This is a genomic window from Dinoroseobacter shibae DFL 12 = DSM 16493, assembly GCF_000018145.1.
Classification (GTDB): domain Bacteria; phylum Pseudomonadota; class Alphaproteobacteria; order Rhodobacterales; family Rhodobacteraceae; genus Dinoroseobacter; species Dinoroseobacter shibae.
In genome coordinates this window covers 55720-170322 of the sequence record NC_009955.1, presented here as the reverse complement: position 1 = coordinate 170322, position 114603 = coordinate 55720, and the positions used below count along the sequence as shown (strand labels likewise).

Below are 114603 nucleotides of genomic sequence, written 5' to 3'. Positions count from 1 at the left end.
CTGCACGTATTGGAACTTGTGACGCTCGCCGTGTTCAACACGATGGTGGTGGCAAGCGTTCTGCCGCAATCGTTCAGCAACAGCCCGCCGATGTTTCAGGATGTTCTCTATGTTACGGGCATCTCGTTCTCGACCCTTGGCTATTCGTCCATAGAGGTGGTCGGGCCCTTTCGACTGTTGCTGATGCTGCAATCGCTTTTGGGCTTCATGTTGCTGACCTGGTCAGCGACGTTTCTTTACTCAGCCTGCCAGCAAGTCTGGCAGAAGGCGAAAGATGACTGAAAATCGCCACGCGCGTCGGACATGAGCTTGGCGTCAGCGTCAAATACGTCCTGATATCGGTCCTTTGACCTCACCGTGGAACGGTTGAGTGAGCGCTGCGTTGCGCGCGTGGATGAATAGCCCTTGACCTTCCAGTTGCTGGAATCCCTAGGTACAAAGCCATGGCACAGATTTTCGAAAAGACAGGCGATCACGTATCGCACCATCGACACGGGGATATCTTGAAATCTCCCGTATGGGTTGGTGTGTTGTTTGTCTTGCTCACAATGCCGGCTCACCTGTTTTTGGATGAAAAGAGCTCGATAGCTCTTGCTTCGATCACGCTTGCTTTGATTGGCGGTGCCTATATCGGCTTTGGCGCCGCGGACGGCAGAGCGCGCGTGTTCTGGGCAGAGCTCGCCGTCGCCCTTTTGTTCGGCTCGGCAGCCTTTTTGGGGCTGATATGGCATTGGGCTTTCCTTCCCTTGGGCTTGGCCCTGCACGCCCTTTGGGACATGTCACACCACAATTCTTATCGTCTCGCCCGGATTCCGAACTGGTATATTCCATTCTGCGTGGCCTTTGACCTTTTGGCAGCGACGTTCTTCGTTCTGCTCTATGCCGTGTTTTGATCCATGATGATGCGCATCCTTCTTATTGCGGTGTTCCTGATGGGAGTCGTCGCATTGGCCTTCCCGGACGTCCTTGGCGTTGACATTCGCCTGCCTGATCGCGCGGAAATTGACCGCTGGATCGAGGCGGCAGGTCTTGCCGGACCAATGGTTATCGTGGCGCTTATGACAATCGCTATCGTCGCAAGCCCCCTGCCCTCGGCGCCGATCGCACTCGCCGCCGGAGCGGCTTATGGGCACACGTTCGGGACACTCTTTGTCGTTCTTGGCGCGGAACTCGGTGCGCTTGCCGCTTTTGGTCTGGCCCGCGGTCTCGGTCGTCCCTTCGTTGAGCGTCATCTCGGTCAGAAGATTAACACAGGCCTGTTCGGATCGCAGAACACTCTGACCTTCTTGGTCTTCGGCAGTCGCCTGCTGCCGTTTCTGTCCTTCGATATGATCAGTTACGCCGCAGGTCTGAGCAAGCTGCATCTTTGGAGGTTCGCGCTGGCCACGATGGCCGGGATTATTCCAGCGAGTTTTTTGCTCGCTCACATGGGCAACCAGGCGATGAACGGAGATGCCCGCACTGCCACATGGACCGCGCTTGCGCTCGGTGGCTTTACCGGCCTGTCGGTTCTCTTCGCCGCGACGCGAAAGACCGGTACACAAGGGGAGGAGAGCTGATATGGCCAGTCATTCTCACGCCGGGCACATGCCGAGTTCCGGCAAGGCCCTTGTGATTTCGGCCTGGCTCACCGGCGTCTACTTCGTGATTGAACTGGCCGTCGGGCTCTGGACTGGCTCGATTGCCGTCCTGTCGGATGCGTTTCACACCCTGTCGGCGGTTGGCGGCGTTCTCGTGGCCATCACCGCGCAGCGGATTGCGCGCCGTCCAGCGGATTCGACGCGCAGTTTCGGATGGTACCGCGCCGAAATCATCGGGGCGCTGGTGAATGGCGGCTTTCTTCTCGGCATGGCGCTTCTGGTGATCTGGATGGGCGCGATGCGGCTCGGAGACCCGATCCACCTGGCCACAGGCCCCATGCTTTGGGTCGCCTTCGGGGGCCTGGTCACGGAAGTGGTCTCTCTGGCGCTGATGTGGCAATCGAGCAAGGACGATCTGAATGCCCGTGGCGCGCTCTGGCACATCATCCAGACCTTTGTCGGCAGCCTCCTGATCATCGTCACCGCCCTTGTGATCGAGTTCACCGGCTTTCTGGCGATTGACCCGATTCTCGGCATGGCGTTCGGGGTGGTTCTCCTCTGGGCCTCTGTGGGCGTAATCAAGGAAGCGGTCCACATTCTCATGGAAGGCACGCCCGAGGGAACGGATCTCGACGCTGTAACAGCGGACCTGAACGGGCAGGACGGGGTTCTGGATGTTCACCATGTGCATGCCTGGACGCTGACCAGCGGCAAACACGCGTTTTCCGCCCATATCCGCCATCAGTCACCCGCCGAGGCCGCGGATTTGCTGAACAGGGCCTATCGGCGGCTGACGGAACAGCATGGGTTTCACATGGTCACGCTGCAGCTCGAAACAGAGTGTCTCGACGAGCGCCACGCGCGGGATCTTGATATAGTCCAGATAGCGGCTGCAAAGGCTGCGCAAGAAAAGACTGATGTGCGAGATGCGCATCCGCACCCAAGCCCTAACACAGAAGGGCCGTAGACTGTGATGGACATAATACTAGCCGCAGAGCCGGAGATTCGTCTGACGGCGTTTTTGAGTGTGCTGGCCGCCATGGCGCTTTGGGAACTCGCCGCCCCGCGTCGGCGGCGTGACATTCCGCGTGTCATCCGTTGGTCGAACAACCTGGCACTTGTCGTGATCGATACGGCGATCCTCCGGTTGTCTTTCCCAATCCTGGCCGTCGGTCTGGCGGTCCTGGCCGAGGAGCGGGGCTGGGGCCTGTTCAACATTATCGAGGCTCCTTTCGGGTTGGCTGTGATCCTGTCCATGCTGCTGCTCGATCTGGCGATCTATCTGCAACATGTCATGTTCCACGCCGTCCCGGCCCTGTGGCGCCTGCACCGGATGCACCATGCGGATCTCGACTTCGACGCAACCACTGGATTACGCTTCCATCCGATTGAGATCCTCATCTCGATGGCGATCAAGCTCGCCCTGGTGGCAGCGCTTGGTCCGCCCGGCGTCGCGGTTTTGTTGTTCGAGATCATCCTCAACGCCACTGCCCTCTTCAACCATGCCAACATCAACCTGCCGAGACCGGTCGACCGGTGGCTCAGATGGATCGTCGTCACACCCGACATGCACCGCGTGCATCATTCTGTCGATCCGCGCGAAACCAACTCAAACTACGGCTTCAACCTGCCGTGGTGGGACCGCCTCATGGGTACTTACGTAGCCCAGCCCGCGAAGGGCCACGAGGGAATGACGATCGGTATCGAGCAGTTTCGCACGACGCGCGACCTCTGGGTCGACAGGATGTTGATCCAGCCCCTTCGCGGGCCAGCAAGCGGACACGCCCTGGATACATCCGCCCTCACGCCGACAAGCAGGAACAGCCTCTGGACTCTCGAAAACACAGTTCTAGGGTCTCGGGTAACTCAAAAAGGAACACATGATGAAACGACGTACGTTCTTGCTGGCCGGAGCGGCTGCCACACTCCCCCTGCGAGCACTGGCCAACACGGAACCGGTCATTAAAGTCCTGAAAACCCCCACCTGCGGATGCTGCACCGCTTGGGTCGATCATGTCCGGCAAGCGGGCTTCGCGGTCGAGGCGCAGGACGTCGATCAGGATGCGCTTTATGCGTTCAAAGATCGGCTGCAAATTGCACCGGAACTTGCTGGATGTCACACGGCGGTCGTGGGCGACTATTTTATCGAGGGCCACGTGCCTGCCGCGGACATCACGCGGCTGCTAGCAGAGCAACCGATGGCGCGCGGTTTGACTGTCCCCCGCATGCCGATGAGTTCGCCCGGCATGGGCGGTCCCGGGGCCGGTGACGCTTTTGACACCTTGCTTGTTGGCTCCGACGGCGCGACCTCGGTCTTCGCGAGCCACAGCTGATCAGGTCATGGGTGCAGGTGATAGATCCCGCGGGACGGGTTCATGACCCGTCCGTCTTGCACAAGCTTTCGCAGCGCCCTGTAGGTCGCCTCATGGCTCAATTGTAACCGAGCGGCAAATTCGACGATGGAGCCTTCGAGCAAGCCTGCGATCAACCCTGCCATCACCCGGTCCTCTGCGCGCCGAATGCCGACGATCTCCAGCATCTGTCGCTGCGCCTGTATCTGTTGAGCCGCCTGACGGCCATAGGCGCGGGCAAATGCCGGGTCGGCAAAAGCGGCCAATACGGAAGCCTTGTCGATCCGGATCAGCGCCCCGGCCTCAACAATGACTGCGTCGCAATGATAGACCTCCGAAAACACCGAAGCTTCGGCAAAGCTTGTTCCGGCTTGGGCACGGTGGATGATGAACCGCTCGCCATCTGGACCGACCCGCTCGAGATGCACGCGCCCGGTTTGCACGACATAGAGACCGTGGGTGGGGTCGCCTTGGTGAAATACGGTATCTCCAACCGCGCCGGAGATTGGGCGCAGGGCTGAGCTCGGGATATGATCATAGGGGTTTGGCAACATATGATTGAAATCATATTACGATGCATCCGCCCCTGCTAGCGTAAACATGACACCACCCCATTGAAGGACCTGTCCATGCGTCTCATTCCCTTCGTCCTTGCCATAGTGATGGCCGCACCCGTGGCCGCGCAGCACGCCAATTCCGCGGCTGGTCACGACATGGGCGGACCGCAGGAAACCGGGCAATCGGCCTTTGCCGCCTTGGCGGAAATCGTAACGATCCTGCAGGCCGATCCCGAGACGGATTGGGAGCGGGTCGATATTGACGGATTGCGCCGCCATCTGGTCGATATGGACCTTCTGACCCAAGAGGCCGTGGTCGCCCGCACCCTGCGGCCGGAAGGGGCCCGGTTCGAGATTCGGGGCACCCCCCGTGTTCTCGAGGCCATCCGCGCCATGGTGCCCGCCCATGCGCCCTTTCTCGCGGCCGAGACCGGCTGGGACGTTGTGACAGAGGACTTAGAGCGTGTCGCGTTTAATCGGTTTTATATCCTGCGGCCTTGAAGAAGTTGTAGCATTCCTCGTCGGTGAAGAGGTCGCACACATGACCGACAGCCTGCCAAAGTTCATGGTAGGTTCGGGCTGCAGCCTTTCGGATCAGGACCTTGAGCTTTGAGAAGGCCATCTCGATCGGGTTGAGGTCGGGACTGTAGGGCGGCAGGAACAGGAACCACGCGCCGATATCTCGCATGGCCTTGGCTGCGCCGGGGCTCTTATGGCTCGACAAGTTGTCGAGGATGACCACGTCGCCCGGACCCAAGGTCGGCACCAGCTGGGTCTCGATATAGAGGTCGAACAACTCGCCGTTCATTGCGCCATCGATCACCCACGGGGCATCGAGGCGATCATGGCGCAGGGCACCGATGAAGGTCTGGGTGCGCCAATGCCCGAACGGCGCGTGATCGACCAGGCGTTGCCCGCGCGGGGCCCAGCCGGTGGTCTTGGCCATGTTCGTCTTGAGCGATGTCTCGTCGATGAAAGCCAGCCTTTCCAGATGTCTGGCCATGAAGGGCTGGCGTTTGCCGATCCATATGCGGCGCAGATCGGCCACGTCCTGACGCTTCTGCTCAAGGGCTTGCAGGTCTTTTTTTGTGTGACAGCCCGAGCCTGAGCAGCAGCCGACCGACCGACGAGCGATGAACCTTCACCCCGTGTTTCGCGGCCAGTTCCGCGGTCAACTCGTCAATCGTCAGATCGGGTTGCGCCGTGATCCGGCTCTCCACCCAGCCTTTGACGCTGGTCAGTTTGCCGCGCCCGGGATTGCCCTGAGGTTTCGGCGCGAGCGAGCCGGTCTCGCGCTTGAGCCGCACCATGTCGTTGACGAACTTGATCGACACGCACAGCCGCCGAGCCGCCTCTGTGTGCGTGTTGCCCTGCTCGACAAGCCGCACGGCACGTTCACGCAACTCAACAGGATGCGCTTTGCCCATCTCTGACCTCCATATCTGCCTGAAAGACATGGAATCATAGGAACAACATCAGGGGAATCCTGAATCTGGTCAGAGGCGACATGCTCTAGAAGATGGCGTGGCGCTCAGTGTCGATGGCGATGCCGCGCAGATTCAGGGACTTGGTTTCTTTGGTCTGATGACCATCGGGGCGCATCACCAGGAGCACCACCTCATGATGGCAAAAGGCGCGGGCCCGCACCATTAATGCGCCGACAAGGCCTGTTTGATGATCCGTAGAGAGGTGCGCTGACAAAACGTTACATCTCGCGTGTTGACCTTCCAGCGCGGGAGGCACGGACACATGCCCGATGATGGAAGCGTCAGAGAATACCGCCCGCAGGGATTTCCTGTATTACGCAACGGTCGGGGCAGGGGTCGTGGCAACAGGGGCTGCGCTCTGGCCACTGGTGAACCAGATGAACCCCTCCGCCGATGTCCGCGCCTTGGCACAGATGGGGTCTGCTCCGGTAGGGGGCAGGATCGTACGTTAGTGCAAGTGCCCGGATTTGACTTTCTAGGGTCAGGACTTCGGTAACGGGGTCGCCTCAGTCAAGCGATTTTCCGCAGTCAAATTGATCCGCCAAGGCGGTTCGCTTGGATCGGGCATGCCTGTGGCTGCTTTCTGGCTGCCTTCGGCTGAGGTCCTTTGGGTACATGCTTCGGTTCGTGGTCAGCGCGGTGGCTGCCAACATGATGCTGGTTCGATGTAATTCCGATGTGCCCATCTCATAGGCGTGCTTGACTTGTGTCAGCGACAGTCCAAACCACGGCATTATCGGAACCACGTCCCTGCGGGACCTCGACAGCCTGCGATCAGGCAGGCAACGGGTGGCGGCTCATCCGATCAGGCAAGGTTCGGCGCGGCATCTGGCTGGAAGGTTGTGCCATCGACCCAAATCCGATGGAGGATGACAGCGATGCGGCGTGCGAGGGCGACCATCGCGATTTTGCGACCACGCCGCTGCGCGAGCTGGGCTCCCCATGTTCTCAGCCATGTCGATCGGCCGCGATTCATCATGACGGTTGCTGCCTGGCACAATGTTCGCCTCAGATTGACGTCACCAGCCTTGGTGATGCCGCCTGACACGTCTCGTTCACCGGACTGGTTGCGTGAGGGCGTCAGGCCAACCCAGGGGCCAATTCTCTTTGAAGACCGAAAGCGGGCAGGATCATCGACCGCAGCACGGAATGTAAGTGCTACGACCGCACCGATTCCAGGCATCGACATAAGCCGTTGGCAAACCTGATCATCCCAGGCCAACTGGCGCACGCGTTCTTCGAGCCCGGCCAGTTCCTGCCGTAGGGTCGCCCGGGCCCGCAGCATCGGGTCTGTCGCGGTTTCCAGCATCGGGTTGCCATCTGCCAACTCCCGAATGCGTGTCTCAAACCTGCCACGGGAGATCGCGCCGACCTTGAGGCCAAAGTTCCGCAGGAGTCCGCGCAACGACATTTCCAGAGCGATCATGTTCTGCTGGATAGCCTTTCGAGCGCCAAGAACCGCCCGGGTTTCCTGAGCAGACACGGATTTACAGTGGACCGGGCGGAACCAGCCGAGATGAAGAAGGCGTGCAATCCCTTCTGCATCGCGCCGATCCGTCTTGATCGGCATCGCCTTCAGCGCTCCTTTCACTTGGCGCGTTTCCATGAGCACCGTATCAAGGCCAGCTTCGGTCAGCCCTCGGTGCAGCCATTGCGACAGAGGCCCAGCCTCCAGGCCAATCGCCGCGATGCTGCCGTCCAGATCATGCAGCCAGCGCGCCAGAACCTCGGGTTCGCTTTCAGTCTCTGCCTCTTTGATAATCTTGCCGTACTCGCTGATCACGCAGACCGAAGTCTTCGCAAGCGACACATCCAATCCGACAAACAATTTCATCCCGTCATCCTCCATGTGGGTTCAATACGGGAATGGCGACAGCGCGGTGCTAGTCTGACAAGTGGCAACGGCGGCGCGTGACGCAGGCCCCGTTACGGCATCTCATAGCCAGTAAATGACGAGTGCAGCAAGGGCGATTGCTGATAGGAAGACCTTTGGGCATCGGTCGTAGCGGGTCGCCACACGCCGCCAATCCTTCAGCCTGCCAAACATGATCTCGATCCGATTGCGGCGCTTGTATCGACGTTTGTCGTATTTGACTGTTGCCTTGCGTTGCTTTCGACCCGGTATGCAGGGGCGTATCCCTTTGTCTTGCAACGCTTCTCTGAACCAATCGGCGTCATAGCCGCGGTCACCGAGTAGCCAATCGACCTTCGGAAGGCTGCTGACTAACGCCCGTGCGCCGATGTAATCACTGACCTGACCAGCCGTAACGAACAGGTTCAGCGGGCGTCCTTGGCTGTCACAAATGGCGTGCAGCTTGGTATTCATGCCGCCCTTGGTCCGGCCAATCAGGCGTCCACGCCCCCCTTTTTGACGCCCAAACTGGTCGCCGTGCGATGTGCCTTCAAGTAAGTTGCGTCGATCATCACAGTCTTCCTCTCGCCGTGCTCGGCGGCAAGACCGGCCATCATCCGCGCGAAGATCCCCTTATCGCTCCACCGTTTCCAACGGTTGTAAAGCGTCTTGTGTGGGCCATAGGCAACGGGTGCGTCACGCCAGCGTAAGCCATTGCGATTGATGAAGATAATCCCACTGAGAACGCGTCGATCATCTACGCGCGGCTTGCCATGGGACTTTGGAAAGAAGGGGGCAAGACGCGCCATCTGCGCGTCCGTGAGCCAAAAAAGATCAGACATATTCACCACTCGGTTTTCGAGCCGTGAATCATGCCGCTACACGAAAATCAATGGGTCCTGACCCTAGGAAAAGGACTTGGCTCACCCAAAAAGCGCTCTAAAGTCCTCTTATGCAAGCCAAGATGCGAAACGCAAACACTCGATCCGGCTTTGCCTTGATTGTTGTGCTGTCCGGTTTGACTGTCCTGACCGCTCTGTTTGCCGTGACCAGTGCCATCATGATGGCGCGCTTGGAACGTTCACACAGCACTGCAGTTTTAGTCGGCACCAATCGTCTGAACCACGAAGCCCTCAGATTGGTCCTGCAAGGTGAAGTGCCTGATGCTTCTGCGGCTCTATTGCAGTTGGAGCTTGGCGGGGCGACTTATCAGATCACTCTTCAAGATACCGGCGGATTGATCGACCTCAATACGGCCGCCCCCGAATTGATCGACATGGTGGCGGATCATCTAGGTTTGCCGGAAGAAGCGTTAGATCGACTTCGTGATTGGCGCCGAACTCCGCACCGTTTGATCCGCACGAGCGATTTTCTTCGCGTCACAGACGCATCCCCCGCTTTGAACAGCAAGTTGGAAGAAATCGCGACAGTGTATTCAGGGCGACGCGGGATTGCACCTGACGTGGCGCCGCAAGCAGTCCTGGAACTCATTAGTGATCACGGCTCTTCGCGCGAAGCAGCACTCGAGGAGATCGACGGAGAGTTTGTGTCTGCTCCGTCTGGGGTGAATTTTCGAGTTGTCGTACAAGACTCAAAAACTAGGGCGGAATGGATAGCAGGAACAGTGCATCTGCCTCGAACATCAGACAACCGACGCGTTCTATGGCTGCGCTAGGCTATGATCCCGGCAAGTGACTTCAGCCAGTAACGCGTGTATCGGCGTTCGCCAGTGCGCGTGAGGGCACCAATCTCGACAAGTTCTTGTAGATCCCTTGTAGCAGTCGCGCGCGATATACCGGTGATCGAAATATAGTTCTCGGCGCTCAAACCACCCTTGAAGCCATCTGGTCCCTCCCGGAACATCCGCTCGATCACCTTGGCTTGCCGTTCGTTCAGTTGATCACGATGCCGGCCATAGAAATGCGCCTTGGCAATGAAGAAGCCCACGCGGCCCAGGGTGACCTGCTGCGCTTCAAGAACGGACTTTGCAAACCATACCAGCCAAGGCGTGACCTCCAGCGTCTTCTGGTGTCGCTCGAGCTGATCGTAATAGTCCTTTCGCTTTCGCTCGAGGGTGAAAGCCAGCGCGATCAGGCTGGGCTGGCCGATACTCTGAGCCAGGGACTTTTCGGCCAAGGCCCGACCCAGGCGACCATTCCCGTCCTCAAATGGGTGGATACTTTCGAAGTAGAGATGACTCAGGCCCGCACGCGTCAACGCTGGCAAGGGCTCCTCGGCACCCGGCTCGGTCCGATTGAACCAGTCGACATACCGGTCCATCTCTTCCGGAACCTGCACAGATGGCGGCGCCTCAAAATGCACGACCGGACGATCAAAACGGCCAGAGACGATCTGCATGGCATCCTCGTGCTGCCGGTATGAACCGATCGCCTCCAGGCGCTTGTCGAAGGCCAAGAGCATCTCATGCCACCGAAACAGGGTGCCGTGCGCAAGGGGCTCGGCATAGGTCGAGTAAACATCGACCATCATCTCAGCCACCCCCTGCTCGCGAGGTTTGTTCGGATAGCTGTCAGGCTCTAATCCAAGGTGCCGGCGAAGTGAGGATTGCACGCTGCGCCGGTCCAGCATCTCGCCCTCGATGGCACTGGTCTTCATCGCTTCATCGCTCAGCAGATCGATGCGGAGTTGATCACGCTCGGACGGGTTCACATGGTGGACGGCACCAAGGACTTCGCCTGAGGACAGCAAAAATCGCTGCTCAAGCGGTGCCAGTGCGGCCTCGTCATACCGGAATTCCGGCCAACCGGATATCTGCCAGTTCCATGCCATGAGTTATAGAGCCCTTTTTTATAACGCATGAATAGATCATTTTTGAGGTATAGAAGTCAATTCTATACCTCACGATTTCTCGACATCGTTCAGGCAAAGATACCCCCTTGCCACCTTGCTGCACAAAAGCTTCTTGCAGGCTTTGACAGCGTCGCCTTCCGATGCATAAGTGACCATCATGCTGCGGCCCTGTGTCCCGATGCGTCCCCAACTCCGGATGACCGATTGTTCCCCGAACAAGGTGGGCTGCACAGACAACCGATAGAACCGCGCCATGTTCCGGGCCGGATCGATGCGTTCGAGATCGACAGGGTCGTATGCGCCGCTTTGCATGGCCAGAGTCTCGCCTGTTGGGCCTCATCCGTCCAATGACAAATCTGAATCAATCCACCCTGACCGATTCAGCTTTTTGATGACCCAGCCCCGCATCCTCCAGCCCCTCCCGATCGGGCAGGTCCTGCAGGCTCTCCACCCCAAACACCGCCAAGAACCGCTCCGTCGTCACAAATGTATAGGGCGCGCCACGTCGCGGCGATCGCGGTCCGGTCCCGATCAAACCCTGCGCATGCAAGCGCCCGATAAGCTCGCGGCTGATCTCCTTGCCGAAGATGTCCTTGAGCCCGTCGCGCGTGATCGGCTGGTGATAGGCGATAGCGGCTAGGACCGCGGTGTCGAACTCGCTCAGATCCAGAAACTGATCCCCGATATCCGCCGCCGCCCGGATCGCGGGCGCATAGGCCGCCCGCGTCCGGAACATCCAGCCGCCGGCGACCTGGGCAATCTCGAAGGCCCGCCCATCCAGATCGGCGGCAAGGTCCTCGACCAGCAGATCGACTGAGGCGCCCTGCCCCACGATGCGGGCGAGGTCTTGGCGCGGGACTGGCGAGGCGGAGGCAAACAGCACAGCCTCGATCCGGCGTATCCATTCCCGCCAGCGCAGCTCAGGCGGCAGATCGGGCAACTCGCGATCCAGTTCGGGGTCTGAGCGATCCTTCGCCATCGCTACACCCCGTAGAGCCGGAAAGTGTCGCGCCCGGTCAGCTCGCGCACCGCACCGAGGTCGACCAGCCGGTCGCAGAGCCGCCGCGCGGCGCGATCCGGCAGGGGTAGCGCCGAGGGCGCCACTGCATCGCGGGTCAGGAACATCTCGACCGCATCGCCCGCCCCTTTTGCCCGAAGCTTGGGTGCGACTGCCTTGAGTTGCGCCGCCCGACGCGCGAGGTCCGCGGCCTGCCGAACGGCCTCGATCACCGAAGAGATGAGTGCGCGATGACAGGCCAGACGCAAGTCGCCGCCTTGCTTGCGCAGGTCGGCGCGTTTCAGGCCTGGGGCCAGCATCGGCACGAGATGATCCCAGCCGATTGCCAGAGCGAGGGCGGCATCCGCGAGGATCAGCGCTGCGAGGTCTTCGCGCGGCGCCTCGCGCAGCACCGCCTCGAGCACCATCACAGCCCGGGTCACTGGCGCGCCTTTCCCAGCATCGAGCCATGTCGCAATCTGGCCCGGCTCGATGGTCGGCAAGGCCCGATCGAGAACCTTGATCGACACCGGTCGCTCCGCCGCGCGCTGCCAAGCAAGATAAGTTTCACCGGCCGGCCCGGGCAGATCGCCGGGGCGCAGAAGGTATACGGCGTCGCGCAGCTCCCCTACCCGCTCCGGGCGCCCCGAAAACGCGACACAAGCCTCAGCCGCACGCAGCACCAGCCGATCCCGCAACAAGGGTTGGGGCACCTCCTTGTATCCCAACACTAGATGCAGTTGGCTCAGTGCGGCACCCGACAAAAACGCAACATCTTCAAGGGTTTCAGCGCGTGCAGAGGTGACCCAGGCGGGCATCCGGGGTAACGTGTCGCGGTCGCTGATATGATCTGGCCGGGTAAAAGTCATGTCTGAAGCCTACACCATCGCGGCGCTTTCTGCCAGAAAATAGCGATCTAACCGCCCCGACTTGCCGCTCTCCGCTATGTCCAATAAGTTTGCATTATCGGACATGATTATATATGCTCAGCAGCATGGCAAAAAATAGCGGGAAATCGAGTGCAAACGCACCAATCGGGTCCTCCGGCAGTGAGGGCAACAAGAGCAATACGCCGCCCAGCGAGGCCCTGAGCCTTCCCTCCTTTGTAGCGGGCTCCGGCAGCCTTGACAGGCTGGTCGAGACGGCACGCGATTACGCCCGTGCCGCCGCCTCCGAGAACACGCTCAAAGCCTATGCGAAAGACTGGGCGCATTTTACACGCTGGTGCCGGATGAAGGGCGCGGAGGCCCTGCCGCCGTCGCCCGAATTGATCGGGCTCTATCTTGCCGATCTGGCATCGGCTACTGGTGCCTCCCCTGCCCTCTCCGTCTCATCCATCGAGCGACGTCTGTCTGGCATGGCGTGGAACTTTGCACAGCGCGGCTCTACGCTTGATCGCAAGAACCGTCACATCGCTACGGTACTGGCAGGCATCAAGCGCAAACATGCGCGCCCGCCGGTCCAGAAAGAGGCGATCCTGGCCGAGGACATTCTCGCCATGGTCGCCACCCTGTCCTTCGACCTGCGCGGGTTACGTGACCGGGCGATCCTGCTGATAGGTTTTGCCGGAGGCTTGCGCCGCTCTGAAATCGTCAGTCTCGATCACGGCAAGGATGATACGCCCGATAGCGGCGGCTGGGTCAATATCCTTGAGGCCGGCGCCATCCTGACGCTGCGCGGCAAGACCGGTTGGCGCGAGGTCGAGATTGCTCGCGGCTCCAAAGATCGGACCTGCCCGGTGCACGCATTGGAGCAGTGGCTGCACTTTGCAAGGATCGACTTTGGCCCAGTCTTTGTGGGCACCTCGCGGGATGGCAAACGGGCGCTGGAAGCACGGCTAAACGACAAACACGTCGCCCGGCTGATCAAGCGTACCATCCGCGACGCTGGCATTCGATCAGAGCTGCCCGAAAAGGACCGACTGGCGCTGTTTTCGGGTCACAGTCTGCGAGCCGGTCTGGCCAGTTCTGCCGAGGTCGACGAACGTTACGTTCAGAAGCAGCTTGGCCATGCCTCAGCCGAAATGACCCGCCGCTATCAGCGCCGCAGGGACCGGTTCCGGGTGAACCTGACCAAGGCTGCGGGATTGTGACGGTCAACCGTCGAGCAGATAGGCCGTGAGGTTCCGATGGACATGCAATATGCGGATGATCGCAACCCCCTGCCCTTCCACACGATAGATTACCAGATGCGCTCCACTAGGATGGATACGTACCGGGGGTGTGAACTCGCTGCGCTCACGCGCCATCTCTGGAAAGTCAGCAAGCAGGTCGAAGAGTGCAAATAGACTATCCGAATAGTGATCTGCTTGCTCAATGCCCCAGTTGTCTGCGCCGTAGTGCCAGATGTCGGACAGGTCCTTTTCAGCCGCGGGTCTAATGACCCAACGACTATTCTCCGGCATATTTGGCGCGCATCCGGGACTTGAACGTACTGCGATCAAGCGGGACCGCCGGCCCGCTTGCGAGGCCCACGTCGACAGCGGATTGAATTTCAGCAATGGCTTCACGACGGTCCCGATCACGCCGGATCAGGTCGCGAACGTAGTCGCTGGAATTGGCATACCGACCTGATTTTGCCTGTTCTTCGACCCAGCTCTTCATCGGGTCCGGCAAAGAAATATTCATGGTGCCCATGCTGATCTCCTTTCAAACCAAACTTATGGCAAAGTTTGCCAAGAGGCAAGAGCGGCTCCTTCACTTAGTACTAATCGGTCGTTTATTAGCCGTATCCTTAACTGCAAAAGGCAGGATTTGATGCCGTTGATAGGCTATGCGCGAGTATCGACCGAGGATCAGACCCCCCTGCCCCAGTCGCAGGCGCTGAAATCAGCGGGCTGTGTCGAAATCCATGAGGAACAGGCTTCTGGCGGTGATCGTGCGCGGCCTGTGCTGGCGCGGGTGCTGGAACGGATCGGCAAGGGCGATACGCTGGTGGTGGTGCGCATCGACCGGCTGGCGCGGTCGCTGTCGCATTTGCTGGAGGTGATCGAACGGCTGGAAGCAAAGGGCGCCTTCTTCCGCTCGATTCAGGACCCGATCGACACCGGATCCCCGCAGGGCAAGTTCACGCTGCAGGTTCTGGGTGCAGCAGCCGAGTTCGAGCGCGCCCTGATCCGTGAACGGACCAAGGCTGGGCTTGCCAGCGCACGAACAAAGGGGCGGGTCGGCGGAAACCCTGGCCTGCGCGCCCGGGATCCGGCTGCGCTACGCAAGGTCCGACTGGCGCGACAGGACGGATATATGGAACGCCTGAATGAAACTGCGCAGGACTGGGTGCCCCATGTGCGTCGGCTGCGCCCCGATCTGGCTTGGGAAGATGTGGTGCGCATCATCAACGGCCCCCTACCCGAGGCCCGGCGCTGGACGCAAAGCCGTCTGCTGCGCGCTGTGAACGCCTACGTCCGCGATGGGTTCCTCCCCGCGACCGTGCTTGATCGCGCGGGCCCGCGTGCGCGAGATGATCGCCTGCCCGCCATCGTCGCGGGTATCAAGGGCGCCGATCCCGACATTACGCTTCAGGCCATCTGCGCCCGCTTGGAGAACATGCGTGAGCGCACACCCCGCGGCCGGACAAGCTGGCAGCCATCATCAGTGAAGATGTTGCTGGAGCGGGCGAAGCGGCTTGGGATACTATGAGTGAGTTTTGACGCTAAGCCTGTTCGTCACATCAGGCGACATCTCCAATAGAGTGGCAACTTTATCCGCTAAGCAGTTTATCCTTGCAAATCTTCCATCGTGTGGAGTAATTGCAAGGTATGTATAAGCGCCAAACTCATCACTTTGTGCAATCCGCGCTCGAGAGCCAAGCTGCTGTTGTCCTCCTCGGCCCCCGGCAGGTTGGGAAAACCACGCTCGCTCTAGACATCGCTTCGGAGCAACCATCGGTATACCTTGATCTAGAACGAGATGCGGACAGGCAGATCCTGACCGAACCGGATCTATATCTGGATGAACAGGCGGGAAAACTCGTCATCCTCGATGAGGTGCAGCAGATGCCTGGCCTGTTCAAGAGCCTGCGTGGTCAGATCGACCAGCGCAGGCGGGCCGGTTTTCGAGCGGGCCAGTTTCTGCTCTTGGGATCAGCCTCCAACGTCCTACTCCAACAGTCGGCAGAATCCCTTGCTGGACGTGTCAGGTATATCGAAATGCCCCCTCTACAGCTTACCGAGGTGGGGGCTGATCAGTTGAATGCGCTCTGGCTGCGTGGTGGCTTTCCTGACAGCTTCATGGCTTCAAGCGATCAAGCCAGCATGGATTGGCGTCTGGATTTTCTGCGTACATATTTGGAACGTGACATCCCTGCCCTCGGACCGCGTATTCCAGCCGCAACCTTGCGGCGCTTCTGGACAATGCTTGCGCATGTGCAAGGTGGTCTATTGAACGCTGCAGCCCTCGCCGAGGGGCTGGGCGTCTCCGGCCAAACGATTGGACGCTACCTCGATCTGCTCGTTGATCTCATGCTGGTGCGGCGACTGCAGCCCTGGCATGAGAATGTCGGCAAGCGTTTGGTGAAATCGCCAAAGGTTTATGTCCGCGACAGCGGGGTCGTGCATGCCCTGTTAAGCATTGGGACAATCGAGGGCTTGCTCGGGCACCCTGTCGTTGGCGGCAGTTGGGAGGGGTTCTGTATCGAGGCCCTTCTTGCCGCTGCACCAACCGGCACCGAACCATTCTTCTATCGCACTTCTGCCGGAGCTGAACTTGACTTGGTCCTTCGCCTGCCTGGGGGCGACATCTGGGCCGTTGAGATCAAGCGCACGACTGCGCCAAAGGTCTCGCGCGGGTTCTATGTGGGCGCGGAAGACATCAAGGCCAGCCGGAAGCTGTTGATCTACGCCGGAGAGCATGACGTCCCCGTGGCCGAAGGCGTTCGTGCAATGCCTCTTGAGCAAGGGATCGGGCTGTTGAGAGCACTATAGCGCAACGCTTGTTGCGCGCGTGCACGAGAGTAAGGGGTCTACTTGTTTTGTTCAGTTTTAAGTACGCCGCGCATTTCCCTGTGGCATTTTTTCCGGTCCCCGCAGGTCTCCCGGTGCGTACCGGTTGCATGGAATGCACATCGCAGCGGCCGCCCCGTCTACAACGGCTGTGGCCCATCTTCCTCCCCTACCCTTCTATGCGGCGCTTCGCATCCAGCGTGGTCAGGCCTTGGTCAACCGCGCAGCTACCCTTCGGGCTGCATCAGTTTCATAAGCGCCGACAATGAAACCGCCAAAAGCTTCGGCTCAATCTCCATCTTGACCTCCGACCTGGAAATTACCATCGAACCCGTCGCGAGGTCGAACAGCACGGCCTTCGCGCAACGCGTCGCCGGACGCTCCCCGTGAGGCAAGCTGACCGAGTGCGGCGGCATCTAGAAGATTCAGAAAGGGGAGACCGGCGCTGGCTACTTCACGGTGAGCATCTGTGATCACGGCTTCAACGCAAACATGGGCAAAGCCACCAACTAGGACGGTCATCTCCTGGGGTCCGAAAGACGCGGCGTGAAACATGCATGGTTGATCGGCTTCGCTCTGGCCAGCCGACTTAAACTCCAATCTTGAACGCGTTCAAGATTGGAGTTTCTGGAGCCACTGAGCCTCAAAATAAGCGCCTGAAACCTATAGGCGCGTGGTATCTTTATCTTTTACTCAGAACCGTGCTACCATTGAAGCAGAATCGAGTCGAACTCGGACCCAACCGAAGTCAGGGCTTATAAATGAGCGGTAGTTTAGAACAGTTTTTGACGGATCTGTCACGTGGGCTTGAGCGCACGATGGTGGCAGTGAACAAGGAACTCACCTTGCGTCAGCGCATCAAGCGAACCTGGTCCATGCGCCAGTGCGCTAGGTTTCTCAATGTGAGTATTCAGTATCTGACCAAGTTCGCCAATTCGAGCGATGACTTTCCCGCAGGAGAATATGTTGGAAGAGAGCGTGTTTTCACGCTTTCAGAATTGATGCACATGCGGGCCCTTCTGGCAGCCTCGGCAAAGCGGCCGTACGACTACCTGGCCTGGCGGAAGCCTGACGCACCTTTGCCCGTCATCTCGTTTGCAAGCCAGAAAGGCGGGACCGCCAAAAGTCTGAGCGCCGCGCATTTTGCCCAGTATCTCAGCTTGCACTACGGCATGCGTGTCGGTGTTATGGATGCTGACCCGCAAAGTACAATAACGCTCTACTTCGTCGGGGGAGAGGGCCTTCCCCAAATGCCCGACGAAAACACCGCCTCCATGGTGGACTTTGCTGGACTCTTTCAGTCGGAAGACGCGCCATATACCGACCACGATGCGCAAACGCTCGATAGCTTCCTTCTCAAGACCTCCTGGCCAGGCCTGCGTCTGCTTCCAGCTCACGGCGAAACATCCGAGGGTGAGATCCAGATTGCGCGGCTTGTCCGCGAAGCCCCCGCCGGAAAGAGCTTTTACCGCTACCTACGCGATGCCATCGACCGCTGGAAAGCGGGCCACCCACCGAAAACGCTACCCAACGAATTGGTAGTCGACGGCAAGGTCGACCAGGAGCGGCTCGACACCGCACTAGCGGAGACGCTGGATGTCATCATCATCGACTATCAACCCGCGCTCACACTGTTCCAGTTGAATAACGTGATTGCGTCTACTTCGCTGGTCATACCGCAAACCATGAAGGGGTTCGACATTGCGACGTTGTCGACCTTTGTGACTGGCCTGCTTGGGATGCTTCAGCACATCCTGGCCCATGAAAGGATCGAGATCGGAACCGGTGCGAACATGCTGTTGCCAACGATCGTTCAACGGTCCAATGCGCAGGATCTTAACCACATCGGAAACCTGCTAGAACATTGCCCCACGGAGATTCTGCCCGTGTTTTATTTGCGTTCCGACGCGATCTCGAACGCTTCGGACGTCTATCAGTCCGTATACGAATACGAGCCAGACACGCCGGGAAAGCGCAAGGGGATCAACCGGTTCATCACGAATGCCGACGCCGTGAACGACGCCATAATATCGCGACTCTGGCCAGGACTCGAACGTGGCTACGCCAATACTTGGATGGACGAATTCTATGAAGATGACGGCGAGGGTGAAGCATGAAACGCAGTATTCCAAGGTCGCTGGTCAGCAAGGCTACCAATCTCAATACAAACAAGGAACGTGCGAGCGGCTCCGAAGGCAGGACAGAATCGAGTGATGCTGTTTCGACTCCTTTCAAGGGGGCCGGCAGTGCCTGGAAATCAGGAGCGCTTGCGCAGTCGCAAGCTGCAGTAGAGCGAAGCAGAGCCGAGCTTTGTTTGGATATCCTCAACGGTCGCCATGAGATAAGCCTGTCGCCAGATCAAATCTCCGATCCAATGGGAACCGACCGCCGACAAGACTGGATGTCCCAGGAAGCCTTCAGGTCTTTGGTAAACAGCATCGCTTCGAACGGGCAGGACACGCCCATTCTAGTGTGGCCGGAGGATCCGGATTGGCAGCCGGATCCGTTGGACCCGTCGAATATCGCGGGGGTTCCATTCGTGATGCTGACAGGACGCCGCCGACTGGCTGCCGCGTCAGAGCTCGGTGTACCCCTTCGTGCAATACTTGCTCCGCCTGACGCGCGAAACGCTGAGAACAGCAAGTTTGAAATGTTGTTTCTGCGGTTTCGCGAGAATGAGGAGCGCGAGAATCTCAGCCCTTTTGAGCGATTGGTTTCGATTGGTGAAATGTATGAGACGCTGGCTTCTGGCGAAGAGAAACTGACAGCTGTGGCCTTCGCCAAGAAAATTGGTGTGCATGAGAGCCTAGTCTCGCGAGCACGGTCCGTTTTCGCTGCGCAGGATCAAATCTTGAACACGTTCAAGAACGTCTACGACATGAGCTTTCGCGATTTACAGGGTGCCTTAGCGAGCTTGGAGAGAACGAACAAAGCCAAGCCAAAACCAAAGACAAAGCCCCAAAAACTCACCGTAAAGCGCAAGGTGGGCAACCGAAATCTTTCGGTCACTTCCGTCGATGGAAACCTATCAATCAAGGTTGCAGGAGTGCCGATTGACCAAGAGCGTCTCGAAAAGCTTGGAGACTTAGTCGCAAGCTATTTGAACGTCGAAGACGCGGAGAAGGATACCGACTGAAGACAGCGTTGGTGAGATGTTCTTCGGAACGATGAGGCAAGGAGCAAAAAAGGAACGACAAGTGAATTAACGGCAAAAGAAAAGCCCCCAAGCGGTGTGGCCTGAGAGCTGATCTTAATGGTTTGGTCACCTTCAAGATAAGTCTCACAGGATTCACTGTCAACGACGAACGCTTCTGAGCGAACGGCTTTCTTTTGCCTCCACACAACCGGAGGTGAGATACAGGCATGAAACATACAGGTTGGCGCAAGCCGACACCGGGTCTTGGGATTGCTGAGCAGCTTGCCCAAGCCGGTGAACGGGTAGCAGTACCCAAGACGCGGGCATTTGTCGCGCTCAAGCGCGTTGGAGCGCATATCGGTCTGAAGGCCGGCGACATGATGCTCCTCGATACACTGGGGGCCTTCACGCAGGCCCAGGACTGGGAGGAGGGGCAGCGCCCGATCGTCTGGGCCTCTAACGCCTATCTGATGGAACAGACCGGCTTCTCTCTGTCGGCACTGAAGCGTCATGCGCGGCGTCTGGCAGAGAACGGTGTGATCTCTTTCCAGGATAGCCCGAATGGCAAACGGTGGGGCCGCAGAGACGCTGAGGGGCGTATCGTCGAGGCCTACGGCTTCGATCTGTCGCCGCTTTCGGCTCGAGTCGAGGAGTTTGAAGAGCTGCAGGCCGAGTTGCAGGCCGAGCGCGAGCTCTGCCAGCGCTTGAAGCGTCAGATCACGGTTGCGCGCCGGATAATCCGCGCGCGGATCGAGGCGGCGGTAAGCGGCGCGTTGCGCGGGCCCTGGACGCAATTCACGGGTCTCTTCGAGGAGCTTCTGGACCGACTTCCGCGCCGCCATCAAGCCTCTGAACAACTGGAGCGACTACTGGCGTGGTTCAAGGAACTTCAGGAACGAGTCGAGGCGGCCTATCTCAAGGCGACTGGTGCGATAAACCCTGTGGAAAACACCGACAAAAATGACGCCCAAGTTATGAAGAAGACCCAAGAAATGAACCCCAGGGAGGTCATTTCTGAACCCCATATACTAGTTACAAATCAACTTATTCCTGTAATAAGTAATTCCTCTGAAAAAGAGGAAGCGGCGGATGTCGTGCCCAATGCACGACCCGAGGAGCGGGTTGATGGGGAACTGGAAGACTGGGTTGCAGAGGTGCGCAAGAAGCGAACCGCGCTTGACCTGCCAACAATCATGCAGGCCTGTCCAGAGTTCGCGTCCTGGGCGCGTAATATGGGCGGATTCCTGAAGGATTGGGGCGATCTGCATCGGGTTGCCGGGCAACTCAGGCCGATGATCGGGATTTCGGAGCATGCTTGGAACGTGGCTCAGGACCGAATGGGCACTCAGGTGGCCACGGCTGCGTTTGCACTTGTGTTCGAGAAGCACAGCGCGGGCGAGGTTGCTTCACCAGGCGGATATCTGCGCGGCATGGTCGAGAAAGCCGGGGCAGGGGAGCTGCATCTTGAGCGTAGCTTTTATGGCAGGCTCAGCGGGCAAGCGGCGTAAGAGGGTAAGATTAAAAGATGTTACGCATCCGCAGATGTAGGCAGGGCTGTAGAAAAATATCTTGCCGATCTGCGAAATCTGCTAACTATCTGCCAAGTAACGATAATTTAGCAACTTGTGCAAAATTTTGCCGATCCCCGTTGCCGATTTTGCGTCCCCAGATGCCTCTGCTGTTCCAAATCAATGGCTTCGACAAAAACGCAGACATGGCGCGGTGTGGTGAGGATCCGCTGAAATTGGCCAGGACAGGGTCAATGCCCGAAAAAAGTGAAAGTGTCCTTCGGGTTTTGTGACTGACGGATGAGGGCCTTTGGGGTCCCTCAGATGGGTCCGGGCCGGATTCTGGTCTGCCGTTCCTGATCAAGGACATTCCCATGCAAATCGGTGTCTTGCGCGTGTTGCGCGCGACCGCTGCCTCGTGGTGGCGACACAAGGAACTACGCCGATCCGGCCAGACGGGGAAGGCACAGCGGCTCGAGCGCGAGACCGTCCTGCGTGATCTCGGGTATTTGAAGCAGGCCGCGTCATTGCCAAACGCGCAGGTCATCTGCGGAGAGGGCGGGACATTCATCCATCTCGGCTGGACCACCGTTTCGACTGTCGCGCCGATCGAGCGCTTTCCCTTGGCCGCACTGGCGGTCGCACGAGGGACGCCCTTCATCGATATCCGACCCGTCACCGATGTCATCGCCATCGCGAACCTGCCGCGGGTGGCGCGGGACGGATCGGTCGACCCTGAACCCTGGGGCCCCGGCAGTTCTGTATCGCTGCTCACCTACATCGACATGGTCGAAGGGCTCGGCGCGAGGATCCTCAACGATCCGCGGTCCCATCAGACAGCCTGATCACCACTTACTCTCACCAAAACTCGAAAGGACGCCAACCATGGCCCGATCCCGCACGCCCAAATTCGATGCCTCCGAGGTCATCACAAACGAAATCATCCGCATCATCGAGCGCGGCGTCCTGCCGTGGCGCAAGCCATGGACCGCAGGTGGCAGCTCTCGTCCCCTGCGCGTGGGCGGAGAACCCTACCAGGGAGTGAACAACTTCCTGCTGACCATGCGGACCGTGATGGCGGGCCACAGCTCACCTTTCTGGATGACACTGCCGCAGGCCAATGCGTTGGACGCAAAGGTCCGCAAGGGCGAGAAGTCCTCCGTGGTGGTCTACTATGGTAAGAGCCGAACCCGGGGGCAGGGGGACGACGATCATGACGATGGTGATGCAGACGATCCTCGCGTCTTCCGTTTCCAGAAATCCTACCGTGTGTTCAATGCCTGCCAGATCGAGGGCCTGCCGGATAGCTTCTTTCCCGACCCAGAGCCAGCGGCCGAGCATCCTCCGTCCGAGCCCATCCCGCACATGCAGGCATTTTTCGACGCCATCGACATCACAACCGTCTTCACGGGCACGGAGGCGTACTATTTGCCGCCCGTGGACAAGGTATACATGCCATCCTTCACGCGGTTCCAGGACCCGCGCAATTTCTACGGGGTTTGGGCGCATGAGCTGGCCCATGCCACGAAAGCCCCCCATCGACTGAACCGTGATTTCGGGTTCTCGAAGTTTGGCAACACGTCCTATGCGCGCGAGGAGATCGTCGCGGAATTGACCTCGGTGTTCCTGGGTCAGACGCTCGGCTTCACGGCGCATACGCTCGAGATGAATGCCGCCTATCTCCACAACTGGTTGCGCGTTCTTCGGTCGGACAAGGGCGCGATCTTCCGGCACGCCGCGGACGCGCAGCGCGCCTGCGACTACCTGATTGCCAGATCGGAGGCGGGCAGGGCAGGGCGCAGCGCCGAGGCCGCCTGACCACACGGAGAACGGAGACTCCCATGTCACGTAAGGAACCCAAAACGCTGCGGGTGGCCTGCTTCAACGACGGCCGTCGCAAGATCATCACCTTCAAGCGCGGTGCCTATTGGTGGAGCCAGTCCGAGGGCGCTTATCCGTTCTCGGCAGCGCTCGAGAGCATCAAAGAACACGGCGGCTGGATCGAAACCATCCCCAACCCGAATTACAGAGCCAGAGGGCTGTTCGGGTAGGGCACCTTCTGCTTCGGTCCTTCCGCCAAGCAGAAAAGTGAAAGCGGGCTTTGGGAAGGGTGTTTCAACTTCTCAAAGGAGATCCCCATGTCCATGACCGTTCAACCCCAGCCAGACCGTCCGGATCAGAGTGTGATCGCGGCGCAGAACGACGCGTTTCGCAAGCTCGCGTGCCTTGGGGTGCCGCCCGCGCAGCCCATCCAGGGCCGGATGCATGTCACCCGCTCGCTTATGGAGGCCAGCGACGGCTTCATGGCCGAGGCGGTGAAGGCGACAGGTGAGTTTGCCACATTCGAGCCCGAGAATGATCCGGAAGGTTGGCACGATTTCGGGGCGGTCGAGATCCGGGGCGAGACCGTGTTCTGGAAAATCGACCTGCATGAGGAAATTACATTTTCAAGTCCTTTTCGTTCAGTGCAACGCTGGTTTGGCTCCTCGGATATGCTCACTCCAGTGGCATCGACTTGCATACGGTGGGCGTGCTGCCCGAACCAAATTTCCGTTCACGTTCCCGGAATGGAGCCGCCTTGGTTGGGACCAAACTTCTACAGGGTTTGTGAAGACCATCAATCTTCTCGGTCACTCAACCATCCGGCGTTGCGCGTTGTTCTGAAGTATCAGTATCCCGTATTACACCTCCGCCTTCAGAACCGCGCCAGATGGGACAAGTCCCGTTTCCACATATCGCCACAAGGCCACGATGAGCTTGCGGGCAAGAGCCACAATGGCGACTTTCTTTCTCACCCCCGGGCGTTCAGCAGTGTATTTTCTGAACCAGCGCGCGAGTGCGCTTTGTGGCTGATACCGCAGCCAGCACCATGCCAGTTCGATCCCGAGGGTGCGCGCCGGTCGGTTTCCGGCCTTGCTGATGGACCTGTCGCGTATTTGTGCCGCCCCAAGTGCTCGTTTAGGCCACTTTCCGTTCGAAGGCGACCGGGCTTTTCCAGCCCAGTGCTGAGTGCCGCCGCCGCGGATTGTAGAACCCATTGATGTATTCGAAGATTGCCATCTCAGCTTGCCGCCTTGTTGCCCATGACCGCCGCCAGATCAGCTCGGCCTTGATGGTTTTGAAAAATGTCTCAACGGCCGCGTTGTCATAACAATTACCTTTACCGCTCATGGAGGCCCTGAAGCCATGCTGGCGCAGGATCTTCTGGTAGTCATGCGAACAGTATTGGCTGCCGCGATCACTGTGGAAGATGCAGCCCTTGGGCGGCGACCTGAAGGCAATGGCCATCTTCAAGGCCCGGATCGCCAGATCACGCTTCATACGGTTGCTGACAGCCCAGCCGATGACACGACGCGAATGCAGGTCCAAGATGACTGACAGATACAGCCAGCCCTCGCGGGTCCAGATGTAGCTGATGTCGCCTGCCCATTTCTGGTTCGGCCCGGCCGCACTGAAGTCGCGATTCAGCAGGTTCGGGGCGATGTTGAACGTGTGATCGCTGTCGGTTGTTGCCTTGAACTTGCGTGTTCTCTCAACGGTAATCCCGTTCGCACGCATCAAACGCCCAACCCGGCGGTGCCCCACATCGACGCCAACCTCCTTCAGTTCCTCGGTCATTCGTGGGCGGCCATAGCTGCCCAGGCTCAGCCGCGACTGCTCCTTGATGTGCGCTAAAACGACCATATCCATGCGCTGCCGGCGACTGGCCGGACGGCTGCGGAAAGCCCGCAACCCGCGAGTGCTGACGTTCAGAACCTGACACAACCGGTCGATCGGGAAGGCCCCACGATGTTCTTCGACGAACCGAAACCTCATGGCTTTTGGCTCGCGAAGAACTGGGTGGCTTCCTAAGAAACAGCCTCTGTCTCGGGAATAGGCGCCAATGCAAATCCGAGGGTCTTGGCGCGGCGATGGAGGTTTGAGAGCACGCGTTGTCGGTGTCGCTCATCATAAGCCGCCGCGCCCTGATCTTGATAGGTCATGCCATGGCGAATGGCGTTGTAGAACAAAACGGCAATCTTGCGCGCTGTCGCTGTGACCGCCTTTTGTTTGCCTATGCGCGATGACAGCCGTCGATAGAACGCGCCCAAGGCCGTGTCGCTTCGGCCTATTGTGACTGCCGCCAGACGCAGAAGCGCGGCGGCGCGGCTGGAGGATCGGCGTGTCCGGGAGGACAGCAGTTTGCCACCAGAGATTTTGTTGCCCGGTGCCAGACAGAGCCACGACGTGAAGTGCTTAGCGCTCTTCCAGGCCCGCAAATCCGTGCCGCATTCGGCCACCAGCTTCAGCGCCAGCGATGGCCCAAGGCCATGGATCTGTGTCAGGTCCGTGCCTAACACGCCATAGAGCGCAGCTCGCACATCGAAGGACGGCGCATTGTGTTGCGTGCCCTTGATCCGCGCCTTGGGCAGTGGGGCCACACCATCACCTGCCCGGACTGTCAGCGCCCCCACCGCAGCTTCCAGCCTGCGGTCGCAGGCCTCGATCTGCGCTTTGTAGAAGTCGTAAAGCTCCAATGACTGTGTCAAGGCAAAGACATGTTCTTCGCGGTCGTTACCGACCAGCGCGGCTTTGATCGTGTCCAGCGATGAATGGCAGCGGATATCCCGGAATGCGGCGAGAACTTCAGGATCGCGCTGGCCATCGACAATGGCGCGGATAGTCCGCATGCCCGTTGCGCCAGTGATGTCGGAGACGACATGATGCAGTTGCAGGTTCATCTCCATCAGCGCCTTCTGCATATGCTGGATATGCGCGGCAGCATATTCTGTCAGTCGTTCGCGCTGGCGCATGTAGGCGCGCAGGGTGGCTATCTCCGCTGCAGGGCGGAAACTGCTGCGGAGCAACCCATAAGAATGTAACTGGCGCAGCCACCCCGCATCGCTGACATCGGTTTTGCGGCCTGGCACATTCTTGGCGTAGCGGGCATTCACAAGGATAACCTCGAACCCATGCGCCTCCAGGATCTCGAAGGCCGGTATCCAGTAAACGCCGGTCGACTCCATGGCCACGCTCGTGACGCCGCACGACCGGAGCCAGTCGGCGAGATCATGCAGGTCTTGTGTAAACGTCCCGAAAGCCCGCACCGGCATGGCGGCGGCGTCAGGGTTCACAGCAGCCATATGCATGGTCGAACCAATGTCGATCGCAGCCGCATTAGGGTTGACCACGTTCAAATCCGGATGGCCGCCGGTCTTACGCTTCGTCATGGCATCTCCTCCGTTCAAGTCGAAGGGCGTAGGCCATGCAAGTTCGTCATCTTCCTAACCGGGATCGCCGCGATGGCGGCGTCACCACTCTCAAGTGCGCATCGACCCATGTGCCACGTTTTTTAACGGGGTCTGACCCTCCAATAAGCCATCGGCAACTGCCCTTCGGGCACAGCATAGCACAGGCTGTTACTACCGCGCACAGGCGGGCTGCGGCCCGGAACGGTTTTTTAGGATGTCCCTCTCCTCCTTGAGGATGTGAATCGCCCCGAGTTTGTCGGAGACCATCAACTTAAGTAAGGATGATGGTTATGACAAAAAGCAAAATGGCAAATCGCTACTCGCCAGAGGTCCGCGCGCGTGCGGTCCGGATGGTGTTCGAGCATCAAGGTTCCTACGAAACGCAGGCGGGCGCGATAGCGGCCATCGCACCCAAGATCGGCTGCATTCCCCAGACTTTGCGCGAATGGGTCAAACAGGCTGAGAAGGACAGCGGCATCCGTGATGGCGTGACAACCGAGGAACGCGACCGGATCAAGACCCTCGAACGCGAGAACCGGGAACTGCGCCAGGCGAACGAGATCCTGCGCAAGGCATCAGCTTATTTTGCGCAGGCGGAACTCGACCGCCCACTGAAGCGATGATCGCCTTCATTGAGGATCAGCGCGTTGTTTACGGTGTCGAGTCGATCTGCAGGGTGCTGCCGATCGCGCCGTCAACATTCTATCACCACCTGGCGTGCCTCGCTGATCCGTCCAAAGCTTCGGCCCGGCATCAGCGGGATACGGAGCTGCGCCCGGAGATCAAACGTGTCTGGGATGAGAATTATCAGGTCTACGGGGTCCGTAAGGCATGGCATCAGCTGAAGCGCGAGGGCTTTGAGCTGGCGCGCTGCACGGTGGAGCGGCTGATGAAACATATCGGCATCCGTGGGGCTGTGCGCGGCAAGGTGGTCAAAACAACCGTCCCTGACACGTCAGCGCCTTGTCCGCGTGACAAGGTGAACCGCGTGTTCCGGGCACCAGCCCCGAACCTCCTCTGGGTCAGCGATTTTACCTACGTGTCGACATGGCAGGGCTTTGTCTATGTTGCCTTCGTCATCGACACGTTTGCAGATCGCATCGTCGGCTGGCGGGTCTCACGGTCGGCCAAAACAGACTTTGTTCTCGATGCTCTTGAACAGGCCCTGCATGATCGACGGCCGGTCCAAAAGAGCGGCTTGGTCCACCACTCGGATCGTGGCGGGCAATATTTATCCATTCGCTATACCGAGCGTCTGGCCGAAGCTGGCATCGAGCCATCGGTCGGCAGCGTCGGGGATTCCTATGACAACGCCCTCGCAGAAACGATCAATGGTCTATACAAAACCGAGCTGGTCCATCGTCAAGGACCGTGGCGCAATATGCAGGATCTGGAAATGGCGACACTCGGCTGGGTCGATTGGTTCAACAACCGGCGCCTGCTTGGACCCATCGGAAACATCCCGCCAGCAGAGGCTGAAGACAACTTCTATGCATACCGCGAAGTGCTCGATATGGTCGCGTGAAATGAAGCTATAGGTCTCCGGTAAAACCGGGGCGATTCAATGCGGTTCTCACGCCGAAGCCGTTCGTTCTCCCGCGCAAGCTCGCGGTCCTCGGGCGAGACAACATCTGTGTCGCGGTGTGCCGTCACCCATTTGTTCAAGGTCGAAAGCCCAACGCCCAAATCGTCGGCAACCTGACGCCTTGTTAGCCCGCTGGTCAGCGCAATTCGCACTGCATCCTTGCGGAATTCATCCGTTCTTCCTGTGCCCATAGTTCGTCTCCTTTGTTGCAGTAAATGCTATCAAAGGAGCGGCATCAAACCGTGACAGGTCCACACTGTGTCGTCCAACACCGCGAAGCCCTTCGAGCAGCACTGCCTTTTCGTGCTCGGGGAACTGTCCAGATTCAGCTGCAAGAGCTTCGTCGCGTTCCTCGGCCAGAGCCTTGATCATCTTGTTCGTCAGTTCCAAGCGTTCGAAAGATCGCACGATCTCGCGCATGAGCTGATCGGGGAAAGGGCGGCCATCGGCAGTTTCGAGGCCCTCCAGTTTCTTGCGCCATGTGACCATCGCTGGGTTGATATGCCGGACGCCTTGCAGGGCGAGAAGGGCACGAATGCGATTGATGTGGCCAGTTCGTTCGCTCATTAGCCTCTTGCGCTCTCGGTGGAAGCGTTTGGCGTCTTCTTCAGCAACGGTCGGGACGCGCACAGTGCGGAATGCCTTTCGATCTCCGGAACAGTAGTTCTTCAGCAGAACGACCATGCCTTCGGCGTCGACGCGATCCGTTTTGACCCGGCGCGCTTTGCGGTTCACCAGAAAGCTGGTCGGATCCACAACCAAGGTCTCGATCCCTTCATTGGCCAGCAGCCTCTGCAGCCAGAAACCATCGTATCCAGTTTCGAAGCAAACGATCGGCCGCTGATCAGGCCCGCAAAGCTCAGTCGCCTCCGCAACGGTTGCTCGAACCAGATCAATCAGTCCTGCCGTATCAAACCCGTCCAAACGCACGGATTTGATCTTGGCCAATTGCGGCGCATCAAGCGCCACAAGCCATTTCGATTTGCTCAGATCAATGGCGACAAAGCAGGTCGCCGCAGTAGATGGCGTCATCATCTTGGAAATCTCCCGTTTTGTGAATCTGCGCCCAACCTATCCGGTTCGCGCAACCTCCTGCATGGAAACTTCTATGAAGCAGACTCGGATTTCCGCTACGGGGCTGAGACCCCGGACAATCCCGCCACCACCATGCGCGTGCTGACCATCATGCTGGCGCGCGACTGGTAGAAGGGCAGGGGACTCCTCCCCCTAACACCCCAACAAATGAAGGCCCGCTGGCCCTTTAAAGGGAGAGTGGGCCTTTTGTCGTGGTGATCCCCGAAGCCGGGGATTGGTCACGCGCACCTGCGCGGGCCGCATCTTACCCACCGAGAAGGATATCCCATGACCACAAGCTTTGCCCCCCTCACCGTCGCGATTGGCGATCTGGTCCCGCATCCCGCCAATGTGCGCAGCAAATCCCCGGAAACCTATGATCCTGAGAACATCGCCCATCTAAAGGCCAGCATCGCTGTGCTGGGCCTGCTCCAGCCGCTCCTCGTCCAGAAGATCGACGGCAAATACGCCGTCCTGGCCGGTGGCCGACGTCGTGCCGCGCTGAAGGAGCTGGTCGCCGACAAGGTCGCCAAGGGGTTCACGGCGAAGACCAAGGTGGACTGCCGCCTCGTGCCGGAAGACTGCGACGTCACCACGGCACTGTCGCTCGCCGAGAACATCACCCAGGCACCGATGAATGCCATCGACGAGTTCGAGGCTTTCGCCCGGATGATGGAGGTCGACGGCCAGACGCCCGAGACCATCGCAAAGACCTTCGGCACCACGGTGGCGGCCGTGAAAGGCCGGTTGCGCTATGGCCTTATCCACCCCGACATCCGCGCCGCGGCCCGGGGCAAGGTGATCACGCTCGACACGATGAAGGCCTTCGCCGAGCACCCGAGCCAGGAGGCGCAGCGCGAGGTCTTCGAGGTGCTCACGAAAGACGGCGGCTATCTGCAGGCCTACACCGTCCGTCAGGCGCTCAAATCCCGCGGCGTGCAGGTCAGCGACGATATCGGGGCCTTCGTGCGCGCGGACTATGAGGCGCGTGGCGGCGCTGTCGCGGCTGACCTTCTGGAAGAGCATTCCGTGCTGGAGGATGCAGCGCTGGTCGAAACCATCCTGCTCGAGAAGCTCGGTGCCGCCGCCGAAGAGGCCCGTATGAGGCTGGGATTTGCCTGGGCCGATGCGATGGTGCGCTATGATTACGCGACCATGGCCGACTACGGCCGCGTCTACCCCGGCCCGATCGATCCGGATGAGGCTGCCCAGAAGCGCATCGATGAGATCACCGCCGAGCTTGAGAAATTGCAGCTCGAGATGGAAGATGAGGAGCTCGAGGACGGTGCCTACAATGCCCTTTACGAGCGCGTGGACGCTCTGGAAGAGGAAGCGCGCGACCTGCAGGAGGCTTACAGCACCGAGGACCTCGCGCGGTCCGGGGTGATCGCGTCGTGGTCGAGTGGTAATGTCACGCTCCATGTGGGACTCGTCCGCCCGGAAGACACCGTGAAAGAGGAAGGCGCGCGCGGCTCCTCGGCTAGCCCGACCGGGGAGGAGGCCCCGGACGCCGGCGACATCACCTACCCGGCCTCGCTGGCTGAGGACCTCAAGACCGAGCGGGCCATGGCCCTTGGCGCCGCGATGGCGCTGCATCCGGAAGCCACGCTCGATCTGACGCTCTTCAAGCTGGTCAGTGACGTTCTGGCCAGCGGCATGAGTGTCACGCAGGCGATCAAGATCGATGCCCGCAAGGAATACCGCAGCCACGCCAAGATGGACGAGATCGACGAGACCTCGCTCGAGCAGGTGGCGGCGGCGCATGATGCGCTTGATCTGTCCTGGCTCGATGACACCCGCGCGCCCGCCGATCAGTTCGCGGCGTTTCGCGCGCTGGAGACAGGGGAGAAGGCCAAGCTCGTCGCCTTTGCAACCGCCAGCACCACGCAGTCCTGCTTCGCGCGGGACCGCCAGCGCGACAGCCTGATGCATGCGTTCGAGATCGAGATCATGCCCGACATCCGCGCCCACTGGACGCCGAATGCGGCGCTCTTCAACCGCTTCAAGAAGGCCTGGCTCCTGAGGATCCTCGGCGAAGATCTGGGTCTCGCCCAGGAGGCGGTGACGCTGGCCTCGTCGAGCAAGAAGGAGATCGTCGCCTTTTGTGACAAGCTCTTCGCCGAACCCTTCGCCACACTCACGGACGCGCAGCGCGCTGCCGTGGCCGCCTGGTGCCCGCCGATGATGCAGACCGCCGGTGTCGCCTGTGATGAGGCGGAGCCCGCTGCGGAAACCCCCGAGCCTGACAGCGAGGTCGCGCAAGCGGCCTGAGTCCTCACGCGACCCGCGCGAGGCATTCCCCGCGCGGGTCGACCCTCCCACACCCAACCGAAAGACATCCTCATGGCTATTCTCAAGTTCTCTGCGTCCGCTGTTGCGGCACAGATCGCCCATGCGCGCGCCTGCAAAACCTTCCTGCCCAACTGGAACGGGCCCGTGGACAGGCCCGCCCTGATCCTGATCCTCGGCAATGGTGTGCATCTGCGCTCAAACGGCATCGATGGCACGACCACCCGAATCGTCACCACCGAACAGGCCGATCCCTCTTTCGCCTTCGCTGACGGCATGAACCCGTTTCGGGACACCGACTGGATGGCGCAGCGCCGCATGGCGTTTCGCGATCTGACCGGCCAGTTCTACACCGACATCCTGGATGACGTGCAGGTTCTCATCGACCGGGGGCGGGGGGCCATCCGGCTGGCCACCGATGGCCACAGCATCCGCGTCTTCGTGCGCCGGGCCTCGGACTATCTCATCGGCGGGACCTACGAGGTGCCCTCGGGCCTCGGCGGCACCTTCCGGGTCATCCTCAAGGATGCCTGCGACACCTTCGCGATCGTGCAGAACTGCGGCAATTGCGAGGATTTCGACGCCATGCAGCCCTACCGCGTGCCGCTCGATGCCCTGATGGAAATCGATGACCGGAGGGTGGCATAGTGGGTTGGCTCTTCTACACCGACGGCCGCGTCCAGAACTACGCGGATGAGAAAGCGGAAATCGCCCGGCTCTGCACCTCTCATGGCGACACGCGCAAAGCCGAACTGGTAAAAGCCTGCAAGGTCGGCTCCACTTGGTATGCGGCGGCAAAGGTCACCAATCTTGACGGCACCCCTGTCGAGGACACGACCTATGTCACAGATGCTGATGGCTCGATCACCTTCGGAGCTGTCTTCCTCACCCGATATGACGACGGCTGTTGGGGATACAAAGACATCGAGGAAAGCGCAGGACCAGTCGAATCTCGCGCACCACTGAGCCTGTTGGCCCTGCTGTCCGAGCTGAAAGACCCGGACAGCTACGCCAAGGACTGGCGTCAGCGCTGCCGGGATTGGGCTGCGATCCCGGACTACGAGGAAGGCGACAAGATCAAGCTCGCCACCCCTGTGACGCTCACCGATGGCAGCACCTGCCAGATCGTCACTGCGACGCACTACAGGCGGGGGCGGCAAAAACGCCGCTGCTACCGCATCGAGGAAACCGGTGGGCTCGTACGCCTGTCGAAGGCCTCGCTTGCGGGCTCGGAGCTGCTGAGCTCCGCAAAGGGCGCGGCCAGTCCGGTGCTGGCGGAGTATCTCGCGGGGCGAAATTAGGTCCTGCGCTGGACGGTTCATCGACCTGCCCGGCGACAGCAGATGCTGCGGCTTATCTTGACAGTGCAATGCAAATGCATTACCTATCGCAAGCAGCAAAGACCCCCATTCTTTCAGGAGACTGCCATGACAGCCCTCGCACAAGATGTCTCGAAACTCACGGATCGGTATCAGACGACCGTGCCGGCGGGTGTTCGCAAGCAGCTCAAGCTGGGCAAGGGCGACCAAATCCGCTACTGTACCGAGCCGAGTGGCAGGGTCTATATCGAGCCTGTGCGCAGCGACGAGGAAGATCCCGCGCTCGGAGCCTTTCTCGATTTTGTCGAAGCCGATATCAAGGCGCATCCGGACCGCATTCGTGCATTCGATGGGGTTTTGCATGACCGTCTTGCAGCACTGGTCGGAGACGTTGACGTCGATCTCGATGCGCCGCTCTCGCTCGAGGATGAATGAGCAGCGCTAGCGTGCCCGCGCAAGCGCCCCTTGTCGTAAACGGATGGTCGATTTATGCGCATCCACTCTTTCTGGACCAGCTCGAAGGGCTGAACCTGGAGGTCGAGGCGCGTAAGGCGCGCGATTCCAAGACCTGGCGCAAGAAGAACTGCTCGAAGCGGCTGGCAGCCATCTTCAAGCTGGTGACCAAGGCGATACCGGCGGATCCGGGTGCCGCGGCATTCCGGCAAGGCGGCACACTCGGCGATCACCGCAAGCACTGGTTCCGAGCGAAATTCTTCCAGCAGTATCGGTTGTTCTACCGCTTCAACAGCGATGCGAAGGTCATCGTGGTGGCCTGGGTGAACGACGACAAGACCCTGCGCGCCTATGGCAGCAAGACGGATGCCTACGCGACGTTCAAAGGGATGCTGAAAGATGGCAACCCACCTGACAATTTCGACGCGCTGTTGAAAGAAGCTGCAGCGGCGGACAAGCGGTTCGAGACGTCCCTTGAAGCGGTGCCCGATCGGTAAGTGGGGTCGAATTCCGGAGGGGGCAGAATCTCCCGCTAAGGCTGCCCAGTAAGGGGGGCATTATGCGTTTCAATCTCCCGTTACCCTTGGGCCGAGTGAAATAGGCGACATTTGTGTGTCATATGGCTGGTGCGATAAACTTATCAGAAGTCCCTACCTATCCGTACACCTGCCGTTCGCTGCAAAGTATATGAACTGGTAAGATGCGGGACAAACTGAGCCTTCATCATCCATGCCGGAATGGCGGCTTACCCATCTCGTCCGGGCTCGTGGGAAAACAGCGGGTTCTTGTTGCCATGGGAGTCAAGAAGATAGCCCACGTAGAAATTGGGCCATAGGCGTCGCGGAACGCAATCATCGCGCTGAGGTCGGCCAATGCCGGGCGTCCGTCGAAGGGCGGTTTGACCTAGAAGTCGGGCAAAACGGCAGGTTGGCCCGTACGCTCGGGAAGCGCGCAGCTCAGGCCCCCCGAATCTTGCTCCTCTCGTACCCGAGAGCAGGCAGGAACGCCGAGTGAATTGCTTCGCGCGCGCGGTATGTCATCGGTGCCGACGGAGACATAGCGTGTGAAGGTCCAGTGTTAGAGGAAGGTTTGACCGTCGTGTCGGATTTCATCAGCTGTCCATACACCGAAAAACTGCACGGCTTCGGCTTCGGGTGCAGGAACCCAAGCAAATCCGGCATTCAGGTCTACCGCAGCGTCCGTCGTCCTATTGGTCATTTCCCCGACCCAAAAATCGCCCGGCGCGACCGATAGCTGCTGAACGCTGTGCGGGAGGTGATTGAAGCGTTCGGAGCCGACGGGGCAGATCAGACCGAAAGTCGCTGAAGGAGCTCTTCCTCTGCGGCCTTGTCCCCGGCGTTGCCCTCAAAGACGATGGCGCCGCGTTCGACCAACACGAAGCGGTCACAGATCGACAGTGCCTCGTGGATGTTCTGTTCGACCAGCACGATCGCGCAGCCCGCGTCTTTCATCTCGCGCAGGATCGCAAAAATCTCAGCGACGATCATCGGGGCCAGCCCCTCAGACGGCTCGTCGATCAGCACCGCTCGGGGCTCGGCCACCATGATCCGCGCCATGGCAAGCATCTGCTGTTCGCCGCCTGACAGGGTGGTCGCAGGTTGCTGCGCGCGTTCGGCCAGGCGCGGAAAGCGTTCAAGCACCGGATCGAGTTTCGAGCGCGGTTTCGGGCCTTTCAGCCCCAAAAGCCCCAGTTCGAGGTTTTCCTGCACCGTGAGGCCTGGAAAGATGCGTCGGTCCTCGGGCACGATGGCAAGACCGGCGCGGTTGATCGCATCCGGCTCGTCGCCGCCGATCTGTTTTCCGTCCATTCTGATGGAGCCGGAGCTGGGTTTGACCCAACCCGCGATGTTCTTGAGCAACGTGGTCTTACCGACACCGTTGCGTCCGAACACGCCCAGGATTTCGCCGCGCCCGACGTCGAGCGAGACGCCCTGTATCACGTGGCTGAGGCCATAGTGGCTGTGAAGGTTTTCGATGCTCAGCATTGGCTTATCCATGTCCGAAATAGGCCGCCTGGACGGCGGGATTCGCGCGCACCTCGGTTGGTGTGCCATCCGCGATCTTCTGGCCCTGGTGCATGACGATGACGTGGTCAGACACCGCCATGACGATCCCGATGTCGTGTTCGATCAGCAGGATCGACACGTGATCCGTCAGGCCGCGGATCAGCGCCTCGGTCTCCTCGGTATCAGCGTGGCTCATGCCCTGGGTCGGCTCGTCCAGCATCAGCACCTTGGGTTCGCACGCGAGGCACATCGCGATCTCCAGCCGGCGTTGTTCGCCATGGCTGAGATAACCGACCTGTTCGTGGACCTTGTCGTGCAATTCGAAACGGGCGATCAACTCGTCGACCTTGTTTGCCGCGCGCCCCGTGCGGCGCAGCGGACGCATCAGGTGCGAGGCAGGCTCAAGCACCTGCGTGGCAAGCCTGAGGTTCTCGCGCACGGTCATGTCGAAGAACAGGTTGGTGATCTGGAACGACCGTGCGAGGCCGGCGCGTTGCAGTTCGGCCGGACCGGCGCGTGTCACGTCACGGCCATCCAGATTGACACTGCCGCTGCCCGGCTTCAGCGCACCGGAAATCAGGTTGAACAGCGTCGTCTTGCCCGCGCCATTTGGCCCGATCACGGTCGTGATCTGATTTGGCAGAGCATCGAAGGAGATGGCATCGACGGCCCTCAACCCGCCAAAGGAGATGCCCAGGCGGTCGGTTTGCAGGATCGGCGTCATGACGTGGCCCCCTTTGACGTTTCTGCGTCCGGCGCTCTGCGCAGTTCACTGTCGCGCAGGCGGGTTTCGAGCCGGGGTTTGATCAATCCGATCAGCCCCTTGGGCAGGAACAGGATCGCGCAGATGAAGATCAGGCCAATGGCGATCAGGTGGTGCTCGGTGTAGCTGCCGACGACGGACTTGAGGAAGGTCAGGATCATCGCGCCGTAAAGCGCACCCGCCAGTGTTCCGACCCCGCCGAGGATGACCATGATGACCGCATTGCCCGAGGTGGCAAAGAACATCAGTTCGGGCGACACGAAGCCGCGCAGCATTGGGTAGAGCGCGCCGGAAATGCCCGCGACCAGCGCCGCCACCACATAGGACACCATCCGCGGCCACCACGTCGAATAGCCCAGAAACGGAACGCGCTTTTCATTGGCCTTGTTGGCGATGACCAGACGACCGAACGGCGTGGTCAGAAGATAGGCGACCGCGCCGTAGAGGACCGTGAGGACTGCCAGCGTCAGCAGGAAGAACGCGACCGGATCGCCGGCAGAGATCGTTGCCACCCCGAGCGGAATTTCAAGCACGGGCACGCCGATCAAACCGTCGGACGCGCCCAGTTCGCGGGTGTTGTAGACGATCTTGGCGACCACCTGGGCCATGCCGAAGGTGATAAGCGCGAAATAGACGCCGCGCACCCGGTTGGCGATCAGCCCGCCGACGATGCCCGCGACCAGCGACGCAAGGGTAGCTGTGCCAAGCGCCAGCCAGAACGACGGCACATCGCGCAGCACCAGCGCCGAGACATAGGCCCCGATCCCGAAATAGAGCGCCTGTCCGAGGCTGAGCAGCCCCCCAAACCCCAGCAGGATGTCCACCGACAGGGCCAGCCCGCCGAGGATCAGCGCTTCGGTGGCAAGGCGCAGATAGAACACGTCGCCAGTCGCGGCGGCAAAGACGACGCCGATTGCGACGATGCCCAGAAGGGCGGCAAAGAAGATGTGGTTGGCCCGCATCGAAATATCCAGACGGTCATGCATGGCCGATCCTCCCGAACAGGCCCTGCGGGCGGAACATCAGCACCAGCACCATGACACCGAACACGATGGGTTCGGACCAGACGGGTGAGATGACGAGGCTAGAAATCGCCTGAATCTGCGTCAGCACGATCCCCGCGACCACAGCGCCCCAGATCGACCCCATGCCGCCGACGATCACGACCGTGAAGGCGATCAGGATGAAATCGCGTCCCATGGTCGGGAACACCGAATAGATCGGCGCCAGCAGCACGCCCGCCAGACCCGCCAGCGCCACGCCAAAGGCGAATGCGCCGGAATAGACCCAGCCGACGCGCACCCCGAGGCTGGCCGCCATGTTGCGGTCGAAAGAGGCCGCGCGCACGATCGCACCGAGCCGTGTGCGGTAGACGACGAACGCCACGGCAAGGATGACGGCGGCGCTGATGGCGATCAGGAACAGGCGGTAGGTGGGAATGAAGATGCCCATCAGGTCGGTCGCACCGGGCAGTGGGTTTTCGGGCCGCTGCGTGTTTGGCCCGAAGATGATCTTCAGCACATCCTCGGCAATGAGCCCCAGGCCGAAGGTCAGCAGCAGGGTCGAGACGTGCCTGTCCGCACCGTCATAGACGCGTCGGATCAGGTAGCGTTCCGTGACGATCCCGAGCGGGATCATCATTAGTGGAACCATCGCCATCAGCACCCAGTAGTTGACGCCGAAGGCGGCCAGCGCCAGCGCGCCATAGGCCCCCACGGCGTAGAATTCGCCGTGGCTCATGTTGATGACATCCAGCAAACCGAAGATGATCGTCAGACCCAGCGCCACAAGGATCACGGAGACCCCGAGCGCCAGGCCGTTGAGCATCTGCGGAGCCAGAACGAAATGCAGATACTCTGCCATTTGCTCTCTCCGCGGTTTGCCTAGAAGCGTTCACATGTGTCCGGGCCGATGGCGGCGTCGCCGTCGATGGTATTGGCGATGGTGAACGCGCTGTCCTTGATCTGCACCGCGTACATCGGCTGGATCGCCTGGTGGTCACCCGCGCGGATCGTCTTGACGCCCTGGGGCGTGTCCCATTCAAGCCCTTCGAGTGCTGCGCGCACCTCGTCCGTGCCGGTGCCGCCCGCCGCTTCGACCGCCTTCTTGTAGGCAAAAAGCAGGCCATAGCTGTCGGCACCGTAAAGGTCCGGATCGGCCCCGTTGCGGGCATTGAATGCCTCGACGAACGCCTTGTTTTCCGGGCTGTCGATCAGGGTCGAATAGCCGACCCCGGTGATGAACCCTTCGGCGGCGGCGCCGATGGCGTCGATGTTCTGGCTGGTCACGGTGCCGGACGCGCCGAGGATGGTCAGCCCGTCACGCACACCGAAATCCTGCATCTGGGTGAACAGGCGCACGGTGTCGTTGCCCGCGACCGAAGTATAGAGGACTTCAGGCTGGGCGGCACGGATTCGACCGAAATACTGGCTGTAGTCCTTGGAATCGAGTGGCGCAAAAACTTCGCCAGTCGATTTGGCACCGACCTGTTCCGCGTTGCTTTTGAATGCGGCGACGGTCGAGCGGCCCATCTCGTAGTCCGGGCCGAGGTAGAACACCTTGGCACCCGGTTTCTCGCTTTCGACCCAGGCGGCGAGGGCCGCCGATTGCTGGCCTGCCCGCGCGTTCACGCGGAACACGTTGGGCGAACATTTCTCGCCGGTGATGGCGTCAGAGAAGGAGACCGTCGTTGCCAGCAGCTTGCCCGCCCGCTCGGCCACCTGGCCGACCGCGAGGGTGGCACCGGAATTGACGGTGCCGGTCAGGAAATCGACATCCTCGGCGGTCATCAGCTTTTCAGCTTTCTGCACGGCGACCGCCGGGTTCGCCTCGCTGTCCTCGTAGATCAGCTCAATCTGGCGGCCCATGATGCCACCCGACGCGTTGATCTCCTCCGCCGCGAGGTCGAGCCCCCAGCTGACCTGCTGGCCGATCCCGGCATAGGTGCCCGAAATCGGCGTCACCACGCCGACGCGGATCGGCCCGTCCTGGGCCGTGGCCGACCCCGCGACAAGTGCCGCGACTGCGGCTGTCTGCAAAAATCCCTTGATAGAAACTGTTATTCCTCCCTTTGGTTTGTTTAGCGGCCGACAAATGTCGGTTTGCGCTTTTCGTGAAAGGCCTTGACGCCCTCGGCGAAATCTTCGGATTGGCGAAGGCGGCTATAGCAGTGGCCTTCGAGTTCGATGCCGGTGGCCACGGTCGCGTTTTCGCTGTCGTTGAGCAGTTTCTTCGCAGTGCGTTGCGCCATCGGTGAAAAGCTGCGCAGCTCGTTCACCAGCTTGGCGGTCGCTTCCTCCAGCTTGTCATCCTCGACCAGCTCGACCGCGATCCCCCAGTCAAAGGCCTGCTGGCCAGAGATCCGGCGCGAGCGCATGACCACGTCCTTGGTGCGTGCCAGCCCGATCAGCGCCTGCAACCGCGCCGAACCGCCCGAGCCGGGGATCTGGCCCAGCTTTTGCTCGGGCAGCGCATAGAAGGTGGATTTGGCGGCGATGCGGAAATCGCAGGCCAGCGAGATTTCGAAACCGACGCCGAAAGTGTAGCCCTTGTTCGCCGCGATCACCGGCTTGGCGCAGCGCCAGGGGGCCGCGACATTGTCGGCCAGATGGCTGACATGCTCGGGCGATGCATCGAGGAAGCCGTGAATATAGCCACCTGACGAAAAATGCTCACCCTCCGCCCGCAGCACGATGACCCGAACCGCGTCATCGGCATCCAGCGCCTCGAACGCCGCGCGCAGCTGGTCGCGCTGATCCATCGAGATCACGTTCATCGGGGCGCGCTCCAGAACGATGTCGCCGCGTTCGGCTTCGGCGTCCACCTCGATGCGGAATCCGTCGAGTTTGGACAGCAGCGGTCGGTCGGAATAGGGGTTTGTCATGGGTCGTCTTCTCCTTGCAGGCGGCCTTATCCGGCCGCGGTCTCTTCGGGTTCGGGGGTGTAATTTCCGGCCACCAGTTCCCGGCGCAGCAATTTGCCAACCGGCGATTTGGGAAGCTCGGACACGAAAATGATCCGGCGGGGCCGTTTGAAATTGGCCAATGCCGAGTCGCGGCAATGCGCGTCCAGTTCCTCGGTGCTCACGGCGTGGCGGCGTTTGACAAAGGCGGTGACGATCTTGCCCCAGCGTTCATCGGGCAGACCCACGGCGGCGCAATCCTCGACCGCCGGGTGCATCGACAGGCAGCTTTCCACCTCGACGGGCGACACGTTTTCGCCACCGGTGATGATCATGTCGTCGACGCGGCCCGTCACGTACAGATCGCCCTCGGCGTCGAAATGCCCGCAATCGCCGGTAAAGTACCATCCATCGCGTAGCGATTTTTCGTTCGCGTCCGGGCGTTGCCAGTAACCTTCAAAGGCTTCGTCTCCGGCGAGTGTCGCGATGATTTCGCCTTCTTCGCCCTGTGCCATCACGGCAGCGGGATCGCCCGCGCCCATCCTGACCACGCGCAAATCCTGATTGAGTCCCGCCTTGCCTGCGGAACCGGGTTTGGACACGGCGTCCTGTTCGATCGAGAAGGTGTAGATCTCGGACGAGCCGTAATGGTTCACGAAAAGCTCCGGCTGAAACGCGGCCTGAACCCGTTTGAGCAACCCGTCCGTCATCGACGCCCCGGCAAACCCCAGGCGTTTGACAGCGGAAAGGTCCGTTGACGCAAAGTCGGGGTGTTCGAGCAGGTCGTGATAGAGCGTCGGAACCAGATACAGGCTTCCGATCCGTTCATCGGCGATCAGCCCCAGAGCATCGGCACAGTTGAACCGGGGCAGGCAGACGAAGGTGCCGTTCAGCAATGTCATCGCCAGAAGCGAACGCACCCCCATCGTATGATAAAGCGGCATGACCCCCAGCGTTGCGTCGTTCATCGGCATCAGGTTCTGCGCCACATGCGCCAATGTCCCCGCCCGTTCGGCACGGTGGCGGCGCGGCACGCCTTTGGGCCGGGCGGTGGTGCCGCTGGTATAGAGCATGATGGACCAATCGTCGGCGCTGGCCTTTGGGCTTGCGTCCGGTGCCGAACCGGCGACGACATCCTCGAACCTGACCGCGCCGTCGACATCGGTTTCGTATGTCAGGCACGGCAGATCTGTTGCTGAAGCACGCACGGCATCCACGCTCGATCCGTCACAGGCAATGGCGCGGGCGCCGCTGTTCTCGGTAAAGAATGTGATTTCGTCGGCTGTCGCCCGCCAGTTCACCGGAACGATCGTGATGCCGGCCATTTGGCAGGCCCAGTGGATGCTTGCGGCGGCATGGTTGTTCTGCATAGCCGTCACCAACCGGTCGCCATGGCGCAGGCCCATGTCCGCAAGCCCTTGGACAAGCGCCGAAATCTGGCGCAGCCAATCGGCATAACTCAGACGTACATCGCCATCGACAATGGCCAGCGCATCCGGATCGCGGGCAGCACTTGCGATCAGGGAACGACCTAGGTCAAGCATTGTCTGTCTCCTCCCTGAGGGTTTGTGCTGCGTCCAGTGCGGCAGCGACGATCGGTTGGTATCCGGTACAGCGGCACAGATGCCCCGACAGAACGTCGCGGATGCGTCCCGCGTCGGCCCGCGGTTCGGTTGCGAGCAACGTGTCGAGCGACATCAGGATGCCGGGGGTGCAAAAGCCGCATTGCAGCGCGTGATGTTTGCGAAAGGCGTCCTGCAGGATGGACAATCTGGCGGGGGCAGGGGCCAGGGCCTCGACCGTGTCGATCTCGGCGCCTTCGATCTGGACCGCGAATGTCAGGCAACTGCGTGCCATCGCGCCGTCGATCCGAACCGTGCAGGCGCCGCAGACACCATGTTCGCAGCCGATATGGGTGCCTGTCGCACCCTGGACGCCACGCAAGAAATCGCTGAGCAACATGCGCGGGTGGGCTGTGCCCTCGGCGGGCTTGCCATTCAGGGTAAAGCGGACGGGGTGCCTTTCGGTGGCGGTCAATCGGCGCATGTGCGGGCCTCCTTGAGTGCCTGCGCGCCCAGATGGCGCACCAGATCGCGGCGATAGCGGGCGGTTGCATGCAGGTCGCCCCGCGCATCGAGCGACCAGGCGAGCGCGTTGAGCGCCTCGGCTTCGTCCTGGGGTGAGAGGTTGTCCCAGTCCCTGACAAACGGCGTGTCGTTCACGCCGCCGACGGCAAGGCGGACGCGCTTGGGCGAAATCAACGCGGCGCAGGCGACGATGGCGAAATCTCCCTTGCGGCGGCCGACCTCGGCAAATCCCGTGCCGGTGCCTTGCTGGACATCGGCAAAAGTCACCGCCTCGATCATTTCGTCATCGGCCTTGTCGGTCAGCATCATACCGAGGAAAAAGTCGGCCGCCTTCACGCTGCGCCGCTTGCGCCCGCGCCGCAGGATCACCGTGCCGTCCAGCGCGGCCAGCGCCAGCGGAATCTCGGCGGAAGGATCGGCATGGGCCACCGAGCCGCAGATGGTGCCGCGCGCACGGGTCTGGGGGTGGCCGACCCACGGCAGCATTTTCGCAAGCAGCGGGTTGCGCGAGGCCAGGTCGGGATCGCCCAACAGGCTCGCCTGCCGGACAGCGGCAGAGATTTTCAGCGTGCCATTTTCCGCCGCGACTTTCCGCGCGTCCGGGGCCGGCATGACGTCGACCAGGACCGCCGGCGTGGCAAGCCGCATGTTCAGCATCGCCACCAGCGACTGACCCCCAGCAAGGATGCGGGCGTCATCGCCGGTCTGGGCGATCATCTCGGCGGCCTCATCGAGCGTTTCGCAGCGGACATAATCGAATGCGGCGGGTTTCATCGCGTCCCCCCGATCCAGCCGCGAATGCGGGCGATCATGCCGTCGGGCTGTGGTGCGTCTCCGGCCCTGCGTCCGAGGGCGGCAAAAAACTGGCCAATGACGATTTTCGCAGCACCGTCCAGCAGCCGCCCACCGACGGATGCGACCTTGCCGCCCACGGCGGCCTCGTAGCTGTAGCCGATCACCGTGCCGCCCGATCCGTCCGGTGTCAGCGTGACCCGGCCCGACCCCTCGCCGGTGCCAAGCGCGCCGCCGGCCTTGCCGGTCAATGTAGCGCTCTTGGGCGCGTCCAGATCCGATAGCCCGACCTGCACCCGGTAACGCCCCTTGACCGGCCCGACGCCCAGCGTGACATCGGCCAGAAAGCGGGTTGGCGACAGGCGCTTGACGCCATGTGCGCCGGGGATGATCGCGGCGAGTTGGTCTGCGTCCATCAGCAGATCCCATATCTCCTGCGGTGCGGCACCGACGCGCGCCTCGCCCTGACCGGACAGCCCCTTGCCGGAGCTGGGCCGTGGCTGCGCGATGCCTTCGGGTGCTGTGGGTTCGTCCGGCAGATACGATGCGATACGCGCAGGCGAAAGCGGCAGGGTGACATCGACATTGCCGCGAGCCGGTGCCAGTGCATCGGCGACGGCATTGGCAATGCAAACCGGCGTGGACATGCAATTGCCCTCGCCCACGCCCTTGGCCCCCAGCGGGGTCAGCGGCGAAGGTGTGCAGGTATGCAATATCTCAAGGTCAGGGATTTCATGCACCGTGGGCACCGGGTAATCGGCCAGGGTGCCCGCAAGGAACGCGCCGTCGTCGTCATAGACGTATTCCTCGTAAAGCGCCGCACCGACCGCCTGCGCGAACGCACCGCGGATCTGCCCCTCGACCATGCCTTCGTGCAGGATGGTGCCACAGTCGTGCATCGTGACGTAGTGGTCGACGCGGGCTTCATGGGTCACGGGATCGATCTCCACCCCGCAGAAATCGAAGATGAACGCGTGGCACAGCGATGAGTTGATCCCGTCCTCATCGGTCGGGGCGGTCAGTTCGGGGGCGGTCCAGATCGCGGTCTCGCGCATCGGCGCGGCAATTCCGTCAGGCAGGGTGCCGGGAGCCCAATGCCCGGTGGAGGCGACACGGGCGAAGACGAGCGCGGCCCCGGGGTTGGACGCGATGAAAACCTTGCCATTCTCGAATTCGATATCCTCGGGCCGCGCGTTGAGTTGGCTTGCGGCAATTGCGGCGATCCGCTCGCGCAGGCGGTCGGCGGCGATGCGCACCGCCCCGGCGGAGGCGGCGGCAAAGCGGCTGGAATAGTTCCCGGCGGCAATGGACCAGGCGTCCTTGCCGGTGTCCATCGCGGCCACGACCGTGATCGCGCCCGGCTCCAGCCCGAACCGTTCGGCGACGATGCTGGCGGCGACGGTCTTGTGGCCCTGGCCCTGGGGCACGGAATCGATCTGCACCGTGATGCTGCCGACCGGGTCGATGGCGATGGTCGCGCAGGATTGCGCGCCGTTTTTCGGCCCCGCCTTGGCCCGTTCCGCAGGTGTCAGAGCGGTCGAAAGGTATCCCATGTTCGATACCGACGGCTCCACCGCCACGGCAAGGCCGATGCCGTAAAGCCGACCCTCGGCACGGGCCGCGTCGCGCTTTTGGCACAGCGCGTCATAGCGGCCGTCCTTCAACGCCGTGTCGAAGGCATTTTGATAATCGCCCGAATCGTAGGTGGCACCGCTGGCGGTGCGGTAGGGAAAGGCACCCTTGGGGATCAGGTTGTCGCGGGCAACATTCACCGGATCGAGACCCAGCTCGATGGCGATACGTTGCATCAGCCGTTCCAGCGCGAAATAGATCTGCGGGCCGCCGAACCCGCGGTTCAGCCCCGTCGGCGTCTTGTTCGTCATCACGATGCGGTTGCGCACCCGCAGGTTGGCGATGTCATAGGCACCGCAGAGGTTGCCGTGCATGCGGTAGAGCGTCGCCGGCTCCGGCGCCCGCAGATAGGCGCCGACATCCTCGACCTGATCGTAGTCGAGCGCGGTCACGCGTCCCTTTGCCGTAACCGCTGCGCGCAGCGTGATGGCGCGATTTGTGGCAGACACCGAGGCGGTCAGATGCTCGAGCCGGTCCTCGACCCACTTGACGGGACGGTCGGCCAGCCGCGCACAGGCGGACAGAAGCGCGATATAGGGAAACACGCCCTGCTTGATACCGAAGCTGCCGCCGGAATCCTCGGGCGTGCGCAGGCGCAGACGGTTGCCAGGCACGTTCAGCGCCCGCGCGACCACCGGATGGATCGAGAACGGCCCCTGAAAATTCGAGGTGACGTCATAGGACCGCGTGTGCGGATTCCAGCGGGTCAGCACGCCGTAGGTTTCGATGGGCGTACAGGAATTGCGTGGATAGCGCACCGAAATCTCGACGACATGGTCGGCCTCGGCAAAGGCGGAGTCAGGGTCGCCATAAGAAAAACGGCGATCGGCGCCAAGATTGCCGCCCATCTCGTCGTGCAGCACAGGCGCGTCGTCCGCGAGGGCCTTTAGCGGGTCAATGACGGGGGCGAGCGTATCATAGCTGACTTCGATGAGATCGAGCGCGTCCTCGGCGAGGTAGCGATCATCGGCCAGAACCACCGCGACCGGCTCGCCTACATAACGCACCTTGTCGCGTGCGATCGGCCAGCATTCGATGGGCAGCTTGACCCCGACCATCAGCGGCGATGCGACGCTTGCGTAATCCTCGCCTGTCAGGACGGCGTGAACGCCTGCCAGCCTGCGGGCGGCATCGGCCGAAATGTCGGTGATCCTTGCGTGGGCATAGGGGCTGCGCAGGATCGCGGCCTGCAAGGTTCCGTGCGGCGTCGGCAGATCGTCAAAGAACTGGCCGCGCCCGGTCAGAAGCGGGGCGTCTTCCACCCGCAACATCGTCTGATGCAGCCCATCCTTTGGCATGTGTCCTCTCCTCCCAAACCGTAAAGCGGCGTGGCACGACGTTAGAGGGCGGTATTGATGAAACCGATTGCCAAGGGTCGCAGAATTTACCGAGGAGTCTCAAATACGGAAAAAATCAGAGGTATCCCCAAGCCGCGAGATCGACCGGAAGCTGCTGGGCGGCACGCCTGTATGATCGCGGAAGAATCGGGTGAAATGCGCCTGCGCGGTAAATCCCAGCTGATCGGACAGCGCACCGAAGCTGAGGTCCGACGAAACGACGGCGCTCACCGCCCGCTCCAGCCGGATCATGTTGGAAAACACCCGTGGCGTCACGCCGGTCGAGCGTTCGAAAACCCGGAAGAAATTCGCGCGGCTCATGCCAACGGTCTGCGCGAGGCTGTCGATGTCCGACACCTCTCCGGCAACCTTGTGCAGCTTGCTGATCGCCTTGGACACGCGCCAGTCGATGGCCTGGCTTTGCGCCGCGTCGCGCAGGCTTGGCCCGACTGACCGCCATTCGGTAAACCGTTCGATCACCGACACCATCAATTCGCCCAGCTGCGTCTCATGATCGGCGATGGCGGTCGGGGCATGTACCATGCTCGCGGCAAGTGTCATGGCCTGCTTGCGGATCTGCGGCGTGATCGCATCGACGGTTCTGTCAAAGAACCCGGACCCGGCGCTGGCGACCCAGTTGGAACGAAACTCAGCCAGCCAAGAAGGCTCGATATAGAGGGCAAGGATGATCGTGCGCGGGGCATTGGGCCGATGCACATAGGCATGCGGCGTCCATGCGTTGATCAGAACCGCGCTTTCGTGGGTCAGCGGCACAACCTCGTCACCGACGAGAAAACTCGTATCGGCACCCTCGACCTTGAGCAGGACATGGCAATGCGGGTGGGCGTGACGCACAAGCGGACGATCCATGTCGAGCAGCGCGACACGGCCGAATTTTCCGGTTCTGATCCTCAGGGCGTTGGACATCAGGCGGCGGTAACGCGCTCCTCGCTTTCTCGCTTTACGTTCTAGCCACATAATATGCGCCAAAACACCTGCGAATCAAAGCTTGAATGCGCCGGTCGGTTCGCTCAGTGACCGACGACACCGACGTTCTGGTAAACGTGCTTGAGCTCGCAGAAATCGAGCAGACCGTCGAAACCGTGCAATCTGCCCAGGCCCGAACGGCGATAGCCGCCGGTCTCGGCTTCGGCGAAAAGCCTGTTGTGGTCGTTGATCCAGACGGTGCCATTGCGCAGGGCACGCGCCAGCCGCCATGACGCATCGCCGCGATGGGTCCAGATTGATGCGGACAAGCCATAGACGGTGTTGTTTGCCTTTGCCACCGCATCCGCCTCGTCTCGGAACGTCTCAAGCACCACAAGCGGGCCGAAAATTTCGTCCTGTACGAAGCTGGCGTTCGGATCGCTATGCACGACCAGCGCCGGCGACATGAACGCGCTGCCCTTCGGACCGTCGAGCGGGCCGCCGCGCAGCACGACCTCGTCGGCGGTATCGTATACCGTTCCGCAATCACGCATGACCCGGTCGCGCGACTGGATGTCGATCAGCGGCCCCATCGCAGTGCCGTCTGACATGCCGTCGCCGATGGAGACAGCCTGAAGCGCAGCGGAAAGCGCGCTTTTCGCTTCATCAAGCCGGGATTCGTGCACCAGAACCCGACGCGCCGCGGTGCATTGCTGGCCGGAGATGATCGTGGCTGCGGCGGCAAGTTTCGGTGCCACCACGCCGATGTCTGCATCATCCAGCACGATGCAGCAGGATTTGCCGCCCAGTTCCAGCGACAGTTTCTTCATCGTCGGCGCGGCGTCCGCCATGATCCGCTGGCCGACCGCGTTCGAGCCGGTAAAGCTGATGACATCGACATCGGGCGATGTGACCAGCGTTTGCGCTGCGTCATGACCGACCTCGAAAACCACATTGACCACGCCCGCGGGGATGGCGGCATCCTCGAACAGCGGGGCCATGCAGGCCGCGGTGAACAGCGCCGTCTGCGGCGCGGGTTTCGTCACGGTCGTGCAGCCCACCGCCAGCGCCGGAGCGAGCGACCGGATCAGCAGCACGGCGGGTGCGTTCCACGGCACGATGATGCCCGCGACCCCGGCCGGCTCGCGCAGCATCACCGAAAGCTCGCCCGGCGCCACTTCCATCGCGTGGCCGGGATTGTGGCGGGTCAGGCCCGCATAGTATCGGATTTCCGATATCGCCGCGCCCAATTCGCCCTTGGACGCGCCAAGCGGTTTGCCATTGGTCAACGTCAGCAATTCCGCAAGCCGTGCGAGATCGGCCTCCAGCGCGTCGGCCCACCGCAGCAGGGCCATCTGCCGGTCGCGGGGTGATTGCGGCCAGAGCGTTGTGTCGAATGCGGCCCGCGCGGCGGCAATGGCGGCTGTGGCCTGCGCCGCGCCGTCGGCCCGGACATGCCCAACGACCGCCCCGGTCGCCGGGTTGATCGACGCGATCTTGTCGCCCGCGTCCGAATAGGAGCCGCCGATCATGTGCCGCGCGATCAGGTCCGTCGTTGTCATGTCATTCTCCTAAGTGCTTCTGTCCCGCGGGCCATCGCTCAGGATCCGAGTAGGGATGCGAGCTTGGCGTCAGGGTCGATCACCGCGTCCAGATCAAGCTCCTGTTCGCCCGGCACGCGAATCCGCTTGAACCGGAATTCAGGTGCGTCGAGCGGCACCGTGGCATCCAGCCCCATCTTGGCCCCGAAACCATTGTCGGAGGACGGGTCCAGCTTGGAGCCCTGGGAACCTGATATGACAACAAGATCGCGGTCCGCCTGGAACCGGGTGGCCACCGCCCATTCGACCATTTCGGGGTCATGGATATCGACATCCTCGTCGACGACGATCGCATGCTTGATGTCGTAATGAGCGGCGAACGCACCCAGAAGGACATTCTTAGCCTCGCCCGCGTGGCGGGCCTTGATCTTGACGTAAAGGTGATAGCGGCACGTCCCGCCGGGGGCGAGGTGAACGTCGCGCACGCAGGAGAACATGTCCTGAAGGGTTTTCAGGATCGTTGCCTCGCGGGGGATACCGCCCAGGATCAGGTGTTCCAGCCCGCCGCCGACGATGGTGTGGAACAGCGGCTTTTGCCGTGTGGTCACACAGCTCACCTCGATCACATGACGGTCGGCGCGTTCGCCGTAATATTGCGGAAATTCCCCAAAGGGGCCTTCGGGGCGGCGCAGGTTGGCGCGGCAGCGTCCTTCGATCACGATCTCGCTTTGCGCGGGCACGAACAGGTCGACCGAAATACCGCGCACCACATCTAGCGGCGCACCGCCAAGCGCACCGGCGACGGTCAACTCGTCGAAATCCATCGGCACGATGGCCTGCGACGCCAACAGACAGGCCGGCGATGCGCCGATGACGATCGCGACCTCCAGATCATCGCCCGCTTCCTCGGCGGTGGTAAAGAAACTCAACGTGTGCCGCGGCAGCAGCAGCGCGCCCAACTCGCGCGGGCCGGAGACCTGAAGGCGGTGGATGGCGACGTTCTGGATGCCGGTGCGCGGGTTGCGGCAGATCATCAGGCCGGCGGTGATATAGGCACCGCTGTCATGTTCGTTATGGGTCGGAATGGGCAGCATCGCGGTCAGGTCGATGTCGTGCTTGTGCACGACCTCCTGACATGGTGCGGTCTTTACCTCGTTCACGGGCAATGGCGACTGCGCCGCTTCCTCGAAGGCCGACAGCAACGTGCCGGGCTCGACCCCAAGCGCCTCGGCCATCCATTCGCGGCGCGACAGCAGGCCGGATATGACGACCCCGCCGGCATGACCATCGGGGGCAGGGGCGACAAGGGCGCGGCTGCCGTCATGCCGGTTGGCCAGACCCGCGATTTCAAAGGCCAGCTTTCGGCCGGTTTTTGTCACGGCAAGCCGGTCGGTGGTTTCCAGATGGCCGAGCCATTGCCGCAGATCCATGTCCCGGCGGGAGCCCGGCGCAGTCGGTTTTCGGCTCATGTTCATACTCCCAATTGGCAGCCAGACGCTATTGCCCCGGAGCAATCAAAACCATTAATATTGGCTAATCTCAGGGATAGCGTTTCGTGATGGCGCGGTGCGGATCCGAAACTGAAGGTCAAGTGCGATGGAATTGAGACAGATGCAGTATCTGCTGGCGATCTACGAAGAAGGGTCGCTGACCGGGGCGTCGCGACGGCTGAATGTCGTGCAACCGGCACTCAGCCAGCAGCTTCAGAAGCTGGAGGCGGAGATCGGGCAGCCGCTGTTTACCCGCGCACCCAAGGGCATGATCCCGACCCAGGCGGGTATTGAGGCCTATGAACATTTTGTCAGGATCACCCGCGATCTCGATACCGCCCTGAATGCGCTATCGGGCGACGGCGGGCCGGTGCGCGGTACGGTTTCCATCGGGGTGGTCAGTTCCGCCGCCAACAACGCGCTTGGCGAAACCCTGCAGAAATTCACCGTGAAGTACCCGGATGTCAGCGTGAAGGTGACGGGCGGCTATACCGGAGAGCTTCAGGACCAGTTGCGCATGTCGCGGATCGACCTGGCGATCATCAACATGCCGCCGCTCAAACAGGATCCGCGCATCGTGGACATCGTCAAGGAGGATTTCTGCCTGATCGCCGCGCCGGATACGCCGATCACTGGCAAGGCGGGACTGCGGCTTGAGGATATCGAAACGATGAAACTGGTGATCCCGTCGCAGCGGCATGGCCTGCGCACGATCATCGACCGGGCCGCGAATGGCGAGGGGCTGGCATTGTCCCCGTCCATGGAATTCGACGAGATGAAGCTGATCGAGGATTTCGTCTGCGCGACCGACTACGTCACGATCCTGCCGCCCATCGCGGTCAATCGGGCCCTCAGGTCCGGACGTCTCAAGGCCTATCCGATCCGGCCCGCGATCTCGCGGCGGCTTGTCTACCAGATCAATCCCAGCCGACCGCTGAGCGCGGCGGCCCAGATCCTGATCGACGAGATCCGCGAGGACATCATCGAGTTCTCATATTCCCTCGGCAATCTCGTGGGCTGATAGCATTTTCGGGGCCATATAGGGCGTCGTGATCCCCCGTATCACGACGCCTTTCTTGCTTTCGACGCTCCCGGACGCCACGCAGGGTCAAGCAGGGTCAAGGGAGGATCATCGACATGGTTTCGTCAGCGCCGCGCCTGATCGTCGGAATATCCGGAGCTTCGGGTGTCATCTATGGCATCCGGCTGCTTGAGATTCTGCGCGACATGCCCGTCGAGACGCATCTGGTGATGTCCCGCTCTGCCGAGATCACCATCGCACACGAAACCGACCGCAAGATTGCCGACATAAAGGCGCTGGCCGATGTCTGGTACAAGCAGGAGGACATCGGCGCGGCGATATCCAGCGGCTCGTTCAAGACGCTTGGGATGGTCGTGGCACCCTGCACCATAAGGTCCGCATCCGAGATCGCGGGTGGCGTGACCTCGACGCTGCTGACGCGGGCCGCGGATGTGGTGCTGAAGGAACGGCGCAGGCTGGTGCTGATGGTGCGCGAGACGCCGCTGCATCTGGGCCACCTGCGAACCCTGACGACCCTTGCCGAAATCGGCGCGGTGATCGCGCCGCCGGTGCCGGCCTTCTACGCCAACCCCGCCTCGCTGGCCGAGATGATCGACCACAGCGTCGGGCGCGTGCTGGACCAGTTCGACCTTGATACCGGCACGGTGCGGCGCTGGAAGGATGGCGACGTCAAAGGCACAGCTCGATAAGCCGGTTCACCTGCGGCGCGCGGGCCACACCGACCGCCGCCAGATTGGCCGCCATACGTGCCGCAACCGGCCGCGCATCGCGATCAGGCGCCAGCGAACCGTCGTGGATCAGCCGGAACAGCATGTCCTGCTCCATCCGTTCCGCCTCGATTTCCCAGGTCTTGACGGCGTCCCGCAGGCGGTCGCGCGCCGCCGTGTCCTCAACATCGCGATCCTTCAGCCAGCGGCGCACGCCACGCATCGGCACCACGACCGAACCGTGCCAGTCGCGCACTGCGGCCACGCAATTTTCGGCGTCGTCCGGGCCGAGGCTGCGGCCCTCCTGTGCGAGCCACAGCGCGAACAGCACGAGGTTCACATCCGCGCCACGTTCATCCTGAAGCGACAGGCAAATTTCCGGCACACCCTTGCGGCCATATCTGTCCAGCGAATATTGCCAGAAAGCGTGATCGGACATAAGACGTCGCCGCCTCCGGTGCATTTGCGTCTGTCCCATAGGATGGCGCACGCGCCCGGGATCGGCAATCCAGGATCCCGGATGTGCCATAGCGGTTCATGATAGACATATTAAGTATTGATTAATGTTCTTTAACACTTTCGGTCCGTAGTTTGCCGGAAGCTCATGCGAAAGGAGCGGCAGATGCCTCGGCTTGACGGAAAAGTTGCGATTATCACAGGGGCGGCCCAAGGCATCGGTGCCGTCTATGCTCAGGCGCTTGCGGATGAAGGCGCCAAGGTGATGATCGCCGACATTCTCGACGGAAACCCCACCGCATCACGGATCTCGGCCCAGGGCGGCACCGCGGACTTCATGCAGACCGATGTCAGCGACGAAAGCAGCGTTGCGGCGATGGTCGACGCAACCGTCGCGAAATGGGGCGGCGTTGATATTCTGATAAACAACGCGGCCATCTGGGCCTCGCTGCGCGCCAAGCCGTTCGAGGACATCTCGCCCGAGGAATGGGACAAGCTGATGGCGGTCAACGTCAAGGGCCCGTTCCTGTGCGCCCGCGCCGTCGTGCCGCATATGCGGGCCGGGAAATACGGACGCATCGTCAACATCGCGTCGGGCACCGCCTACAAGGGCACACCGAATTTCCTGCATTACGTCACCTCGAAAGGCGCCGTGATCGCCATGACCCGCGCCCTGGCGCGCGAAGTGGGCGAGGACGGGATCACCGTCAACACGCTGGCCCCCGGCCTGGTGCTGTCCGAACAGGTCGTCGCCAGCCCCGAGCTCTTGGAAAAGCTGAGTGCGCCGGTGATGGCCAGCCGGGCGATCAAGCGCGATCAACTGCCCCAAGACCTCGTCGGCCCGCTGCTGTTCCTGGTCTCGGACGATGCCGCATTCATGACCGGCGAAGTCACCGTGATCGACGGCGGCTCTGTCATGCACTGAGCATGCCCACAGCATCTGAAATGAATTCTGGAGGAGGAAGACAATGACTTTCAACCGCTTTTCAAAAGCAGCCCTGACGGCCCTGACACTGGGCCTTTCGAGCGCCGGCATCGCCGAGGCCAAGGATTTCCGACTGGGCACGATCGTGCCGTCGGGCCATGCCTGGAACGAGGCCGCACGCGCCTTTGCCGCGGATCTTGCCGAGGCATCGGGCGGCGCGCACAGCGTCGAGGTTTTCCCCGCCGGCCAATTGGGCAGCGAGGAACAGATGGTCCAGCAGTTGCAGACCGGCGCTCTGGATTTCGCCTTTCTGACCATTGCCGACGTGTCAAACCGTATCCCGGCCTTCGGCGCGCTCTACACGCCGTTCCTTGTCGAGGACACGGGCGAAGCGGCCAAGATACTCAAGGGCGACACCACGCAGGCATTGCTCGACCGGCTTCCGCAGGAGATGGGCGTCGTCGGCATCGGCTACGGTCTGGCCGCCATGCGGCAGATGATGGCGACCGCGCCGGTCGAGAACCTCGGCGATCTCGAAGGCCTGAAGATGCGGATCACACCGTTCAAGCCGTTCCGCGATTTCTACGACCTGCTGGGAATTGCGCCCACGCCAATGCCGTTGCCCGATGTCTACGACGCGCTGGCCAACGGCCAGGTGGACGCAATGGACATCGACGCCGAGCTGGTCGTCAACTTCAAGTTCTACGAACGCGCCGATCATCTTCTGCTGACCAACCACGCGATGTTCCCGATGGTCGGGCTGGTGTCCGGCCGCGTCTGGGCGGAACTCTCCGATGAGGACAAGCAGATGGTCCGCGAACACATGCGTGCGGCCCTGTCCGATCTGATGGATCACTACGTCGAGGCCGAACCGAAGCTGATCGCACAGATCGAAGAGACCGGCATCGAAGTGCGCAAGGTTGACCCGGCGTTTTTCGGCGATGTCACGTCACGCTGGGAAGAAGTCTGGGCCGATCAGAAAGACGTGATCGACGCGCTGCGCGCCGAAGCGGCTGCATTCTGAACCGCAATCTGGTAGAAGGCCGGTCGGGGTAAACTTCCGACCGGTCGATAGGACAGGCGTCATGGAAATACTGCGTAAATTGAGTACCGGCATCGCCCGGATCGAAGTGTTGATCGGCGCCGCGCTCGGTGCGGTCACGACGGCGCTGATCCTGCTCAACGTTGTCACCCGCAGCTTTGCCAAGGCGCTGTTCTGGGTAGACGAGGCGGCGATAACCTCGATGGTTTGGATGACCTTCCTCGGCGCTTCGGCGGCAATCCACCATCGCCAGAGCGTCGCCGTCACCTTTGTGCCGGACATGCTGCGCGGCCCTGTGGCGCGCGCACTCCTGATCGCAACGGATCTGGCCGTGCTGGTGTTCTTTTGCGTCCTGTTCGCCTTGGCCTGGAACTGGTTCGATCCCATCACGCTGGCCCGGCATGGCTTCGATACCGGCGCGTTTTCCGGTGCGACCTTCAATTTCATCTACTCCGAGGTCAGCACCACGCTGGGCGTGCCGAAATTCTGGCTCTGGCTGATCGTACCGATTTTTGCCTTCGGCGCGTCCGTTCATGCGCTGAACAACCTGGCTCAGACCGCTTACGGCGGCCCCGAAACCGGCCCGCTGGGGTCCGATAGGGAGGTCGCGTAATGGTTCCGCTTTCCTTCGGCCTGCTGCTGTTTGCCGGCGTGCCCATCGCGCTGGTGCTGGCGATCACCGCGATGATCTACATCTGGGCCAGCGGCAACGACGTGCTGTTCCTGTCCTATCCGCAACAATTGTATGGCGGGCTGGAGAAATACGGGCTGCTGGCGATCCCGCTCTTCATGCTGGTGGGCGAGCTGATGAACGAGGGCGGCATCACCAAGCGTCTGGTCAAATTTGCCAGCGTCTTTGTCGGGTCGCTGCGCGGCGGGCTGGCCTACATCAACCTTGTCGCCAACATGTTCATGGCCGCCATCATTGGCTCGACCAACGCGCAGATCGCGGTGATGGGCCATGTGATGGTGCCCGAGATGGTCAAGCGTGGCTATGACCGGAACTTCGCCGCCGCCGTGACCGCGGCGGGCGGGCTGATGTCGCCGATCATTCCGCCGTCGATGCTCTTCGTGATCTACGGCGTTCTGGCGCAGATCAGCATCGGCGATATGTTCATCGCCGGGATCATTCCCGGCCTGCTGATGGGAGCCGCGTTCATCCTTGTCGTCGTGGTCCTGGGCTTTTTCTACACCTACCCCACGGAAGCGAAGCTGTCGCGCGGCATGGCGGTATCGCACATCCTGCGGGCGCTCCCGTCGCTGTCCATCCCGGTGGTCATCATCGGCGGGATCGCGGGGGGCATCGCCACCCCGACCGAATCCGCCGCGGTCGCGTCGGTCGCCGCGATCATCGTCGGCTGGGCTTTCCACCGCGAGTTCGATCCCTCGCACATTCCGGGCATGTTGGTGCGCCTGCTGGCCAGTTCGTCGATGGTGCTGTTCCTGGTCGCCACAGCCAACGTGTTCGGCTGGATCATCGTCTACGAGAAGATACCGCAGAACCTGGCCGCCTATCTGGTGACGCTGACCGAGAACCCGATCGTGTTCATGCTGCTGCTCAACGTGATGCTGTTGCTGGTGGGCACCGTGATCGACGCCATCGCGGCGCTGATCCTGGTGGTGCCGATCATGCTGCCGATCGCCATGCTGAGCTACGGGATCGACCCGTTCCATTTCGGTGTCGCCGTCTGCCTCAACCTCGTGATCGGCCTCTTGACCCCGCCGGTCGGCACCGCGCTATACGTGACCGCACAGGTGTCGAACTGCAAACCGATGAGCATCATGAAACCGCTCGCGCCTTTCCTTCTGGCGGCGCTGGTGATCCTTTTGCTGGTCTCGGTCTGGCCCGCGCTGACGCTGGTGTTGATCGACTGAATCAGCCGATGTCGTGCAGGGACCGTTTGAATTTTGCCGGCGACACGCCGGTGTGATACCGGAAGAACCGATTGAAATTCCCCGGCGAACTGAAGCCGAGATCGGCCGCGACATCCTGCGCGCTGGCCCGGTCGGCCAATGCCGATACCGCGGCCTCGATCCTGATCGCGTTTCCATAGATGCCCGGCCCGACGCCGACGGTATCCTTGAACAATACGTTGAAGCGCGATCGTGACAGACCGACGCTACGGGCCAATGCGTCCAGATCGTATTGTTGGTCAGGATTGTCCTGCATCTGCTCGACCGCCCGCCGTATTCGGAAATCGACAAAACCCTGCGCGGCCTTGCGCCCGGCATTTTCGGCCCGCACGAAATGGGTCATCAGCGCCACGATCACGTCCTCGGCCCGTTCGTTGCGGCCCTCCAGTGCGTGGATAAGATCACGCAATTCACGCGCCAACCCTTGCGCGCGTTCGTCAACCCGGATCGACGGGCGTTCAAAGAAACCCGGCAGGCCGCAGCCATCGAACAGGTCGCTGGCCCGGCGCAGCCAGCCGGGATTGATGTACAGCGCGAGATAGGACGATATCGCAGCCGTGTCAGTCGGCGTATAGTGATGCTCTTGCCACGGGTTGACCACCACGGCGCGGTCCGCTGTCAGCGGAACGGTCTGGCCATCGACGACAAAAACCTGGTCGGGGCCACCGAGTTTGATGATCAGATGGGTCTGCGCATGGGCATGGGCGGTCAGCCGATCCTTGAGCGACAACAGCGCCGCCCGGCCAAAACGCCCGGCCAAGATCTCGGCGCCCTCTGTCAGGTCCATCGAATGCTTCATCGCGCAAGGTTAGGCCAATTGGCACCTGCTTTCCTAGCCCGAATAATTCATGAAGATGTGGTGAGGATGGCATAAGCTTTCGAAAGCAGGTATTTTTCGGTTGTTGAAGCCAGAAATTTCAGTTTTCAAGGCAGGCTCCCTCACCATGATTCAGTCTAGCTCCACCACACCCGCTTTGTCACCCTTGAACGGCAAACCCATCCTGCTCAATTTTGACGGCGCGGAGATGAGCTCCGATGCCGGTCTGACGCTCTTGCGAGAGGTCGAACGCCGGGCCGATCTGGCGGGTCTGGTTGCGTCTTGCCTCACGGATCTGAATCGCCCCGAGTTTGTCGGAGACCATCAACTTAAGTAAGGATGATGGTTATGACAAAAAGCAAAATGGCAAATCGCTACTCGCCAGAGGTCCGCGCGCGTGCGGTCCGGATGGTGTTCGAGCATCAAGGTTCCTACGAAACGCAGGCGGGCGCGATAGCGGCCATCGCACCCAAGATCGGCTGCATTCCCCAGACTTTGCGCGAATGGGTCAAACAGGCTGAGAAGGACAGCGGCATCCGTGATGGCGTGACAACCGAGGAACGCGACCGGATCAAGACCCTCGAACGCGAGAACCGGGAACTGCGCCAGGCGAACGAGATCCTGCGCAAGGCATCAGCTTATTTTGCGCAGGCGGAACTCGACCGCCCACTGAAGCGATGATCGCCTTCATTGAGGATCAGCGCGTTGTTTACGGTGTCGAGTCGATCTGCAGGGTGCTGCCGATCGCGCCGTCAACATTCTATCACCACCTGGCGTGCCTCGCTGATCCGTCCAAAGCTTCGGCCCGGCATCAGCGGGATACGGAGCTGCGCCCGGAGATCAAACGTGTCTGGGATGAGAATTATCAGGTCTACGGGGTCCGTAAGGCATGGCATCAGCTGAAGCGCGAGGGCTTTGAGCTGGCGCGCTGCACGGTGGAGCGGCTGATGAAACATATCGGCATCCGTGGGGCTGTGCGCGGCAAGGTGGTCAAAACAACCGTCCCTGACACGTCAGCGCCTTGTCCGCGTGACAAGGTGAACCGCGTGTTCCGGGCACCAGCCCCGAACCTCCTCTGGGTCAGCGATTTTACCTACGTGTCGACATGGCAGGGCTTTGTCTATGTTGCCTTCGTCATCGACACGTTTGCAGATCGCATCGTCGGCTGGCGGGTCTCACGGTCGGCCAAAACAGACTTTGTTCTCGATGCTCTTGAACAGGCCCTGCATGATCGACGGCCGGTCCAAAAGAGCGGCTTGGTCCACCACTCGGATCGTGGCGGGCAATATTTATCCATTCGCTATACCGAGCGTCTGGCCGAAGCTGGCATCGAGCCATCGGTCGGCAGCGTCGGGGATTCCTATGACAACGCCCTCGCAGAAACGATCAATGGTCTATACAAAACCGAGCTGGTCCATCGTCAAGGACCGTGGCGCAATATGCAGGATCTGGAAATGGCGACACTCGGCTGGGTCGATTGGTTCAACAACCGGCGCCTGCTTGGACCCATCGGAAACATCCCGCCAGCAGAGGCTGAAGACAACTTCTATGCATACCGCGAAGTGCTCGATATGGTCGCGTGAAATGAAGCTATAGGTCTCCGGTAAAACCGGGGCGATTCAATCTGCGTGAGCCGGGCAAGGTGCAGCACAGCCTGAAAGACATCATCCGGTTCCGGATCATGATGATCGCGGTCGGATATGAGGACGGCAACGATGCCGCCGATCTGCGCGATGATCCGGCGTTCAAGCTCGCTCTCGAGCGTGATCCCGAGACCGGGGCGGCGCTGTGCTCACAACCCACGATCTCGCGGATGGAAAACCTGGCCAACAGGCGGGCGCTCATCCGGATGGCGCATGAGATGGTGCGGTCCTATTGCGCTTCCTTTGCGCGTGCGCCCCGACAGATCGTGCTGGATATCGACGACACTTTCGATTCCGTTCACGGCCACCAGCAGCTGCGCTTGTTCAATGCCCACTATGACGAATACGGTTTCCAGCCTATCGTGGTCTTTGATGGTGACGGGCGTCTTGTAGGCGCCGTGCTGCGGGCAAAGAAAGCGCAGGCCATATCCGGCGACTGATCCGGGCGATCCGCCGCCATTGGCCCACGACCGGGATCCTGCTGCTGGCCGACAGCCACTACGGCACCCCGGAGGTTCTGGACCTGTGCGACAGCCTCGGGCTGCGTTTCGTGTTCGGCTTGTCGAAAAATGCACACCTGCGGGAGCATGTGCAAACCCTGGAGGCCTCCACGGCAGAACGCTATGTGCGCAAGGGCCAGAAACTTCGCCGTTTCAAGACATTCTCCTACGCGGCACGGTCGTGGTCGAAAACCCGTCGCGTCATTGCCCGGGTCGAGGTGGGCCCCTTGGGACGCGACACCCGCTTCATCGTGACCAATCTGATGGGCTCGCGTGGCACGCATCTCTACGAAAAGCTCTACTCCGCGCGCGGCCAGGCCGAGAACCACATCAAGGGCTGGAAGAGCCATCTCGCCTCCGACCGCACGTCCTGCTCGAAGGCCAGCGCCAATCAGATGCGGCTCATGCTGCACGGGTGCGCCTACTGGCTGTGGTGGACATTGCGGGCGGTCTGTCCGAAACGCTCCCCGTGGCGGAAAGCCCAGTTCGACACGTTGCGACTGCACCTGGCCAAACTGGCCGCCACCATCGTCGAGAAGAAAACCCGGATCATAATAACGCTGCCAGCTTCGTGCCCGCGCCAGAGCCTCATCCGCCTTCTGTTCGACGAACTCGCACCGCCACACCCGACATGACGCAGACATCACGCCCCGCTCACCCTGAAACAGCAAACCGAAAGTCCCAGATGACACCGCCGTCCGCCGTGAAAGCCCGGACGCCGATTGCGCTCGCGCTCGTCATCGAATGCTCGCGCAAAACAGGGGCTTCCCGGCAATGACACCGGCGTCGTGAATTATTCGGGCTAGATGATTGCACCTACCCGGTCTGCAAACCTGTCCGTTCGTTCAAAAAAAGTTCCAGATGAGAATTTCCCACGCCCGGTGAGAACGACCGCGCCGGCGCTGCGGGATACACCGGAGGCCAATGCGAAATCAGCCATACCGGAGGACTGCCATGCCCCATTTCACCCAATCGCCCGAGCGTGACGCGCGCGAACAGGACCGCCAGCGCAAATACCGCAAGCAATTCGTTGCGGATACGCCGTCGTGGTATCACGGTCTTTATCATCTTGGATTCACTCTGGTCCTGACATTAGGCGCGCTGGCCTATTCCATCAGCCAATTGAACAATCCCGCACCGTGGGAATGGGCGTTGATCCCGATATTCGCTCTCGTCGGCAACCTGGCGGAATATTCGGCGCATCGCTGGATCATGCACAGGCCCGTGCCGGGGCTGAAGATGGTCTACAAGCGGCACTGCACCACGCATCACCAGTTCTTCACGCATCACGATCTTGGCTACAAGGGCCACAAGGAATGGCGGGCGCTGCTGTTCCCGCCGCTGGCGCCGGTCGCCTTCGTGCTGCTCTCGATTCCGCCGGCGCTGCTCGCCAATTGGCTGGTCTCATCCAACGCGGCCTACCTGATCGTCATTTCGATGTCCGGCTATTACCTGTTCTACGAATTCGTACATACGCTGTCGCATCTGGACGACGAAAAGAGCCCCTACCTGCGGCACGTGCCGCTGATCAACACCATACGGCGGATGCACTATATCCATCACGTTCTGGGATTGATGCAGACCAAGAATTTCAATCTCACCTTCCCGATCGGAGACTGGATTTTCGGGACAAGCGATCTTGACCGAGGGTTCTGGGGAACGATGTTCAACGGCGACAGCGACGCGCATCAGAAAAAGGACCTTCAATACGAAGATCTCGAGGTGCTGTTGCCCGGTGTCGACACGTCCACCGCGCGCACGGACCTGCAACCGGCAGCGGCGCGCGCCAAATAGCCACGGCAGAAATCGCGTCCAGTCCCCGTCGCTGACCACGAACAGTTCCGACCAGGACGGACGCTGAAATCTCTCACTCAACGAGCAAATAGTGTAGAACCAGACGTTCGCGCTTTCTGCGGTACCAGTCGCTGTGGGGCTCGAAGTGTGAATTCGCCGCAGCCCGCTCTAATGTCGGCAATGGTGAAGGTTTTCTGATGCGGGTCGCGGCGGAACGGTTCGCCCTCGTGCGGCAACGACCCGCGTTGGAAAACCTCCCAAGGAGGAAGCCGCGTGGGTCTTGGTGCGATCTATGGTAAAAGCGCACAGACAGTTGGGGCGACGGCTGGGTCATGCGTTCTGCTGAAGGCGCGCATGACGGCTGAGACGGTCACGTAAGCGGCCGAATATGCTGACACCGCTGTGCATATAGTGATGCTTGCCGTCGTTTTTCGCGCCGCAGAGCGATAATCGCATAGTGGCTGGGCCGGGTCTGCGGGGTGCAGCCGGTGGTGCTCCGTAGTGGATGACGGGCGATATGTCATGCGGCCTGCTCCCTCGGTGGGGCGCGCGACGTCGGTTTTTGCCCGCGACGGAAGATCTCGACGATGCGCATGGGACCGCCGCAACAGGGGCACGGTTCGCGCAGGGTGAGTGGGATGATCTCGGCTTCGGGTCCTGACACGGTGGCCTGGTCCGAACGCTGGACATACAGCAAGGCCCGGATCTTGGTGATGTTGGCCTTGCGGGTCGAACTGGCCAGCAGGCCGTAATGCCGGATGCGGTGGAACCCGTCGGGCAGGACATGGATCAGGAATCGGCGGATGAACTCGGGCGTTGTCAGCCGCATGACCTTTTGGCGATCGCCGGATTTGATGCGATAATCCTTCCAGCGGAACGCCACGGTATGGGCATCGGCGCTGACCAGGCGCGCGTTGGAGATGGCGACGCGGTGGGTATAGCGGCTGAGATAGGCCAGCACGGCCTCGGGTCCTCCGAAGGGCGGCTTGGCATAGACCACCCATCCGGACTTGCGGAATGGGCCGAGCCACTGCGCGAAGGCATCCGCCTGCGCCAGACGTTCGAGATCGCCATAGAAGGCGAGCTGCCCAGCGGCATGCAGGTCCATCAGCCCGTCCAGAAACAGGCGCCGGAACAACCGCGCCAGAACCCGCACATGCAAAAAGAACCCGGGGCGGCAGGCGACCCACTTCGTTCCATCGGGCGACAGGCCGCCGCCGGGGACGATCATATGGATATGCGGATGATGGGTCAGTGCCGAGCCCCAGGTGTGAAGGACGCTGGTCATGCCCACCCGCGCGCCCATTCTTTTGGGATCGGCCGCAATCGTCATCACCGTTTCGGCCGAGGCTTTGAACAGCAGCCCGTAGACCGCCTTCTTGTTCCAGTAGGCGATCTGCGCGATCTCGGCTGGCAGAGTGAAGACGACGTGGAAATATTCCACTGGCAGCAGGTCCTCGGCGCGCGCCTCCATCCAGTCGCGCGCGGCCGGTCCCTGGCACTTCGGGCAATGCCGGTTCTTGCAGGAATTATAAGCGATATGATGATGGCCGCATTTGGCACAGCCAGCCACATGCCCGCCAAGAGCCTCAGTTCGGCAGGCCTCGATCGCCGACATCACCTTGAGCTGTGAGAGGCTGACATGTCCCGCATTGGCCCGCCGCCACGCAGGACCATGGGCGCGAAAGATGTCAGCGATCTCCAGCTTCGGCCGGGTCACCCCGGCGCCCGGTCATTCCAGGCTTCGCTTCACGGTCTGATCCTGCAATCTGGCCAGCATCTCGTAGGGGCTGACAGTATCGCGGATCGTCTTGGTGGCCACATGGGTGTATCGCGCGGTGGTCGTCAGCTTGGCGTGGCCGAGCAGCACCTGAATCACACGCACATCGGTGTTGGCCTCCAGTAGATGGGTGGCAAAGCTGTGCCGCAACGTATGCAGTGTCGCGGGCTTCTTGACGCCGGCCATGTGCTTGGCCGAGGTGAAGGCACGGTTCAGCTGCCTTGGCGAGATCGGGTTGATCTTGGGCTTGCCTGGGAACAGCCAGCCTTCGGGGCGCGTCTCGCGCCACCAGGCACGCAGCAGCTCCAGCAATCCGGGTGACAGCATCACCTTGCGGTCCTTCTGACCCTTGCCCTGCTCGACATGGATCAGCATCCGGTCACTGTCGATATCGCCGATCTTGAGGTTGCAGACCTCAGCCGCCCGAAGCCCCGCACCATAGGAAATGCTGAGTGCTGCGCGATACTTCAGCCCCGGCCCCGGTGCCGCCATCAGGATGTCCGACACCTCCTCGACGCTGAAGACTACCGGCAGCTTCCGCGGTTCGGTGCGGAATTGCATGTAGCGCTTCATCTCTTCCCGCCCGCAGGTCATGCCGAAGAAGAACCTGAGCGCGACGATCCGCGTGTTGAAGGTCGATGGGGTGATCCCTGTGTCCGTCATATGGAGCTGATAGGCGCGCAAATCCTCCGGCGTCGCCGTATCGGGTGATCGCCCGAGGAACGCCGCGAAATCCTTGATCGCCCGGATATGGGACTTCTGCGCTTTGTCGCCCATTCCGCGGATGCGCATGTCTTCGATCATCCGCTGGCGCAGCGGGGTTACTCTCTCCTCTGTCATGGAAACCTCCTGTCTGATGATTGAGAAGGCCCCAATCGTCCGTCAGGTCAGTCCGATCGCAAAATGCGCAACGTTATGGACGCGTCACACCATCAGCCAAATGCGCCAATGCCGCGAAGCGGCTTCGTCCTAGGTGATAAGCGCGTCCGTGCGCGGATGGCTTGGTCGTTCCTCTAATATTGAGATATCAAGACTCTTATCGTTCGTGGAGCTTTGCTGTAACCTCCGATCATCTCGTAAATGGAGAACTCGAATTGAAACAGCCTTCAGATAGTAAACAGGCTTGCGACAAAGTCAATCTGTCCAAGGTCCATTCTCCCTACCGCCGATCTCGGGTCGCTCTGAGCGTTGCAGCTATGCCGAGAGACCTAGGCGAGCTTCTGGATAGGCGCCTCGAGGACCATCGCCGTGACCGGTGAGATGACGTCCCATGATGCCTGGTTTCGGTCCAAGGTGAAGGAGGCACTGAATGACCAGCAGGCCGCGACACCGCATTCCAACGTGATGAACCTTGTGCAGGCGGTGATTGATGAGAAGCGCCGCCAACAGTCTTGAACAGTGCGTTCTGTTCTTACCTGGTACCTTCGTGCGTTTCGGGGTGTTTTGGTGGGTTGCCGCCGCTTCTTCTGTCAAAAAATTGTTTGCCGATCGGCTGCGTGACTTAGCCTTTGATTCCGACAAGGGCGGGTCGCGTTGGTGGTCTGAGGTTCTGTACTCCCTCTCACTGGCCAGCCCTTTTCATAGCTTTCGGTGGAACCCCAAAAAAGGGAAAGCGGGCTTTTTGTCCTTTGGAACTCAGACCCTGATCCAAAGGAATTCCCCATGTCCAAGCACCGCTCAACGCTCCCCAATCCTGTTGAATCCAACGCTAACCTTACCTCTGCCCTCGCGCAGATCGGCGCGGAGGTCGACCACCAACCCCTGCGCAGTTCAGCGCTGGCGCGCATCATGCGCGAGACGTTTCATGGCAGCGATGCCGGGGGCGCCTGGGACTGGCGCATAGCCTATGACCTGATGCAGGCCGCGGCTGTCCAAGTGCTGCTGCGTGGGAACGGCGTGGCAGATGACATCGCCGCTGCAAAGCTGCTTGCCTCGCGGCTGCTGACGGAAACCCGCCGGTCAGAGCAGCAGATCCGGCTGCAGCAGTTTTCCACGCCGCTGCCATTTGCGGCGCTGGTCTTGCGGGCGGCGGCGATCCGCAAGGGCGAGACCGTTCTGGAGCCCTCGGCTGGCACAGGTGCCCTGGCTGCTTTCGCCGCCCGGGCCGGTGCCACGCTTTTGCTCAATGAAATCGACCCCTTTCGCCAGCGCCTCCTGCGCGCGGTTTTCGGCGGCGAGGTGACGGGCCATGACAGCGAGCATATCGACGATCTGCTGCAGACGCCGGTTCTACCCGACGTCGTGGTGATGAATCCGCCCTTCGCCTCCTCGGTCGATCGCTCCCGGGACAAGTACATCGCCGCCAAACATCTCGTCGCGGCTGCCAAGCGTCTGGCACCCGGCGGGCGGCTGGTGGCGATCATGCCGCCGGGATTCACGCCCGAACGCGATGCCGCGCATTGGTCCCGCGCCTGCGGTCTCCTGACGCCGCGCTTGGCGCTGACGATGCCGGGGCAGGTCTATCGCAAGCTTGGCACCTCTGTGGAAACCCAGCTGATGGTCTTCGACAAGGTGCAGGAGGACGGCGAAATGATCCGCGTCCCTGTGCGGGATCTGGATGAAGCCCTTCCTTTTGTCGACGCAGTGGCCGCAACCCGGCCCGAGATGCGCCCCGCCCAACGGGCTGAAGCGACCCCTCATGCTCGGCCGACCGTTCCATCCTCTGCCCCGCGCAAGACCGCGGCTGCGCCTGTCGCCGCCTCCAAACCACGGGCCAATGCCGTCCGCCCGCTCAGCTTCACAAGCTTCGATGTCCCGCGCGACAACACGCCCATCTCGGACATCTATGCGCGCTACTGGCCGCAGCGGATCGAGATCGCGGGCGCGCAGGAACATCCCACGCCGCTCGTTGAAAGCATCGCCATGGCCTCGGTTGCCCCGCCCATGCCCTCAAACACGGGCAGTGATGACTTGCGACTGCCCGCACGGTTGATCGAGGAGGGAGATCTCTCCGAGGCGCAGCTGGAAACCATCATCATGGCGCATGATGCTCATGGGCGCGACCTGCCCGGTCGGTTTACCATCGATGACGACCAGACCAAGCTGACGCGCGCCGATGATGATCCAGACGCACGTGCCTATCGCCTCGGCTATTTCCTCGGCGACGGCACCGGTTGCGGCAAGGGGCGCGAATGCGCGGGGCTGATCCTGGTGAACTGGCTTGCCGGGCGCAGGAAAGCGATCTGGGTTTCCAAATCCGCCACGCTCATCGAGGACGCGATCCGCGACTGGACCGATCTTGGCGGCTCGCCTGCCGACATTCAGCCACTTTCCAAATGGAAACCGGACCAGCCCGTCCCTATGGGTGACGGAATCCTCTTCGTCACCTACGCCACGCTGCGGTCTGCCGGCAAATGCGGCACCACGCGACTGAGCCAGATCCTCGCCTGGATGGGCGCGGAGTTCGAAGGCGTGCTGGCCTTTGATGAGGCCCATGCCATGCAGAACGCGGCCGGGTCCGAGCAGGGCAGGGGGGTCAAACCCTCCCAGCAGGGCCTTGCTGGCCTGCGGCTGCAACTGGCAGCACCCCGCGCTCGCGTCTTCTACATCTCGGCCACGGGTGCCACGAGCGTGCACAACCTGGCCTATGCCGCGCGTCTTGGTCTCTGGGGGCAGGGGCCGGAATACCCCTTCCCGAGTCGCGAGAGTTTCGTCTCGGCGATGGAAGCCGGCGGTGTCGCCGCCATGGAGGTGGTTGCCCGCGATCTCAAGACGCTTGGGCTCTATACGGCCCGCGCCCTCAGTTTTGATGGGGTGGAGTATGACGTGCTCGAACACGCGCTCACCCCGGCCCAGATTGAGATCTACGACGCATACGCGACCTCGTTTCGGACGATCCATCACAATCTCGAGGCCGCGCTGACAGCGACCGGCGTCAACGATGCCTCGGGCGAGACCAATGCCTCGGCCGCACGCGCCTCGGCCAAATCTCGCTTCGAGAGCACGAAACAGCGCTTCTTCAACCATCTCCTGATGGGCATGAAGGCTCCAAGCATCATCCACGCCATCAAGGACGATCTGGCAGCGGGCAAGGCTTGCGTCATCCAGGTTGTCTCTACAGGCGAAAGCCTGTTGAAGCGTCGGCTTGAGACGATGGACCCGGAGGATGAACTCGTCGAGGGTGCCTTGACGCCGCGTGACTATGTTTTATCCAAAGCTTTGGATAAGACGTAATATGCCGCGTCACCGTTATGCGGAGTTTTGGGTTTCAAGCTGTTGTTATGACGATTCATTTTTGGGTTTCCGCTTTGGATAATCATGATGCCTCTGCTCTCAACCGCAGAAGGACATCCCCTCATGAACTCCCCCTCGAACTCTCAACGCCGTGCGCGCGACCGCGCTGACAACCTCGCTCTGGTCGACACGTACCACGCCGACAATCCCGGGCTTTCCCAGGGTGCGCTGAGCGCAGCCCGCCATTTTCTGAAGTGGGCGCAGGCACGGAAAGTCTCTGTCCGTGACCTCGACGCGTCGGTTGTAGACAGTTTTCTTCGTCACCACTGCCGCTGCGGTCGCTACAGCCCCAATCAGTTGCGGAGCCCGATGTATGCCACCTATACTCGCCGGTTTTTTCGATATCTCGAAGACACCGGCATAGTTGCGATCCCAAATGACACTGCCCGGCTAAGACAGCACCTGGAGGCCTTTGCCAAGAAGCTCGAGAGCGCTGGCTACAGCGAGGTATCGCGCGCATCATTGCTCAGCCATGCCGCCCATTTTGCTGAATGGGTCCTACAACAGCGAGTCCCGTTGACCGCAATCGGTGAAGGAACCATCGATCAGTTCGCGTGGCACGAATGCCGATGCGGGGAGATGACCAAGCATGGCAACAGGGTTCTGGCGTCTCACTATAAGAACCGTAAGCGAGGTGCCCATGCGCTTGTCCGGCACCTGATCGACGAAGGTCTGCTCCCGCCCCAAGCACCTGACGACGTCTCCGCAGAAGACCCGCGTCTGATCAGCTTTTCGGAATGGTTGCGCCGCGAGCGCGGGGTGGCACCCGAGACCGTACGGCGCTATTTGAACGAAGTGGGCCGCTGGCTGGACAGCCTGGGGGCAACGCCGGAGGATTACGATGCGGCGGCCATCCGTTCGATCATATTGGATCAAGGTGAAGAACGGTCCCAATCATCTGTGCGCAAGACGGTCACCGTGTTGCGAGCCTTCCTGCGCTTTACGATCGTCCAAGGCGCATGCGCCCCGTCGCTTCTGCATGCGGTGCCATCTGCTGTTCGGCGCAAGCTTTCTACAGTCCCCCGCACGATCCCCACGGCGAAGATCGAAGAGATCCTTGCCTCCTGTCGCACCGATACGCCGGTTGAGATCCGAGACCGCGCAATACTTCTCCTCCTCGCCCGGTTGGCCTTGCGCGCGGGAGACATCTGGCAGTTGCACCTGTCAGATATCGACTGGCGCACGAGTCGGTTGCGATTGCACGGCAAGGGCAGGCGTGGCGTTATGATGCCGCTGCCGCAGGATGTAGGCGATGCGCTGCTGGTCTATATCGAAGATGCGCGTCCAGTGGTCGCGTCGAACAGGGTCTTTCTCCGAGTCCAGGCTCCTTTCACCCCGCTGCGATCCTCTGCCGAGATCGCCGGGATCGTTTCCCGCGTCCTGAGCCGGGGAGGTTTTACCGACTTGCCGACTGGTTCGCATGTCTTTCGTCATTCACTGGCCTCCGCCTGGCTGCGTGGCGGTGCGGACCTTGACCTGATCGGTGCAGCGCTGCGCCACACCTCGCGCGATACGACCGCGATCTACGCTAAGGTCGATGTTGGGATGCTGGAAGAAGTGGCTCAGCCGTGGCCGGGAGACGCGTCATGATACATCACCATGTAGACCGCTTCGTCCAACTCAACCGCACACTCGGAAAGAAGTTCGCCGCACAGGAGACATCCTTGCGCGCCTTCGCGGATTTCGCTGCGGAGCGATCCATCACGCATCTGACGGCAGCGCTGATACTGGAATGGGCCGGCGGCGCCGCGACGCCTTATGCTGCGCAGGCGCGGTTTGATCGCGCCCGCGCATTTGCGGTGTTCCTGCACGCGGAAGATTCACGGCACGAGATACCTGCGATGGGGCTGCTGGGTCGGTCACGACGGAGGCGGCCCGCTCCCCATATTCTGACGCGGGACCAAATCAGTCGGATCATGCATGAAGCGCTTCTGGTGCCCGGCCTGACACCGATCAGCCCGCTGACTTATCATAACCTGTTCGGGCTGCTCGCTTCGACGGGCTTGCGGATTTCGGAGGCATTGTCCCTTCAGTGCGACGATCTTACGGCGGAGGGCCTCATGGTCCGGAGCGGCAAGTTTGGCAAGAGTCGTCTCGTGCCAATACATTTTTCGACCCGTGCCGCGCTGGAACGATATCTCGAAGCCCGCGCGGCCGTGCGTAACGCGAACGACGATCTCTTCGTTCTTGGTCATGGTCATGCCCCGACAAAAACACGGGCCCATGTGGTCTTCGTTCGGATCGTCCGGAAGCTTGGGTACCGCAATCCGACAGGGCCCGGCCCCCGGCTTCACGATCTGCGCCACACCTTCGCCGTGCGATCCCTTGAGGCCTGTGGGAACAACCCGCAGGCAGTGTTGCGGCACATGAAGGCTCTGAGCACCTACCTCGGCCATGTCGATATTGCCAACACCTACTGGTACCTTGAGGCTACGCCGGTTCTTCTGAAGATGATTGCGGCAACCGCCGAGGAGACCTGGATCGGAGGTGCGGCATGACCCCGCTCGCCCCCGACCTTTCAGCCTTCCTGCAAACCCATCTTCCCCATGAATGCGGCGCAAGCCGACATACCATCGCAGCCTATGCCTGTGCGTTCACCCTCTTGCTGCGGTTTGTCACAGGGCGGGTCAAGCGAACCCCATCGGAACTTTTCATTGAAGACCTGGACATTCAGACGATCAGGGCGTTCCTCGAACATATCGAAGAAGGACGCGCCAATTCCGTCCGGTCCCGCAATGCGCGACTGGCGGCGATTAAATCGTTTTTCCGTTTCGTCGAACATCGCCAACCGGCCTGCCTTGAGCAGGCGATGATGATCCGGGCCATGCCGACCAAGCGAACAGACGCCAAGCTGATCGATTATCTTACAAAGGAAGAAGTCCGCGCCTTGCTTGCCGCGCCGAACCGCCACACGCCAGGCGGATTGCGGGACCGCGCCATGCTGCATCTGACCTATGCCGCAGGGTTGAGAGCGTCCGAACTTCTGGCTGTGCGGATGGACGATTTTCCCGACGGGTCGTTTTCCAACGTACGGATATTGGGCAAGGGGCGCCGGGAGCGTGTGCTGCCGCTCTGGAAGGAGACTCAATGTGCCATTCGCGCGTGGTTGGCCGTCAGGCCCGGTCGAGTAGGCCCGGAACTGTTCCTGAACCGTGATGGGCGCCGAATGACGCGGGACGGATTTGCATATCGGCTAAGGCAACATGTGGCGACAGCCGAGCGCTCGACGCCATCGATTGCCGCAAAGCAGGTCACTCCGCATGTGTTGCGGCACAGCTGCGCCATGCACACGCTTCAGGCCACCGGTGATATCCGCAAGGTCGCGCTCTGGCTTGGCCATGCCAGCATCCAGACGACCGAGATGTATCTGCGCGCGGACCCGACCGAGAAGCTAGCGCTTCTGGAGGCGCACCACGCACCTCTGATCCAACCAGGCAAGTTCCGGGAGCCGTCGGACAAGCTGATGCAGATCCTAGCCGTCGCCGCGCAACGTGCTTGACCTTTGCGGTAAAATGGCGTCCCGCCCTCTGTGGGGCGCTATTCCATCACATAGCCGAGAGCCCGGTAACCGGTTCTTCTTTTGGCCGCCATTCTGGCGAGGACCGGGACCGAACTGTCTACATAGTCGACCACCAACACGTCCTTCTTGTCGTCATGTCGGCGGTGCAACCTGCCGACATATTGCGCCAGCGTTCCCTTCCATGCGATCGGCATCGTCAGGAACAGGGTGTCGAGCCGCGCGTCATCGAAGCCTTCGCCGATATAGCGCCCTGTCGCGAGGATCAGCCGTTCCTCATCGTCATCCACATTCAGCGCCGCATGCGCGGCCTTCCGGTCCTTTGCGGACATGCCGCCACGGAGCACGACGATGTTCTTCGCAAATCGGGAGAACCGCTGATGAAGGTGCTCGAGGTGATCCTTCCGCTCGGTTAGTATGATCGGTGAGCGTTTGGCCTCCAATGATTTCAGCACGTCGTCGAAGATCAGATCGTTTCGGGCCTCGTCCTCCGCCAGAGCGGCATAGATCGCGGGCATTGACGGGCGCTCGGCCATGGCGAGGGGTTCTGGCAGCCGGAATCTCGTGTGACGTTCCCGCGCTCGATGGCGCAGTCCGCTTTCGGCTGCCTGCGATTTGGCGCTCACCTGATGGCGCACCGGGCCACATTGCATGAAGATGATCGGATGATGTCCGTCCTTTCGAGCGACCGTCGCCGACAACCCGGCGACATAGCGCGCTTTCGATCTGCGGGCGACAAGCTCAAAGCTCGCAGCGGACAGGTGATGGCATTCATCGACGACAAGATGGCCATAATCGGCAACGATATCGTCAACTTCGCCCTTCCGAACCAGACTCTGAATCAACGCTACATCGATCACACCGGTGAGTTTGCGTTTTCCGGCGCCGATGGTGCCTATCAGCTTGGGATCGATCTGCAAAAATGAGCCAAGCCGTTCGACCCATTGGTTCAGCAATTCCCGGCGGTGAACCAAGACCAGCGTATTGCGAGCGCGGTGCGCAATCAGTGCCGAGGCTACCACTGTCTTGCCGAATGCAGTCGTGGCGGCAAGCACGCCGGTATCGTGTTCGGCCAATGCGTCAAACGCTCGTGATTGCTGCTGGCGAAGTTGGCCATCGAAGCAGACCGTCTCCGGCAAACGAGCTCCGTCTACACGCAAATCGTCCAGATCGGCTGTCGCACCGTGATCAGACAGGAATCTGATCGCTTCGTCGAAGCTACCGCGGGGCAGGGCAACGTGTCGGGGATGCAGTTCGGCGCAGGACACGATGCGTGGCTTGCCGAATGTTGGCAGTCGCATGGCCTGCGCGCGATAGAATTCGGGATTCTGGAACGCCGCCAACCGCACCAATTGCGCAATCATGGCCGAAGGTAAGTCCGAACGGTCGATATAGATTTGGTCTGCGACCGTCACCTTGATGGTTGTCGGAACAGGTACATCGAGGCGTCGCGGCGTACTGCGGCGTGACGGAGGCATTTTCCACGGTTCGTCCGCCTGCTCATCTTCTACCGGCATGCGCACACCCAGCACTCGCCCGGAAAGCTCGGCGGCTTCGACGAGCTGGGTCACTGCTGCCGCCGACAATCGCGGCAAGGAAGACAAATAGGCCCACTGATCGTCATATGGCCGCAGGCTAGCATCGACAAAGACGCTGTTTTCAGCTTTGCGCGCTGTGTTCTGAAGCGGCAGTGCGATCAGGTTGCCGAAGCCGCCGAGCGGCATGATATCCTGATTTGGAAACAACCGGTCATAGGAAGCAAAGCCGATTTCTGGCCGCCGTTCCATCGTTTCCGTGATCAGGACCGATCCAAGCTGGCGCGCCAGACGGGCCGAGACCGGTTCGGAGAAGAATATCCAGACATGCCCCCCGTTGCCCGACCTCGACCGTTCCAACGCTGCGGGCACTCCCTTCACTCGGCAGGTTTCGAGCAGCGCGTTGGCGTCCTCCGCCCAGGATGCCTTGTCAAAATCCGCCGCCAGGAACCAGCATGTGTCACCGAGCAGGAGCGGATAGACGCCGGCGACAAAATCCCCGCCCCGACCATCGTCGCCGCGCAGGTGTCTCTCAATGACACCTTCATCCGGCGGGATAAACTTCTGATGGGGACACTGGCCGCATTTGACCTTTGGCTTGCCACAAATCCCCTTCACCCACTCGTTGGCGCAGGAGGGCGAATACCCCGAGCGGTCAGTTTTTCTGTTTTCCCACCGCACTGGGAACACGTCAGGCCGACCGGCGAACAGGCGGCGGAACAGCTCGACCTTTTGGTGCGACGGTGAAGCATTCGTAACCGGGGCGTTCTCGAATGAGGGTTGTCTCACTGCCGGCACGTGCTCTGCAGCAAGGCGAGCCTCAAGCGCTGCAACTTCACGCTGAAGCTGCGCTCGTTCGACATCCAGATCGGCCAGACGGGCTCGAACCCGCGCCAACTCCGCCTCAATGTCGCTTCTGTCCGCCACTTGCGATTTCCACCCAAACCTTTCCGCCCAGTCCAGCATAAAGCGCGAAAGCGACAAGCGTAAGCAGGTCCGGCCGCTCGTCGGCGGGACCGCCGAGCGGAGAGTTCGAGGGGGAGTTCATGGGGGATGTCCTTCTGCGGTTAAGAGCAGAGGCATCATGATTATCCAAAGCGGAAACCCAAAAATGAATCGTCATAACAACAGCTTGAAACCCAAAACTCCGCATAACGGTGACGCGGCATATTACGTGCTGGGCTACCTCGAACAGGCCTTCCCGATTCATGCGCAAAAGCTCGTGGAGATCGACGGCAATATGGTGGCAGAACCTTTGCGGGATGAGACCGGGGCGCTGGTTGTCTCGCGCGAGGCGCTTGCCCTGCGCGATGCGGCCATGATGGAGTTGATAACGCTGGCCCCGATCCCTTCGGCGCTGGATCAGATCCTCTGGGCCTTTGGCGACGACGCCGTGGCCGAAGTGACTGGAAGGTCGATCCGACCTCTGAAGGCGGACGATGGCCACCTCTTCATCGAGAAGCGCTCCGCCAGCAGCAATTCAGCCGAGACCCAAGCCTTCATGGACGGCGAAAAGGATATCCTGATCTTCTCCGATGCCGGCGGCACGGGCCGATCTTACCATGCGGCGCAAACGGCGAAGAACCAGAAACGGCGGCGGCACTATCTTCTGGAGCCCGGCTGGCGCGCCGATGCGGCCATCCAGGGGCTGGGCCGCACGCATCGCTCGGCTCAGGTCAGCGCGCCCTTCTTCCGGGTCTGCACCTCGGATGTGCATGGCGAAAAACGTTTCACCTCGACTATCGCCAAGCGCCTCGACCAGCTAGGGGCCTTGACCAAGGGTCAGCGCGAGACCGGCTCGCAAGGCATGTTCCGCGAGGAGGACAATCTCGAAAGCCCGATCGCGCGGGCCGCACTACGTGGGTATTTCGCCGATCTTGCCGCCGGCCGCGCTGAGGCGATGAGCTACGAGAACTTCACCGACTGGACAGCCCTGCGACTGATCGACAAGGACGGTGTGCTTCTCGAGGAGCTTCCCCCGATCCAGCGGTTTCTGAACCGGGTGCTGGCGCTGCCCATCCACATGCAGAACGCGCTCTTTGCGGAGTTCATGTGCCGGATTGCCGATCAGTCTGAGCGGGCGCGCGCGGCGGGCACGCTCGATCTCGGCGTGGAAACCCTACGCGGCGACAAGATAGAACAGGTCTCCACGGAAGATCTCTGGACCTGCCCGAAATCTGGTGCCGTGACGCGGATCATCGGACTTGAGGTGACGGACCCGGTCCACGTGCTGTCGGCGGATGACGCCCTGTCGCGCAACCCCGACAAGCTGCCCATGGTCAATCGCGCCTCCGGTCGCGCGGCGCTCATCTCGGCGCGGCCCATGCAGATGTATGACGAGGACATCGTCACGCTGATGCGCAAGGTGGTGCGGCCAAACGGGTCGAGCTATCTGGAGGAGACGCGGTTCGAGTCCTCGGCCTGGGAAGACATCGGAAGGCCTGAGTTCGCAAGGCTTTGGGATGAAGAGGCTGCGTCCCTGCCAAAAACCACCACGACCAAGCTTTACCTGCTGACCGGGCTCTTGTTGCCGATCTGGAAGGACATTCCAACCACCAATGAGCGCATCTACCGCGTCACGCCCGATGGGGCGACCGCCATGATCGGGCGCACGCTGAGCGAGGAAGGGGCGGCAGCGTTGCGCGCCCGCTTCCTCGTCTCCAATCCGCAAACGCCACAGGAGATGTTGACCGCCGCCCTCGGCACCACCGCACCTGTCGATCTGGGCCGGGGTCTGACCCTGACCCGTCGCCGGGTCGCAGGCGAGATGCGCCTTGAGTTGGGCGGTGCGGATCGGGGCATGATCGACGGCCTCAAGGCGCTCGGCTGCTTCACCGAGATCATCGCCTTCCAGCTACGGGTGTTCCTGCCGCATGGGGACAGGATCGACACGGGCCGCATTCTGGCCCGGATCGTTGGGCAGGGAACCACCAAAGCGGCAGAACAAGCCGCCTGAAAAGTCAAAGCGGGCTACCGGTCGGGCGTCGCGGATCGGGGTTTGCCCGGTCTGCGCTTACCGGGCGCGCTCTGACCAGTGCCACGCCCGGCCCCCCAAATTCAGACAAGAGGACAGACCCATGACCAATCCCCAAATGGACTATGCCGCACTGGCGGCCGGTTGGCGCGCAGAGCGCGAAACCACCTTGAAGGCATCCCGAACGGAGCTGCTCGCGCAACTACGTGCGCTTGGCATCAGCGAGGTCACTGCCGAATACGAAGGCTATGGCGACTCCGGCAATGTCGAGGATGTGACGGTGCGGCCTGCAAAGGTCCAACTGCCGGAACCGCTTGCCACCGAGGTGGGCGACTTCGCCTGGTCACTCGCCTATCACCATCACCCGGGGTTCGAGAACAACGAGGGCGGCTACGGCACGCTGACCTGGGATATCACTGGCGACAGCATCACCCTTGATCACGCGGACCGCTATGTCGAATGCTCGCACAGCTATGACGAGGGGCTTTGAGATGGCCCATCCGCTTCATCATGCTGAAAGCTCTGCCCGAAAATTCGGCGGGGTGCCGTCTGACTATCAGGCGATCCACGACTGGTTCGATGCCTCGAAAGAGCACCTCGCGCTCTTCACGCACCGCGCCATGCGCCACCATGCCCAAGGCCTGTTCGATGCCGAACGTGTCTTTGGCCTGACCCTGACCAATAGCGCAGGTCGGGACATTCCCGTGCGCTGGATCGGCGAGCAGCATATCCGTGAAGACTGCCAGGGCCGCATTCCGAGCATGGCGGACTGGCTGCGACAGATCCAGCCCGAGCCATGGATGGCCAATGGTCATATCGACCGCCATGTCGGCGATGATCCCTGCGGCGACCCAAGGGTCGCTTGGGCCTCCGAGGTCGCCGCCGGACGAACCGTTCTTGGCCTGAAAGATTGGATGGCGGCGCGCGCGATGCAAGCCACGCAAAGCGCCTGACAGGTCTCGGTCGTTTGCCAAACGAATGCCGCACGGAAGCCCGGTTGGAAGATCGGGCTTCTTGCGTCGTTTCCCCACCATTCTTCGTAAGGAGGATCGCATGACACTCGATGAAATCAAAGCCGCGGTTGATGCCGGGCAGACCGTGCATTGGGCCAATACCGGCTACGTTGTCCACAAGGACAGGCTCGGTCAGTACCTCATCACCTATGTGCCGAACGGAAGCTGCATCGGTCTGACCGACCGGAGCGGGCACCGGTTGAACGGAAAAGAGGCGGAGTTCTTCATCGCGCGATCGGAGGACAGCGCGGAAAATCCGGGCAGCCAATCAAGACCAGACGGGCAGGGGAGGGGCGTAGCACCCAGAGGCGCGGGGGCATTCCCACTCGGACAGCGGCTCTGACCCGTGGGCGGGACTGAAAGGAAAGCAAGCTTTCTGGTTTGTGATCCCTCAAGGGGTCGAGAAAGCAATCCCGGATGCGCTGGCAAGAACGTCAGGCACCGGCCAATCCAAAAGGAACCATCCCATGTTCGCAGGAACCCTCACCCGCAACGTCGAGACCGCAGCCGCTCAGTACACCGGCATGATCCATTCGACACGTTTCGATATCGCCATCCAGCTTGAAAACCGCCCGAAGATGTCCGAACGCAGCCCGGATTTTGACGTAACGGCAGTCAACAAATCAGGCCGCAAGGTGCGCATCGGCACGGCCTGGAACGAGACCGGCAATACCAGCGGCAATCCCTACATCTCGATGCAGATCGATGTCGGCTTGAGTCCGTTCCGGGTCAACGCGGTGCAGACGAAAGAGGCGCGCGCGACCCAAAGCGGGGAGTTCGAGATCATCCCGCTGGTCTCGAACGGCCTGATGAAATCCGGCTCGATCTCGGGCGAGCTCACCGCCATGGACGCCGACAACGCCTTCACCGGCTACATCGCCAACATGATGTTCGATCTGGAGTTCATGCTTATCGAGAACAGCTACAAATCCGAGGAGACCCACCCCGATTACCGCATCGAGGTCAGCTCGCCCCGTGGCACACCGATCCGCGTCGGCTCGGCCTGGATGGCGAAAAGCAGCCGCACGGGCAATGACTACCTGTCGTTGCTGATCAACACGCCTGATGGCGACCTGCGCGTCAACGCCGTGCAGAACGAAGAACAGCGCGGCGGGCAGACCTTCTCGATCATCCCGTTCATCGACAGCGGTGAGCAGCCGCAGGACGCGGGCGCGGGGCTCTCCTTGGTCGCCTAATCGGCGCGCGAGGGGGAGACGATCTGAACCGAAAGGGGAGCCGTGGGATCACGGTTCCCCTTTTTCTGTACTGGTGTGGTTGAATGAACCCGGCGTACATTGCAGCCGTTCGTGTCGCCCGCAGCTAATGCAACCGAAGAGCCCAAAGCAACAGAGGGGTCTGGTGCCGGAGAGTGCAGAATCCTACGCTAAGCGGCAAGAACCCGTCTCACGTAATCGCGCAGAGAACTGTTTGGGTCGACATATCGGTAGGGTGTGACCAGTTTGACGCCCAATTCCTTCCAAATTCTGAAATCGATGTCTCGCGGCTAGCCATAACAGCCTGAGCCATACAAATCTGGGCTTTCGTCAGAGCAAATTTCCTTCCACCTTTATGGGTGCGGGCGCGGGCGGCCTGTAACCCCATCATTGTGCATTCACGTATCAACCACGGGCGAGGCTCGTGTCACGAGTTATCGGAAGACCCGTGGCTTGGCGCTTATCCGATCATGTTGAAATCATAGAGGTGGCCGGAGGCGTCAAGCTATAACGAACGTTGGTTCATGCAATGACGAATGATATTAGAAAAAGTACAATTCGGTGGCAGTAGCGAGGAGCACCAGATGGGAACTGGAATTGGTCAACGTTGTCCTGTTCGTGCTGGACGTAAGGGGGCGCTGATCTTGGTAGGCGTGGCCGTAATACTGCTTAGTATCTCGTCCTACATAGAAATTCCGATGGTTCCGGTCCCCATAACGGCTCAAACCTTTATGGTGCTGACTGTTGGAGCGGTTTTAGGGCCGCTTCTCGGCACTATTGGGACAGTCATATGGCTGCTCTGCGGCGCAGTCGGTTTGCCTGTGCTAGCTGGTGGCGCAAGCGGCCTCGGCCATTTTATGGGGCCGACCGCCGGATTTCTCTTCGCGTTTCCAATTGCCGCCCTCACTGCAGGTGTACTGGTTTCAAAACGGCAGGGCGCAGGAGTTGCTTATCGGGCATGGTGGGTGTTCTTGGCTGGCATCGCAGGGCACATCATTTGCCTTGGGCTTGGCGTACTCTGGTTGAGCACTTTGATCGGCATAGGCGCAGCTCTGGAAAATGGTTTTTTTCCGTTCATCTTGGGGGGCATCCTTAAGTCGACCGCTGTTGCCGCCGTAGTGATAGGGATTGAACTCCAGAGTGGAAAGACATCGTGATCGAACTGCGCGCGCACCACTTGCTGTGCATGCTAACCTTTGCTGGAAAGGGCTACTCGCCGGGGTTTGTAGCCAAATTTCGTTCTGTTGCTAGGTTCGTCAACCAGGGAATGCCAGTCAAAATCGTCGCAGGCCCTGATGAACTCTGCGCGTGTGTGATCGCGGAAGATTCCGAGCCACATTGCTATAGCGCGTCGGTAACTGTCCTGGATTTGACCGCTGCGCGAGATGTCGGTGACATGCTCGGTATCGTAATTGAGCCCGGCACCATTCTTAGCTTCGACAACCAAACCATTGCTGAGATGCGATCATGGTTCCGCAACGGAATAACGCGAAGGGCCTGCATCGCATGTCAGTGGCATGAGGTCTGCACGCAGCTGGCAGAAAGCGACTTTATCGGCTGCACGCTAGGAGGAACCCGCAGCTAAAGCGGCGACCGCGCCTGGATTGCCTCGGCGATTTCATCGCCGGTCTTTAATGTTCGGACGACCAAGGGGACAAGGAGAGCCTTCACGCTGCGATCAAGGCCCCGGGCCTTCTGCGCCATGCGCACCTCGTCCAGCGTTGTGCGCACCAGTGGGATGAAGCGGAGCGCAAGGGATATTGCGAGGGCGATATGATCGGCCGGCACCCAAGACGGAGCATGTCTGAGCCCTGCTTGAATGCCGTCAACAAACTCACTTGTTTTCGTCGTCATGGTGATGACCGACGCCGCGATAATTAGGATTCCAAAGCGCACGACAACGAAAGCAGCGAGTTCGAGCCCCGTGAGAATAACTTGCGCGATAAAAATAACGGCAAGAATCCACAAGGCAGGACGTATCGCCTGATAGGCATGTGAAAACCCGATTCCAGCCAGCCAGCAACCTATGGCGACCAGAATCGCACCCCCAACCAAGGGCACCCATCCCGGCAAAACGAACAGAAGGGTGCAGAAGAGCACAAGCGCCAGGATTTTATAGCCCGGAGATAGTCGATGAAGCGGGCTGTTCCCGAACACATATAGGTCTACGATCATAATGATCTCGCGATATAGTCTCCGATGACGGCGTTCGGCTCGCCATCCCCAACAATACGACCTGCCTCTATGTGGATGACCCGATCAAACTCGCGCAACAAATCCAGATCGTGCGAGACGAGAACGACATGCTCCTTGAGGTCCGCGATCGCTCGCATGAGGCGCTTTTTGTTCCATAGATCGAGCAATGTGGTGGGCTCATCGAAAACGATCATTTGAGGCTGCATGACCAGAACCCCGGCGAGCGCAACCATCTGCCGCTCTCCGCCGCTCAGTTGATGTGTCAGACGATCTTTCAGGTGTTCGATTTGGAAGCGCGCCATCACCTCTGTAATGCGTTCTTTGATCGTCGCGCTTGGCAGCTTCAGATTTTTCAAGCCGAAAGCGAGGTCTTCGTCCACGATCGGGTAGACGATCTGGTTGTCTGGATTTTGGAACACGAACCCCACCTTTCGACGCAAGTCCTTGAGCTCGGCCGACCCTTCTAAAGTGATCGAACCTGAGCTGGGCTTTTCCAGCCCGTTGAAAAGTCGGGCAAATGTGCTTTTGCCCGAGCCGTTACGTCCGATGATCCCAATGCGTTTTTCGTTGAGATCTATGTTGATATCACTCAGGATCGGGCGGCCACCTTTTTCGACAACCACTTGCGAGAAGGAGAGCATTGCTGGTGCGCCCTCCTACTCGGTCGTAGCGGCCTGGCGCTTTCTGGGCGTGATGATCGGATAAGACTTCTTAACAATCACGATCACGGCTGCCGCGATGAGACATTTAACAATATCACCGATGAAGAACGGGAGGGAACCGACGAACGCGGCCCAAACAGAGATTTGGGCGACGAACGCGCTCCAGGGAATACCAATTGCATAAAGTACGACTATTCCCCCCGCCACCGACGCCAAGAAGGCGTTGATGTAGCTAAGCTGATGCCAGAAGCGCTCCACAAGGAAACCAACCACAAAGGCGGTGAAGATCCAGCCAATCAAATATCCCCCTGTCGGGCCAAGGAAGACACCAAAACCCCCACGGCCTCCTGGGAGCAGAGGAAGCCCGATTGCAACGAGCAAAAGGAACAAAATAATCGACAAGCCACCGCGTGTGGCTCCCAAAACGCCGCCAGCGAGCATGGCGCCTAGAGATTGAGCGGTGATCGGAACGCCGACAACGGGTAGGGTAATCGGCGGGAAGACTGCCAGCGCGGCCATGATGGCCGCGAAGAGTGCGATAAAGACGGTATCACGCGTTTCCATGTTTGCCCCCCTAAGCCAGATCACACCGCACGAAGCGCTTGTCCCGGTCCGTAAAATACTCGCTGTCGGTCAACAGTGCGCCGTCTGGCAGACCGATTTCCATATGTGACCGCGTGAAGGCTTTGTGCCCGTATTTTTCTGCTGGATATTCTAGGTTCCGAGCGCGTTGAAGATCGTAATGCGACCCGTCCTCAACGAAGCGCATCACAAAGGCAGCTCGCTTCGGCAGAGGTCCATCCTCCAGCATTATGCTGCGGTGAACAACGTATTTGTTGAACACGAGAACATCGCCCGGCTCAAAGTCATCCTCAACCTGATGGTTTTTGAGGATCTCGCCCATGGTGGGCGAATTGAGAATGCCCGAGCGCATGGCAAAATAATCATCCATGGTTGTCTTTTCGCCCGCCTGTTCCTTAGCTTCGAGCGTAGAAATTATGGCTGGTTCGATCTGATCATAGATGAACCTGCCAGAGACTACACGTTCTGGCACGTAGGCCATACCACCTCGCTGGCCTGACTTACGAACGGGATGGAGTGCTGCCCAGATTGTGCAGCCGAATTCATCAGCAACCTGATAGCCGAAACTCTGAACGCCGACGTGCCATGGGAAACCCTTGCTAACGTTCTTTTCTAGCTCGAAACAGAGCTCAAATGTCAGGAACAGATCCTTCTGCACAAGCGCCGTCAATGCCTTACGGAAGTACGGCTGCGCAATCAGCTCATAGATGTCCGTTTTTTCGGTCTCGAAATCATATTTGAGGCGGCTGAATTCGCTTTTGAAATTATCCGGTGCCCGGCTCATTTCCACCTCGACCCGATTGAGCAGGGTGCGCACAACGTTAGGGTTGAAAAATCCACTCAGCTTTACAAAGCCGTCCCGCTGAAACTGTTCAACGTGCTGCGGTGTTACACGGAAATCGTTGTCAAAAGGATGTTCTTCCATGGCATGGTCCCTGCTGTAACGTCATTATCTGATCAAGCTGCCACAGCCTAAAGATGAATCATACCCCGATAATTCACCAGTGATAGGTCGCCGACAGTGCGTCTTAGGGGGCTGATGCCAGTGGGTGCGGAATCTTACGCTCAGCGATCAGAACACGTTTCCCGTAATCGCGTAGGTTGCCGTTCGGATCTACATATCGGTAGAGTGTGACCGGTTTGACGCCCAATTCCTTACAAAGTTCTGAAACCGATGTGTCGCGGCTGGCCATAGCGGCTTGGGCCATTCGGACTTGCGCCTTTGTCAGCGCAAACTTCCTACCACCTTTCCTGCCACGGGCGCGGGCGGCTTGGAGCCCGGCCATTGTGCGTTCACGGATCAACTCGCTTTCAAACTCGGCGAGAGCCGCAAAGATGCCAAATGAAAGCCGTCCTGCGGCAGTTGTCGTGTCGATTTGCGCCCCTTGCCCGGTGAGAACCTTGAGGCCGACACCACGCTCGGACAGCATGCTAACGGTTTTGACAAGGTGGTGGAGGCTTCGCCCCAAGCGGTCAAGCTTCCATACAACCAGCACATCGCCGTCACGCAATGCCTTGAGGCATGCCTGGAGACCGGGTCGGTCATCCTTCTTTCCGGACGCCAGATCTGAGTAAATCTGTTCGGCTTCAACCCGTGCTCCGACCAATGCATCTCGCTGTAAATCGAGGGACTGGCTGCCGTCGGCTTTCGAGACCCGTGCATAGCCGATCAGCATGTTTCACAAACGTTCGTTTGAGGTGTTCTGGAAAGCAGCATGCTTTCAGCTGTGACCTTTACCACAATCTGGCGCAATTTCTTCAGCGGTAAGTGGCGTGCTGGGGGAGATATCTGGAAGAGAAGTAGAGCAGACGTTCGGGCGTGATGCCGCGAAAGTCTGGTCTGAGCCGATATTGTTGAAAAACTCTTCCTTGATCGACGCCCAATTGACTGATTCAATTCAGTTATTGAGCGGGAGAACTTACAATGATGGGGCCAAGGCAGGAAGCACAGGCGGCACTGTTTTACGAGTTTTCGCTGGAGGAGCATGTCCCGCAGGACCACCTTTTGAGATCGATTGATCGGCATCTCGATCTGAGCAGCATCCGGGGGCATTTGGCAGATTTCTATAGCCACACGGGGCGTCCATCTGTCGATCCTGAGCTGATGATCCGGATGCTGTTGGTCGGATACTGTTTTGGCATCCGGTCAGAGCGGCGGCTCTGCGAAGAGGTGCATCTGAACCTGGCATACAGATGGTTCTGCCGCCTTGAACTGACAGACCGCATCCCGGACCATTCGACATTTTCCAAGAACCGGCACGGCCGCTTCCGTGACAGTGACCTCTTGCGTCATGTGTTCGAGGCGACTGTTGCGCGCTGCATTGAAGAGGGTTTGGTCGGCGGCCAGGGCTTTGCGGTCGATGCCAGCCTGATCAGCGCGGATGTCCAGAAGCAGAACTCGAGCAATCCCGAAGGCTGGGCGGCCCGCGAGATTGATCCCACGGATGCGCCCCGCGCGGTGCGGGAGTATCTCGACACTTTGGACGATGAAGCCTTCGGTGCAGCGACAACAGCAAAACCCAAGTTCACCGCCCATGCCGATCCGGCCAGTCAATGGACGGCTGCGCGCAAAGGGCCTGCATTCTTTGCCTATTCTGACAACTACCTGATCGACACCGATCACGGGATTATCGTTGACGTGGACGCCAGCCGGTCGAACAAGACCGCCGAGGTCGGTGCCATGCGGAAGATGCTCGACCGGACCGAAGACCGGTTTGGCGTGAAGCCCGATTGGATCGCTGCTGACACCGCCTACGGATCGTCAGACAACCTGGTCTGGCTGGCACTCAAGCGCCAGATCCTCCCCTTCATCCCTGTCTTTGATAAAGGTGAACGGACCGACGGAACCTTCTCGCGGTCCGACTTCACGTGGGATGACGAGAACGATCGCTACATCTGCCCGAGTGGAAAGGAGATGCGCCACACATGGCGGACCTATTCCGATCCCGCGCGAAATGCACCAGCTTGGAAAGCCCGCAGATATCGGACGCGGAAGTCTGATTGCACGGGATGTGCGCTGAAGGCCAAATGCTGCCCCAACTCGGAGGTCCGTGCGATCCATCGCGAGAAATATGAGATCGTCCGAGACTTCGCCCGCCAATGCACCGCCTCAGAGTACAATCCAACTGCCCAGAGGCGGCGAAAGAAAGTAGAGATGCTCTTTGCCCACCTTAAACGCATCCTCGGCCTGGGCCGGCTCCGATTACGTGGCCCATGCGGCGTCCAAGACGAGTTTACCCTCGCAGCCACCGCCCAAAACCTTCGGAAACTAGCAAAACTCAAACCCATGGTGCCGGCCACAGAATGACAAGCGGCACCGTCTCAGATTGCCGAACAAAAATTAGGCCACAACCAACCCCAAAGTGCCAAATCGAAACGAGTTTTTCAACGGAATCAGCCCAGTGTAACCGGTGCTGCATCGACTACGAATGTCTGCTATCAACAGCAAGCCAAAAAACCTTCAACAACTGTTTGGGTTTTGAACGGGGTTTTTGGCGGCGTTGGACGAGGCGGTTTGCGCAGGTGCAAAAAACGAGCGTTTGTTGAGCGGCTAAACTCCCACTGGATACGGTGCATCACCTCTATATAATTCGCCGCCAACAGGACGCTGGCGGCGACGTGCATGACAATCTGGCTGGGGATGCGCTGCGCCAGCCGCATATTGGTGACAGGTCTTTCCGATATTACGCTTCCGGCGAACCTGTCACCCCTTATATTTCCTTTACCTTATCAAGAGGAACATAAAGATCACCGCCTTTGCGGAACTTCTCGGCCATTTTCGCCATGCCGTCCTTCTGCGCCTCGGCGCGGATATCGTGGCTGATCCGCATCGAGCAGAACTTCGGTCCGCACATGGAGCAGAAATGCGCGACCTTATGCGCCTCTTTCGGCAAGGTTTCGTCATGCATCGAGCGCGCGGTTTCGGGATCAAGCGAGAGGTTGAACTGATCCTCCCAGCGGAACTCGAACCGCGCGCGTGACAACGCGTCATCTCGGATCTGCGCTCCCGGATGCCCCTTGGCCAGATCGGCAGCATGAGCCGCAATCTTGTAGGTGATGACACCGATCTTCACATCGTCACGGTTAGGCAGACCTAGATGCTCTTTGGGAGTGACATAGCAAAGCATCGCCGTGCCGAACCAGCCTATCATCGCCGCACCAATACCGCTGGTAATGTGGTCATATCCCGGTGCGATATCCGTGGTAAGCGGCCCGAGCGTATAAAACGGCGCCTCGCCGCAGACCTCCAGCTGCTTGTCCATATTCTCCTTGATTTTGTGCATGGCTACATGGCCCGGTCCTTCGATCATCACCTGACAGTCATGCTTCCATGCGATCTGCGTCAGTTCGCCCAACGTCTCCAGTTCGGCGAATTGCGCCTCATCATTGGCGTCCGCGATAGAGCCGGGACGCAACCCATCCCCCAAAGAGAAGCTGACGTCATATGCCCGGGCAATTTCGCAGATCTCAGCGAAGTGCTCGTAAAGGAAACTTTCGCGGTGATGATGCAGGCACCATTTCGCCATGATCGAGCCGCCGCGCGATACAATCCCGGTCACCCGCTTTATCGTCATCGGGATCATATGCAGCCGCACGCCAGCATGAATGGTGAAGTAATCCACCCCCTGTTCAGCCTGTTCGATCAGCGTATCGCGGTACACCTCCCAGCTTAGGTCTTCGGCGATACCCTCGACCTTTTCCAGCGCCTGATAAAGCGGAACGGTGCCGATGGGTACGGCAGAATTGCGGATGATCCAGTCGCGGATGTTGTGAATATTGCGGCCCGTAGACAAGTCCATCACCGTATCCGCGCCCCAACGTGTGGCCCAGACCATCTTTTCCACCTCTTCCTCCATCGAGGAGGTGACGGCGGAGTTACCGATATTCGCGTTAATCTTGACCAGAAAATTACGCCCGATCCCCATCGGCTCGGCCTCGGGGTGGTTGATATTGGCGGGGATGATCGCACGGCCCCTGGCGACTTCTTCGCGCACGAAATCGGGAGTCACAAAATCGGGGATGGCCGCGCCCCAATCCTGGCCGTCACGTACCAGAGCCTCTTTCGCGGCCTTACGGCCAAGGTTCTCGCGGATGGCGACAAATTCCATCTCGGGTGTTATAATCCCGGCGCGGGCATAGGCCATCTGCGTGACCGCGCGTCCTGCCTTGGCTTGCAACGGCTTGTGGCGGACCGGGAATTCGGGCACCAGCCGGGCACCCTCAGCAAAGCCATTATCCTCGGGACGCACATGGCGACCCTCATAAAGCTCGATATCGTTGCGTGCGGCGATCCAGTCTGCCCGCAGGCGCGGCAGGCCACCGTTGATAGCGATTTTAGCGCTGGGATCAGTATAGGGGCCAGAGCTGTCATAGACCGTAACCGGCGGTTCGCCAGCCGAAGGGTGAAGATCAATCTCGCGCATAGGGACGCGAATTTGGGGATGCAGCGTTCCGGGCTGATAAACGCGCCGGGATGCCGGTAAGGGTCCAGTAGTAACGGTTGGTGTCAGATCTTTCATGAGTCAGTATCTCCGTGCTCATAGCAATGAGATCCAGCTCCGCCGTACTGAATGGAGAATAGCCACGCGATAAACGCCTGTAAAAAACAGGCAGGGCAATGCCGCACAGCCGAACACCATCCCTACGCCAGTATGAACTGGATCAGGTTCGTCGGGTCACTGCGCTATGCGTTGCCGCACCATCAGTTTCTCAGCCCCTTGTCGGGACCCCCCGGGTGAGAAAGGACTACGTTGTGCGCCAAGGGGGGCTTTGTCAACTGCTGTTCCCGTGGCGGTCTGACGGACCAGTTTTATCAGGCCTCAGGGGGTTTAAATGTAGCCAGAAATTAATGTCATCCGTAAGGGTGTGATTCAATATCAATATGGTAGCCGCTCACTTTTACCGGAAGTGAAGCAGCACAGCTCGTTCAAAAACCACCATTTGTTGAACGGTTTGCTGAACCAGACATTGGTGCGCCTGCAGCGAACGGCAAAAAAGTCCCGCGTTGTGTGAGTTCATGTGCAGCGCAGCGATCGGCAGCTATACCGCAGCCGAAGACGCATCGGCGCTCGGTGTCCGCTGCAAGACCCGATAGACGGTGGGCCTCGATACGTCGAACAGCTCTGCCAGATCGCTGATCGAGTAGTCACCCGTGTCATACATGCGGCGCAATTCTGCCTGACGACGATCCGATAGTTTTGGCTTTTTGCCCTTCAGTCGTCCCTTGGCGCGGGCGATGGCCATACCTTCCTTGGTGCGCATCCTGATCAGATCAGCCTCGAATTCGGCAAATGTGGCGAGGATGTTGAAGAACATCTTACCCATCGGATCGGTCGGGTCATGGACCGATGCGCCCAATGCCAGTTTCACCCCGCGCTTTTCCAGTTCATCAGCGATAGCCCGGGCGTCGGGAACCGACCGCGCCAGCCGGTCCAGTTTCGGCACGACAAGCGTGTCCCCTTCGCGGACTGCTGCGAGTGCCTGGGCCAGACCTGGCCGCTCCCGGTTCGTGCCGGTCAGGCCGTGATCGGTGTAGATCCGGTCTTCCGCGACATCGAGAGCGAGGAGCGCTGTCCGTTGCGCTGCGAGATCCTGTTTGTCGGTCGAGCAGCGGGCATAACCGACGCGGGTTTTGGTCATGATACATCCTTGGGCCAGAATTGGCCGAGCTTCGTCTTGATCGTGATCGTATGTAACGCAAAAGGCCCCTCCAATGATACTATAACCGGACCAGTCAAATGAGAATCGTTTTCCGTTGCAAACACTGGGAGCAGTTCGTTGATAATCCGGCGTCCGGTCACCGATCCCCTTACGGACAGTCTGACTGCGCTGCCCGAAGACCGACGCGCCGAGGCGTTGCGCCGGTTCAACATACTGCGCCAGCACCTGATCGACGAAGTCCCCCTGACGGAAGTTGCCCGTGTCAGTGGTATCCCACTGCGCACGCTGCAAAGGTGGACGTCCCGATATCAGCGCTTTGGGCTTGCCGGACTTGCAAGAGCACCGCGATCTGATGCCGGGCAACGGCGGCTATCATCTGAACTGGTCGAGCTGATTGAAGGGCTGGCCTTACACAAACCCCGTCTCTCTACCGCCGCAATCCACCGGCGCATCATCCCGATTGTAAAATCGCGTGACTGGCCTGTCCCTTCTTATGCCACGATACATTCAATCGTGAATAGTCTTGATCCCGCGCTTGTCACGCTCGCTCATGATGGCGCAGCCGCCTATCGTGACCGGTTCGAAATGATTCATCGTCATCGGGCCGAAAGGCCGAATGCTGTCTGGCAGACAGACCACACACAACTCGATCTAATCATCTTGGATACCAATGGTGCGCCGGTGCGGCCGTGGCTTACCATCGTGCTTGATGATCATTCCCGTGCAGTGGCTGGGTACGCCGTCTTTGTCGGCGCACCTTCTGCTATCCAGACCGCTCTTGCCCTGCGGCAAGCTATCTGGCGAAAGGATACGCCTTCCTGGCCGATTTGTGGCCTGCCGGATGTTTTATACACCGATCACGGCAGCGACTTCACCAGCAAGCACCTTGAGCAGGTCGCAGCTGACCTGCGCATTGAGCTTGTGTTTTCCACGGTTGGCCGGCCACAGGGGCGTGGCAAGATCGAGCGGTTTTTCGGTACCATCAACACTGAGCTGTTGCCTGAGTTACCGGGGGCTTTGTCGAACGGAAAACCAGCCTCCCCGCCACGCCTGTCGCTCGGCGAGTTGGAGGTTGCCGTAAAGACTTTCGTCACCGCAGTGTACAACGCGCGCAAGCATAGCGAAATCGATGTGCCACCTAATGAGGCTTGGCGGGGTGACGGCTGGCTACCTCGTATGCCGAACAGTCTGGAACAGCTCGATCTGCTACTGGTAATGGCCTTAAAAACCCGGCAGGTCCGCCGTGACGGCATTCGGTTTCAGGGCTTGCTCTACACCGATCCCACACTTGCAGCCTATGTCGGCAAAACGGTCAACATCCGCTATGACCCGCGCGACATTACCGAACTGCGCGTGTTCCACCGCGACCGGTTTTTGTGCCGCGCTGTCAGCGCCCATCATGCGCATCACACAATATCACTCAAGGATATCCAACAGGCCCGCACCGCCAGGCGGAAGGCTTTGCGCAACGAGATCACGGTAAAATCCAGACAGATCACCGAGTTTCTTCCCAAACCTGCGCCACCTCCAAGTCGTGAAAAGCAAAATCCCGTATCGCCTGACGCCCCGCGCCAAAAGCTGGTCCTGTATAAAACGGACAAGACGCCATGAGCCGCCAGACTCGCCGGACCGGTACTTTCCTCGTCACCCGCGAACATAAGCGGTTTGTCGAATTCGCGAACGCTGTGCGCCGCAACGCAACCATCGGCTTGTGTCATGGTCGGGCGGGCGTTGGCAAAACCTTGTCAGCCCGCCGCTATGCCAATTGGGACCTGATCGAACCGCTGATAACGACATGGGGTAGGCGTGAAGACTCGGACAAGAAAGTGTATGCAGCCTCGTCCCGCGCCCGTACCTTGTTCTATACACCGCCGGTGGGCGGCAGTATCTCGGCGCTGCGCAAGGACATTCAACCATTTATCATGCGACTATGCGTTTGCATTGACAGCTACGGGAACCCCAAGTGGGCGGAGCGACCTCTAACACCGCTTGGCCTGATAGAGTTGGTAATCATTGACGAAGCCGAACGCCTTACCATGACCGGCCTGGAGTTCCTGCGCGACCAGTTCGATCGCAGTGACGCTGGGCTGATCCTGATCGGTATGCCCGGCATTGAAAAACGGATGTCGCAATACCCGCAACTCTACAGCCGAATAGGTTTTGTGCATGAATACCCACCGCTTTCGAAGGATGAGATGCAATTCGTTTTGCAGCGGCAATGGAGGAAATGGGGCTTTGGCCAGGATGATGCAGATTTCACCGACGACCGTGTTGCTGCTGCCATCATCCGACTGACAGCTGGCAACTTCCGTCTTTTGCAACGCCTGTTCATGCAGATCGAACGCATCGCCCGCATCAACGAAATGGCCGCAATCACCGAAGATGTGGTAGAGGCCGCCGCTCAGACCCTCGTCATCGGAAACGCCAATTAACGCTCAAAAAAGACCGCCAAGTAGCGATCAAGTTCACACTTTCAGCCATCAAAATAATTCCTTATTCAGTATCTTAATCATCAATAAACAAACCATTATAAGAAAGCAAAAGATACATGGCGCATCGTACTATCCTCACCGAGCGTCAGCGCTCAGTACTTTTTGATCTTCCGACCGATGAAACGGCGATGTTGCGCCACTACACCCTTGCGGACGACGATCTGGAAATCATCCGCGCCCGTCGTCGCCCACACAATCGTTTCGGCTTTGCTCTCCAGCTTTGCGCATTGCGCTATCCCGGTCGGTTGTTGACCCCGGGCGAGTTCATTCCAATGGAGATCACGCGCTTCCTGGCTGCGCAGCTTGGGCTGAAGTCAGACGATCTGGCTGGATATGCAAGCCGCGAAGAAACGCGCCACGAACACTTGGCTGCCCTGCGGGATCTCTATAGCTACAAGATGTTCACTGGCCGAGGATCGCGCGACCTGAAGGCCTGGCTGGAGAGAACAGCCGAAACTGCCCGGTCGAACGAGGACTTGGCGCGGCGTTTCGTGGAACAATGCCGGGCGACCCAGACCATTCTACCGGGGATCACGGTTATCGAACGCCTTTGCGCGGATGCACTCGTTGCTGCAGAGTGACGGATCGACGCTCGGATTGCCGACCGGCTGGATGATGAGATGTGCAGCCGACTTGACGCCTTGCTGACGGAAATGGCGGATGGTTCTGTCACCCGCTTTGTCTGGCTGCGCCAGTTTGAGGTGGGCCAGAACTCGGCCGACATGAACCGGCTGCTCGGCCGGTTGGAATTCTTGCAGACCATGGCCGTGGACCGAACCGTCCTGTCGGGTGTGCCGCCCCACCGTATCGCGCGCCTCCGACGGCAAGGTGAACGTTACTTCGCCGGAGATCTGCGGGATATCTCCGGCGACCGCCGCCTTGCCATCCTCGTGGTCTGCGCTCTGGAATGGCGCAGTGCCATTGCCGATGCCGTGGTCGAAACCCATGATCGGATTGTGGGGAAGACGTGGCGTGAGGCGAAACGCGTATGCGATGCTCGGGCAGATGACGCCAAGGCTGCTTTGAAAGACACCTTGCAGGGCTTATCAAATTTTGGATCAGCTCTGCTGGAAGCACATGAAGATCAGGCCTCCCTGATGGAGGCCGTCCAAAACGCCGGAGGCTGGTCATCGCTGAGGGGGCTTGTTTCCACCGCCGCCGAACTGACTGACACATTGGCGGCTGATCCACTGGCACATGTTGTTCACGGGTATCATCGCTTCCGACGCTATGCGCCGCGCATGCTCCGGGCGCTCGATATTCAGGCAGCCCCGGTGGCCGAGCCGTTGCTTGCCGCCGCCGACATCGTCGCGGGTACGGAAACGACAACTACCCGGCCACTGACCTTTCTGCGCCGGGCTTCGAAATGGCATCGACACTTGAATCACGACGATGGGAACCGGCTTTGGGAGGTGGCGGTCCTGTGCCACCTACGCGATGCATTCCGTGCCGGCGACATCTGGCTCGCACATTCCCGCCGGTATGGTGATCTTAAGGAAGCGCTGGTTCCGACGGAAGTTGCCAGGGCCACGCCAAAACTGGCCATGCCGTTTGAACCGGATCTCTGGCTCGCGGATCGAAAATCTCGCCTAGCAGATGGCTTGGAACGACTGGCCCGCGCCGCCAGGGCGGGTGCCATTCCGGGAGGTTCTATCGAAGATGGCGTGCTCAAGATCGACCGTCTGACGGCCGCTGTCCCCGAAGAGGCAGATGCCATGGTGCTCGATCTCTACAACCGCCTGCCGGAGATCAGGATCACAGACCTCCTGCTCGAAGTGGATGACGAGATCGGCTTTACCGAGGCCTTCACCCATCTGCGCACCGGCGTTCCATGCAAAGACAGGGTCGGCATGTTGAACGTGCTACTGGCTGAGGGGCTGAACCTTGGTCTCAGCAAAATGGCTGGGGCCACGAACACCCATGATTATTTCCAGCTCTCGCGCTTGTCGCGCTGGCATGTGGAAAGCGACGCGATGGCACGCGCCTTGGCCATGGTGATCGAAGGTCAATCTGCCTTGCCGATGGCCCAGTTTTGGGGCGCAGGGCAGACCGCTTCGAGCGACGGGCAATTCTTCCCGACCACTCGCCATGGCGAGGCGATGAACCTGATCAACGCCAAATACGGCCATGAACCCGGTCTAAAAGCTTATACCCATGTCTCCGACCAGTACGGCCCTTTCGCCACCCAGACCATCCCGGCCACGGTGAACGAGGCTCCTTACATCCTGGACGGCCTGTTGATGACAGACGCAGGTCAGAAAATCCGCGAACAGTATGCCGACACGGGCGGCTTCACCGATCACGTCTTCGCCGTCACCGCCCTTCTGGGCTTTCAGTTCATCCCCCGCATCCGGGATCTACCTTCCAAGCGCCTTTACCTCTTCGATCCAGCATCCTGCCCAAAAGAACTGAAGGGCCTGATCGGCGGCAAGGTCAGAGAACCCGTCATCAGCTCAAACTGGCCAAATATACTGCGCAGCGCGGCCACGATGGTGGCGGGCGCAATGGCCCCAAGCCAACTATTGCGGAAATTTGCATCCTACCCCCGACAGCATGAACTTGCGGTCGCATTGCGCGAAATCGGCCGGATCGAACGGACACTGTTCATCATCGATTGGCTGCTGGATGCCGACATGCAGCGCCGTGCCCAAATCGGCCTGAATAAGGGCGAAGCGCATCATGCGCTGAAAAACGCCCTGCGCATTGGTCGCCAAGGTGAAATCCGTGATCGAACAGCCCAAGGCCAGCACTTCCGAATGGCCGGGCTGAACCTGCTCGCCGCCATCATCATCTACTGGAACACCAAGCACCTCGGTCAGGCCGTGGCCGCGCGGCAGCGGGTCGGGTTGAATTGCGCCCCCGATCTCCTCGCGCACAGCTCCCCGCTCGGATGGGCCCACATCCTTCTCACCGGCGAATACAGGTGGGCAAAAAAGTGATCAAACCGCCTTAGCGTAGGATTCTGCACTCTCCGGCATCAGACCCCACAGATGCTGCATCGAGTTCGAAAGTCCGCTAACACGACGGGGGCAAAAACCTTCAACAACTTATAGGGTTTGAACAGGTTTTGTGGCAATTTGAAACGAGGGCTTTTGCCAGCGCTCCAAAAAAGTGGCCGTTTTTGGTAATAGCTCCATTCTTGCTTGGGGAAATATTCTACGAAAAACACCGCAGTGCTAGAACAGTTTCTGACATGTTAAATTTCAGATACTCCTGCTTTATGGATATAGTTCTGATCACGGCGGTTATCGCATCGCTTTTTCTTGTCATCGGTGCGGCGGAGCCGCTTGCGGCCCGTCTGAGGCTTCCCTACAGCGCCATTCTGGCAGGCCTAGGAATCATTATCGCGTAAGGCGCGATCTTCTTTTTGCGCACGGATTTGACCGATGCGCTCAATCCTGTGGCCGAGGCCATCCTTGGCCTGCCGATCAGATCCAACGTCTTTCTTTATGTCTTTCTACCGACGCTTCTATTTCAGGCGACATTGGGCATGAACTTGCGCCGGATGCTTGATGACTGGGTTCCAATCATGGTGTTGGCGGTTGTCGCAGTGGTCGTTGCCACACTCAGCGTCGGTTATGCGTTGTCGTGGGCCACTACCCTACCTTTGGCCGCATGCCTTTTGATAGGTGCCATTGTATCAACGACCGACCCGTCTGCTGTTGTCTCGATCTTCCGCTCAATTTCGGCACCCCGCAGGCTTGCGCGGATCATTGAAGGCGAAAGCCTTTTGAACGATGCTGCCGCTATCGCACTTTTTGGGCTGTTCATGGGGTTTGTTATGCTGGGTGTACCCAACCCGGAATTGAGCGATGCTCTGGCCCGCTTTCCGGTTTTGATCGCCGGAGGCGCACTCACTGGCTGGCTGGCCGCGCGCGTTGCGATCTGGATAATGGCGTCTTTTCACGCGCATGAACTTGCACTTATTTTGGTATCGGTCGCTCTCCCGTATCTCGCCTATATTGGCGCGGAACAAAGTATCGGCGCGTCTGGCGTGATTGCTGTTGTCGCTGCAGGGTTGACCTTGAACTTGAGTGGTCCCGGACGTCTTCCACCCCAAGCCTGGGCCAACCTGCGCGAAGTCTGGGATCTGCTGGCCCACTGGGCTGGTGCATTGATCTTCATTCTTGCCGCGCTCCTTATTCCGCGACTACTGGAAGATGTCAGAGTAAGCGATTTCATTCTAATCGGTGTGGTTATTGTTGCCGCGATTGCGGCACGGGCCGTAATTTTGTTCGGACTTCTGCCGTTACTGGCGATCTTGCGACTCTCACCGCCAGTTGAACGTCCCTACCGTGTGGCAATTCTTTGGGGCGGGCTGCGTGGCGCGGTCACACTTGCGCTTGCGCTGGCCGTCACGGAAAGTTTCCGTGTTCCTGTCGAGGTCAAACGCCTCGTCGGTATCCTTGCAACTGGTTTTACGCTTTTCACGCTGATCGTGCAGGGCACCACGCTGCGGTCCGTTATTGGCTGGATGGGTCTGGACCGCCTGTCACCTATCGACGAGGCGATGTCGCGGCAGGTGGTTGCGGTAGCCCTCCAAACCGTGCGCGAAGATATTGCACGCACCACCGAGGATTACGCACTCACGCATGATATCGTGCGCGCCGAAGCAAAGGTTTTCGGCGAAAGACTGGAAGCGGCGGTCAGAACAGCCGAAGACAGCGATGAAATCCTTGATCGCGACCGGATCACTTTGGGGCTTATCGCCCTTGCAGGGTTCGAGCGTGACACAATCCTCGCGCGGGTCAGGGAACGGACAATTTCGGCGCGAATGGCTGAACAGATCCTGTCCGACGCTGATCGGCTTATCGAGGCTGCACGGGCAGGCGGGCGCAGCGGATATCAGCAGGCCGCCCGCCGGTCGGTTGCCTATGGTCGCGCGTTCAGGACGGTTGTGGCGTTGCACAACAGATTGGGCCTTTCTGCGCCTTTGGTACGCATGACGTCTGATCGCTTCGAGCTGTTGCTGTCGCAAAGGCTGATCATGCGCGATCTGGATGCATTCATCGACGGACGCATTCGTCGCATTCACGGCAGACGTGTGGCAGACCTCCTTCACGAACTCCTCGCGCGGCGGATCGAAACAGTTGAAACAGCGCTGGAGGGCCTGAGATTGCAGTATCCGGGCTATGCCGAGGAACTGGAACGGCGTTTCATCCGGCGCACGTCGCTTCGACTGGAAGAGCGGGAATATGCAGCCATGCGAGAAGACGGCCTAATCGGAGCTGAGGTTTATGCAACCTTGATGCAAGGCCTCGCGGTACGGCGAACAGCCGCAGAGGGGCGGCCGACACTTGATATCGCGTTGAAGCGGAAAGAGCTCATCAAGCTGTTTCCCCTGTTTGCTGACCTCGATGAAGCCGCCCTCAGAAAACTGGGTCGGGCATTGCGTACCCAATACGTCAACGCAGGCAATGTCATTGTTCATAAGAATAACGAGGTGAAGAACGTCTACTTCATCGCCTCGGGCGCTGTTGAGCTTGAAAGTTTGGGGCAATCGTGGCGTTTGGGCAGGGGAGATATGTTTGGACAAGTCGCCGCTTTGACAAGAAATGCCCGTCGTGCAGAAGTCCGGGCCATCGCGCCCTCCACGCTGCTAGTGTTGGATGTTGCCCGCTTTCGGCAAATGCTGGCGCAAAGCGCCGTTTTGCAGAACGCGGTGCGCGCAAGCGCCGAACAACGCGGAATTGACCCGTTCCTTCTACTCGGGGAAGTGCTGGAAGAAAAATAGGCCATCGTACGCCTGAAGTTCACGCTCAGTGTTTGCTGGAAAACGAAATGGTTTCAAGTTGAGCTGAAGACGTATTCCAATTCTGTACTGAGACGGCAAGAAAGCGCCTGATACAAAAAATCTGTGGAGATCAGGCTATCGGTATACTTGCAATCATATGAGCGTGACACATCTTAAATGACAGAGTTAACAGCGCTCTATATTAGATAAAAAGGAGATGGTGTGTCACCATCATGATCACATCATCGCCGACTGAGGCCGCACCCAGAACACCTGAGACGCTCGACTTACCAGATTACATCCAGACACTCCGGCACGCCGTTGACCCTTTCGTGGCTGAGCATTTCAGCTGGAGGGGAACTCTACGCCTTCATCGCAATGCACTGGGCTGGGATATTTTTCGGGCTCCAGTGAATATTATTTTGTCGCCGGTTTTCGTGCTGACCCGCATCGTCGCTTATCTCTGCAATCGCCTCGGGTTGCGTCGTGGGGGGGCTTGGCTGGCCCGTCGTCGTATTTTATTACGCACGTCAGTCGCGAGAAGGGTCGAAACCTGCATCATCGCCGACCTGCTTGGTCTGCCGGTCACTGCTGGTAAAACCGCTTTCGATCAAACGACACTGGAACATGCTGTCCTTGCTGCACCTCAATTCCGCGAAACACTTCGTCGGTGCGAAAATGCAGATGATGCACGAGCCCTGAGCCATCGCGTGCTGGGCGCGGTGTCAGAATATGCAGGGACGCGATCTGCTGTGTCCGAGATTACAACCGTACTGTTTACGCTCCTGACAGGGGCCGTCGTCTTTCAGGCATTGACACCAGGGATGATATCGATGGCACCGGGTGTTGCAGAAGCGATGGCACATACCACAGCAATTGCCAATTTTCCGCTTGGGCAAACAATCGGCGGTGCTTGGTATGGTGTCTTTGCAACCGATACGTCGCCCTGGCTGGTGGTAGCCACGCTTGCGGTGCTTGTTATGCTTGGATCGATCTTTGCGGCGTTTGTGGGCATTCTTGCAGACCCTGTTCAAAGCCGTCTGGGCATACACCGTCGCCGTCTTTTGCGCCTGATTGACACCATCGAAGTGGAACTTGACGGCGCTGGCGAGAAGCCTTTCGTGGCGCGCGAACACTACTACGCCAGGGCTTTTGATCTTTGGGACGCCGGTGCGAGCCTTCTGCGGGTTTTTCGTAACTGATCCTGTTTTATTTAGCGGACGGCGTAATTACACCCTCCTCCCTGCCAAACCACACATCAAATAATCAGCCGCAGCACCGGCAAAAGTTGGAAAAAATGTATTTCGAAATCACTATCGTCGTTCTGTTGACGCTGATTAACGGTCTTCTTGCAATGTCCGAACTGGCCATCGTCTCGGCCCGGCCTGCACGGCTGAAATTACTGGCGGACAAAGGCAGCAAAGGTGCAGCAACGGCGATCAGGCTTGCAGCAGATCCCGGCAAGTTTCTGTCAAGCGTTCAGATCGGTATTACTCTGGTGGGCGTTTTGGCCGGTGCCTTTTCGGGTGCCACGCTGGGCGCACGTCTGTCAGCAACACTGGCAGAGGTGGGCATGCCTACCGCTTGGGCGCAACCAATAGGGGTCGGGACCGTGGTCATAGCGATCACTTACCTTTCTTTGATCGTCGGTGAACTCGTCCCCAAGCAGATTGCACTGCGCGCGCCGGAGCAGGTCGCGGCACGTATGGCCCCCATGATGCATGCTGTCGCACGGGTGGCAGCCCCGTTGATCTGGTTGCTTGACCGATCTGGCAAGGTCATCCTGACCCTTCTGGGCCAATCGGGCAAGCAATCCGCAACAGTCAGCGATGACGAAGTCCGCCTTATCATCGCAGAGGCCGAAAGCGCAGGCGTGATGAACCCCGCCGAAAGTCAGATGATTGCGGGTGTTATGCGCATCGCGGACCGGACCGCGCGTGGCCTGATGACACCCCGGCTGGAAGTGGAAACCTTGGAAATTTGTGACTCAAAGTCACAAATTCTGCAGGACTTGAAAGATGTTAGCCGTTCCCGATTGCCGGTCTGGGAGGGGGATATCGACAATATCATCGGGGTATTGACGACGCGTGATCTTCTTGGTCCCGTTTTGAATGATGGCCCCTTGAGTCTGCGTGCCTTATTGCGCGGGGCACCAATTGTTCAGGAAGGGCAAAGCGCGTTGCTCGTCATTGACCGCCTGCGCAACGCACCGGCCCATATGGTGCTAGTCTACGATGAATTCGGACATTTCGTCGGGATCGTCACTCCGATGAACATTCTCGAAGCCATTGCAGGAGAATTTCCCGATGAAGGCGAGGACGAGCCCAAGATGGTCAAGCGGGCGGATGGGTCGTACCTTGTCGCGGGCTGGATGCCTGTGGACGAGTTTGCGGAGCACTTCTCGATAGAAATTGATCCCGACCGCGACTTTGAAACTGTCGCTGGCCTTGTTCTGGAACAGACAGGCCATCTGCCTGCACTGGGCGAACAGGTCGCGTTCGAAAGTATGACCATCGAGGTTGTTGATCTGGATGGAAGACGGATCGACAAATTACTGGTCAGCCGTAGAGGATAAGACAATGTGATAAGGCAACTGAAGTCGCCTATTGGCGCTTTAGCGCTTGAGGTAGCTCTCCCTCATAATCTGCCAACAGGACCGCTATTGTAAACGACTTGCCGCTGCTTACATGCCTGAAATTAGATGTCTTTTATGAAAGCGCCCAAATAATGCAGCATTCAGTCGACTGTAAAATATCAGCACTATCGGGATACGCTGGAACGCGAAGAAAATGATTATCCAACAGGAAGCTACACTTCGGCTAATTGTCTACATCAGAAACACGGGTTCAACTGGGGCGCTTATCGCAAGCTCGAGGGCACTCCAAAAAGGACCACTTCATTGGACCGGCATACGACACCCTCCGCAGGCTTAGGCTTCCTTGTTGGCCTCGGGCTACTGCTTTCAAGTGCGGCAATAGCACAAGACGTCGCCGAACCCGAGCAGTTGCGCATGCTTGGACGGTGTAGTGGCTGCGTCGTCGAGGGGCTGGACCTGTCAGGTCGCCGGTTGACCGGTGTCGACCTTTCGGAATCCACAATTCGCGACGTCGATTTCTCGGGGGCAAACCTCAACATCGCACTCTTTGATGACGCAACACTTGAAAATGTCTCTTTCGCATCGGCCAATTTGACAGGGGCGAGCTTCGTCGGCGCGCGGCTTATCAATGTGTCGTTCGAGAATACCATCCTTAAAGCGGCTGTTTTCGACGCGGCCATTCTGGAAGACACTGACATTGGACGCGGGATTTCGTGCAATACGCAGCTTCCAGATGACACAACCGATAGCACTGAATGTAATTGATCATAATCTGCCCATCCGCGTGGCGGGCCTATCGGCCTCTGCACTAACTCCGGCTGATAAAACCACCAGCCACGTCTGCACCTCACATTATCGCCAATCCTTTGGCACTCAATCTGGAATAAAAAATGGGATACGATCTTCTTCTTGTCGCGGTGGGCCTTGTTCTTTTGTTTGTGGGGGGTGAGGGACTTGTGCGTGGTGCCGTAGCCATCGCCGAGCGTTTTGGCATATCTAAACTTCTGATCGGACTGGTGATCGTCGGCTTTGGAACCTCGACGCCCGAGCTTCTGGTTTCGGTCAATGCCGCATTGGATGGCGCTCCGGAAATTGCCCTTGGCAATGTGGTTGGATCGAACATCGCGAACATACTGCTCATTATTGGTATAGCTGCTGCAATCACGCCGGTCACGGGTTGGGATCGTGGCGCGTTGCGTGAAGCGTTTGTTGCCACGCTTGTGGCTTTGGCCACTCTAGGGCTTGTTCAGGCAGACGTGATCAGCCGCTTGCACGGGACCGTAATGCTCGCGGTTCTCGCGGCCTATCTGGTCTCGACGTACTGGCTGGAACGGCGAAACCGGCAATCCCAAACCTTCGCGCATGAGGCCGAAGCATTCGAAGATATCCCGATAACCCGCCCTTGGCAGGCTCCGCTTTTCGTGGTCGCTGGTATCGCGGCCCTTGTGTTCGGGGCTGACTTGTTGGTTCAGGGCTCGGTTTCGATTGCACGCGCCTACGGCGTCTCGGATGCTGTGATCGGATTGTCGCTGGTTGCAATCGGGACATCTCTGCCAGAGCTTGCCACAGCTGTCGTGGCTGCGATCAAACGGCAGTCCGACGTCGTTCTGGGTAACGTGATCGGGTCCAACATATTCAATATCCTCGCCATCCTTGGCATCACGGTTGTGATCCAGCCGATGGATGTGGCCGCACGGTTCCGCGAGATTGATACCCCCATCATGGTCGCGGCAAGTCTGCTTTTGCTGGGGCTTTTGTTCGCAACCCGCTCGATCGGGCGGACGTGGGGTGTGCTCATGTTGACAGCCTATGCCGCCTATATGGTCTTCCTTTTCTCGACCGGAGCGACCTCATAGCCAGTGCATGCTCATAATCACCTACCGATGTGCCGATCAGAATGTCGTGCAGAGTGAAAACCCGCACGAACAGATTTGTCGATTGCACATTGGAAACTCTCTACAAGGAAAAATCGTGTCAGAACAAACGGCAGTCTTGGTCGGGATCGTGGACCGCATCGTTGCGGCGACGGATCGCGAACAAGTCGGTGTTGATGATTTGGTGCAGGCAGTCGGCCATGCCAGCTTTACACCCGTTTTGCTGATCCCGGCGATTGCCGTCGCCACGCCGCTCAGCGGCATCCCTCTGTTTTCAGCTATGATGGGAATGCTCATCTTTCTGGTGTCTGTGCAGATGCTGTTGCGCCGTGACCGGCTCTGGCTGCCAAGGTGGCTTTTAAGGCGCAAAACAAATGGTGCCCGCGTACGGTCTGTGTTCATACGGCTTCGCCCTGCGATGGCGTGGCTGGATGCGCATACATACGCCAGACTGACGGCCTTTGTGCATCGTCCGCTGATCTTCATCCCCCAAACTCTGTGTGTTTTGTCCGGCCTCATCATGCCATTTCTGGAATTCGTCCCGTTTTCATCCTCGTTGGTCGGGGGTGCCGTTGCTCTTCTCGCGTTTGGTATGTTGGCCCGCGACGGGCTGTTTATCTTGCTCGGGCTTGCTCTTTATCTGGGGCCTCTTTGGTTGGTAACCCACGTCATATGACAGCGCAGTGTCATCCTAGGGAAAGTGCGCAAATATCTGCCGAACGAGGCGCAAGAGCTATTGAAAATGATCTGGGCTACAACCACTTCAAGTGTGCGAGCCGGGCCCCTCTGACGGATGATGTATCAGATACATCTGCCGTGATGTCGGATCGCTCCCCCGAAGGGGAGTGGACCCACCGATGCTTGTCATCCAAGCATCAGAAAGCCGCTATCCTTTGGGATCACACCGAAGGAGTTATTGATGGAAAAAACTGTTCAACCACGCGACTATGTATCTCCCGAAGGGCTTCAGTACGATGTCGGATTGCGCAAGTACCTGACAGGCGTATTTGCCTATATGGGCGGCGGGCTGGTGCTATCGGCACTGGTGGCCTTTGCTGTGGCAAATGTTGCGCCTGTCACGGCGCTCATCTTTGGAACACCTCTCAAGTGGGTCGCAATCTTCGCGCCACTGGCGTTGGTGATGTTCGCGTCTTTCCGTTTTGAGCGACTTTCCGTAGGTGCTCTGCAAGGTCTCTTCTGGGGATTCGCGGCCCTCATGGGCGTGTCGCTCGCCAGCGCGCTGCTGGTTTTCACAGGCACAAGCATCGTTCAGGCATTCCTGAGCGCGTCCATCATTTTTCTGACAATGGCGCTGTGGGGCTACACGACGAAACGCGATCTGTCCGGGTGGGGCAGTTTCCTGATGATCGGCCTGATCGGCGTCATCGGTGCCTCTATCGTCAACCTGTTCCTAGCATCGGGTGCACTGGCAATGGCCGTCTCTGTGATCGGGGTGATTGTCTTTACCGGCCTCACAGCATCGGACATGCAACGCCTGCGGAACGAGTACCTGGCACATTGTGAGCAAGGTGGCGTCGCTACCCAAGCAAACCTCGGCAAACTTCAGATAATGGGGGCGCTCTCCCTTTATCTCAATCTCATCAACCTGTTTCAAATGCTGCTGAGCTTGTTCGGCCAGCGGCAGGAAGGATAAACCATCATGCGAACTCAAGAAACTGTCTCGGCCATGTTGTGCCCCGTCTGCCATACCGGCCTGTCGATGTCGGACCGAAGCGGCGTAGAAATCGACTACTGCCAGTCATGTCGGGGCGTCTGGCTTGATCGGGGCGAACTCGACAAGATCATCGAGCGCTCCACCGCACCAGTACCGCCACCGCGGGATATGGATACCCGAAACAGCCCTGACCGGCGTGGAGACGGCGGCGGTCTCATGGGAATGGCATCAGCCTTGTTGAAAGGTGATGATGACCATCGCCGTGGTCGGGATGACGATGATCGCTACGACGAGAGGTACGACAAGCGGAGAAGGAAAAAATCGATCTTCTCGGAGTTTTTCGACTAACCGCATACGTAAACTGCTTCCAAAAAGAGGCGGCGTAGTGCGCTATTTTTTACACTTGATGGGTTTAGCTACGAGGAGTGTGGCAATTGGGAAATAACAAAATCTGGATCATCGTCGGAGCCGTGGCCATCATCGTGCTCGGCGGATGGTTTTTCCTTACAGGCGATGACAACGCAGATGGTTCCATTAGTGAGCCTGCTGCAATCGAAGGGTCGGATACCGACGAGGATCAGGAAACTGACGACGAGGAAGACGATGCAACCGAAGAGGAAAGTGAAGACAACTGATGCGCGTCGTTTCACAATAGAGGCGTCTTCTCAGCTACTCACCGGAAACGGGACGCTGACGTAAGCTGCGATTTGTGGTCTACCAATCTTCAACGCGAAAGAAATTGAAGAGGTCGAAACGGAAGCAACATCATCCGGCGCTCAAGGCCAAGATTGCGTTGGAAGCACTGAAGGGCGCGGAGACGATCGGCGAACTGGCCAATCGGTTCGGCGGGCATCTGACGATGATCCATCAATGAAAACGGGCTTTGCTCGAAGGCGCATTGGGCCTTCGAGCGGGGCAGCCGGAAAGCGCAGGAGGTCGATGAAACACTACTATGCGGACGTCAAAGGTTTGGGCAATGTTGCCGTTAGCCGCCATGCTCAGGCACGTATGGCTGACGACGGTATAACTCAGGAGAATTTTGAAAGAGTACTTCTCAATCCAGTCCGGCCAGATGGTCAGGACGGGATAGGTGTCGTATGGAGAGAACGCGACGGCCTGAGGATTGTCATTCTCACTGATCCCACTCCGAATATGGGTGCTGTGCTCGTCAAGACCGTCTATCGTGTAAAACCCCAAGCAAATGCTCTCAGGTCAACTCGATGAGACGGGATTTCTCATTCCCCTGACCTCAGGAATGGCTTCGTTGCCTCTATTGCTGCATCGCTACTCGGTCCCATTTCGACGATAAGCACCATCGGTGTCCATCTTGGTCGTCTCCGTTGCCCGCGCCTTTCCCGCAATATAGGGGCGGTCGGGCGCTATCTCTCCCATTACCCCGTCACACCCAGAAACAGCGCCAGCGCCCGATTTACTTCGAGCATAACGGTATCATCGAGCTGGCCGAAAGCCCCCCGAAGTTTGTCCGTTCGGACAGTCATGGCTTTGTCGATCATGATTTGCGACGTGGCGCGCAATCCATTTTCCGACGCGGGCTCAACCGTCAGCCGGATCAGCGGCGCATTGACGAGCGTGGACGTCACCATAAGGATGGTCGTGGTGGCCGTGTCCGGAAACCGGTCGGACTGAATCACAAGCGCGGGATGCGGCTTTCCGTGGTCGCCTTGAAGGGCGACCGTCACCAATTCACCGCGTCTCAATCCCATCCGTCCATATCAATCAAGGCGGCATCTATGAAGCCGTTCAAGCCGACGTCGGCGCGATCTGCTTGGGCTACAAGCGCCGCCTGACGGCGACACTCGGTTTCGAAACCGGGGCGGCGGGTATCTGGCACCCAGATTTGAACAGGACGCAGACCGGCGGCTCGCAAGACATCGCGGCGCTTCTTGACACGTTGAGAAACAGGGGTTGGCATAGCAGTTCCTTTCTTGTTACATGTAACAAAATAGATCGTTCAGTTCAAGCCTGTTGGTTCGTGCTGCGACGCAGGAAACCGACAGTCAGGGTTCTTTGATGGAAACAGATCCGGAGGCATTCTATGTATTGATCGAAGCCCTCGGAATTGGGCTCCTGATCGGCATTGAACGTGAACGCAGCACTCACAAACCAAGCGAGGGTGCATCGACAGGTGTTCGGACTTTCGCTTTGGCATCACTTATTGGCGCAATCAGTATGATGACGGGTGGTGTTCCCCTGCTGATGGTCGCTGTAGCTACTGTTGCGATCATTCGGATCGTATCGGTTGCCCAACAATCTGACCCGAATATTGGCCTTACGACCAGTCTGGCGCTCGTTTCTGTCGTACTTCTCGGGGGCTTCGCAACGGAAAAGACAATGCTTGCGGCAGGTGCTGCTGTGGTCATCGCGTCATTGCTTGCAGCGCGTGAGATGTTGCAGGGATTCAGCCGCTCGATTCTGACGGCCGCTGAGCTGCGGGACGGTCTCATCCTTGGTGTGTCGATCCTAGTGATCCTCCCAATCCTGCCCAGCCTAGAGATCGGTCCCGGCGGTGCACTCAATCCACGCAACCTTTTCATCATCGTTGTCGTCATTATGCTGATTGGCGCAGCGGGTCACATTGCAACACGCGTCATCGGGGCGCGCCTCGGCTTGCCGATCAGCGGGTTCCTGTCCGGCTTCGTGTCAAGCACATCGACAATTGTAGCACTTGGTCAACGCGCCACCGAAAAGCCGGAGGACGCCCGAAGCGCCGCTGCGGGGGCGACGCTTTCATCGGTATCGTCACTTATCCAGATCGGAATTATCTTGCTGGCACTGAGCCCTGCCATGTTTACAATGGGTCTTCCTTTGTTGTTTGGTGCGGCTGGCGCAGCCGCACTTCACGGTGCTGCGATTTTCTTTCTAGCCTTGCGCCGAAAAGTAGAGCCAGCAGTGCTGGAACTGCCCTCGCAGGTCTTCTCGATCAAAGCAGCAGCCGGTTTCGCGCTCATCGTTGCGGTTGTCATGCTAACCTCTGCGACGCTCAATGATGTGTTCGGGAATACAGCAGTGCTCGCGACTGTCGCACTTGCCGGACTGGTTAGCACAAATTCCGCAACTGTCGCTCTTGCTTCGCTTGTAGCCGCAGGGCAAATCTCGGCCGTTGATGGAGCGCTGCCGCTGGCTGCTGCGCTGAGCGCAAATACCATTGCTCGCCTCTTGATTGCATGGCGCGGGAAGAACGTCACTTTCCGAAGAATCGTTGCATTCGGTCTTGTGCTCCAGCTCGCAGCACTCTGGTTATCTTGGTGGCTTGCTGCGCTTCTTCGGTCGTGGTTTGCCGATTGGTCCGCGATCATTTCTCAATAGATCTAATAACGACTGTTTTGGCATTCGCGGAAAGCAGTCCTTCGGGCAGCCGCAGCGAATGCACCCTTTGTCTAAGGTTTGTGGCTGCTGTCAGCGTGAGCTGCAGCGGCGACAAATCTGACAAGGAGGAAAGCGCGGGCGGATCTCGGAGCTATGGGGATTGAGCGTTACGGCTGCATCGCCTGAGGAGCAGAGCGAACCACATTGTGATGACAGGCCGCGCAGATAAGTCGGTTTTCCCAACAGGACACGGCCGACCAGTGCTCCGTCCTGCCGCTACTGGCCTGGTGCAACGCGGGGTCTGGTGAGGTGGCCGCACTGACTGGTCCGGTGTTTGCACAGGAAAGCGCCGGGTTTTTGCGTCGTATCATGCGGCGTTCTCCCGTGGCGGTGCGCGGGATCTGGGTGTTTGGCCCCGTGTGAAGGTCTCGATGACGATCATGGCGCCGTCGCACTTTGGGCAAGGCTGATGGGCATCAAGACCTGCGGGGTTGTCACTTTCCCCCTCGACTGGCGTTTGGCCGGGTTTTGGTTCTGTATTGAGCAAACGCCTGATCTCCGCGATCCGGTCACGACGGATTCCATTGGCCAGGAACCCTGTGTGGCGGATGCGATGGAAGCCAGATGGCAGGACATGGATCAGGAACCGCCGGATGAACTCGCCCGTGGGCAGGCGCATGACCTTCATCCGGTCGCCGCGCTTGATGCGGTAGTCTTTCCATCGGAACGCGACGGTCTCGGCATCCGCGCTGACGAGGCGGTGGTTCGAGATCGCGACCCGGTGGGTGTATCGGCTCAGATAGGCCAGCACCGCCTCTGGCCCGCCGAAGGGTGGCTTGGCATAAACAACCCAGCTGGCTTTGCGCAGCGGCGCGAGATGGGAGGCGAAGGCATCGGGATCGGCCAGTCCGGCCAGTTCCCCGAAGAAGGCCAGCTTGCCCGTTTGGTGCAGTCTGATCAGCCCTTCGAGGAACAAACGCCGGAACAGCTGCGACAGGACCTTCACCGGCAGGAAGAACCCCGGGCGACAGGCGACCCAGCGGGACCCGTCCGGCGACAGCCCGCCACCCGGCACAATGACATGCACATGCGGGTGGTGCGTCATCGCCGAGCCCCAGGTATGCAAGACCGAGGTCATACCGATCCGCGCACCAAGGTGTTTTGGATCGGCCGCAATGGTCAGCAGAGTCTGCGCGGATGCCTTGAACAACAGACCATAGACCTCCGCCTTGTTCTGGAAGGCAATGTCCGCAATCTGGGCCGGCAGCGTGAACACCACATGGAAGTATTCAACCGGCAGAAGGTCTTCGATGCGCGCCTGCATCCAGTCTTTTGCGGTTGCTCCCTGACACTTCGGGCAGTGCCGATTGCGGCAGGAGTTGTATGCAATGTGCTGGTGATCGCACTCTGTGCAGGCAGCGACATGCCCGCCGAGAGCGGCGGTGCGGCAGTTCTCAATCGCGGACATGACCTTCAACTGTGGAAGGTTCAGGTGTCCGGCATGTTCGCGGCGATAGGCCGGCCCATGATCGCGGAAGATATCCGCGACCTCCAGTCTGGGACGAGGCATCGGATCCGGGGTCTATCCGGCACCGGCCTCCCGTCGCACCAGCAGGTCGAGCGGGCTGGTCACATCCCGGATCGTCTTGATCGCCACCTTGGTATAAATCGTTGTGGTCTCCAGCTTGGCATGGCCCAGCAGCACCTGGATCACCCTGATATCCGTCCCTCCCTCCAGCAGATGCGTGGCAAAGCTGTGTCGCAGCGTATGGGGCGAGACCCGCTTCTTGATCTCTGCAAAATCACAGGCCACTCCGAAGGCCCGGTTGAACTGCCGCGTCGAGATCGGGTCGACCCGGTTGCGGCCCGGGAACAACCAGCCCGCTGGCCGTGCTTCGCGGTAATAATCGCGCAGCAGCACAAGCAGGCTCGGCGACAGCATCACGTGGCGATCCTTGCGGCCCTTGCCTTGGTCGATGCGGATCAGCATCCGGTCGCTGTCGATGTCGCCGATCTTGAGATGTGTGACCTCGCTCGCTCGGAGCCCGCCACCGTAGGCCACGCTGAAGGCAGCCCGGTATCTCAGCCCCGGTCCAGGTGCCGCTTCGAGAATGCGGGTGACCTCCTCGGCGCTGAGCACAACCGGGATCTTCTTCGCCGCCCTCTGATACCGCATGTGCCGCTTCATCTCCGGACGCGGGCAGGTGGTCGCGTAGAAGAAACTCAGAACCGTCAGCCGGTTGTTGAAGGTCGGTGCGCCGACGCCCTTCTCCTTCATGTCCAGCTGGAACGCGCGCAATTCCTCGGGTGTCGCGCTATCCGGCGAATGCCCCAGAAACCCTGTAAAATCGCGCATCGCCCGCAAATACATCGTCTGGGTTTTTGGCTGCAGCCCCTTGATCCGCATATCTTCAATAAAACGGCGGCGCAGCGGTGGGATATGTTGCTCTGACATTGAAACCTCCTGTCGTCAGATTGAGAAGGCCTCAATCGTCCGACAGGTTGGTCAGTTCGCAAAATCCATGCAGTTCACATCAGCACGCAACACCCACCACAAGCACCAATACCGCGAGAGCGGTTTCGTCCTTGTCCGCATCTTACCAGTTCGTTCGTCCCGCAGCGAAGTTCCGCTTTTGACCTCTACAACTGAAACTCAGAATTCCCCCAGTCTTCTTGAGGAAAGCAGTGCTAACTTGCCTTCCGGCCTCCCCAGCTCGGCTTCGCGTGTCGCAGGGGAGAGAACGGCCCTTCGGTCCGTCGCGCATTCGGCCATGCGGCCTCACCGCGGCGTCGCACCCAGGCCCCCGGTTTGCCCGCCTCGCGAGCACGTCCCTCCCCGGCCGCTCCGCCGGATTGCGCTCTGGTCTGTTTTGGCCTGAGGCCAAAACGATCCCGCCGCTTCATCCGTCTCCCGCGTCCGGTCGGGCCGTTTGCCTGCTCAGGTCGGGCAAACCTACCGTCAAAACACACACACATGAGCGCGGAAGCATATCCTCCGGATGGCCCCCAAATCAGCCCGCGTCAAGGATCGCAAAACTTTTCGGCGAGGACGGGGCCTTTGGCGCGGGGCGGTCCCGTGCGTGAGGGTGCGCGTGTGTCGGGTGTTGCGCAGGGAAAACTTTTGCGCCCGGCAAGCCGGCGGCTGCGCCGTCCCTGACCCGGGCAGATTCGGAAACCAGGCATTCGGCCATGCCCCCACACTCACGTGGTGGCCTTGCAACCGAACACTGGAGACCAGACATGGCTTACGACACTGCAAACACCTACGAGACCATCGAGCTTTTCGGGCTGAGCGAGAAGGACGCACAGCTGCCGATCCCGGAAGATCACATCCTGACCGACCACATCATTCGCGAAAGCTTCGAGGCTTTGCTCGGGCAGTTGCGCGGGACCGGGCTTGAAGCCGAAATCGAACCGCTGGCCCATGGGCTCGCGACGATCCTGCAGCGCCGCAAGGTGGCGCTTGGCAAGGAGGTCGACCGCACCGCCGACAAGATCGGCGCGCTGGCAAAATCCCACGACGGATCGGAGATCGCCGAGACCGCGCTCGAAGAGGCGCAAGCGCGCTTTGTGCAACTGCGCGAGATTGTCGGCGCCATCGAGGTGATGAGCGAGGCGGCGGCGGAATGTTACGAGATCGAAACGGGCCACGCCTTCATCCCGGCAGCCGGGTCGCGCGCAAGCGTCCGGGCGCAGGAGACCGGGGCGGTCTTCGAGGCGCGGCAGCTCCTCGAGCAGCACGACCGCGAGACCGCCGAGAAGTCGAAAGTCGAGGGGGTTCCCCTGATCGTCTCAGGCGCCACCGACTGGACCGATGTTGATGTGATCTTCAACACGCTCGACAAGGTTCGCGAACGGATCAAGCAGAACCGCAACCAGGAGATCTTCCTCTGCCACAAGGGTGGCAAGCACGGGGCGGAGATGATTGCGGCTCGGTGGGCTCGGGCACGCGGGGTCGCACAAGCGCGCTTCGATCCGCGCTGGTCCGCGCACGGGCGGGCGGCACCGTTCAAGTGCAACGACGAAATGCTGGACGACAAGTTCGCGGCGACGGGGGTTGTTCTCTTCGGCGGCAACGGGGTCGCGCTGAACCTCGGGCAGAAGGCGGAAGCGAAAGGCCTGACGGTCATGCGGGTTGCGGACCCGGCGAAGAAGACTGCGCAGGATTGAAGAGAGGGGGTCGCGCTTGGCGCGGCCCTTTCGTCATGTCTCATGGCGAGTGCGATTGGTCGTGCGTGATCGGCAGTCTGCGGCGGCCAGCACCGTTATCCCTCTACCCGGTCCGTCAGCGTGCGGCCCATCCGCATCGGTACGGGCTGGGGATGGTGCGCACCTCACGCACATCGTCAGCGGGGCAAGACGCGAGGGGTCGAGACTTCGCATTTGAGGCTGAAGACCAGCACGACCCTCGGAGGGTGTTTCGGAACATCGCATCCACGCGGGCGGGCTCCGTCAGTACCCCGGCCAGGATCGGCGGGACGAGGACGCGGATGCTGGCTGCGGCGTGATGGCAAGGGTCATCCGGGTCTCTCCTTTTTGCTCATAGATGTGGATCGCACGGGGTCGGCCCGTCCGTGCCCTCAGCTCACGCTTCGGCAAGCACAAATACGGCTTCCACGGCTGGCCGCGGACCCTCCGCATTTGCGCTTGCGACCGAGCCTCTTGCCCCCGTGCCGGGTGATCCCCATCGCAACAAGGAGTAACCCAAATGACCAACCACTACGTCGCCACCGTCGCCGTCAAGTTCACCGATACCGATGGCCAGGAGCGCACCCGTTTTCAGCGAGTGGGTGCGATGTTCCGCAACACCCGCAACGGGGACGGCTCGGAGTTCTTCAGCCTCAAGCTCGACTTCCCGGTCGCGGTCTCGGAGCTGGTGATGTTCCCGCCGAGCGCGAAAGATCCCCAGGACTAAATCCTCTGACGAGGATGGGCCGCCCCAGGACGATCTTGGGGCGGCCCGATCCCTGTTCCAGGGATGCCGGTTCCGGCGCGCGTGATCGCCGGCAGCGACCCCTCCTTGGTGCCGGCCGCTGCGCGTTCAATGGACGCACTCCCCCCGGAACGATCAGGCCGCGACAGACCGGCCAGTCAGCCTCAAGGGGGCCATCCACAAAAACCTATCGGCCAGGGCCTCCCGGTTTTTGCGGCAGAGATTTGGCAAGGCAAATCTGGCCCTCCTTGACCCTGCCTGTCCGCCATGTCGCTGGGGTTTGCGCCCGCCCGCGGTTCCGTCCGAACACATGCGTGTTCGGCCAGACCTTCGGGCGGGGCTGGTGGATGGGACCCCTAGGACAGGTGGGTCGCCCGGTGGTGAGGGCGGCAGAGCCGCGCCCCTGCGGGCCGCGGCGTGAAGCGGACACCAAGGCTGCCTGAGACTGAATGCAACGTAAGTATATAATTGACAGCTAGGTATATTATCGTAAGGTGGGGGCAGCCTTGGTGGAAGGTGGCAGGAAATAGGGGGGCTTTCTTCGCATGTCGCGCTCAAAACGTCTCACAGATGCGGACCGCATGGAGATCGTTCGCGAAGCTGCGGAAGGTGTCTCGACATCTGTGCTGGCGGAGCGGTTTGGAGTGTCGCCTCGGGCAATCCAATACACCTTGAAAGCTGATGCCGAGCGCCAGACGGATGCCGCGATCCCGGTCTCAGCGGTCAGTGTGAAGGTCACGGCTGCGGAGCTGGCGGCGCTCGACGCGGTGTTGGCGAAGGCGGGGATCGAAAGCAGGGCCGAGGGGCTGCGGCGGCTCATTCAGGCGGCAGGCGGGGTGTTCGTTCCGGACGCGCAGATGGCAGCTGAGATGGCGCGCTACCGCGCCTCGCTGCACGAGGTCGGCAATGGGGTCGCGCAGATTGCCAAGCAGATGACGCAGGCCAACCGGCAAGGGCAGGGGGCCGGCTCGGAGTTCACCGAATTGCGCCTCGCACAGATGCGCGGGCTGGCGCGGTTCATCCTGGATTCCGCTGACGAGATCGACCTGCTCCTGCGCCGTCGTCGGGACGCGATGCAGCTGCAGGCCACGGCCGCGCTGAGGGAGTTTGCCCATGCGGCTGAATGATGCCGTCCATGCCGTCACGGGCGAGGTCTTTCGGGATGGCTGGAGCCGCGTCCGGGGCTCAATGCAGGGGCTGCACGTGGCCAAGCAGACCCAGCTTGTGCGCGCGGCAGCAGGGCATCGGCCAGCAGTCTTCAAGGCGATCCGGGGCGGGGGAACGCATACCAAATCGCAGCTCGCAAACCAGCTCGATTACCTCACCACCAAGTCCACCCATATCGTGGACAGTAGCGGGTTCTTGGATGGCAAGACGAAGCTCGAGGCGGGTGACATCAAGGATCTGACCGAGCGCTTTGCCAAGCGGTGGGATGCGGGCTTCAAGCCCAAGCTTGGGCAGACCACCCACATGCTCATGTCCTTCCCAATCGGCACGCGGGGCGAGGATGTGCGCGACATCGCGACGGATGTGGCCGAGCGGTTCTTCCAGACCGACGCGGGGCATTTCGACTACATCATCGCGGTGCATGAGGACCGCGATCACCCGCATGCGCATTTGGTGCTGAACCGCCGCTCGCAGGAAGGCGAGTTCTTCTTTCTGGGGCGCAACCACCGCTTCAACTATGACGACTTCCGCCTCGCCATGGTCGAGGAGGCCGAAAAGTATGGCGTGCGCCTGGAGGCCACGCGCCGGGTGGATCGCGGGGTCGTGCATTACCCGGCCCGCACTAGCGAGGTCTATGCCGCGAAAGAAGAGGGTCGCGCGCCCCGCGAGCGCGAACGCGTGGGGCAGGACCTGACCCGGACGCTGGCGGAGATCGCCAATACCAGAACCGTCTACCATTCGCTTGCCGCAGAGGCCTCCCGGGAGGCCCGGGAAGACATCGCCGCGGCACTCTTCCGCGCGGGCGAGGTGCTGGCGCATGGCGGACAGATGGACCGAACAGGAGATGTGTATATGGCCGAGGATCAAAGCTTCGAGGATCTGAGAAGCCTCTATGCGGAAAAGCTCGCGCGGGTGCAGGGCATGATCGCCGAGAAGTCTGACGCGGAACGTCCCGTGCTGGAAAAACGCCTTATCGAGATCCAGACGCAGGTCCAGCACATGCAGCCCTTGGGGCTGCGATCATCCACGCTGTCAGAGACCCCCTCGGAAGGCGGGATCTATTCCGAAGCCAATATCGACGCCAGCCAGCGCGAGCGACTGGCCGAGCCCGACCTGAGATCGCGCATTGACGCGGCACTACGGGGCACCGCGATCAGCACATCGGAAGTGGTGGCCCGGATCGAGACGGGCGCCTCAAATGCAGCGCTCGAGCATCAATGGATCGCCAATGATCTCTCCAAAGTGGCTGAGGCGCGCGATCTGAACCTCGAACGCCGCGCCGATCTGGAACAGGCGCGCGACATTCTCAACGATGTGCACGTCGAACTTGGCACGCTCTTGGAGCGGGAGAACGTGCTGCGCCGGGATGGTGTCATGGAAGCGGAACCGGTCAGCGAGCAGTTCCATTATCATGAGGACGCGGTCCGGGCGATGGAAGGGACAATCCGTCAGGAGATGCGCGCAGACGGCCTGACCGCGCAGCAGATCGAGGACCGGGACTGGGAGGTTGTCTCACGGGCGGAGCGCCGGATCGAGACGGAGCAGCGTGCATATCTCGAGGCACACCCGGATCTGCTCGCACGCCCTGGCGATGTGATTGACCGGTCTGAGCCTTACAGGGAGACCATTACCGATGCGGCCCGCGCCAGCGAGATCACCCGTGAGGTCGACCGGATCATGGAGGCACGCGACGTCCGCACGCCCGTTGCAGATGCTGTCACGGATGACTTACGAGCGCGCTATCCGGACATGCCGTCCCACCTCGCCCGCGGGCTTGGCGCGACCTATGCGGCCGTCGTCGAGATCCGGGACACGGAGGCCATCAATCAGGTCCGCCGCGAAAACGAGATGCGCGACGGGCTTGGGTCTGGCACGCGCGACGACATCATCGCGACCCGCGATGAAACTGCGCCGCAGTCTGACCGTGCCGACCGCCTTGCAGACGAGATTGCGCGTGTCGTGGACCATGAACGGGCGGGGGAGTTGTCCGCGCCCTTCGAGACCGAGGCGGAGCGGGACGCCTTCCGCGGCGAGATCGCGCGGGTGCTGGACGTTCGCCAACTAGACCGGCTCACATCCGGCGATGCCGATGCGCTGGACAAGGTTCTCGAGGACCGCCTCGACCGGCTCTATGTCGCCAAGGTCTACCTGCAATCGGATGCAGCGACGGCCAACACGGAGGCCTTGCGCCAGGTGGTCGATGATCTTGCCGACACCGAATATGAAAAACACCGCACTGGCGATGTGGATGGCGAGATCGAGCGGGGTCAGGTCCATTGAGCGCCGCCATGGGAAAAGCGCGGATCGCCACAGGGGTCTTTCTGGTAACGCTGGTGACCGGGGCTATGGGCTATACCATCGCCTCGGCGGTGCTGACCTACCAGGATCTCGGGTTCGGGGCCGAGATCGACTTTGCCTATATCGCGCAGAACTACATGGCGATCCTCGATCGCCGCCCGGAGGATGCGCAACTTATTCACCTGATCATCGGCAGCTTCGCCGCCGCCGGGCTGATGCTGAGCCTCGCCCTCTCAGGGTCCGCCCTGACACGCTTTGGCCAGACCCATTGGCAGACCGCGCGCGAGATGAAGGCCAATGGGTTCTTCGGGGCGCCCGGCACCGGGTTCATCCTCGGCAAGCTGGGGCCGCCGGGCTCCCGCGCCAATTACATTTGCTCGAAGGTTTTTCCGCATGCGCTGATCGTGGCCCCCACGGGCCGAGGCAAGACCACGGGCTTCGTCATCCCGAACCTGCTGACCTGGCAAGGCTCCGCCGTGACGCTCGATGTGAAGGGCGAGTGCTTTGAGGCCACGGCCCGGCACCGCGCCGCCCAAGGCGACAAGGTCTATCGCTTTGCCCCCACCGATTGGGAGGGCAAGCGCACGCATCGTTACAACCCGCTCTTGCGCATCTATCAACTGAAAGACCCCGCCCGCCAGCAGATGGAATTGCAGCTCCTGGCGACGCTCTTCCTGCAGAGTGACAACGACCGGGTGCAGGGCCTCCTCAAAGGCGGAATCGATCTCTTCGTGGCGGCAGGCCTGCTGGCCTTCCAGCGCAAGCGCCCCACCTTGGGCGAGATCTACCGCATCGCCGCCTCGGGCGGAAACAAGCAGAAGGAGTATTTCGCGCGGGGCCACGAGGTCGACAACAGGGCCGCCAAGTTGATCTTCACGCGGCTGGCCTCAACCAACAACGATACGCTGACCTCCTATGTCTCGCTCCTGATGACATCGGGGCTCGATCAATGGCAGAACCCGGCCATCGATGAGGCGACGGCGGTGTCGGACTTTGATTTCCGGACGATCCGCAAGAAGCCCTTCTCGGTCTATCTGGTGGTCCAGCCGCTGATGGTGAAGCCGCTGGCGCCGCTGATCCGGCTCTTCTTCTCCGATCTTCTCTCCGCCATGCAGGAAAAGGATCCCGGGCCGGATGAACCCTGGCCCGTGATGATCATGCTCGACGAGTTCAATCGCCTTGGCAAAATGCCCATTGTGGTAGAAAGCATCGAGACCCTGCGCACCTATCGTGGTCACCTCGCCGTGGTCACCCAAACCATCCCCGCCCTCGATGAAATCTACGGCGAGAACACCCGTCGAGCCCTGCAGGGCAACGCGGGCGTGAAGCTCTATCTGACGCCCTCCGATGAAAAGACCGTCGAGGAGCTGAGCAAAGCGGTCGGCAAGACCACGAAGACCGTCGTCACGCGCTCGCAGTCCATCGGCAAGAACCCCTTTGAAGGGCGCAGCCAATCCACGCGGACTGAAGAGAGCTCGTTGTTGCCCGAAGATGAGGCGCGCCGCCTGCCGCTCGATGAAATCGTCATGGTCATCGATGCCCAGATGCCGGTCCGTGCAAAGCGGATCCAGTACTTCGATGATCGGCTGTTCAAGGCGATCCACGCGGCGCAGACAGGGGAGTTGCCGTTTCCGG

103 protein-coding genes, 12 pseudogenes, 1 riboswitch and 2 other annotated features (2 of these 118 cut by a window edge) are annotated in these 114603 nt (G+C 60.1%); of the genes and pseudogenes, 68 read left to right on the top strand and 47 right to left on the bottom strand.

The features are described 5' to 3' along the window. The 6 genes from DSHI_RS19030 to DSHI_RS19005 form a co-directional block, all read left to right on the top strand. On the top strand, positions 1-282 hold the 3' portion of the coding sequence (locus DSHI_RS19030) for an ion channel (protein ID WP_012187040.1). The gene continues 156 nt to the left of window position 1, outside the view; the window shows 282 of its 438 coding nt (coding positions 157-438); its start codon lies beyond the left edge, outside the window; it ends in the stop codon at positions 280-282. A gap of 161 nt (positions 283-443) precedes the next feature. Further along, the gene (locus DSHI_RS19025) at positions 444-893 is read left to right on the top strand and encodes a DUF6010 family protein (RefSeq protein ID WP_012187041.1); all 450 of its coding nucleotides are present in this window, start codon (positions 444-446) and stop codon (positions 891-893) included. 3 nt (positions 894-896) lie between these two features. Next, the gene (locus DSHI_RS19020; protein ID WP_012187042.1) at positions 897-1559 is read left to right on the top strand and encodes a TVP38/TMEM64 family protein; all 663 of its coding nucleotides are present in this window, start codon (positions 897-899) and stop codon (positions 1557-1559) included. Between the two features lies 1 nt (position 1560). Continuing rightward, positions 1561-2547 (top strand): cation diffusion facilitator family transporter, encoded by a 987-nt coding sequence (locus DSHI_RS19015; RefSeq protein ID WP_012187043.1) that lies wholly within the window; start codon positions 1561-1563, stop codon positions 2545-2547. A 6-nt stretch (positions 2548-2553) separates the two neighbouring features. Continuing rightward, the gene (locus tag DSHI_RS19010; protein ID WP_012187044.1) at positions 2554-3546 is read left to right on the top strand and encodes a sterol desaturase family protein; all 993 of its coding nucleotides are present in this window, start codon (positions 2554-2556) and stop codon (positions 3544-3546) included. Continuing rightward, positions 3461-3913 carry a DUF411 domain-containing protein gene (locus DSHI_RS19005; protein ID WP_012187045.1) on the top strand — a complete coding sequence of 151 codons (453 nt, stop codon included), beginning with the start codon at positions 3461-3463 and terminating at the stop codon, positions 3911-3913. The genes DSHI_RS19010 and DSHI_RS19005 overlap by 86 nt, the downstream gene beginning before the upstream one ends. A gap of 5 nt (positions 3914-3918) precedes the next feature. Here the strand turns inward: DSHI_RS19005 and DSHI_RS19000 are convergent, their stop codons facing one another. Further along, a complete protein-coding gene (locus DSHI_RS19000) occupies positions 3919-4485 on the bottom strand; it encodes a Crp/Fnr family transcriptional regulator (protein WP_012187046.1) in 567 nt (188 codons plus the stop codon). Between the two features lie 75 nt (positions 4486-4560). Between DSHI_RS19000 and DSHI_RS18995 the strand changes: the two genes are divergently transcribed. Next, positions 4561-4989 (top strand): hypothetical protein, encoded by a 429-nt coding sequence (locus DSHI_RS18995; protein WP_012187047.1) that lies wholly within the window; start codon positions 4561-4563, stop codon positions 4987-4989. Here the strand turns inward: DSHI_RS18995 and DSHI_RS23155 are convergent. Beyond that, positions 4961-5915 (bottom strand): IS630 family transposase gene (locus DSHI_RS23155; RefSeq protein WP_422703591.1). Its coding sequence is split into 2 segments (ribosomal slippage): positions 4961-5575 and positions 5577-5915, totalling 954 coding nucleotides; the frame shifts between segments, so codons are not numbered across the junction. The two genes, DSHI_RS18995 and DSHI_RS23155, sit on opposite strands and share 29 nt — an antisense overlap. Positions 5916-6000: 85 nt before the next feature. Further along, a complete protein-coding gene (locus DSHI_RS22435; protein WP_157865443.1) occupies positions 6001-6189 on the bottom strand; it encodes a hypothetical protein in 189 nt (62 codons plus the stop codon). A 55-nt stretch (positions 6190-6244) separates the two neighbouring features. On the opposite strand from DSHI_RS22435, the pseudogene DSHI_RS18980 reads away from it, so the two are divergent. After that, positions 6245-6391, top strand: a pseudogene (locus DSHI_RS18980) (ubiquinol-cytochrome c reductase iron-sulfur subunit N-terminal domain-containing protein); the annotation flags it as partial. 389 nt (positions 6392-6780) lie between these two features. On the opposite strand, the gene DSHI_RS18975 reads toward DSHI_RS18980, so the two are convergent. Continuing rightward, positions 6781-7809: an IS110 family RNA-guided transposase gene (locus DSHI_RS18975; RefSeq protein ID WP_012187049.1), complete on the bottom strand. Its 1029-nt coding sequence runs from the start codon at positions 7807-7809 to the stop codon at positions 6781-6783. Between the two features lie 102 nt (positions 7810-7911). Then, a protein-coding gene (locus DSHI_RS21945; RefSeq protein ID WP_085930427.1) for an IS5 family transposase occupies positions 7912-8669 on the bottom strand; the annotation gives its coding sequence in 2 pieces (ribosomal slippage) (positions 7912-8348 and positions 8348-8669; 759 coding nt in all). Between the two features lie 110 nt (positions 8670-8779). Between DSHI_RS21945 and DSHI_RS21940 the strand changes: the two genes are divergently transcribed. Further along, complete coding sequence (locus DSHI_RS21940; protein WP_012187052.1) at positions 8780-9502, top strand: hypothetical protein; 723 nt, start codon at positions 8780-8782, stop codon at positions 9500-9502. On the opposite strand, the gene DSHI_RS18960 is transcribed toward DSHI_RS21940, so the two are convergent. The 4 genes from DSHI_RS18960 to DSHI_RS18945 form a co-directional block, all read right to left on the bottom strand. Beyond that, the gene (locus tag DSHI_RS18960; protein ID WP_012187053.1) at positions 9499-10617 is read right to left on the bottom strand and encodes a Fic family protein; all 1119 of its coding nucleotides are present in this window, start codon (positions 10615-10617) and stop codon (positions 9499-9501) included. The two genes, DSHI_RS21940 and DSHI_RS18960, sit on opposite strands and share 4 nt — an antisense overlap. 69 nt (positions 10618-10686) lie before the next feature. Further along, complete coding sequence (locus DSHI_RS18955; RefSeq protein ID WP_012187054.1) at positions 10687-10950, bottom strand: WGR domain-containing protein; 264 nt, start codon at positions 10948-10950, stop codon at positions 10687-10689. Between the two features lie 49 nt (positions 10951-10999). Next, entirely contained in the window at positions 11000-11617 is a 618-nt protein-coding gene (scpB, locus tag DSHI_RS18950; protein WP_012187055.1) for an SMC-Scp complex subunit ScpB, read from the bottom strand. Between the two features lie 2 nt (positions 11618-11619). Continuing rightward, positions 11620-12504: a DUF1403 family protein gene (locus tag DSHI_RS18945; protein ID WP_012187056.1), complete on the bottom strand. Its 885-nt coding sequence runs from the start codon at positions 12502-12504 to the stop codon at positions 11620-11622. 113 nt (positions 12505-12617) lie between these two features. Here DSHI_RS18945 and DSHI_RS18940 point away from each other — a divergent pair, with 113 nt between their 5' ends. After that, positions 12618-13727: a tyrosine-type recombinase/integrase gene (locus DSHI_RS18940; RefSeq protein WP_012187057.1), complete on the top strand. Its 1110-nt coding sequence runs from the start codon at positions 12618-12620 to the stop codon at positions 13725-13727. Between the two features lie 3 nt (positions 13728-13730). Here the strand turns inward: DSHI_RS18940 and DSHI_RS21935 are convergent, their stop codons facing one another. Together DSHI_RS21935 and DSHI_RS18935 are read right to left on the bottom strand one after the other, a co-directional pair. Continuing rightward, positions 13731-14039 (bottom strand): type II toxin-antitoxin system RelE/ParE family toxin, encoded by a 309-nt coding sequence (locus tag DSHI_RS21935; protein ID WP_012187058.1) that lies wholly within the window; start codon positions 14037-14039, stop codon positions 13731-13733. Next, positions 14026-14271, bottom strand: coding sequence for a type II toxin-antitoxin system ParD family antitoxin (locus DSHI_RS18935; protein WP_012187059.1), 246 nt, complete (start codon positions 14269-14271; stop codon positions 14026-14028). Before DSHI_RS18935 ends, DSHI_RS21935 begins: the two co-directional genes overlap by 14 nt. A gap of 120 nt (positions 14272-14391) precedes the next feature. Here DSHI_RS18935 and DSHI_RS18930 point away from each other — a divergent pair, with 120 nt between their 5' ends. The 9 genes and pseudogenes from DSHI_RS18930 to DSHI_RS21925 all read left to right on the top strand — a co-directional run. Further along, complete coding sequence (locus DSHI_RS18930; protein ID WP_012187060.1) at positions 14392-15273, top strand: recombinase family protein; 882 nt, start codon at positions 14392-14394, stop codon at positions 15271-15273. Positions 15274-15392: 119 nt separating this feature from the next. Next, complete coding sequence (locus DSHI_RS18925) at positions 15393-16556, top strand: ATP-binding protein (RefSeq protein WP_012187061.1); 1164 nt, start codon at positions 15393-15395, stop codon at positions 16554-16556. A gap of 779 nt (positions 16557-17335) precedes the next feature. After that, complete coding sequence (locus tag DSHI_RS18920; RefSeq protein WP_012187063.1) at positions 17336-18691, top strand: ParA family protein; 1356 nt, start codon at positions 17336-17338, stop codon at positions 18689-18691. Next, positions 18688-19710, top strand: coding sequence for a ParB N-terminal domain-containing protein (locus DSHI_RS18915; protein WP_012187064.1), 1023 nt, complete (start codon positions 18688-18690; stop codon positions 19708-19710). The genes DSHI_RS18920 and DSHI_RS18915 overlap by 4 nt, the downstream gene beginning before the upstream one ends. Before the next feature lie 227 nt (positions 19711-19937). Further along, positions 19938-21218: a plasmid replication protein RepC gene (gene repC / locus DSHI_RS18910; protein ID WP_012187065.1), complete on the top strand. Its 1281-nt coding sequence runs from the start codon at positions 19938-19940 to the stop codon at positions 21216-21218. Between the two features lie 374 nt (positions 21219-21592). Beyond that, positions 21593-22063, top strand: coding sequence for a hypothetical protein (locus tag DSHI_RS18905; RefSeq protein ID WP_012187066.1), 471 nt, complete (start codon positions 21593-21595; stop codon positions 22061-22063). A gap of 40 nt (positions 22064-22103) precedes the next feature. Next, positions 22104-23036, top strand: a complete 933-nt coding sequence (locus DSHI_RS18900) for an ArdC family protein (RefSeq protein WP_012187067.1) — start codon at positions 22104-22106, stop codon at positions 23034-23036. A gap of 23 nt (positions 23037-23059) precedes the next feature. Further along, on the top strand, positions 23060-23269 hold the full coding sequence (locus DSHI_RS18895; RefSeq protein ID WP_012187068.1) for a DUF6330 family protein: 210 nt from the start codon (positions 23060-23062) through the stop codon (positions 23267-23269). Between the two features lie 87 nt (positions 23270-23356). Beyond that, positions 23357-23653: pseudogene (locus DSHI_RS21925) on the top strand (DUF3768 domain-containing protein); the annotation flags it as partial. A gap of 246 nt (positions 23654-23899) precedes the next feature. Here the strand turns inward: DSHI_RS21925 and DSHI_RS22855 are convergent. The 3 genes and pseudogenes from DSHI_RS22855 to DSHI_RS18880 form a co-directional block, all read right to left on the bottom strand. Beyond that, a pseudogene (locus DSHI_RS22855) lies at positions 23900-24151 on the bottom strand (IS110 family transposase); the annotation flags it as partial. A 25-nt stretch (positions 24152-24176) separates the two neighbouring features. Continuing rightward, a pseudogene (locus tag DSHI_RS18885) lies at positions 24177-25064 on the bottom strand (IS3 family transposase); the annotation flags it as partial. A 2-nt stretch (positions 25065-25066) separates the two neighbouring features. Continuing rightward, the gene (locus tag DSHI_RS18880; RefSeq protein WP_012187070.1) at positions 25067-26428 is read right to left on the bottom strand and encodes an IS110 family RNA-guided transposase; all 1362 of its coding nucleotides are present in this window, start codon (positions 26426-26428) and stop codon (positions 25067-25069) included. Positions 26429-26739: 311 nt separating this feature from the next. Between DSHI_RS18880 and DSHI_RS18870 the strand changes: the two genes are divergently transcribed. Beyond that, a protein-coding gene (locus DSHI_RS18870; RefSeq protein WP_076612098.1) for an IS3-like element ISDsh1 family transposase occupies positions 26740-27974 on the top strand; the annotation gives its coding sequence in 2 pieces (ribosomal slippage) (positions 26740-27034 and positions 27034-27974; 1236 coding nt in all). Continuing rightward, positions 27027-27143 (top strand) — a sequence feature (AL1L pseudoknot). Its footprint overlaps the gene before it by 117 nt. A 38-nt stretch (positions 27975-28012) precedes the next feature. Here the strand turns inward: DSHI_RS18870 and DSHI_RS21920 are convergent. Continuing rightward, positions 28013-28225: pseudogene (locus tag DSHI_RS21920) on the bottom strand (transposase); the annotation flags it as partial. Continuing rightward, complete coding sequence (locus DSHI_RS18865; protein ID WP_012187073.1) at positions 28203-29069, bottom strand: IS110 family transposase; 867 nt, start codon at positions 29067-29069, stop codon at positions 28203-28205. The pseudogene DSHI_RS21920 and the gene DSHI_RS18865, both read right to left, overlap by 23 nt. A 66-nt stretch (positions 29070-29135) precedes the next feature. Here DSHI_RS18865 and DSHI_RS23080 point away from each other — a divergent pair. The 6 genes and pseudogenes from DSHI_RS23080 to DSHI_RS18840 form a co-directional block, all read left to right on the top strand. Continuing rightward, positions 29136-29240, top strand: a pseudogene (locus DSHI_RS23080) (DUF3768 domain-containing protein); the annotation flags it as partial. 156 nt (positions 29241-29396) lie between these two features. Continuing rightward, entirely contained in the window at positions 29397-31379 is a 1983-nt protein-coding gene (locus tag DSHI_RS18860) for a ParB/RepB/Spo0J family partition protein (RefSeq protein WP_012187074.1), read from the top strand. Positions 31380-31451: 72 nt separating this feature from the next. Further along, positions 31452-32045 carry a hypothetical protein gene (locus tag DSHI_RS18855; RefSeq protein ID WP_012187075.1) on the top strand — a complete coding sequence of 198 codons (594 nt, stop codon included), beginning with the start codon at positions 31452-31454 and terminating at the stop codon, positions 32043-32045. Further along, positions 32045-32698: a DUF6927 domain-containing protein gene (locus DSHI_RS18850; protein ID WP_012187076.1), complete on the top strand. Its 654-nt coding sequence runs from the start codon at positions 32045-32047 to the stop codon at positions 32696-32698. The genes DSHI_RS18855 and DSHI_RS18850 overlap by 1 nt, the downstream gene beginning before the upstream one ends. A 126-nt stretch (positions 32699-32824) precedes the next feature. Next, positions 32825-33151 (top strand): type II toxin-antitoxin system PrlF family antitoxin, encoded by a 327-nt coding sequence (locus DSHI_RS18845; protein WP_012187077.1) that lies wholly within the window; start codon positions 32825-32827, stop codon positions 33149-33151. Next, entirely contained in the window at positions 33148-33666 is a 519-nt protein-coding gene (locus DSHI_RS18840) for a type II toxin-antitoxin system YhaV family toxin (protein WP_012187078.1), read from the top strand. The genes DSHI_RS18845 and DSHI_RS18840 overlap by 4 nt, the downstream gene beginning before the upstream one ends. Positions 33667-34476: 810 nt before the next feature. Here DSHI_RS18840 and DSHI_RS18835 read toward each other — a convergent pair. The 13 genes from DSHI_RS18835 to DSHI_RS18775 all read right to left on the bottom strand — a co-directional run bounded on the left by DSHI_RS18835 (position 34477) and on the right by DSHI_RS18775 (position 49645). After that, positions 34477-35175, bottom strand: coding sequence for an ABC transporter ATP-binding protein (locus tag DSHI_RS18835; RefSeq protein WP_044029389.1), 699 nt, complete (start codon positions 35173-35175; stop codon positions 34477-34479). Between the two features lie 4 nt (positions 35176-35179). After that, complete coding sequence (locus tag DSHI_RS18830) at positions 35180-35920, bottom strand: ABC transporter ATP-binding protein (protein ID WP_012187080.1); 741 nt, start codon at positions 35918-35920, stop codon at positions 35180-35182. Further along, complete coding sequence (locus tag DSHI_RS18825) at positions 35917-36945, bottom strand: branched-chain amino acid ABC transporter permease (protein ID WP_012187081.1); 1029 nt, start codon at positions 36943-36945, stop codon at positions 35917-35919. The genes DSHI_RS18830 and DSHI_RS18825 overlap by 4 nt, the downstream gene beginning before the upstream one ends. After that, positions 36938-37822, bottom strand: coding sequence for a branched-chain amino acid ABC transporter permease (locus DSHI_RS18820; RefSeq protein ID WP_012187082.1), 885 nt, complete (start codon positions 37820-37822; stop codon positions 36938-36940). The genes DSHI_RS18825 and DSHI_RS18820 overlap by 8 nt, the downstream gene beginning before the upstream one ends. Positions 37823-37842: 20 nt before the next feature. Further along, entirely contained in the window at positions 37843-38997 is a 1155-nt protein-coding gene (locus tag DSHI_RS18815; RefSeq protein ID WP_012187083.1) for an ABC transporter substrate-binding protein, read from the bottom strand. Positions 38998-39038: 41 nt separating this feature from the next. Then, positions 39039-39842, bottom strand: a complete 804-nt coding sequence (locus DSHI_RS18810; RefSeq protein WP_012187084.1) for an enoyl-CoA hydratase/isomerase family protein — start codon at positions 39840-39842, stop codon at positions 39039-39041. A 26-nt stretch (positions 39843-39868) separates the two neighbouring features. After that, positions 39869-41404: an AMP-binding protein gene (locus tag DSHI_RS18805; RefSeq protein WP_012187085.1), complete on the bottom strand. Its 1536-nt coding sequence runs from the start codon at positions 41402-41404 to the stop codon at positions 39869-39871. After that, entirely contained in the window at positions 41397-41906 is a 510-nt protein-coding gene (locus DSHI_RS18800; protein WP_012187086.1) for a (2Fe-2S)-binding protein, read from the bottom strand. The genes DSHI_RS18805 and DSHI_RS18800 overlap by 8 nt, the downstream gene beginning before the upstream one ends. Continuing rightward, positions 41894-42721 (bottom strand): FAD binding domain-containing protein, encoded by an 828-nt coding sequence (locus DSHI_RS18795; RefSeq protein WP_012187087.1) that lies wholly within the window; start codon positions 42719-42721, stop codon positions 41894-41896. Before DSHI_RS18795 ends, DSHI_RS18800 begins: the two co-directional genes overlap by 13 nt. After that, the gene (locus DSHI_RS18790) at positions 42718-45669 is read right to left on the bottom strand and encodes a xanthine dehydrogenase family protein molybdopterin-binding subunit (protein ID WP_012187088.1); all 2952 of its coding nucleotides are present in this window, start codon (positions 45667-45669) and stop codon (positions 42718-42720) included. Before DSHI_RS18790 ends, DSHI_RS18795 begins: the two co-directional genes overlap by 4 nt. A 99-nt stretch (positions 45670-45768) precedes the next feature. After that, complete coding sequence (locus DSHI_RS18785; RefSeq protein ID WP_044029386.1) at positions 45769-46635, bottom strand: AraC family transcriptional regulator; 867 nt, start codon at positions 46633-46635, stop codon at positions 45769-45771. A 104-nt stretch (positions 46636-46739) separates the two neighbouring features. Further along, positions 46740-48197 (bottom strand): aldehyde dehydrogenase family protein, encoded by a 1458-nt coding sequence (locus DSHI_RS18780; RefSeq protein WP_012187090.1) that lies wholly within the window; start codon positions 48195-48197, stop codon positions 46740-46742. A 38-nt stretch (positions 48198-48235) separates the two neighbouring features. Beyond that, a complete protein-coding gene (locus DSHI_RS18775) occupies positions 48236-49645 on the bottom strand; it encodes a UbiD family decarboxylase (RefSeq protein WP_012187091.1) in 1410 nt (469 codons plus the stop codon). 127 nt (positions 49646-49772) lie between these two features. Here DSHI_RS18775 and DSHI_RS18770 point away from each other — a divergent pair, with 127 nt between their 5' ends. Both DSHI_RS18770 and DSHI_RS18765 read left to right on the top strand, forming a co-directional pair. After that, positions 49773-50687: a LysR family transcriptional regulator gene (locus DSHI_RS18770; RefSeq protein ID WP_012187092.1), complete on the top strand. Its 915-nt coding sequence runs from the start codon at positions 49773-49775 to the stop codon at positions 50685-50687. A gap of 116 nt (positions 50688-50803) precedes the next feature. After that, positions 50804-51397 carry a UbiX family flavin prenyltransferase gene (locus tag DSHI_RS18765; protein WP_012187093.1) on the top strand — a complete coding sequence of 198 codons (594 nt, stop codon included), beginning with the start codon at positions 50804-50806 and terminating at the stop codon, positions 51395-51397. Here DSHI_RS18765 and DSHI_RS18760 read toward each other — a convergent pair. Next, a complete protein-coding gene (locus DSHI_RS18760; protein ID WP_012187094.1) occupies positions 51378-51854 on the bottom strand; it encodes a TIGR02444 family protein in 477 nt (158 codons plus the stop codon). The genes DSHI_RS18765 and DSHI_RS18760 overlap by 20 nt on opposite strands. Before the next feature lie 183 nt (positions 51855-52037). Here DSHI_RS18760 and DSHI_RS18755 point away from each other — a divergent pair, with 183 nt between their 5' ends. The 4 genes from DSHI_RS18755 (at position 52038) to DSHI_RS18740 (ending at position 55713) form a co-directional block, all read left to right on the top strand. Next, on the top strand, positions 52038-52796 hold the full coding sequence (locus DSHI_RS18755; protein WP_012187095.1) for an SDR family NAD(P)-dependent oxidoreductase: 759 nt from the start codon (positions 52038-52040) through the stop codon (positions 52794-52796). A gap of 43 nt (positions 52797-52839) precedes the next feature. Beyond that, entirely contained in the window at positions 52840-53820 is a 981-nt protein-coding gene (locus DSHI_RS18750; protein ID WP_012187096.1) for a TRAP transporter substrate-binding protein, read from the top strand. A 61-nt stretch (positions 53821-53881) separates the two neighbouring features. After that, positions 53882-54451 carry a TRAP transporter small permease gene (locus tag DSHI_RS18745; protein ID WP_012187097.1) on the top strand — a complete coding sequence of 190 codons (570 nt, stop codon included), beginning with the start codon at positions 53882-53884 and terminating at the stop codon, positions 54449-54451. After that, a complete protein-coding gene (locus tag DSHI_RS18740; RefSeq protein ID WP_012187098.1) occupies positions 54451-55713 on the top strand; it encodes a TRAP transporter large permease in 1263 nt (420 codons plus the stop codon). The genes DSHI_RS18745 and DSHI_RS18740 overlap by 1 nt, the downstream gene beginning before the upstream one ends. 1 nt (position 55714) lies before the next feature. On the opposite strand, the gene DSHI_RS18735 is transcribed toward DSHI_RS18740, so the two are convergent. After that, complete coding sequence (locus DSHI_RS18735) at positions 55715-56512, bottom strand: AraC family transcriptional regulator (RefSeq protein WP_162017732.1); 798 nt, start codon at positions 56510-56512, stop codon at positions 55715-55717. A 184-nt stretch (positions 56513-56696) separates the two neighbouring features. On the opposite strand from DSHI_RS18735, the pseudogene DSHI_RS18730 reads away from it, so the two are divergent. From DSHI_RS18730 to DSHI_RS18710, 4 genes and pseudogenes are all read left to right on the top strand, one after another. Further along, positions 56697-56876, top strand: a pseudogene (locus DSHI_RS18730) (transposase); the annotation flags it as partial. Between the two features lie 41 nt (positions 56877-56917). Next, positions 56918-58152 (top strand): IS3-like element ISDsh1 family transposase gene (locus DSHI_RS18720; RefSeq protein WP_076612098.1). Its coding sequence is split into 2 segments (ribosomal slippage): positions 56918-57212 and positions 57212-58152, totalling 1236 coding nucleotides; the frame shifts between segments, so codons are not numbered across the junction. Then, positions 57205-57321, top strand: a sequence feature (AL1L pseudoknot). (Overlaps the previous gene by 117 nt.) A gap of 44 nt (positions 58153-58196) precedes the next feature. Further along, positions 58197-59347 (top strand): annotated as a pseudogene (locus DSHI_RS18715) (IS1380 family transposase); the annotation flags it as partial. A gap of 319 nt (positions 59348-59666) precedes the next feature. Further along, complete coding sequence (locus DSHI_RS18710) at positions 59667-60506, top strand: sterol desaturase family protein (protein ID WP_012187101.1); 840 nt, start codon at positions 59667-59669, stop codon at positions 60504-60506. 520 nt (positions 60507-61026) lie between these two features. On the opposite strand, the gene DSHI_RS18705 is transcribed toward DSHI_RS18710, so the two are convergent. Together DSHI_RS18705 and DSHI_RS18700 are read right to left on the bottom strand one after the other, a co-directional pair. Next, on the bottom strand, positions 61027-62226 hold the full coding sequence (locus DSHI_RS18705; RefSeq protein WP_012187102.1) for an IS91 family transposase: 1200 nt from the start codon (positions 62224-62226) through the stop codon (positions 61027-61029). Between the two features lie 12 nt (positions 62227-62238). Further along, positions 62239-63126, bottom strand: a complete 888-nt coding sequence (locus tag DSHI_RS18700) for a tyrosine-type recombinase/integrase (RefSeq protein WP_012187103.1) — start codon at positions 63124-63126, stop codon at positions 62239-62241. Positions 63127-63534: 408 nt separating this feature from the next. On the opposite strand from DSHI_RS18700, the gene DSHI_RS22425 reads away from it, so the two are divergent. The 5 genes from DSHI_RS22425 (at position 63535) to DSHI_RS18675 (ending at position 70018) form a co-directional block, all read left to right on the top strand. Beyond that, on the top strand, positions 63535-63681 hold the full coding sequence (locus tag DSHI_RS22425) for an antitoxin PaaA2 family protein (protein WP_153218031.1): 147 nt from the start codon (positions 63535-63537) through the stop codon (positions 63679-63681). 267 nt (positions 63682-63948) lie between these two features. Beyond that, a complete protein-coding gene (locus tag DSHI_RS18690) occupies positions 63949-66459 on the top strand; it encodes a strawberry notch family protein (RefSeq protein WP_012187104.1) in 2511 nt (836 codons plus the stop codon). Between the two features lie 123 nt (positions 66460-66582). After that, positions 66583-68109 carry a tyrosine-type recombinase/integrase gene (locus DSHI_RS18685; protein ID WP_012187105.1) on the top strand — a complete coding sequence of 509 codons (1527 nt, stop codon included), beginning with the start codon at positions 66583-66585 and terminating at the stop codon, positions 68107-68109. Further along, the gene (locus DSHI_RS18680; protein WP_012187106.1) at positions 68106-69017 is read left to right on the top strand and encodes a tyrosine-type recombinase/integrase; all 912 of its coding nucleotides are present in this window, start codon (positions 68106-68108) and stop codon (positions 69015-69017) included. Before DSHI_RS18685 ends, DSHI_RS18680 begins: the two co-directional genes overlap by 4 nt. Then, positions 69014-70018 carry a tyrosine-type recombinase/integrase gene (locus tag DSHI_RS18675; protein WP_012187107.1) on the top strand — a complete coding sequence of 335 codons (1005 nt, stop codon included), beginning with the start codon at positions 69014-69016 and terminating at the stop codon, positions 70016-70018. Before DSHI_RS18680 ends, DSHI_RS18675 begins: the two co-directional genes overlap by 4 nt. 38 nt (positions 70019-70056) lie before the next feature. Here DSHI_RS18675 and DSHI_RS18670 read toward each other — a convergent pair whose 3' ends face one another. Next, entirely contained in the window at positions 70057-72498 is a 2442-nt protein-coding gene (locus DSHI_RS18670) for a TOTE conflict system archaeo-eukaryotic primase domain-containing protein (protein ID WP_012187108.1), read from the bottom strand. Positions 72499-72742: 244 nt separating this feature from the next. Here DSHI_RS18670 and DSHI_RS18665 point away from each other — a divergent pair. From DSHI_RS18665 to DSHI_RS18645, 5 genes and pseudogenes are all read left to right on the top strand, one after another. Beyond that, positions 72743-74527: pseudogene (locus DSHI_RS18665) on the top strand (strawberry notch C-terminal domain-containing protein); the annotation flags it as partial. Between the two features lie 121 nt (positions 74528-74648). Further along, on the top strand, positions 74649-75035 hold the full coding sequence (locus DSHI_RS18660; RefSeq protein WP_012187110.1) for a DUF6878 family protein: 387 nt from the start codon (positions 74649-74651) through the stop codon (positions 75033-75035). Position 75036: 1 nt separating this feature from the next. Further along, positions 75037-75498: a DUF6915 family protein gene (locus tag DSHI_RS18655; RefSeq protein ID WP_012187111.1), complete on the top strand. Its 462-nt coding sequence runs from the start codon at positions 75037-75039 to the stop codon at positions 75496-75498. 100 nt (positions 75499-75598) lie between these two features. Then, entirely contained in the window at positions 75599-75901 is a 303-nt protein-coding gene (locus tag DSHI_RS18650) for a hypothetical protein (RefSeq protein WP_012187112.1), read from the top strand. 124 nt (positions 75902-76025) lie between these two features. Continuing rightward, positions 76026-76754, top strand: a complete 729-nt coding sequence (locus tag DSHI_RS18645; protein WP_012187113.1) for a DUF736 family protein — start codon at positions 76026-76028, stop codon at positions 76752-76754. Between the two features lie 188 nt (positions 76755-76942). Here DSHI_RS18645 and DSHI_RS22845 read toward each other — a convergent pair. After that, positions 76943-77181 (bottom strand): annotated as a pseudogene (locus tag DSHI_RS22845) (recombinase family protein); the annotation flags it as partial. Positions 77182-77356: 175 nt separating this feature from the next. Between DSHI_RS22845 and DSHI_RS18640 the strand changes: the two are divergent. Together DSHI_RS18640 and DSHI_RS18635 are read left to right on the top strand one after the other, a co-directional pair. After that, on the top strand, positions 77357-77929 hold the full coding sequence (locus DSHI_RS18640) for a biotin transporter BioY (RefSeq protein ID WP_012187115.1): 573 nt from the start codon (positions 77357-77359) through the stop codon (positions 77927-77929). After that, complete coding sequence (locus DSHI_RS18635; protein WP_050757918.1) at positions 77926-78357, top strand: DUF1284 domain-containing protein; 432 nt, start codon at positions 77926-77928, stop codon at positions 78355-78357. Before DSHI_RS18640 ends, DSHI_RS18635 begins: the two co-directional genes overlap by 4 nt. Here DSHI_RS18635 and DSHI_RS18630 read toward each other — a convergent pair. The 5 genes from DSHI_RS18630 to DSHI_RS18610 form a co-directional block, all read right to left on the bottom strand. Beyond that, on the bottom strand, positions 78354-78947 hold the full coding sequence (locus DSHI_RS18630; protein WP_012187116.1) for an energy-coupling factor transporter transmembrane component T family protein: 594 nt from the start codon (positions 78945-78947) through the stop codon (positions 78354-78356). The two genes, DSHI_RS18635 and DSHI_RS18630, sit on opposite strands and share 4 nt — an antisense overlap. Next, positions 78944-79609 (bottom strand): energy-coupling factor ABC transporter ATP-binding protein, encoded by a 666-nt coding sequence (locus tag DSHI_RS18625; RefSeq protein ID WP_012187117.1) that lies wholly within the window; start codon positions 79607-79609, stop codon positions 78944-78946. Before DSHI_RS18625 ends, DSHI_RS18630 begins: the two co-directional genes overlap by 4 nt. 15 nt (positions 79610-79624) lie before the next feature. Then, positions 79625-80194: a biotin transporter BioY gene (locus DSHI_RS18620; RefSeq protein ID WP_012187118.1), complete on the bottom strand. Its 570-nt coding sequence runs from the start codon at positions 80192-80194 to the stop codon at positions 79625-79627. A gap of 10 nt (positions 80195-80204) precedes the next feature. Then, entirely contained in the window at positions 80205-81137 is a 933-nt protein-coding gene (locus DSHI_RS18615) for a phytanoyl-CoA dioxygenase family protein (protein WP_012187119.1), read from the bottom strand. A gap of 103 nt (positions 81138-81240) precedes the next feature. Continuing rightward, entirely contained in the window at positions 81241-81888 is a 648-nt protein-coding gene (locus tag DSHI_RS18610; protein WP_012187120.1) for a recombinase family protein, read from the bottom strand. 248 nt (positions 81889-82136) lie between these two features. Between DSHI_RS18610 and DSHI_RS18605 the strand changes: the two genes are divergently transcribed. After that, entirely contained in the window at positions 82137-83519 is a 1383-nt protein-coding gene (locus DSHI_RS18605) for an IS1182 family transposase (protein WP_012187121.1), read from the top strand. Positions 83520-83650: 131 nt separating this feature from the next. Here DSHI_RS18605 and DSHI_RS22420 read toward each other — a convergent pair whose 3' ends face one another. The 3 genes from DSHI_RS22420 to DSHI_RS18595 form a co-directional block, all read right to left on the bottom strand. Next, entirely contained in the window at positions 83651-83872 is a 222-nt protein-coding gene (locus tag DSHI_RS22420; RefSeq protein ID WP_157865441.1) for a hypothetical protein, read from the bottom strand. A gap of 50 nt (positions 83873-83922) precedes the next feature. After that, positions 83923-85731 carry a phosphomethylpyrimidine synthase ThiC gene (gene thiC, locus DSHI_RS18600; RefSeq protein ID WP_012187122.1) on the bottom strand — a complete coding sequence of 603 codons (1809 nt, stop codon included), beginning with the start codon at positions 85729-85731 and terminating at the stop codon, positions 83923-83925. Between the two features lie 101 nt (positions 85732-85832). Further along, a riboswitch (TPP riboswitch) is annotated at positions 85833-85955 on the bottom strand. Between the two features lie 296 nt (positions 85956-86251). Further along, positions 86252-86851 (bottom strand): recombinase family protein, encoded by a 600-nt coding sequence (locus DSHI_RS18595; protein WP_012187123.1) that lies wholly within the window; start codon positions 86849-86851, stop codon positions 86252-86254. A 180-nt stretch (positions 86852-87031) separates the two neighbouring features. On the opposite strand from DSHI_RS18595, the gene DSHI_RS18590 reads away from it, so the two are divergent. From DSHI_RS18590 to DSHI_RS22415, 13 genes and pseudogenes are all read left to right on the top strand, one after another. After that, positions 87032-88483, top strand: coding sequence for a Mu transposase C-terminal domain-containing protein (locus tag DSHI_RS18590; protein ID WP_229941942.1), 1452 nt, complete (start codon positions 87032-87034; stop codon positions 88481-88483). After that, positions 88480-89304 (top strand): AAA family ATPase, encoded by an 825-nt coding sequence (locus tag DSHI_RS18585; RefSeq protein ID WP_012187125.1) that lies wholly within the window; start codon positions 88480-88482, stop codon positions 89302-89304. Before DSHI_RS18590 ends, DSHI_RS18585 begins: the two co-directional genes overlap by 4 nt. A gap of 116 nt (positions 89305-89420) precedes the next feature. Beyond that, positions 89421-92303, top strand: a pseudogene (locus DSHI_RS18580) (Tn3 family transposase). Positions 92304-92584: 281 nt separating this feature from the next. Next, a pseudogene (locus DSHI_RS18575) lies at positions 92585-95098 on the top strand (cation:proton antiporter). Between the two features lie 233 nt (positions 95099-95331). Next, positions 95332-96300, top strand: a complete 969-nt coding sequence (locus tag DSHI_RS21910) for a DUF6635 family protein (RefSeq protein WP_012187130.1) — start codon at positions 95332-95334, stop codon at positions 96298-96300. A 95-nt stretch (positions 96301-96395) separates the two neighbouring features. Next, complete coding sequence (locus DSHI_RS18565; protein ID WP_012187131.1) at positions 96396-97673, top strand: hemolysin family protein; 1278 nt, start codon at positions 96396-96398, stop codon at positions 97671-97673. Between the two features lie 324 nt (positions 97674-97997). Further along, complete coding sequence (locus DSHI_RS18560) at positions 97998-98459, top strand: pentapeptide repeat-containing protein (RefSeq protein ID WP_012187132.1); 462 nt, start codon at positions 97998-98000, stop codon at positions 98457-98459. A 125-nt stretch (positions 98460-98584) separates the two neighbouring features. Next, positions 98585-99550, top strand: a complete 966-nt coding sequence (locus tag DSHI_RS18555) for a calcium/sodium antiporter (protein WP_012187133.1) — start codon at positions 98585-98587, stop codon at positions 99548-99550. Positions 99551-99557: 7 nt separating this feature from the next. Further along, positions 99558-100244 (top strand): exopolysaccharide biosynthesis protein, encoded by a 687-nt coding sequence (locus DSHI_RS18550; protein ID WP_157865440.1) that lies wholly within the window; start codon positions 99558-99560, stop codon positions 100242-100244. A gap of 243 nt (positions 100245-100487) precedes the next feature. Beyond that, entirely contained in the window at positions 100488-101222 is a 735-nt protein-coding gene (locus tag DSHI_RS18545; RefSeq protein WP_012187135.1) for a Bax inhibitor-1/YccA family protein, read from the top strand. Between the two features lie 6 nt (positions 101223-101228). Continuing rightward, positions 101229-101591, top strand: coding sequence for a TFIIB-type zinc ribbon-containing protein (locus DSHI_RS18540; RefSeq protein WP_012187136.1), 363 nt, complete (start codon positions 101229-101231; stop codon positions 101589-101591). An 86-nt stretch (positions 101592-101677) separates the two neighbouring features. Beyond that, on the top strand, positions 101678-101878 hold the full coding sequence (locus DSHI_RS18535; protein WP_044029373.1) for a flagellar basal body-associated FliL family protein: 201 nt from the start codon (positions 101678-101680) through the stop codon (positions 101876-101878). A gap of 304 nt (positions 101879-102182) precedes the next feature. Beyond that, positions 102183-102467, top strand: a complete 285-nt coding sequence (locus DSHI_RS22415; RefSeq protein WP_157865439.1) for a DUF4258 domain-containing protein — start codon at positions 102183-102185, stop codon at positions 102465-102467. Positions 102468-102634: 167 nt separating this feature from the next. Here DSHI_RS22415 and DSHI_RS18530 read toward each other — a convergent pair whose 3' ends face one another. Beyond that, positions 102635-102967 carry a type II toxin-antitoxin system PemK/MazF family toxin gene (locus DSHI_RS18530; RefSeq protein ID WP_012187138.1) on the bottom strand — a complete coding sequence of 111 codons (333 nt, stop codon included), beginning with the start codon at positions 102965-102967 and terminating at the stop codon, positions 102635-102637. Continuing rightward, a complete protein-coding gene (locus tag DSHI_RS21905; RefSeq protein ID WP_012187139.1) occupies positions 102958-103176 on the bottom strand; it encodes an antitoxin MazE family protein in 219 nt (72 codons plus the stop codon). Before DSHI_RS21905 ends, DSHI_RS18530 begins: the two co-directional genes overlap by 10 nt. Positions 103177-103274: 98 nt before the next feature. On the opposite strand from DSHI_RS21905, the gene DSHI_RS18525 reads away from it, so the two are divergent. After that, complete coding sequence (locus tag DSHI_RS18525) at positions 103275-104570, top strand: MgtC/SapB family protein (RefSeq protein WP_050757916.1); 1296 nt, start codon at positions 103275-103277, stop codon at positions 104568-104570. A gap of 367 nt (positions 104571-104937) precedes the next feature. On the opposite strand, the gene DSHI_RS18520 is transcribed toward DSHI_RS18525, so the two are convergent. Together DSHI_RS18520 and DSHI_RS18515 are read right to left on the bottom strand one after the other, a co-directional pair. Then, positions 104938-106140, bottom strand: coding sequence for an IS91 family transposase (locus DSHI_RS18520; protein WP_012187141.1), 1203 nt, complete (start codon positions 106138-106140; stop codon positions 104938-104940). A 12-nt stretch (positions 106141-106152) separates the two neighbouring features. After that, complete coding sequence (locus DSHI_RS18515; protein WP_012187142.1) at positions 106153-107025, bottom strand: tyrosine-type recombinase/integrase; 873 nt, start codon at positions 107023-107025, stop codon at positions 106153-106155. A gap of 785 nt (positions 107026-107810) precedes the next feature. Between DSHI_RS18515 and DSHI_RS18510 the strand changes: the two genes are divergently transcribed. The 5 genes from DSHI_RS18510 to DSHI_RS18490 all read left to right on the top strand — a co-directional run. After that, positions 107811-108740: a DUF2493 domain-containing protein gene (locus DSHI_RS18510; protein WP_012187143.1), complete on the top strand. Its 930-nt coding sequence runs from the start codon at positions 107811-107813 to the stop codon at positions 108738-108740. Between the two features lie 538 nt (positions 108741-109278). Continuing rightward, on the top strand, positions 109279-109485 hold the full coding sequence (locus DSHI_RS18505) for a hypothetical protein (RefSeq protein WP_012187145.1): 207 nt from the start codon (positions 109279-109281) through the stop codon (positions 109483-109485). 563 nt (positions 109486-110048) lie between these two features. Further along, on the top strand, positions 110049-110630 hold the full coding sequence (locus DSHI_RS18500) for a helix-turn-helix domain-containing protein (protein ID WP_012187146.1): 582 nt from the start codon (positions 110049-110051) through the stop codon (positions 110628-110630). Beyond that, complete coding sequence (locus DSHI_RS18495; RefSeq protein WP_012187147.1) at positions 110617-112950, top strand: relaxase/mobilization nuclease domain-containing protein; 2334 nt, start codon at positions 110617-110619, stop codon at positions 112948-112950. The genes DSHI_RS18500 and DSHI_RS18495 overlap by 14 nt, the downstream gene beginning before the upstream one ends. Positions 112951-112958: 8 nt before the next feature. After that, a protein-coding gene (locus DSHI_RS18490; protein WP_012187148.1) for a type IV secretory system conjugative DNA transfer family protein crosses the window boundary here: on the top strand, positions 112959-114603 show its 5' portion. Its footprint extends 359 nt past the window's final position; 1645 of the gene's 2004 nt are visible here — the first part of the coding sequence; it begins with the start codon at positions 112959-112961; the stop codon falls past the right edge of the window.

Bases quoted from the DNA above. Each gene is read 5' to 3' on its own strand.
- DSHI_RS19025 (WP_012187041.1), top strand. From the start codon at position 444: ATGGCACAGATTTTCGAAAAGACAGGCGATCACGTATCGCACCATCGA.
- DSHI_RS19020 (WP_012187042.1), top strand. From the start codon at position 897: ATGATGATGCGCATCCTTCTTATTGCGGTGTTCCTGATGGGAGTCGTC.
- DSHI_RS19015 (WP_012187043.1), top strand. From the start codon at position 1,561: ATGGCCAGTCATTCTCACGCCGGGCACATGCCGAGTTCCGGCAAGGCC.
- DSHI_RS19010 (WP_012187044.1), top strand. From the start codon at position 2,554: ATGGACATAATACTAGCCGCAGAGCCGGAGATTCGTCTGACGGCGTTT.
- DSHI_RS19005 (WP_012187045.1), top strand. From the start codon at position 3,461: ATGATGAAACGACGTACGTTCTTGCTGGCCGGAGCGGCTGCCACACTC.
- DSHI_RS19000 (WP_012187046.1), bottom strand. From the start codon at position 4,485: ATGTTGCCAAACCCCTATGATCATATCCCGAGCTCAGCCCTGCGCCCA.
- DSHI_RS18995 (WP_012187047.1), top strand. From the start codon at position 4,561: ATGCGTCTCATTCCCTTCGTCCTTGCCATAGTGATGGCCGCACCCGTG.
- DSHI_RS18975 (WP_012187049.1), bottom strand. From the start codon at position 7,809: ATGAAATTGTTTGTCGGATTGGATGTGTCGCTTGCGAAGACTTCGGTC.
- DSHI_RS21940 (WP_012187052.1), top strand. From the start codon at position 8,780: ATGCAAGCCAAGATGCGAAACGCAAACACTCGATCCGGCTTTGCCTTG.
- DSHI_RS18960 (WP_012187053.1), bottom strand. From the start codon at position 10,617: ATGGCATGGAACTGGCAGATATCCGGTTGGCCGGAATTCCGGTATGAC.
- DSHI_RS18955 (WP_012187054.1), bottom strand. From the start codon at position 10,950: ATGCAAAGCGGCGCATACGACCCTGTCGATCTCGAACGCATCGATCCG.
- scpB (WP_012187055.1), bottom strand. From the start codon at position 11,617: ATGGCGAAGGATCGCTCAGACCCCGAACTGGATCGCGAGTTGCCCGAT.
- DSHI_RS18945 (WP_012187056.1), bottom strand. From the start codon at position 12,504: ATGACTTTTACCCGGCCAGATCATATCAGCGACCGCGACACGTTACCC.
- DSHI_RS18940 (WP_012187057.1), top strand. From the start codon at position 12,618: ATGCTCAGCAGCATGGCAAAAAATAGCGGGAAATCGAGTGCAAACGCA.
- DSHI_RS21935 (WP_012187058.1), bottom strand. From the start codon at position 14,039: ATGCCGGAGAATAGTCGTTGGGTCATTAGACCCGCGGCTGAAAAGGAC.
- DSHI_RS18935 (WP_012187059.1), bottom strand. From the start codon at position 14,271: ATGGGCACCATGAATATTTCTTTGCCGGACCCGATGAAGAGCTGGGTC.
- DSHI_RS18930 (WP_012187060.1), top strand. From the start codon at position 14,392: ATGCCGTTGATAGGCTATGCGCGAGTATCGACCGAGGATCAGACCCCC.
- DSHI_RS18925 (WP_012187061.1), top strand. From the start codon at position 15,393: ATGTATAAGCGCCAAACTCATCACTTTGTGCAATCCGCGCTCGAGAGC.
- DSHI_RS18920 (WP_012187063.1), top strand. From the start codon at position 17,336: ATGAGCGGTAGTTTAGAACAGTTTTTGACGGATCTGTCACGTGGGCTT.
- DSHI_RS18915 (WP_012187064.1), top strand. From the start codon at position 18,688: ATGAAACGCAGTATTCCAAGGTCGCTGGTCAGCAAGGCTACCAATCTC.
- repC (WP_012187065.1), top strand. From the start codon at position 19,938: ATGAAACATACAGGTTGGCGCAAGCCGACACCGGGTCTTGGGATTGCT.
- DSHI_RS18905 (WP_012187066.1), top strand. From the start codon at position 21,593: ATGCAAATCGGTGTCTTGCGCGTGTTGCGCGCGACCGCTGCCTCGTGG.
- DSHI_RS18900 (WP_012187067.1), top strand. From the start codon at position 22,104: ATGGCCCGATCCCGCACGCCCAAATTCGATGCCTCCGAGGTCATCACA.
- DSHI_RS18895 (WP_012187068.1), top strand. From the start codon at position 23,060: ATGTCACGTAAGGAACCCAAAACGCTGCGGGTGGCCTGCTTCAACGAC.
- DSHI_RS18880 (WP_012187070.1), bottom strand. From the start codon at position 26,428: ATGACGAAGCGTAAGACCGGCGGCCATCCGGATTTGAACGTGGTCAAC.
- DSHI_RS18865 (WP_012187073.1), bottom strand. From the start codon at position 29,069: ATGATGACGCCATCTACTGCGGCGACCTGCTTTGTCGCCATTGATCTG.
- DSHI_RS18860 (WP_012187074.1), top strand. From the start codon at position 29,397: ATGACCACAAGCTTTGCCCCCCTCACCGTCGCGATTGGCGATCTGGTC.
- DSHI_RS18855 (WP_012187075.1), top strand. From the start codon at position 31,452: ATGGCTATTCTCAAGTTCTCTGCGTCCGCTGTTGCGGCACAGATCGCC.
- DSHI_RS18845 (WP_012187077.1), top strand. From the start codon at position 32,825: ATGACAGCCCTCGCACAAGATGTCTCGAAACTCACGGATCGGTATCAG.
- DSHI_RS18840 (WP_012187078.1), top strand. From the start codon at position 33,148: ATGAGCAGCGCTAGCGTGCCCGCGCAAGCGCCCCTTGTCGTAAACGGA.
- DSHI_RS18835 (WP_044029389.1), bottom strand. From the start codon at position 35,175: ATGCTGAGCATCGAAAACCTTCACAGCCACTATGGCCTCAGCCACGTG.
- DSHI_RS18830 (WP_012187080.1), bottom strand. From the start codon at position 35,920: ATGACGCCGATCCTGCAAACCGACCGCCTGGGCATCTCCTTTGGCGGG.
- DSHI_RS18825 (WP_012187081.1), bottom strand. From the start codon at position 36,945: ATGCATGACCGTCTGGATATTTCGATGCGGGCCAACCACATCTTCTTT.
- DSHI_RS18820 (WP_012187082.1), bottom strand. From the start codon at position 37,822: ATGGCAGAGTATCTGCATTTCGTTCTGGCTCCGCAGATGCTCAACGGC.
- DSHI_RS18810 (WP_012187084.1), bottom strand. From the start codon at position 39,842: ATGACAAACCCCTATTCCGACCGACCGCTGCTGTCCAAACTCGACGGA.
- DSHI_RS18805 (WP_012187085.1), bottom strand. From the start codon at position 41,404: ATGCTTGACCTAGGTCGTTCCCTGATCGCAAGTGCTGCCCGCGATCCG.
- DSHI_RS18800 (WP_012187086.1), bottom strand. From the start codon at position 41,906: ATGCGCCGATTGACCGCCACCGAAAGGCACCCCGTCCGCTTTACCCTG.
- DSHI_RS18795 (WP_012187087.1), bottom strand. From the start codon at position 42,721: ATGAAACCCGCCGCATTCGATTATGTCCGCTGCGAAACGCTCGATGAG.
- DSHI_RS18790 (WP_012187088.1), bottom strand. From the start codon at position 45,669: ATGCCAAAGGATGGGCTGCATCAGACGATGTTGCGGGTGGAAGACGCC.
- DSHI_RS18785 (WP_044029386.1), bottom strand. From the start codon at position 46,635: ATGTCCAACGCCCTGAGGATCAGAACCGGAAAATTCGGCCGTGTCGCG.
- DSHI_RS18780 (WP_012187090.1), bottom strand. From the start codon at position 48,197: ATGACAACGACGGACCTGATCGCGCGGCACATGATCGGCGGCTCCTAT.
- DSHI_RS18775 (WP_012187091.1), bottom strand. From the start codon at position 49,645: ATGAGCCGAAAACCGACTGCGCCGGGCTCCCGCCGGGACATGGATCTG.
- DSHI_RS18770 (WP_012187092.1), top strand. From the start codon at position 49,773: ATGGAATTGAGACAGATGCAGTATCTGCTGGCGATCTACGAAGAAGGG.
- DSHI_RS18765 (WP_012187093.1), top strand. From the start codon at position 50,804: ATGGTTTCGTCAGCGCCGCGCCTGATCGTCGGAATATCCGGAGCTTCG.
- DSHI_RS18760 (WP_012187094.1), bottom strand. From the start codon at position 51,854: ATGTCCGATCACGCTTTCTGGCAATATTCGCTGGACAGATATGGCCGC.
- DSHI_RS18755 (WP_012187095.1), top strand. From the start codon at position 52,038: ATGCCTCGGCTTGACGGAAAAGTTGCGATTATCACAGGGGCGGCCCAA.
- DSHI_RS18750 (WP_012187096.1), top strand. From the start codon at position 52,840: ATGACTTTCAACCGCTTTTCAAAAGCAGCCCTGACGGCCCTGACACTG.
- DSHI_RS18745 (WP_012187097.1), top strand. From the start codon at position 53,882: ATGGAAATACTGCGTAAATTGAGTACCGGCATCGCCCGGATCGAAGTG.
- DSHI_RS18740 (WP_012187098.1), top strand. From the start codon at position 54,451: ATGGTTCCGCTTTCCTTCGGCCTGCTGCTGTTTGCCGGCGTGCCCATC.
- DSHI_RS18710 (WP_012187101.1), top strand. From the start codon at position 59,667: ATGCCCCATTTCACCCAATCGCCCGAGCGTGACGCGCGCGAACAGGAC.
- DSHI_RS18700 (WP_012187103.1), bottom strand. From the start codon at position 63,126: ATGACAGAGGAGAGAGTAACCCCGCTGCGCCAGCGGATGATCGAAGAC.
- DSHI_RS18690 (WP_012187104.1), top strand. From the start codon at position 63,949: ATGTCCAAGCACCGCTCAACGCTCCCCAATCCTGTTGAATCCAACGCT.
- DSHI_RS18685 (WP_012187105.1), top strand. From the start codon at position 66,583: ATGAACTCCCCCTCGAACTCTCAACGCCGTGCGCGCGACCGCGCTGAC.
- DSHI_RS18680 (WP_012187106.1), top strand. From the start codon at position 68,106: ATGATACATCACCATGTAGACCGCTTCGTCCAACTCAACCGCACACTC.
- DSHI_RS18675 (WP_012187107.1), top strand. From the start codon at position 69,014: ATGACCCCGCTCGCCCCCGACCTTTCAGCCTTCCTGCAAACCCATCTT.
- DSHI_RS18660 (WP_012187110.1), top strand. From the start codon at position 74,649: ATGACCAATCCCCAAATGGACTATGCCGCACTGGCGGCCGGTTGGCGC.
- DSHI_RS18655 (WP_012187111.1), top strand. From the start codon at position 75,037: ATGGCCCATCCGCTTCATCATGCTGAAAGCTCTGCCCGAAAATTCGGC.
- DSHI_RS18650 (WP_012187112.1), top strand. From the start codon at position 75,599: ATGACACTCGATGAAATCAAAGCCGCGGTTGATGCCGGGCAGACCGTG.
- DSHI_RS18645 (WP_012187113.1), top strand. From the start codon at position 76,026: ATGTTCGCAGGAACCCTCACCCGCAACGTCGAGACCGCAGCCGCTCAG.
- DSHI_RS18640 (WP_012187115.1), top strand. From the start codon at position 77,357: ATGGGAACTGGAATTGGTCAACGTTGTCCTGTTCGTGCTGGACGTAAG.
- DSHI_RS18630 (WP_012187116.1), bottom strand. From the start codon at position 78,947: ATGATCGTAGACCTATATGTGTTCGGGAACAGCCCGCTTCATCGACTA.
- DSHI_RS18625 (WP_012187117.1), bottom strand. From the start codon at position 79,609: ATGCTCTCCTTCTCGCAAGTGGTTGTCGAAAAAGGTGGCCGCCCGATC.
- DSHI_RS18620 (WP_012187118.1), bottom strand. From the start codon at position 80,194: ATGGAAACGCGTGATACCGTCTTTATCGCACTCTTCGCGGCCATCATG.
- DSHI_RS18615 (WP_012187119.1), bottom strand. From the start codon at position 81,137: ATGGAAGAACATCCTTTTGACAACGATTTCCGTGTAACACCGCAGCAC.
- DSHI_RS18610 (WP_012187120.1), bottom strand. From the start codon at position 81,888: ATGCTGATCGGCTATGCACGGGTCTCGAAAGCCGACGGCAGCCAGTCC.
- DSHI_RS18605 (WP_012187121.1), top strand. From the start codon at position 82,137: ATGATGGGGCCAAGGCAGGAAGCACAGGCGGCACTGTTTTACGAGTTT.
- DSHI_RS22420 (WP_157865441.1), bottom strand. From the start codon at position 83,872: ATGCGGCTGGCGCAGCGCATCCCCAGCCAGATTGTCATGCACGTCGCC.
- thiC (WP_012187122.1), bottom strand. From the start codon at position 85,731: ATGAAAGATCTGACACCAACCGTTACTACTGGACCCTTACCGGCATCC.
- DSHI_RS18595 (WP_012187123.1), bottom strand. From the start codon at position 86,851: ATGACCAAAACCCGCGTCGGTTATGCCCGCTGCTCGACCGACAAACAG.
- DSHI_RS18585 (WP_012187125.1), top strand. From the start codon at position 88,480: ATGAGCCGCCAGACTCGCCGGACCGGTACTTTCCTCGTCACCCGCGAA.
- DSHI_RS21910 (WP_012187130.1), top strand. From the start codon at position 95,332: ATGATCACATCATCGCCGACTGAGGCCGCACCCAGAACACCTGAGACG.
- DSHI_RS18565 (WP_012187131.1), top strand. From the start codon at position 96,396: ATGTATTTCGAAATCACTATCGTCGTTCTGTTGACGCTGATTAACGGT.
- DSHI_RS18555 (WP_012187133.1), top strand. From the start codon at position 98,585: ATGGGATACGATCTTCTTCTTGTCGCGGTGGGCCTTGTTCTTTTGTTT.
- DSHI_RS18550 (WP_157865440.1), top strand. From the start codon at position 99,558: ATGCTCATAATCACCTACCGATGTGCCGATCAGAATGTCGTGCAGAGT.
- DSHI_RS18545 (WP_012187135.1), top strand. From the start codon at position 100,488: ATGGAAAAAACTGTTCAACCACGCGACTATGTATCTCCCGAAGGGCTT.
- DSHI_RS18540 (WP_012187136.1), top strand. From the start codon at position 101,229: ATGCGAACTCAAGAAACTGTCTCGGCCATGTTGTGCCCCGTCTGCCAT.
- DSHI_RS22415 (WP_157865439.1), top strand. From the start codon at position 102,183: ATGAAACACTACTATGCGGACGTCAAAGGTTTGGGCAATGTTGCCGTT.
- DSHI_RS18530 (WP_012187138.1), bottom strand. From the start codon at position 102,967: ATGGGATTGAGACGCGGTGAATTGGTGACGGTCGCCCTTCAAGGCGAC.
- DSHI_RS21905 (WP_012187139.1), bottom strand. From the start codon at position 103,176: ATGCCAACCCCTGTTTCTCAACGTGTCAAGAAGCGCCGCGATGTCTTG.
- DSHI_RS18525 (WP_050757916.1), top strand. From the start codon at position 103,275: ATGGAAACAGATCCGGAGGCATTCTATGTATTGATCGAAGCCCTCGGA.
- DSHI_RS18520 (WP_012187141.1), bottom strand. From the start codon at position 106,140: ATGCCTCGTCCCAGACTGGAGGTCGCGGATATCTTCCGCGATCATGGG.
- DSHI_RS18515 (WP_012187142.1), bottom strand. From the start codon at position 107,025: ATGTCAGAGCAACATATCCCACCGCTGCGCCGCCGTTTTATTGAAGAT.
- DSHI_RS18510 (WP_012187143.1), top strand. From the start codon at position 107,811: ATGGCTTACGACACTGCAAACACCTACGAGACCATCGAGCTTTTCGGG.
- DSHI_RS18505 (WP_012187145.1), top strand. From the start codon at position 109,279: ATGACCAACCACTACGTCGCCACCGTCGCCGTCAAGTTCACCGATACC.
- DSHI_RS18500 (WP_012187146.1), top strand. From the start codon at position 110,049: ATGTCGCGCTCAAAACGTCTCACAGATGCGGACCGCATGGAGATCGTT.
- DSHI_RS18495 (WP_012187147.1), top strand. From the start codon at position 110,617: ATGCGGCTGAATGATGCCGTCCATGCCGTCACGGGCGAGGTCTTTCGG.